We start from the raw sequence: 115,343 nt of genomic DNA, 5'->3' as shown, positions 1-115,343 counted from the left end.
CAACCACCGCATCCAGCAAAGCCTGTACGCCCTTATTGCGCAGGGAAGAGCCACAAAGTACCGGCACCAGAGTGCCGGCAATTGTTGCTTTGCGGAGGGCGGCGCGGATCTCGTCCTTGGTAATTTCCTCGCCCTCAAGGTATTTCAGGGTCAACTCCTCGTCGGTCTCGGCGACGCGCTCAATGAGTGCGTCGCGATGACGCTTGGCCTCTTCCTCCAGTTCAGCAGGGATGGGCGTTGGCTCGGGCCGCGTGCCCAGCTCGTCGAGGAAAATGACAGCATGCTGCTCGATAAGATCGATGAAGCCCTTAAAGTCGCTCTCCGCACCGATCGGCAGCTGGATCGGAAGAGGATTGGCCCCCAGACGGTCACGGATCATCTGGATGGTGCGCCAGAAATCAGCTCCGACGCGATCCATCTTGTTGACAAAGCAGATACGCGGGACATTGTACTTGTTGGCCTGGCGCCAGACGGTCTCAGACTGAGGTTCGACGCCGGCGACGGCGTCGAAGATGACAATGCCCCCATCGAGGACGCGCAGCGAGCGCTCGACCTCGGCAGTAAAGTCGACGTGACCGGGCGTATCGATGATGTTGATGCGATGGTCGAGCCAGAAGCAGGTAGTAGCGGCGGCGGTGATAGTGATGCCACGCTCCTGCTCCTGCACCATCCAGTCCATCGTCGCAGCCCCTTCGTGCACCTCACCCATGCGGTGAATCTTCTTAGTGTAGAAGAGGATGCGCTCGGTCGTCGTCGTTTTTCCCGCGTCAATATGGGCGATGATACCGATATTCCGCGTTCTTTCGAGTGAGTATTCTCTAGACATGATTAAGTATTACCAGCGATAATGGATGAAAGCCTTGTTGGACTCTGCCATCCTGTGGGTTTCCTCCCGTTTCTTGATGGTCGCACCCTGTCCGGAGGCAGCGTCCATGATCTCGCTCGCCAGCTTCTCCACCATGCTCTTGCCGGTACGAGCGCGAGCAGAGCGGATGAGCCAGCGCATGGCGAGGGAGAGGCCGCGCTCTTTGCGGACATCGACGGGCACCTGGTAGGTCGAGCCACCGACACGGCGGGGCTTGACCTCGACCGTTGGCGTGGCGTTCCTGATGGCCTGCTCGAAGACCTCCAGCGCCGGGCGCTTCTGCCGCTGCTCAATTAAGGCGAAAGCCTGATAGAGAATGCGCTCGGCCAGGCTCTTCTTGCCATCGACCATCAGCTTGCCGATGAAGCTCGCGACGTTGCGGCTCTGGTACTTGGGGTCCACGACTTCGAGCCGACGCACTCCACGCCGATACTCGTACTTCTTGGTTTCCTTGCTATGCTTGTCTGACTCTGACCGACGGCTAACACGTTTGCGTCTTGGCAAGGTCTCTTCTCCTCCCTTTCGCTTCGCGGTCAACACACATGCTCGCCGCCGCTCCTGCTGCCGGCCTGGGCCGACAAGCGTGGCCGCAGTCCGCTTACGCGCGCAGACGAGCATCTACGCTACGTACGTATGATACCTGCCTTGTGCAAAGCACCAGAAAAGGCGTCGCTTCGATTGTAGCTGACACCTGCGCTTGCACTTCTGGTCGTCCTGGCCCCACGCTCTCCCCTACCACACCCGCCAGGCTCAGCGGGCAGGCAGGAGGACAAACGCCAGGCCGCCCGGCTGGCGGGTCTGCCGAGGCCGCCGCCCCGCGGGCAGGGCACCCACCCATCGCGTTAGAGGAATGCGCTTCTGCTTCTGCTGCTCGTCGATGAGAACGGAAGCTACAATCGGATACGGACGCCTACAGCATCACCAACGATGGTTGCCGCACCAATCGCGGGCCGCCTCACACGCTTCTGACTGAATCCATACTGTAATCGAGTGAACGCTGGCGCAGGTCCAGCGGCGGAGGCCTCTTCTCATCAGCGGACTGGCGCGGGTCCCTTCCCACATGTTCGGGCAGAGCAGCGGATCTGCTGCCGCGAACGTCGCTGTCTTCCTCGCTGGCCGCTCTTCCTTTCTCCTCCCTTACTCTCCAACCACTACGGGCAGTCCGTCAGACCTCTCTGCTTGTTTGTTTGTTTGCTTGCTTGCTTACTAGCTTTTCTCAGCCAGCGCTCTTGCTGATACGGTGAGCGTTTTCTTCCTTGCTCGCTACCTCAGCTGGCCAGAGGCGAGCGGAAGGCGGGCTGGCTAGCCCGGCCCTGCTGGGGGAGTACCTATCACCTTATCCTTCCCAGCAGACACAGAGACAGACAGACCCGCAGTCACCTTGCTGGCTGGGTAGCTGAGCCGGCGGTGACCGTGGTAGCCTCCGCGGCCCGGTCCCATTCGCCAGAACAACAGCCAGTCAGGTAACAGGCTGTCTCGCGCTGCTCCAGCCTGGCTTCTGGAGCGATCCGCCTCTTCGAGCGCTTGCGCGTCCTTGTGCAGGCTTTTGCTGTTGAGCGCTCTGGCCCAGCCTCCATCTGCCGACCCGCCCGGCGTGAGGCGCTAGCAGTTCTCCTTGACAACCTTCACTTCACCACAGGCTGCAGCGAGGATTGGTTCTGTTTGTTTGTTTGTTTGTTTGTTTGCTGGCTTGAGATATGAGGCCAGGGGTGGCAGCCAGTCAGTCAAGCCAGTCAGCCAGACGATGGCGACTACGGCACTGCCTGCCGTCTTAGCTTAGCCCTGACCCGCTTACCCTGCGGCGACGATAGCGCGCGGCACGGGCAAGCGAACAGGCAAACAAACGAGCGTCTCTTTCCACGTGACACGCCAGAGCGAGCGCACTCTTTAGTTGTTGCCTGCCTGGCAGAGGGACAGACGTGGAGGACACCCGACACTCATCGAGCGTGAAGAACGCCGATGGGCGCGTGATCGAAAGTGATGCACGACCTGTAAACCGACCTACCTGAACGCTCTCAGGCGGTATCGGGCAGGGAAGCGGGGAATGTGGCGGGTCGGATGGCTATGCTTTTTGCATGCTTCTGCGCTTCAGCAGCCGCCCACGCGCTACTTCTTACCACCCCTGGCGGCTGGAGTGGCCGCCGCCTGCCCAGGCTTGGGCCGTTTGGCTCCGTACTTTGAGCGACCGCGACGACGCTTAGCGACCCCATCGCTATCGAGCGTACCGCGGATGATATGGTAGCGCACACTGGGCAGATCCTTAACGCGCCCACCGCGGATCAACACCACCGAGTGCTCCTGGAGGTTATGGCCCTCGCCAGGGATATAGGCCGTGACCTCCATCAAGTTACTCAAGCGCACGCGCGCGATCTTGCGCATGGCCGAGTTCGGCTTTTTAGGGGTCATCGTACGGATCTGCGTGCACACGCCGCGCTTCTGCGGCGCGCCCTGCATGCGCATGACACGATTCTTCAGCGCGTTGTAGGAATACAACAGCGCCGGAGCCTTCGAGCGTCTGACCTTCTTGGAACGGCCCTTTCGGACCAGCTGATTGATCGTTGGCAACGAGCAATCCTCCCCTAACTGTCCTCTAAAGGGGCGCGCACCAGCGCGCCCCTTCTCAATCTATGCGCGGTTGTATATGGTATCACTCATCACTCAGGCTGTCAAGAGCCACGCCGGGGGTACCGCTATTGTGGCCGTTGCTGCCAGAGTTCCCACCCAGGCCCGCGCCCACTCCGGCTACGCTGGGGGTGCCTGTCAGGCGCTGCTGCGCCTGTTGCTGGCGCGCCAGCTGTTCACGGCGTCGCTGTAAGAAGCCGGAGCCAGCCGGAATGAGCTTGCCGATGATGACGTTCTCCTTGAGGCCCACCAGATGGTCGGTCTGGCCCTGAATGGCCGCCTCGGTCAGCACGCGCGTGGTCTCCTGGAACGAGGCCGCTGCCAGGAAGCTGTCGGTGTTGAGCGAAGCTTTGGTGACGCCCAGCAACACAGTCTGGGCGCGAGCCGGCTCGCCGCCCTCGGCCAGGACGCGCGCGTTGGTCTCGGCGAAGGCGAAGCGGTCGACCAGGTCGTTAGGCAGCATGTCGGTATCGCCCGGCTCCTCGACGCGCACGCGGCGCAGCATCTGCCGGATGATGATTTCGATGTGCTTGTCGTTGATGCGCACACCAGTGTTGCGGTAGATGCGCTGCACCTCCTTGACGAGGTACATCTGGACCGCTTCGCGTCCGAGGATGCGCAGGACATCCTGCGGGTCGAGATGGCCGCTGGTGATGGGGGTCCCGGCTTTGATGTACTGCCCCTGAGCGACGGCCAGGCTGCGGGCTGCCGGCACCGGATAGCTGCGCTCGTCGCGCTCCTCGGAGCGGATGGTCAGCACGCCGTTCGCGTTGAAGAGCACTTCACCGCTGGTGCGGGCCCGTACTTCGCGCGGCTCGCTGCCGTTCTGCGGCGGCTCCAGGGCCAGCAGCTGGTCCTTCTGCACCTGGTCATGCTCGTTGACGAGGATTTCAGCCCCGGGCGGCAGGCGGTACTCGTCGAAGATGGTATTCGTCGAGACGACGCGCACGGTGCGGCTGCCCGTGTTCTCATCTTTGATGATCTCGACGACGCCATCGATCTCGCTGATCTCCGCCTTATCTTTGGGCACGCGCGCCTCGAACAGCTCTTCGATGCGCGGCAGACCCTGGGTGATGTCGCCCTGGGCGCCAGCGATGCCGCCGGTGTGGAAGGTACGCATGGTCAGCTGCGTGCCTGGCTCACCGATGGACTGGGCGGCGATGATGCCGACGGCCTGGCCCAGCCGCACCAGGCTGTTCTCCGCCAGGTCGCGGCCATAGCACTTGCGGCAGACGCCGCGGCGGGTCTGGCAGCCCAGCACGGAGCGGACACGCACCTGCTTGACACCCGCCGCCACCAGGGCATCGGCGATGTCTTCGGTGATCTCGTCGCCGACTTCGATGAGATGCTCGAAGCCGGGGATTGGCTCCAACAGGATGCGCCCGATGATGCGCTGGCGGATGTCAGGCAGCATCATCTCCTTGCTGTCTTCATCGGTGATGAGAATGCCCTCGGTGGTCTGACAGTCCTCTTCGGTGACAATGACATCCTGGGCGACGTCGATCAGGCGCCGCGTCAGATAGCCCGACTCGGCGGTGCGCAGAGCGGTGTCCGCCAGTCCTTTGCGCGCGCCATGACTGCTGATAAAGTACTCCAGCACGCTTAGCCCTTCGCGGAAGTTGCCGCGGATGGGCACGTCGATGATCTTACCAGACGGGCTGGCCATCAGGCCGCGCATACCGGAGAGCTGGCGGATCTGCTGGAAACGGGCCTTGGTCGCGCCAGACTTGGCAATGGTGAAGATGGCACCGTAGGGGTCCAGCGTCTGCTCGACCATCTTGGTGATGTTCTCGGTGACTTCGTTCCAGATGTCGATGGTCTGCTGGTATTTCTCGAAGTCGGTGATGAGACCCTCACGGTACTGCTCTTCCAGGGCGGCAATCTTGGCGTCGGCCTTGGCCAGCTCCTCGGCTTTGCCCTCGGGCACCTTGATGTCGCTGACGGCAATGGTGGCGCCAGCCTTGGTGGCATACGAGAAGCCCAGGCGTTTGATTTCGTCAGCCAACTCGCAGGTCTTGACGCGCCCGTACTCCTTGTAGCACTCGGAGATGAGAGCGCGCAGGTCGTCCTTCCTCATCGGATAGTTCTTGAAGCGCATGCGCTCGGGCAGCGATTCGTTGAAGATGATGCGCCCGACAGTGGTGGTGATCAGCTGGCGCTGCGCATACATGGTCGGCCCTGCCGGCGGCGGCTCATCGAAAATCTGGATGCCATCCATGCGCACCTTGATGAGGGCCTGCAGGTCGATGACGCCGTGATGGTAGGCTAGCAGGGCTTCGGTCGGATCGGAGAAGACGCGCCCCTCTCCCTTCTTGCCCGGGCGATCCTGCGTCAGGTAGAAGCAGCCAAGGACCATGTCGCCGGTGGCCCCGATCGACGGCTCGCCAGTGGCTGGCAGCAGCAGGTTGCGGGTGGACATCATGTACTGCCGCGCCTCATCCTGGGCTTTCTCGGACAGCGGGACGTGAACGGCCATCTGGTCACCATCGAAGTCGGCGTTGAAGGCCGAGCAGACCAGCGGATGCAATTGGATGGCACTGCCTTCGACTAGTACGGCCTCGAAGGCTTGCAAGCCCAGGCGGTGCAGGGTCGGCGCACGGTTGAGCAGGACGGGATGGTCCTTGATGACTTCCTCCAGGACATCCCAGACCTCGGGCCGGACGCGCTCGACGAAGCGCTTGGCACTCTTGATGTTGTGAGCGTCGCCGCGCTCAACGAGCTTACGCATGACGAAGGGCTTGAACAGCTCCAGGGCCATGCGCTTGGGCAGACCACACTGGTGCAGCTTCAGCTCAGGACCGACAACGATCACCGAGCGGCCAGAGTAGTCGACGCGCTTTCCAAGCAGGTTCTGGCGGAAGCGTCCCTGCTTTCCTTTGAGCATGTCAGAGAGGCTCTTGAGCTTGTGGTTGCCCGAGCCGGCTACCGCTCGCCCGCGGCGCCCGTTGTCGATGAGGGCGTCGCACGCCTCCTGCAGCATGCGCTTCTCGTTGCGAATGATGATCTCCGGCGCGCTCAGCTCCAGCAATCTCTTGAGACGGTTGTTGCGGTTGATGACGCGGCGATAGAGATCGTTGAGGTCCGAGGTGGCGAAGCGCCCGCCATCCAGCTGGACCATTGGACGCAGCTCAGGCGGCAAGACTGGCAGCACTGTCAGGATCATCCACTCGGGACGATTGCCCGACTTGCGGAAGGCCTCAACGACCTTGAGGCGCTTGGTGGCCTTCTTACGCCGCTGGCCCACGGTCGAGCTGATCTCCTGGCGCAGCTCCATTGCCAGTTTGTCAAGATCGATATCGGCGATCAGCTCGCGTACGGCCTCAGCGCCCATGCCGGCGCGGAAGACGTTGCCGAAGGCTTCCTTCAGCTCACGATAGCGGTTCTCCTGGAGCAGGTCCATCTTCTTGAGGTTGACCAGGTCGCGACGCAGCTGCTCCAGACGATGGCGCCGATCGGTGCGCTGCGACTCCAGCTGCGACTGCAGCAGGTCGATCTGGCCCTGGTAGTCCAGGTTGAGGCGCTCGGCCTCGCGCTCGCTCTCGGCGCGCACGGCCTCCAGGGCATGGCGAGCCTGCTCGGCGATATCGTTGCGGCAGGTCTCGGCCACCTGCTCCAGCAGCTCGATGTGCTTGAGCGTGACGACCTCGCCGCGCGGGACAATGATCTGGCCGGTCGGTTCGTAGACAATATCGTCCTCCGCCGGCTTGCCGCGCTGGGCGCGCAGTTCAGCCAGGGTCTCGCTCTCAGCCTGGCGGGCCCGCTCCAGATCGCGCTCACGCTCCTCTTGAATCTGGCGGATGCGAGCCGCCAGGCGGGCACGTTCGTCCTGAATCTCGCTGTCGCGCTGCTCCTTGAGGCTGTCGACACGCTCAACAACCTCCTCTTCGGTCGTCTGCTGAAGATTGGCCAGTTCGCGATCCAGCTCCATCAGGGCCTTCTGACGCGCCTCTTCGTCGATGTGGGTGACCACGTAGAGCGCGAAGTAGAGGATGCGCTCCAGGTTGCGCGGCGACAGATCGAGCAAGAGGCCGATGCGGCTGGGAATGCCCTTAAAGTACCAGATATGGCTGACCGGCGAAGCCAGCTCGATATGGCCCATGCGTTCGCGGCGCACCTTTGAGCGCGCGACCTCGACGCCACATTTGTCGCAGACGATGCCCTTGAAACGGACGCGCTTGTATTTACCACAATAGCACTCCCAGTCCTTGGTGGGGCCGAAGATACGCTCGCAGAAGAGACCGTCCTTCTCTGGTCTGAGAGTGCGGTAGTTGATGGTCTCCGGTTTCGTGACCTCGCCGTAGCTCCAGCTGCGAATCTGCTCGGGGCTGGCGAGACTGATGCGAATTGCGTTGAAATCGTTGACTTCGAGCATGCTGCCTCCTGATGGGAAAGGGAAAGGCCCCGGCCATCTCCTCGACGCTCTCTTGTTTTCTCTTCTTCTACCACTCCAGTGCCGGCCTTGCCTTACTGTGGGCTGCTCCGCTCTCGGCTGCGCTGGGCGCTCTCCCCAGCTCACTTCAGCTCAGCTCAGCTCATTCCAGCGCATCCGGCCTGCTGCTCTCTGGCCTGGACGTGGGCGCTGATGACAGGCAGGACGGCAGGCAGCCGGCAAGCCAGCCATGAACGACGATCAGCACGGCAGGCTTGCCGACCAGAGAGCAGGCGGACGACGGGCGACGGCACAACCCAAGACGGTAGGGGAGCCGGGGAGGGAACAGCGACCGATCCGATCGCAGGCTGATGGCGCGGGACGCCTCCGCCGGTTCCCTTACTGATCTCCCTCGAAACCGGACAGATTGATGCCTAGCTCGGGCATGACGTCATTCGAGCTGTCCTCAACGAACTGGATCTTCTGATCGTCCTCGTTGAGAACCTCTACGTTGATCCCCAGGCTCTGCAGTTCTTTGACCAGGACCTTGAAGGACTCCGGCACGCCCGGCTCGATAATGTTTTCGCCTTTGACGATGGCCTCGTAGGTCTTGACGCGGCCCACCACGTCATCAGACTTGACGGTGAGGATCTCCTGCAGGATATAGGCCGCGCCGTAGGCTTCGAGCGCCCAGACCTCCATTTCGCCGAAGCGCTGGCCACCAAACTGGGCTTTACCACCCAGCGGCTGCTGCGTGATCAGGCTGTAGGGGCCGGTCGAGCGGGCATGGACCTTGTCTTCGACCAGGTGGGCCAGCTTGAGCATGTAGGTGTAGCCCACGGTGATCGGCTGGTCGAACGGCTCGCCGGTGCGTCCATCGAAGAGCTGGATCTTGCCACTCTCCGGCAGATTAGCACGACGCAGCAGCTCGGTGACGTCGGCCTCGGTGGCACCATCGAAGACAGGGGTTGCGATCTTGATGCCCAGCGCCGTGGCGGCCCAGCCCAGATGCGTCTCCAGGATCTGCCCCAGGTTCATACGGTGCGGCACGCCCAACGGGTTGAGGATAATGTCGACCGGTGTACCATCAGGCAGGAATGGCATGTCTTCGATGGGCAGGACACGTGAGATGACGCCCTTGTTGCCGTGGCGCCCAGCCATCTTGTCACCGGCCCCGATTTTGCGCTTCTGGGCAATGCTGACACGCACCAGCTGATTGACCCCGGGCGGCAGCTCGTCGCCGTTCTCGCGCGAGAAGACCTTGACCTCGACCACCTTGCCGCGCTCGCCATGCGGGACGCGCAGCGAGGTATCCTTGACCTCGCGCGCCTTCTCACCGAAGATGGCGCGCAGTAGCTTCTCCTCGGCGGTCAGCTCGGTCTCGCCCTTGGGTGTGATCTTGCCCACCAGGATATCCTGCGGCCCGACTTCGGCGCCGACGTAGATGATGCCGCGCTCGTCGAGGTTGCGCAGGCCCTCCTCACCAACGTTCGGGATATCACGGGTAATTTCTTCAGGACCGAGCTTGGTATCGCGCGCATCCACCTCGTACTTCTCGATATGGATCGAGGTGAAGAGGTCCTCACGCACAATGCGCTCGCTGATCAGAATGGCGTCCTCGAAGTTGCCACCCTCCCAGCTCATGAAGGCCACCAGAATATTCTGCCCGAGGGCCAGCTCGCCATCCTGGGTCGAGGAGCTGTCTGCGATGACCTGCCCGGCGCGCACGCGGTCACGCTTGCGCACGATAGGCCGCTGGTTGATGCAGGTGCCGGCGTTGGAGCGCATGAACTTGCGCAGGCGATAGGTATGGATTTCGCCCTGGTTGTCCATGATCTCGATGACGCGCGCCGTCGATTTGACGACCTCGCCATCGACCTCACTGACGATTACCTGACCGGAGTCAATGGCCACCTGACGCTCGATGCCGGTACCACAGACTGGCGCCTGCGGTCGCAGCAAAGGTACCGCCTGACGCTGCATGTTGGCGCCCATCAGCGCGCGGTTGACGTCGTCGTGCTCCAGGAAGGGGATCAGCGCGGTTGCGACGCTCACCGCCTGACGCGGCGAGACGTCCATGAAGTCCATGTTGTCCGTGCTGTCCATGATAAATTCGCCCTGGTAGCGAGCCAGCGTGCGCTCTTCGGCGAACTCACCGTTCTCCAACAGCGGCGCGTTCACCTGGGCGATCTTGTAATTCTCCTCGTCGTCGGCGGTCAGATACTGTACCTCATCGGTGACAAAGGCGCGGACATGCACCCAGGCGTCGCCGAGCAGCTTTGACAGTTTCAAGAAGAGGTCTTCATCGACGCGCACGCGCTCGTGCGCCTTGACCAGCACCTGGCCGTTCTCGTCGAGAACATCCTCCCGCTCGTGCCCGACTACGCCGCGAAACTCACGCCCGATCAGGCGCGGATCATTGGCCCGCAGGCGACGGTAGACTTTGCGATAGGGGGTTTCGATGAAGCCGTAGGGATTGACTTGTCCGTACGTGGCCAGGTAGCCAATCAGACCGATATTGGGACCTTCCGGCGTCTCGATGGGACAGATACGCCCGTAGTGAGAGCGATGGACGTCGCGCACATCCAGACCGGCGCGCTCGCGCGAGAGACCGCCAGGGCCGAGGGCCGAGAGGCGGCGCTTGTGGCCAATCTCCGCCAGAGCATTGGTCTGCTCCATAAACTGCGAGAGCTGGCTGCCACTGAAGAACTCGCGCATGGCCGCCACCACCGGGCGAATGTTGATCAGGGCATTGGGCGTGGCCTGGCCCGGCTCCTGGATGCTCATGCGCTCCTTGACCACGCGCTCCATGCGCAGCAGGCCAACGCGGAACTGCGACTGAATCAGCTCGCCCACGCAGCGCACGCGACGGTTGCCCAGATGGTCGATGTCATCCTTGCGCCCGTGACCGTTGTTCAGGCGGATCAGACGGCGGATAATATGGACCAGATCGTCCAGCGTCAAGACGCGGATATGCTGCGGCACCGCCAGCTCCAGCTTGCGGTTGAGCTTGTAGCGGCCCACATTGCCCAGGTCATAGCGCCGTGGGTTGAAGAAGAGGTTACGCACCAGCGAGCGCGCGTTATCAAGGGTGGCGGGATCGCCAGGGCGCAGCTTCTTGTAGAGTTCGAGCAGGGCCTCCTCCTCGCGCTTGACCGGATCACGATCCAGCGTCGTCTGGATGTAGCGCACGTTGGGATCGTCATCGGCCTCGCTGAAGGCCTGAATCATGCCCTGATCCGTCGTCAGATCGACGTCCTCGGTATGCCACTGCTCGCGGGCAATGCTGGCGACAGCGCGCAGCAGGGTAGTGACAGGCAGCTTGCGCTTGCGATCAATCTTGACGGAGAGGAGATTCTTATTGCTTGTTTCAAACTCCAGCCAGGCACCGCGGTTCGGGATCAACTTGGCGGCGAAGAGCCTGCGCCCGGTGCTGGCATCCTCTTCGGCGGTAAAGTAGACCCCCGGCGAGCGCACAAGCTGGCTGACCACGACGCGCTCGACGCCGTTGATGATAAAGGTGCCCTGCTTGGTCATCAGGGGGAAGTCCCCCATGAAGATATCTTTCTCGATAACCTCGCCCGTCTCCTTATTGATGAGGCGAGCCTTGACCGTCAGCGGGGCGGCATAGGTGGCATCGCGGTCGCGACACTCATCCTCGCTGTATTTGGGCTTGCCGAACGGCTCGGGCGGGACAATAAACTCCAGACTGAGATTTTTGCCAGTGAAATCTTCAATAGGAGAGATCTCTTCAAAAACCTCGCGCAGGCCCTCTCGCTTGAACCACTCAAAGGAGTCGAGCTGGATCTGGATCAGGCCCGGCATTGGCCGTATATCCGGAATACGCGCGAAAGAAACACGCTCCGGGAGCGCAACGGCCTTGCTGCTCACTGTCATGTGTGATATTCTCCTCTCACTAGAGCTTCACGGAGGAAAACCTTCCTTGCGCGACAGATGGCCTCACCTTACATGGCCCAGCTCCCTGTCTTGCCCATGCAGATAGACCAAACCAGGTCAGGCGGTTGCTGCTGTTGGTTAGTCAGGCTACAAAGGGAAAGGCAGTCACCAGGGAGGGCCTATCTGCCCGCCAGGTCACATCTGCGTCTGCTGTCGTGAAGGGAAAGTTGTCCCGAGAGGCGCCTCGGCGCACCTCTCCGGAGGATCGTGAAATCGATGATTGTTGCTGTTGTCTACGGTTGCTGATAATTCCAGTGTCGGTCGGGAGCATTGCATGACAAGAAAAGTAACCGCTTCGTGCTCCCACAAGCGGTTACTCGGAATTGCTTTGTCGTCTTCGTTTAGTTGGTCGCTGGATCACCCACATGCACGGCCCTACACACTGACTCAGAGAAAAAAACATGCTGCGTGCCGACCCTTTTCTCCCAGGGTTGCACCCAGTCACTCCTTGTCAATTGGCAATTTCAAAGTATATCCCCTACCGACGACTTTGTCAAGTCCTTTAAGGGGGGAATTTTGGAACTATCCCATTTTTCCTTCTCCTTCCCTCCCTCCCCCCCCCATCAGGCTTAGCCGGTGCCCCTCCTCTGCGCCCCTGGCTCAGGCAGGCAGACAGACAGACAGACAGGTGGGGCTGCAGCGCAGCTGAATGAGGCAGAGATGAGGCTCAGGCGGAAAGGGCCAGCTGTTTTTGATGCTGAACTTCGGCGAGGGCTGCCTCGATTTCCTCGCCCAGCGCTGGATTCCAGGGCCGATCGGCATCTATCCAGCGTTTGCGCAACAGGGCCAGCAGGCGCTGCTGATCAGCGCTGGAGAGCAGCTGCAGCTCGAGCAGGGACTCCGGCTCACCAGGTGAGAGAATAGAGAGCATAAAGTCATGAATCCAGAGCGAGGTATGGCTATCGAGCCGGTAGGTCCGCGGCGCCCCCATCTGACGACAGAGCGAGAAGCAGCTAACCAAAATGCACGCCAGCAGCACCAGCATTCCTATGGTCAGCGCTAACCCGGGCAGCGTGAGTAGCAGGAGCAGAGCGGTACCCAGGGTTGTCAGGACGGGATCGGCCCAGGTCTGCACCCAGCCCAGCAGGATCAGCGGGATCAGGCCCCCCAGAACCACCAGAAAGCAGAGCAGGGTCGTACCGATCATCCAGAAGATGCTGCCCAGGTTCTTATGCGATAAATCACGCACCGTCAGGCTGTGCTCGTCAATGAGCAGCATTTCCCGACGGTAGCCCATCTGCAGAGCATAGAGATAGCGCAGGCTCGTGAGGCAGCCGGCCAGGGCGCTCAGGGTGAGGTAGACCACCAACGCCAGCAGGGCATCCTGCCACTTCAGATAGGGCGTGAAGGTATGCCCATAGCTTCCCCAGAGCCAGCGTCCCCCCCCTACCAACCCCACCGCCACCAGCAGGAAGGTCACCGCCGTCAAGAGAGCGAGCAGGCTGTTGCGCACATAGGCGGAGCGCTTCAGATGAAAGCGTTGGACCTCTGTCCCGCTTTGATATTGACCAATTGTTGACATCGCGCGTACCATCCCTCCCCATGTGCAGCAAAAACATCTCGGCTGGCCAGCGTTGCAGATCTGCCGTCAGGTCGGCGCCGCTCCTGCTTCAGGTCGAGAGGCCAGGCAAGAGGCGGCGGCCCGCCAGGGCTTTCCTGACGAGTCACGCTGAGTCGACCTGGTGCTTCCTGGCAATCGCCTGGAGGCTGGTCACAGCCGCTATGGTTTAAGACGAATCAGGCGGGACTTCGGTCTCATGAGCAGGCAGTTGACAGAGCTGATCGGGAGCGATCTTAGTGCATCCGCTTTGCTGAGGCTGCCTCACTCTGTGTCACGCGCCGCCAGCATCGTTCAGGGGCCTCCCTATCCAGCCAGTGCTCCCGCTGAAGCCGGAAAGCGGCGCTGTTAGACGCGCAGATCGTCGAAGAGGATCGTATGCAGATAGCGCTCGGCGGCGCTGGGGAAGATGGTCACGATGACCTTGCCCTCGTTCTCTTGCTTGCGAGCCTCCTGGAGGGCAGCCCAGGCGACAGCCCCGCTGCTGATGCCGACAGAGAGGCCTTCTTGCTCCATGATGGTGCGCGCGGTGGCCACGGCATCATGATCGCTGACGGGAATGACGCGATCGATCAGATCGACGCGCAGGGTGTCGGGGACGAAACCCGCTCCAAGGCCCTCAATGCGATGCGGCCCGGGACGCCCACCCGAGAGAATGGCGCAGGCCGCCGGCTCGACGGCTACCACCTCTACCGTTGGCTTGCGAGCACGCAGACCTTCAGCGACCCCGGTCAGGGTGCCACCAGTGCCGACGCCAATCACTACCATATCAACGGCCCCGCCGGTGTCTTCCCAGATCTCAACGGCAGTGCCCTCGCGGTGAGCACGGGGGTTGGCTTGATTATAAAACTGCTGGGGATACCAGGCATTTGACAGGGAGGTACGCAGCTCGATCACTTTGTTGATGGCGCCACGCATCCCCTGGTTGCCTGGCGTGAGAATCACCTGGGCCCCAAGGCGACGCAGGAGCAGACGACGCTCCAGGCTGATGGTATCGGGCATGGTAAGGATGCAGCGATAGCCACGGGCGGCGGCGATCCAGGCCAGGGAGATGCCCATATTCCCGCTCGTTGGCTCGGTGATGACCCCCCCAGGGCGCAAGAGACCCTGCGTCTCCGCCTCGCAGATCATCTTGAGGGCTGGACGATCCTTGAGGCTGCCACCAGGGCTGAACATCTCTAGCTTGGCCAATACAGTGGCACCGCAGGAAGCAGCAAAACGCTTTAGCTCAACCAGCGGGGTGCGACCGACCAGCTCTGTTGCATCCTTGGGCCAGCGCGCCATGTTCACCTACCTGCTTGCTTGCCTGTTTCACCTAGTCTTCTGCTGGCTCGGCTTGCTCCGGCTCCTCGGCGAGCAGGGCGCGCATGAGAAAGAGGAGTTCTTGCACGCTGAAGGGTTTGCGCAGCATCAAACCCGTATGCAAGCCCATGCGATGCAGCTCCCACTCGTAGCTACCGGTGATGACAATAATTGGTATATGCCTGGTTTGACTATGGCCGCGCAAGATCCTGTAGAGGGAGACGCCGTCGAGGTTGGGCAAACCTACATCGAGTAGGATCAAATCGGCCCCAATGTTGGGCAAATGCTCACGAGCCTCCTGCCCATCGGGGAAAACGTGCAGCTGCCAGGAACTAACGGTCGTGATGACCGCCTGAACCATCTCGATGAGGCGCGGATCGTCCTCTACCAGAGCGATTACCTTCGTCTTCTTCGCTTTTTGCACGGGAACAACCACGTCTTACTACCCTTCCCCTTCAGGCCAGCGGACAACTGCCGCCGCCTGCTGCTGCGCATCCCCAGTCCGGGCCACCAATCTGCTCCTCCACCCACCACTCATCAGCCTGCCACTCCCAGAAGCGACAGCTCGCCCCGCCTGGACTGGCTAGATATAGTACATGGTCTCTGCAGCGGCGCCAGTGCGATGGCGCTGCGCCAGCTCCTCGATGGTCGTCGAGAGCAGAATTTGCCAGGTCATTTCGTCGATTTTCTGCCAGACCTCGCGCAAAGCACAGCCTGGTGACAGCTCACAGACACCAGGCGAAGGCAAACATTTCATCGGCGGCACGTAGCCCTCCAGGGCCCGCACGACCTCGGCCATGGTAATCTGAGAGGGCGGCCTTGCCAGCATATGCCCACCCTTGGGACCGCGCACACTCTTGACCAGCCCTTCCTTGCGGAGCGCCATCAGGATCTGATCAAGGTAATGCTCAGGAATATACTGCCGACTGGCAATATCCGCACTTTCAACCGGTCCCTGTCCATAGTAGGCCGCCATGTCAAGCATGGCCCGTAGTCCGTAGTCGCCTTTCATCGTGAGCTTCATACGCTTGTTCCTTTCTTGCTTGCAGCATCCTCTTGCGGATGGACAGGGCTACGAACCTTGTGACCCCTGCTGCTTGCTCTTGCCTCTGTGTTGCAGGACAAGGACGTGTTTCTAACGCTAGGATATATCAATTGTGAATCACTGTCAATGGCCGCTTCTATCAGCGCTGTCCCCCTGAACGCCGTCCCCAAGCCCTGGCATTTACTGCTTGCTTGATAAGGCATGGGAGGGGCGTGTCTCCTCGGGCGCTCGCTCACCCTGCTCCTGGCGGGCTGCTGAGGCCCGGGCCTCGCGTGCGATGCCCAGGAGATCGGTACGGATGTTGGTGAAGTGTTCGCGCAGGGCTGCCATTTCGACCTGGTCGCCGCGGATGCGCAGCCAGATGCGTCGCTGCGGGAAGTAGAAGGTGATACACAGGCTGAGCACCAGGACAACGGCAATCGGCCAGACGAGCGGAGACCCGGCGTCGCGCGTGACCAGCAAGACGGTGGCGTCGCTGGCGGCGTCAAGCCTGATGGTCCACTGACCGTCGACGCTCTTGCCGCTCTGTCCGGGCGAGAGACGCAGCAGAGCTTTGTCCTCGTTATTGCTGGTGCCCGGTGTGCCAATGGCGATGAGCAGCACGGGATGGGCAATCTGGGACAAATGTTGCCCATCTGCATGAATGAAGAAGACCCCCATCGTGTAGTTGGTCCCACCAATGGGGATACCGCGCGCATAGTCGACGACGCCGTTGCCCGAGGGCAGGGTGCTGCTGCTATCGAGGATGACGGCATCGTGATAGAGGACATTGCCCTGGGCATCGGTGATGGTGATGACCGCTGAGGCTACCAGTGAGGATTGATGGAAGGTGATGCCGTCGTAGGTCAGCGGGTCGTTGACACGCAGATGGTCGCTATGGGCCACCAGCTCGCCATCACGGTAGACGCTCAGGTCGGTCACGTAATCGATGGGCTGGCCAGTCTGAGGATCAAAGCGCGCGGTGAAATGGTTGACGCGAAAGCTGATGTTGTGAGGGGTGCCGCGCGGGTAGACGACGGCGCTCTCACCGGTCGGCAAAGCCTGATCAAAGCTGAAGCCGGCCAGGGCGTCGCTGAGGCTGATGATAGGAGCCGGCAGGATGCGCCGCGCCGGGCTGTTGAGCGGGAAGCCATGCCATTGGCTGATCATGCCCGCCAGTAAGAGGGCCACGAGCGAGGCGTGGAAGACGAAGGTGGAAAGGGTGGCCCAGGTGTTCTTGTTGGCGTAGAGATAGGTGACTTCGCAGTTGTCTACGCTGTCGCTCTCGCTGCGCACACGATAGCCGCGACGCCGCAGGGCGGCGCTGGTCCAGGCCACGGCCTCGGGATGGCTGAAGCTGGCTCGCTCCAGGGCGTTTTGATAAAAGCGGTCGCTGCGCCGGATGAGCGGATGGGCAAAGTTTTGCCAGATGGCCGGGGCGCGATTGAGGGTACAGACAACGATGCTGAGCGCCAGTATGCCCAGCAGAAGCATAAAGTACCAGCTTGAGAAGATGGTGAAGAAATGGAGCCAGTCGTAGATGGGCGTCAGCGAGCCATACTGCGGCAGGGCGTTCTGCTGCAGCCAGGCTTGATAGGCCGTCGGGTCATTGAGCACTTCGCCCGGCGCCTGCGGAAAGTAGATGCCCAGGATGCAAACGACGATGATACAGACAATCAAAAAAATAGCTGTGCGCACCGAGCTGAGCCAGCCCCAGAGAGCATCAAGAGGATGCTTCATCGCGTAGGCCAGACGCTTCTTGAGGCGCTGGCCAGGGCTGAGTCGGGGCGCGGCAGGCCGTTTCTTGTTCGAGGAGGGCCGCGTTCGACGGGACGCGGCGCCACGCTGTGGTTGCTTGAGCAGTGTCGCCATGAGAATCTATGGTCTTTCCTTCCTGCCTGCTGGCTGAAATGGAACGGTCCTTGCTCGTCTGCAGAGTGCCACCGGTTGCGTCTCGCGTTCTTGTAGTATGATAGAGCAAGGGCGGTATTCTGGCAAGCGTCCGCCCACTGTATCGCTCCTAAAGAGAGCATCCACGCACGGCCCTGCAGCACTCCGTCCCCATAAGTAGGAACCTCAACGGACGCCGCGCTGGTGCAGAAATTCTATACTACTTGTTGTTGAGCAGATGAGACAGGGCAAGCTGGCAACCGCACCTACACGACCCCTCGCTGCGCGCAGAGGGGCCTGCACGTCATCGTATCTTGGGGAGAGCTATGCTTGAGCACTGCTGCGCCCGCCCCTCACCGTTGCCAGTTTTCCGGCTTGAGGTATGCTGATTCTTGTCTAATAGAACAGAGAGGAGTTCTTTTCATGGCCGACGAACGTCATCAGAAGCTGGCTCAGGTGCTTGTCCACTACTCGCTGGAGCTGAAAGCCGGCGATCGATTGCTGATCCAGGCTCCTACCGCAGCCTTTCCGCTGACACGCGAGGTTTTTCGCGAGGCGATCCGCACTGGCGCCTATGTGGTGGCGGTGGAGACGCTGCAGCCGGAGTTGACCGAGCTGCTGCTACGCGAGGGTAGCGACGAGCAGCTGACCTATGTCTCCGAGCTGGACCGCTTGCGCGTCGAGCAATATACGGCCCGCCTCTACGTTTGGGGCGAAGAGAATACGCGCGCCTTGTCCTCGGTCGATCCCAAGCGCCTGGCTCTCTACCAGCGAGCGCGTCAGGCGTTATTGAGTCGCAGGCTGGAGCGTGAGGCCAGCGGAGAGGCCCGCTGGTGCGGTACGCTCTTTCCAACGCACGCTTATGCGCAGGACGCCGGCATGTCTCTGAGCTCCTATGAGGAATTTGTCTTTACGGCAGGCATGCTGGATATGCCTGATCCGATCGGGGCCTGGCGCCGGGTCTACGAGGAGCAGCAGCGCATCGCGGCCTTTCTGGGACAGCACGATGAGTTGCACATTGTGGCCCCAGGAACCGATCTACGGCTGCGCGTGGGGGGCCGCCAGTGGATTAACTGCGCCGGTAAGGCCAATTTCCCCGACGGCGAGGTCTTTACCGGCCCGATTGAGGATTCGGTCTCGGGTACCATTCGCTTTAGCTATCCGGCCTTCTATCAAGGCTACGCGGTCGAGGGGCTGAGCCTGACCTTCGAAGAGGGGCGTGTGGTGAAGGCTACGGCCCGTACGAACCAGGCTTTTCTGGAGGCTATGCTCGATGTCGATCCAGGCGCCCGCACCGTTGGTGAGGTGGCTTTCGGATTGAATTACAATATTCAGCGCTTTACCTGTAATACGCTATTTGATGAGAAGATTGGGGGGACAATGCACCTGGCCCTGGGGGCCTCGCTGCCAGAGAGCGGCGGACGGAATCAGTCGACGATCCACTGGGATATGGTGAACGATCTTCGCGAGGGCCGCGTGTATGCCGACGGCCAGCTCTGCTATGAAAATGGACGCTTCTTGATCTGAGCCAGAGCAGAGAGGCGAGCCAGGCCAGCAGCAAGCCGATCATGGGCAGCAACCCTGGTCCGGGGCCGGCTCACTTCCTTCCTTCCTTCCTTCCTGCCTGGCTCGCCTCTGGAGGTTGAGATAGGGGTCCTGGCCTGGTCTGGCCGGATGCTAGGCCGGATGCTACTCGCCTTTGCGCCCGTGCCAGAGGGTCCAGCACTCCTGAGCGATAATCTCGCCACCGGCCTGCTCGTGCTGGGCCAGGTGCTCTTCAAGAAAGGCGATGTAGGCGAGCAACTCGTTGACCTCCTCTTCACTCATTTCGTAAAGGGGGGCGTTAAGCACGTAGCTCACCAGCTCTTCGGCCAGGGCGCTGCTGTTGGGATAGACACCGCGCGTCTCCCAAAGCGCGCGCTGCTGAACGTCGCGAAAGCCGACGTCTTGCATGATCTGACGCACCTCTTCGCGCTGGCAGCGTGCCAGGACACGCTGGTCGACTAGACGTGGATAGCGGGCAAAGAGATAGCCCCAGATATGGGTTTTGCTGCCCGGCTCCAGGAGATCCTCGGGGGTCTGGTCCTGGACGAGCAGGCTACCACCGGGCTTGAGCAGGCGATAGGCTTCGATGAAGCAGGGGCGCAGCTCCGTCGGGCGCAGATCGCGCAGCAGAGCGCGCATCAAGACGATGTCGTAGCGCTCGGCCAGCAGGCCGGTGGCCAGGGCGTTCCCGCGCAGAAATTCGATGTTGCGATAGCTCGCGCAGCGCTGACGCGCCTGCTCTAGCTGCTCTTCAGCGCTGTCGAGGCCGATAACATAGGCAGCCCCCAGATCAGCCAGGGCCTGGGTGTAGAGACCATTGCCGCAGCCAAGATCGAGCACAAGTTTGCCGCCGGGCGGGATGAGGGTGGTGACCGCCTCCAGCCAGGCGGGATCGGGGCGGTCGCTGGTTTGCAGCAGCCCTCTTTTCTCTGGGTAGACTCGGGTCGCCATTGTTCCCGCTCCTTCCTGTCTGACGCACACCAGCTCGGCGCGCACCGCTCGACGCTCAGGTGAGATGCCGGGGGGAGCTTAGTCCATTCTTGATGTAGGCTTTAACCCCTTCCGGCCCGCGAATGCGTAGCCAGAGCGGCCCGCGCTGCGGTGCAAACTGCAACTCAAAGGTAAGCAGGGGAGCACACTCGCGCTCAATGCTGATGAGCGCCAGAATGGCCGTGAGCCGCTCTCGCGTGTCGCTGAAGCGAAAGGCATAGCCGTCGCTGAGCTCGTTGACCTCCTCGGCCTCTCGGAAGAGGTCGAGATTGCTTTCACGGCGGCGCATGATGCGCTCCTGCCCCCTGCTGGCATCTTCGCTGAACATGGTTGATTCTCGCACGCTCGTTTCCGGAATGACTGTGACTCAGGTCCCGTTGTTGCTACTGTTGAGCTAATCTACATCTATGTCTATGATATGTATCAGTGTATCACTGGCAGAAGCAATTTGCCTACCCTTGGGGGACCAGGCAAGACAGCGAATCCAACGCTGGTGCTCGCCGTAGCTGAGCAGAGTGGCCCCGCTGCTGGCCCGCCAGAGTAGGAGAGAGCAGTCGTCGCCAGCGGAGGCGAGGAGCTGGCCGTCCGGCGACCAGGCCAGCGCTTTCAGGGGACGATGGTGGTCACGGTAGATGGTGATGAGTTGGGGACTGGGCGTCTGCGGTCGCCAGACCAGCACCCGGTTGTCGGCTCCGCCCGAGGCGATCAGCTGACCATCCGGCGACCAGGCGGCGCAGTAGATGGGTCGGCCATGCTCGCTGAAGCGCAGGGAACGCTCGGCCCGGAGCGAGGAGGTGGAAGCGCCGGCGTCGACGGTCCAGATATCTACGTAGCCGTCAAAGCTGGCGCTGAGCAGCCGCTCCCCACTGGGGGACCAGCCGACGGCAAAGAGCCGGTATTGTTGACGATCGCAGAACAGGCAGCGCCCGCTGCGGCTCTCCCAGAGCTGGAGGCTGCTGTCACCGTAGTCGCCGCCCGAGATGAGATAGTCGCCGCTGGGAGACCAGGCCAGGGAGCGCACAAAGCGACGATGTCCACGGTAGATGAGCAGGCAACGGTGAGGCGAGGCGACTTCCCACAGGTGGACGGCTCCAGCGGTGTCACCCGAGGCAAGCAGACGGCCATCGGGGGACCAGGCCAGGGAGAGAATACACTGTCCGTGGCCTGTGTAGGCGGCAATGGGTTCAAGTGCGCCATCGTTGGACGACTGCCAGAGGCGCACGCTTCCATCACGTCCAGCCGAGGCGAGAAGCTGGCCATCCGGTGACCAGGCCAGGGCAAAGATGGCATCGCAGTGACCGGGGTAGTGTCTGGCTCTTGCCCGCATGACTGATGTCTCTATTTTTTTCCCTGGTGACTGCCGAGCCGCGGCTTTCTCCATCCCCTCCCTGGGCAGGCGCTCCGAGGGCGAGCGCTCAGCAGCGCCGTCGGCCCGCCCCTCACTACCAGCCGGGGCGACATACCGCCCTGAGTCTCGCTCGCTCCCTTGCCCAGGCAGACGACGGCTGGAGCGAGCAGCCTTGATCAACAGGTTAGCCAGCGGGCACGCTCGCTGCTACGGCTAGTGTTCGCTGGGGCCGCCGGTCAGCAGATTGATCGCATGCGGCAGAACGGGCAGGATTGTCTCCAGGCATTCCTGAACGGCCTTGGGACTGCCTGGCAGGTTCACGATAAGCGTCTGCCCACGCGTACCGGCGATTCCCCGCGAGAGCATGCCAAAGGGCGTATGTTGCAGGCTGGCGGCACGCATGGCCTCGGCCAGGCCCGGAGCCTCACGCTCTATGACGGCCCTGGTGGCCTCGGGGGTCACATCGCGCGGAGCCAGGCCGGTGCCGCCGGTTGTCAGGATTAAGTTCAGCCGTTGCTCGTCGCACCAGGAGCGCAGCACGGCCTCGATCTGCTCGCGCTCATCGGGGACAATAGCGGTCACACTTACCACTGCCTCGGGCAGTTGCGCCACGAGAGAGCGAATGGTCTGGCCGCTTGTATCCTGGCGCGTCCCGTGGAAGGCACCATCGCTGATCGTCAGGACACCAACCGTAATCATTGTCCTTCGTCACCCCCTGGGGGCCAACGCGCGCATAATGGCTCCGATCTGGCGGCGCGGCCCATAGAGCCAAACCGTGTAGGTTTCTCCCTGCTCCTCCTCTTCCACAATGCACTGCATCTCACGTGCCAGGCGTCGGGCAATGTCAAACATCTGGCCACGTTGAGCGGTGCTGCGGCTTTGGGTGCGCAGGGCAATTTTGCCAAGACGCTCATCCTGGCTCAGGCCGGCATTGATCAGGAGGGCTAGCTGATCCAGGCCAAAAATCACCTGCAGGGGCGGGATCTCCCCGCTCGCCCCCCGCACAGCGGCGGCGGCCAGGGAAGCGGCCATCTCTCCCTCATCTGGCGTCTCCGCTCCTTGTTCCACACCTGAGCCCGGCCCTTTCCCCGGCTCCCCTGGCTGCTGAGCTACGCGCTCGTAGACGTCGCGCAATTTGGCCTCGATCAGCTCGCGCCCTTCTCGCGGCACGTTGTCGCGAGGATGGACATAGGCAAGCAGGTGATTGGGCGGATCGGAGTAGACGAAGGGTCGTCGCGCCTGAGCGCGCCGCCCACAGGCGGGGCAGGTGACTACGTTGAGGCGACCCGCCAGGATAGCATAGCGCAGCTGGGGGTCACGCGCGACGTTGACATATTCATAGACCTGGCACTCAAAGCTATGGCCACAGCGACAGGTCAGCTTGTAGCTGGCTGTCCGCGATGCTAGTTGCGACATAGATGATAGCGCTTCGAAAATGACATCCTCTCCTGCGAAATGAACCACACAAGCACTAAACATCTCTATCATATCACATCGATGCCGACCCGCTGGGGCCAAGCCAGGATCGAGCAGGCCAGGCAGCAGATTCGCCACAAGTCCCACTTGCTCCTCAGAGTGACAGCGCCACTCAGCGCCGGCGGCTCTTGCTCAGGGCCTTGGAGGAGAAGGTGAAGCTCAGGCCCTGACCCTCGATAAATTGCTGGAAATGCGCATAGAACTCGTTACGGTCCTGAAGAGTAATGACGGCGACAGCGTCGGCAGTCTCGATGGCATAGGGATAGCCCTGGCCCCCGGCGATGATCTCGGCTCGCACGACATCGACGACGGGATCAAGCAGGCCCTCGTCGACGATCCAGCGCGGGAATTCCAGGCGGGCTGGCGGGCGCTGGCTCACAGCCTGCAGATAGCAAAAGGCGATGCGCTCGCGATAGGGTCCATAGTGGTCGAGAACATCACCACGGGCACAGATCATGGCCGGGGTGCGATCGCCCCAATGCAGGCGCCCTTGCCAGAGCAGGGCATCGTGAATGCGCTTGGTCTCGCGCAGCAGCGGCTGGGGCTGCATAGCGTCGAGGCGCAAGAGCATGGTGATGATGTCGCGCGCGTAGCTGGTGTCGACGTAGCCAATCAAGGGTACGCGGAAGCGCTCGGAAGCCTGCAGCAGGGAAACAGCGCCGGCGATGTAGCGCTCGCGGTAGGGACTGGGCATGGTCAGGGCGAAGGAAACGACCAGGGAACCATCGAAGAAGACGACCGGGCTGTGAGCGGGTTCGTCAGGCCGACGCTGACGGGCCAGCTGCTCCATCTGGCTGCAGAGCGTTTCGACTTCGAGCTGGAAGCGGCGCAGCGAGACCTGCAGTTCCGAGTAGGGGTAGCCACTGGGATCGGCGCTTTCGCTGGGTGCCTCTTCCAGGATCTCATCGGGTGTCAGCACTTCGAGGCGCACGTCTTTGACGTAGGGACGTCCGCGCTGGTGGGGATTGACAAACAGGCCGACCTGGACCAGGGCGACGGGGATCGAGGCATCGCGCCAGGGCTGAAGCTGGCTGCCGTCAACGGCCAGCGTTGTAATCCCTTCGATGCACTCCGCCCACTGCCGCGCCTGCTCGTGGTTGGCGAAGCGTTCGGAGAAGCGAAAGACGGGACCGTGATAGTCCTCCTGAGTGGCCTGGACCAGCCAGCGATCGAATTCGATCGTCGGACGCGCACCAGCCGCTGGCAGACCCTGCCCGTCAGGTGGCAGGTGCTGCTCTAGATGAGCACTTGAGCGGTAGCGGCGATAAAGGGTCTCTAGCACATGACGATAGGCCCCCAACTGATCGCTGTAGGTCCCGCCATAGAGCATGAACTGGTCTCGTTTACTGGCCAGCGCGGCCAGGAGCCTGCCCTTATGGAGCATGAGCGTGTTCCTCCTCCTCCTCAAAGGCTGCCTGCCACTCTTCGTCACTGACCAGGCGTGTCTCGCCGTTTTCTTTGCGCAGGCGGATCAGGCTATCCAGACCCTGCTCAAAAGTATCGTCATGGCTGATGACGATGAGCTGGTCAAAGCCGCGGACGCGTCGAATCTGCTCGGCGAGATTGCTGCGGCGGGTGCTGTCCATATTCTGAGTCGGTTCATCGAAGAAGGCAATGGTCAGGTTGGAGAGCTTTTTGAGCAGAGCCAGGCGCACGGCCAGAGCGGCACTCATCTGCTCACCACCGCTGAGCTGAGCAAAGGTGCGCGTGGCGCTGCGATTGCGAACGACAATCTCGTAGTCGTCCTGCCAGCTCAATTGCGCGCTGCGATCGCCCATGATCTCGCCAAAGATGCGATTGGCCTCGGCGGAGATCTCAGCCAGGCGGGCCCGCAAGATTTGCGGAGCGGCTTCTTTGAGCAGCTGGCGAAAGAGGTCAGTCATGCCGGTCAGCTCTTCGAGGGTGCGATATTCCTGCTGCGCAGCCTCCAGAGCGGTGAGCAACGCCTCAGCCTGGCGGATGCGCGCCTCCAGTTCGGCGATACGACTGCGCGTATGCTGGAGGGCGGTGGTATAGCCTTTGAGGTCCGCCCTGAGCTTCTTGATCTCTTCGTCAGTACGCTGGAACTCAGCTTCATCAAAGGCGATCTGGGCCTGGCGATAGGCGCGCTCGGCCTGCTGCAGTTCCTGTTCGGCCCCCTGATAGTCGACGGTGGCTCGCTCGTAGGCTTGCTGACGCTGCGGCAACTGACGCGCTCCCTGCTCATGGGCCAGATAGGTTTGATAGCCAGTCTGAGCACGCTGACGCCGGCTCTCCTGCTCAGCAAGGCGCTCGTCGAGATCTTGATATGCCGCCAGGCGCTCAGTCAGCGCCTCTAGCTCTCGCTCCAGACTGATCTCCTGCTGGATTAGCTCAGCAAGCTGCTCGCGCAGGTGCGGCTCACGTTCAATGGCGGTCAAGAGGCCGCGAATCTGGCCAGCGGGATCATCCAGCTCTGTCAGTTGGGCCTCAACTTCTTTGAGGCGCTCGCGAACACCCTGCAGCTGCTGCACCTGTTGTCGGCGCTCCACCAGCTGCTCCTCCAGCAGCTTTAGCTGCTCCTCAAGCTGTTCCACTTTCGTCCGTAGGGCCGGCAAAGCCCGCACGCGCTGATCTGCCAGTTCGCTTTCGCGCCGCGCCTGCTCGGCCTGAGCGATCTCCTGACCCAGGTTTTGCAGCTCAGCGAGGTCCTGTCGGAGGCCGTCGACATCGCGCTGCAAGCGTAGCAGCTCACCTGCCAGCTGGCGCAGGCGCTCCGCACATTCGCTCTGCTGCGCCCGATAGTGGCCCAGGCGCTCGTATTCCTGAGCATAGACAGTGAGCCTGGCAATCTGCTCCTCCAGTTCCTGCTGTTGGTGGCGCAGGTCGACAAGCTGGGCCTCGTCGCCGGCGATGAGCTGTTCGAAATAGGATTCCAGGCTAGCCAGACCCTTCTGGCGAATATTGAGGCAGGGCTCATGGAGCAGAGGACAGAGACCACCGCGCGAGCGATTGTATGACTCGCGATAGCCATCAATGTTACCCTCCAGACGATAGCGCCGGGCCGTTAGCTGGGCCTGCTCTGCGCGCAAGGCGGGCAGAGTCGCCACCTCCTCGCGATGGGCTTCGACCGCGGTGATCGTCTCCTCCAGGCTTCGCAGGCGCTCAGCGGTTTTGGCGCGCTCCTCTTCCTTCTGACGCAGGGTCTCCAGCTTCTCTTGGAGCTGAAGCTGCTTCTGGCTGCGCTCCGAAAGGCGTGCCTGAAGCCGGGTCAGGAGAGTGATGCGTTCAGGAAGCCGGCCAGCCAGCTCTTGCAACGGCTCGATCTCGCTCAGTTGATGCTGCACGTCTTGCAATCGCTTCAGCTGCTGTTCCTGTTGACGGCGCAGGCTGCGCCCCTCCTCTACCAGCTCATCATAGCGCTGAACCTGCTGGCGCAGCTCCTCACGCCGGCGCTCCAGCTCGCGCTGACGGTCCGCCAGGGGTGACAGCTCGATGACACGCTGGCGCGCCTGCTCGATCTCCTTGAGGGCGGCCTCCACATGAGCCTTGTTGGCGCTCAGGCCAGCCTGGCGACGCTGCAGGGCCGCCTGCTGCTGGCGTAGGGTGTTACGCTGGCGCTCGGCCTGGCGCAGCTCTTGGAGGGCGGCTTCCGCTTCCTGATAGGCCAGATAGGCCGTACGGTTGGCCTCGACCTGCGCTTGCGCCTGACGAGCCAGCGCCAGCTCTTGCTCACACTGGCGCAAATGCTGGCGGGCGGCCTCGCGCCTCAAGTGGGCCTGCTCGAAGCGGTGGCGCAGGTCGAGCAGCTCGTCGCGCTGGCGCTGCAAGAGAGCGTAGTGGTTCTCCGCCTCCTCCAACCGGCGCGTGCCAGTGGCAATCAGCTCCGTCTGGCGCTGCTCCTCCTGGCGGGCCTGGGCCAGCTCCTGCCGCCACTGATCCAGGTCGCGTGTCTCAAAGCTGAGGCGCTGAATCTCTTGCTGTTGCTGCTGCATCTGATCCTTATAGTAATTCTGGACCTCGCGCAGATAGTCGGAGGCGAGGCGATAGTCTTCGATCTGCAGCAGCTCGTCGAAGGTCTTCTTGCGCTTGGCCGGCGTCTCCAGAAAGACCGCTGTGAAGGTTCCCTGGGGCACGCCAAGGGCATCTTGAAAGAGGGTCTGCAGGGGGCGCTCGTGCTCAATGCCGAACAGCTCGTGTAGCTTATCGAGCACGTCGGTGCGTTGCTCCAGGCGATAGTCGGCCTCGCAATCGTAGAGCTGCCAATAGGCGCCGGCGCCGCAGCGGCGTTCGACAATATAGCGTCGTTCATCGTTGCCCACCAGATGGACGCGGATCAGACCATATTTTTCGCCCTCACGCACAAACTGGCTATGCTGCTTATAGGGCAGGGCATCGAAGAGGGCAAAGCCAATGGCCTCGACCAGCGTCGTCTTACCGGCCCCATTCGCTCCCTGAATAGCCGTCGTCCCACGTCGGAACTCGACGGCCAGACGATGATAGCTTTTGATGTTTTCCAGCTCAAGACGAGTAATCAACATGCCGCTAGCCTTCTGCTCTGCTCTTCTTCCAACAAGTTTGCAGCCGTCTTCTCTCCCGCTCTCCCCCTCCTGCCGGCGAGGTGCGCCTTTCATTTCCCTCACTAGAGAACGGCGGAGAGAGGCGAAGAATGTCCAACGAAGGAATAAAAACCCTGCTCAGGAACAAGTTTATGGTTGTTGTTTCTCCCTTGCGAGGCCGAAAGCGGTAGCTCCCAGGCGCATTATACCATGCCCGCGCTTGAAACACAGCATCACCTTACCGCGTGTCAGGGGAAGGAAGACGAGAGAAGATGCACCGCGGGCTTCTGCTCCCGACGAGGCAGCAGGCGGCTTCGCCAGCAGGCTCGCGGGAAGCAGCAGTACCACTCTGCCCTATAGAAGAACAGGACAGCACAGACAGAGGAGTCTTTTATGCGGCACCTTCCATCTCTTTTCAACAAGAGCGGACGAACTCGCAGAGGAATAGCGAGTCTCCTGGTCCTGGGAATGAGCCTGGCCCTGGTTCTCAGCGCCTGCCAGGTGAGCCTGACGCCGGTGCAGCAGGGTGGCCTGCTGCCTGTCGGTCAGGTCTTGCAGAAGAGCAGCCAGGCCATGCAGAAGCTGAAGAGCTTCGCCTTTAATCTCACAGCCAGCGGCACGCTGCAGGGCACCGCTCAGGGGACGGCCACCGCCGTCAGCGGTGCAACGCCAGCGCCAGCGACCGCCACGCCCTCAGCCACGGCCAGCACCACCCCCACGGTCAGCCTGAGCTTCAATCTCACCGGCAACGGACAGCAATCGCTGGCCGATGGCAAGCAGGCCCTGAATCTAACGCTCAACCAGAGCACCAGGCTGGCAGAGATCATCATCGGCCAGCAGATCTACCTGCAGAATCCGCGCGGCCAGTGGTACGTCATTGACGCCTCTCGACTGGAGACAGCCAGCGGCAACCTCCTGACTGGCTGGAAGCTAGACACCAATTCCCTCCTGGGGCTGGCGCTGCACAGCAGCATCGCAGACCACGGAGACGAGACCCTCAACGGCCAGAGTCTGCGTCACATCAGCGCGCCCCTCAACAGAGAGGGCTTGCGCCAGCTGCTCACAAGCAACACCCAGCTCAGCAACCTGCTGGGAAGCCAAAACCTCAATAGCCTGGTCGATCATACGCGCAGCTTCCAGGCCGCGCTCGATCTCTGGATCGACGAAACGCAGTTCTACCTGCACCGCGTGCAGCTCAAGCTCGCCATGAACGCCGACACCAGCGGCCTGCTGACCCCGGTCGCCGGCGTGGCAACCACCCTACTGCCTCCTACCTTGCTGGTGAATCTCAGCAGCACAGCCGACCTCAGTAAGTTCAACCAGCCCGTGACGATCACGGCCCCGGCTAACGCCACGCCAACCGACGACCCCCGCGCCGTCTTTGAGATGAGCTAAGGGCTAACTGCCCCTTCACTGGACCGGGTGCCGAAGGCAAAAACGGTCACGCCCAGCTGACAGGCGGCCCATGAAGAGGCCTCGCTCGCAGGCTGCGCGTGGCTTTGTCTTCTTGTTGCCTCTTTCAGTACAGCCCACAACGTTACGGCTGCAGCATGGCAAGGCTCGCAGCGCGGGAACCAGATCACCGGATTGCTGCTTCTGATAGGGAAGATTTGACAAGGAAGAGGAGAGTGCGTCTATCTCCTCCCAGAAGAACAGAACACAGTACGAAAGGAGCTTGCCATGCTCATCCGCCGGCTATCGACCAGCTCGCTTCTCGCCGCTTTGCTCGGCCTGACGCTTCTGCTCAGTGCCTGCGGGGGTGCCAGCGTTAGTAGCAACAGCAGCAAAACTATCACAGCTGGACAGGTTCTGCAGAATTCTGTCACAAGCATGCAGAAGTTGAAGACAGTGCATATGGATTTTTCTGTCACGGAAAATCTCCAGACGCAAAGTCAGGGAACAGCTACGCCAACCAGTCAGAGTAGTACCACGCCCAACAACCTGGCCCTGTCAATGCAAGGCAGTGGCGACGAGATCTTTCCAGATCAGACCTCTTCTCAGATGAAGCTAAGCGTACCAGGCCTCGGCACGGACCTGCAGCTGAACGAGATCATCAAAGATGGGAAGGTCTACATCCAGAACAAGCAGGGCCAGTGGTACGTTCTGGAGCAGAGCAGCCTGACCGGCACGAGCAGCTTCCTGGGAGCAGCCAGCAGCGACCAGTACAGCCGGCTGCTCACCCTGGCGCAGAAGGCCCAGCTTACCGACCACGGTGATCAGAGCCTCCACGGCCAGAACCTGCGCCACATCAGCGTCACCTTTGGCAAGGATGCCCTCAAGGACCTGCTCAACTCCTTTGAACAGCTGCCCAGCGGCCTCAGCCAGAGCGACCTACAGCAGATTGAGCAGGCCACGACCCTGCGACAGGCCGGGTTAGAACTCTGGATCGATGAACAGAACTTCTACGTTCACGAACTGGGGCTTAACCTGAAGATGGACCTCGATCTGAACAAGCTGGTACAGGCCACGCCGACCACCAGCAGCTCCGGCCTCAGCGGCGTTTTCTCGATTCAGACCAATGCCACCGTGGACTACAGCAAGTTCAACCAGCCCGTCACCATTAACGCGCCAGCCAACGCCACGCCTACTGACAATCCCTTGATCATCTTCCAGCAGTAGGAACAGCCAGGCCAGGGAGCCAGGCCCGCATCAGCCGCCACCGACAGCGAGGCGGCCCTTCTTGAAGGAAACGAGGGCAGAGCTAGTTAATGCCAGCTCTGCCCTCACACTGTCTCGCCCAGCCGTCGCTTCCGCGCCTGGTCCCTCGCTATCCCTCTTTGCTGCTGCAGCATGAGCAGCATGAAGAGAGCGAGGCCCCGACTGACACGGCTACTCGCGACCTGGACGCTCCAACTCAGTCTGATCGGCATACTGCGGCGCATAGGCTCGCATTCGCTGCCGCTGCTCGCGAATCAGCTCGGCCCGCTGGCGCAGCGCCCGCGCCGCCCGCGCGGCATCAAAGCTGACCAGGCGGCTTAGCTCAGGATCGTTCGCCACCGTCTCAAAGCGCGCCGCAATTGAGGCAATCGTCTCAGGATCGGTAATGCGCCCTTCGCGGACAGCATTATAGGTGTTGACCAGGATCTCCTCTTTCAACGTCTTGGGAGAGAGCGGGGCCGCAGCAGCATTGCCGCCTGACTCAGAGGCTTTGCCCGGACTGGGGCTGGGATCAGCCGCGCGAGCGGTAGCTGCCAGGCTCATACCAGCGTCGTCCCCGGCCCGGGATGCACCCGACCCGTTCGCCGCTTCAGTTTTGCTGGCCTTCACCGTCTCCATCGCGTCTGTATCGGGCGGCAGCGAGCCGCGCGGCACCACCGCCACATCATGAATATGCACCCAGTGGATCTGCACTCCCCAGATCGCCACCTGATCCTGCATACGCTCAGCCAGCTCGCTGTTGATCACCTCCCAGCTGTTAGCCCCCTCCTCATAAGGCGAGGCCCCGTAGACAGGCGAGCGACGCGCCAGGAAATAACCCACACTGAAGGTCGAAACCACAGCCTGGATCGTCGTCAGCAAGAGCTGCTGGAGACTGGCCTCCCAATCATTGACCTCGGTCACCGCCAGATAGGCATCTTCTGGCAGCAGCTGGTAACAGATCGTCGCCGAGAGATAGACATCCTCATCGGGGGTCAGATGCACCACCTGGGACGGACAGGTCCATTGCGTGCGCCGCGTATTCAGGCGCTGAGCCACCCGCTCCCAGGGCAGGAGCACATTCGGCCCTGGGAAGAGGGTGCGTCGATACTGCCCAAAGGCGAAAACCAGGTCGACATAACCCTCGGGGACGGGATGGAGCAGATAGCGTAGCAGGAGGACTCCGCCCACGACCACCAGCACCAAGAGGATCAGGCTGACCAGCGGACCGAAGAGCGCAAAGGAGCCAGCCACGAGGAATAACCCTACGCCACAAGCCAGCGCCAGCGACCATAGCACCACGTTATCGGCGGCATAATACAACATGACGCCATGCAGAATGGCAATTGCCAGCAAGATCAGCGCCGCCGGTAACAGGCCAGCATGTGACAGGTAGGCTTTTCCATGCAGAGCCGCTGGCGTCAGCAGCAAGAAAGTCACAGAGCCAAATAACAGGGGAAGGAATAGCGGGGAAAACTGCTTGAGTACCAGCCACAGCCTTTCAAAGCGCGAGGAAGGATAGCCATCATCGGCTAGCCCTTCGGTGTCCGCCTCTGTCTCAGGCAGAGCGGAAACGGATGTTGAGGCATCAGGGGTAAGTGGACTCTGGCGGGCGGCGGAAGCCGCCTGCGCCTGCGGTTCTTGAGCCGGGGCTGTCCAGATCGCGCTGGCCACGGGATCATCAGCCTGGCCCGAGTCCATCCATTGTGAAGACATAGACGCGCCTCCCTCTCTCAGCACCTGAAGAAGTTAATCCGCCCGTTGCTGATTGATAGTTGCATTGCTGGTGCTGCAGCCTGACTTGCACCCACCCTGGGAGCCACAACGCGGACAAGGGCCGGCGCCCGAGCTACCACAGCTACAGCCGGCACTAGCGCTGGAAGTCGCAGGCTCCTCCTGACGGTGAGGATTCAGTCGGCAGGTCTGGCAACAACCGCCACCTACGGATGAGGCACGCCCTGGACCTGGGCCAGGGTCTGGCTCTTGCTGCTGGGGGACAGGAACCTGGATCGTCGCTCCGCTTTCCAGCATGACCTCGACCGTCTCCTTGGGCACATTGATTGAAACCACCTTGCCGGGTCCACTGGGCGTCTCCAGGATTGTCCCAATCTGCGGCATACGCTTCTTGGCCTGAATATAGTTCTCATTCTCGTAGGACAGGCAACAGAGCAAACGGCCACAGACTCCAGAAATCTTGGCCGGATTAAGGGGCAGCCCCTGCTCCTTGGCCATCTTGATCGAGATGATGCCGAAATCACTGATCCAGGAGCTGCAGCAGAGCGTCTTGCCGCAGGGACCGACGCCGCCCTGAAGCTTGGCCTGATCGCGCGCACCGATCTGACGCAGTTCGATGCGCGTGCGAAAGGTAGCTGCCAGATCGCGTACCAGGGCACGAAAGTCGACGCGCTCATCCGAGGTGAAATAGAACGTCAAACGGCTCCCATCAAAAGTATACTCCGCCTCCACCAATTTCATAGGAAGCTTGTGCTGAGCAATACGCTGCGCACAGCGGACCAGCGCCTCCTTCTCCTTACTCTTGTAGGAGAGCATCATGCGCAGCTCTTCCTCGGTTGCCAGGCGGAGCACAGGTTTCAGGGGGTCGCTCAGCTCGCTTTCTGCCACCTTTTTTGCGGGGATCACTACGCGGCCCGCCTCCACCCCACGTACCGTCTCCACAATCACATATTGGCCTGTGCGATAGGTTTGTCCCTGGGGATCGAAATAATAAATGCGCCCGGCGGGACGGAACCGGATACCGACAACCGTCACAACGTTCTCAGTAGCAGAAACTGTCGGCTGCATCGCTCCCGTCTGATGCCCTTCTTCTCTTTCCTTTTATCTCAGCTGCTTCTGCTTCTCTCCCTCTCGCTCTCGCCTTGCCGACGCGGCGCGCCTCGCCCGGCGCCCTGGCCCCGGAGGGAGAAGGCGGACGGGACAAACAGCTGGCTCTCCCTACACCGACGCGACCTCACGGGACGCGCAACGAGGACAATCCAGAGGGAAAGGGGACGGCGGCAGTGCCGCCCCCGACTAGAGCCTTCTCTGTTCGCTCTGCTCTCATACCTCTTCTGCCAGCTCGCTCGCTTGCTGCTCTCTACAGGCAGCGCAAAGCCAGCCGCACGCTACCACCAGCACGATTGGCGCCAGCCTGCAGATCAGGCCAGCCAGCAAGCAGCTCGACTGGCAGACCAGGCTACATCTCGTTGATTTCGTTCGTCAGCAGGATAGCCTCCGCAACCTCGCGCATCGACTTGCGGTTGTTCATGCTGGCTTTCTGGATCTTGCGGAAAGCCTCCGACTCGCTCAGGCCATAGCGCTGCATCAGGAGACCCTTGGCCCGCTCCACTACTTTGCGCGTCTCCAGCTGCTCGCTCAGCTCCTTCGCCTTCCCTTCCATCGCGCGGAACTCGTTGTAGCGGGCGAGTGCCACCTCGATGGCCGGGGCCACCTCGCTCTCGCGGAGCGGCTTGACTATATAATTCACGACACCAGCCTGCTTCGCACGCTCGACCAGCGGTTGATCGCCAAAGGCGGTCAGCAGCAGCACCGGCGCGATGCGTTCCTGCGTCAGAATCTCGGCGGCAGCGATGCCGTCCATATCGGGCATGCGAATATCCATGATCACCAGGTCCGGGCGCAATTCGCGAGCCAGGTTCACAGCGCTCTGCCCGTCACCGGCCTCACCAATGACCAGGTAGCCCTGCTTGGTGAGGACATCCTTCAGGTCCATGCGTTGAATGGGTTCATCATCGGCAATGATCACACGTGTTGGCATGCTCGTATCCTGTCCGTATGACTTCAAACAAACCAGACTTGCAACTTCTCAAACGACATATTCGACCTGGCCGCTAGCACAGACGCAATGGCCGTCCCCCGGTCTTTGCTCTGTGCTCTCTGGCTTGTAACAAAGAGTATACCACAGGTGTTTGATGAGAGTCGAGATAGAGTTTTCTGCCAGTTCTTTGCACTCCCAGTCTTCCGCCAACTTTTCCCCATCCGCTCAGCCGCATCTGTCCCCCTCTGCTTCGCCGGCTCACGCCTGATAAAAAAAGGGCGCCTCATCGCACCCCTATGCTCGGCAGCTCCTGCCACAGACTGCCGTCCGAGGCGGCCCTGCTCTTTCTCCCCTCCTTGCTCGCGCTGGCGGCATCGCCATTGGAGGTGGTTGCTGCCCTGTGCCCGACGGCTTGTCAGGCCACCTGCGATAGCCTGTCGGCGTCCTGCATGATCTGGACCATCAGACGCGCCTCGTGGACAATGGTGCGCAGCTCAGCCGGCGTGATGGACTGGCGACCGTCGCAGAGAGCACTGTTCGGGTCGGGGTGGACCTCCAGGATCAGGCCCTCAGCGCCGGCGGCGATACCCGCCCGGGCCATTGTGGGCACCAGTTCGCGCCGCCCGGTGGCATGGCTGGGATCGACGATCACTGGCAGGTGAGTCAGCTCGTGCAGCAACGGGACACAGGCGAGGTCGAGCAGGTTGCGCGTCTGCGGGTCAAAGCTACGCACGCCGCGCTCGCAGAGGATGACGTTGGGATTGCCAGCAGCGACAATGTATTCGGCGGCTAGCAGCCATTCATCAATGGTGGCGGAGAGGCCGCGCTTGAGCATCACTGGTTTGCCTCGCCCTCGCCGGCCCACGGCCTGCAACAAGGGGAAGTTCTGCATGTTGCGGGCTCCGATCTGCAGGATGTCGGCATAGTCCGCCACGACCTCCACCATCTCCGGCTCCATGACCTCAGTAATCACTGGCAGGCCGGTCTCCTGACGGGCCTCAGCCAGCAGCCGCAGGCCCTCGATGCCGAGTCCCTGGAACTGATAGGGCGAGGTGCGCGGTTTGAAGGCCCCGCCACGCAGGACCGTCGCACCGGCTTCCTTGACGGCCCGCGCAGTCTCCAGCAGCTGCTCGCGGCTCTCGACGGCGCAGGGTCCGGCCATGATGACCGGCATGGCCTGCTCCCCACCGATAACGACGGGATCACAATGGCGGGCATCTCCTACGACAATGCTGCTGGGGCTGGCTTTGAAGTGACGGCTGACGAGCTGGTAGGGAGTGGTGGGGGTAAGGATCTGAGCGACAGCGGGTTGGCAACGGATGGCTTCCAGGGCCTGGGTGTCGAGGACGGCCTGGTCGATGGCGATGACCTCGCTCTCCCCAATACAGGTGGTGGCCACAGGCCGCCGTTGACCAGCGACCTGCTCTACAAGCGCCAATAAGGCGGCACGTTCATCCTGGTTGGCCTGTGCATCAATGACGATGATCATATAGCTGTCCGTTCCTTTCTCCTGAACTCCTGACTGCATGCTCCCAGACAGGGCAAGATTCCAGGGAAATAAAAAAGCAGAGGTTTTTCGCCTCTGCTTACTCCAGCATGCTGGGGATCTGCACGGATTAGGTGGCTCTGCTCAGCTCAGCCTGAAGCGGCCCACCAGCATGCTGGAGGGCTAAAGTAAAAGTAGTAATAAAAAGCACAGGCAACCACAGCACGCTGGCTCTGCCAGAAGCGCGCCTCTGCAGACTGCTGAAGTTGCAGTTGTGGTTGCCAGGGCTTGCTGAGCATCAGATCGTCTATCCTTCTTCTGCTTCTCGCTCTGCTGCCACGCCGCGCGCCTGGCGACGCGCTCACGTGCCATACAGAGCTTCTCTTTGTGGCACACTCCCGCGCCACTTCCCGAGAATCAGGCCGAGGGCGGATCTCCGCCGCCACTCGCATAGTCTTCTGTAGGAGAAGTATAGGCACAATTAGCCCGGCTGTCAAGGCCAGTGCCCAAAGGTCCGACCAGACCAGAGGCCAACGATCCTCAGCGGCGACGAACACGGTCAGGGCTAGCGCTTGCGCGCTCGCCGCCGCAGGTAACGCCGCAGATCACGATAGTCTTCGTAGAGGTGATCATGCTCTCCTTTACTGGTCTCTTTCCCCCTGGCTCCGGCGGCCTTGCTCCGACTGCTGCTCCCCTGGGAGGCGCTCCTTCGGCGCTCCTCTGCTGTCCGGCCAAAGGAGGGCAACAGGTCGAATTGGTTTAAAACAACCAGCAGGGCAACGAGCAAGACCAGATAGATTACAAGAGCATAAGTAATGACTACCGGAAAGTTGGCGATTGAGAACTGAAGCAGTACCTGGTTCAGATGCAAGATCGGCGAGAGATAAGCCAGCGGTATCTGCAGTAGGGTGGCAGCAAAGATGTAGATGAAAAGGCCCAGAAAGTGGCGTGATTTCAGCAGCGGGCGATTTGTCTGAGCAGTTGTGCTGCTTGCTGACTGCCCGCCGCTTCTGCCCGCGGCACCGCGAGCGGCGGTAGCCGTCTCCGACGGAGTCGGCGTCTTTGTCATATTCCGAACGACCTTCTGCTGCTGCCCCTTGGTCGCTGTCTCACCAGCCTTCTTGCTGACACGCTCGGCGCCGCCAGACTCGCCTTCGGGGCGCTCTCCCTGGCGCAGGCGCAAAGCTCGCCAGAGGCGCATTTTGCCCGCATCAGTCGGCGATGGCTGGCGCTCCGACTGCCCCTGCTCACTGGCAGTTTGCGTGACCGAGGCGAAAAAGCCGGGCTGGCGTCGGGCACTGCTCGCGCTCGCTGCGCCCTCCGCCCTGGAGGCAGCAGAGGAAGAAGAAGTCTGCTCCTCTGCCCGAGCCGATGTCTGTTGAGTCTCTCCCTCGGCTGGCTGGCCGGACTGTCGGTCAGCGGCAGTACTGGAGCTACTGGAGATTACCAGCAGCGGGCGCTGCCGCCGGGGATTAGCCGGGCGCTGGTCGGCATCACGGGTCATGAGGGACCTCCCGCAAGGTGTTTCCGCAAGGTCGCATCATCGCTCTGTGGAATCTGTTCACTGCGCTGCCCACCTGGCTCATTCTCACTGGCAGCCTGCTGTCCAGCAGGCTGCTCATGCAAAGCATAGTCGGCAGCGTTGGCCGCGCCAGCCAGCTCCTGGATAGCGTTGACTGAGCTAGGTGTACTGGCTGGGTAGGCCAGGGAAGGTTGCAGGAATTGAGCTGGGGGAGCGGCTCCAGCCGGCTGGAACTGAGGCTGTGGCTGGGGCTGCGGAGCAAGCGCGGGAGCCAGAGCTTCCAGGGCTGCCAGACCGGCACGCGCAATTTCGTCATCGCGCCCCGGCGCATTGCCCCCACTGATCCCTATCCCTCCAATGGTGGCTCCTCCAAGACGAATCGGCCAGCCACCAGCTGCCATGATAAAGCGTCCCTGAGTCATCGCCGCCAGGCTGGAGGCAAAACCCGGAATGGCCGATCCCCACTGGGCAACAGCGTCTGTCGGCTGATTGAACATCACTGCCGTAGTAGCTTTGGCTATGCTGATGTTGGCTGTGGCCCAGCCATACGGCGCCATCATGCGCTCAAACAGGACTAAATGTCCGCCAGCATCGACAATCGCTATGCTGACAGGACTGCGTAATTCTCTGGCGCGCTGCTTGCAGGCTTCCGCAATTCGGCGCGCAATCTCAACTGACATGCTCACGCGGTTTGCTCCTCCTTGACACCAGCAGGCCGGCTCTCTTCGTCCGCCAGCAGCCTCCGTCTGTTCCCAGTATATCCTCTGGTGCCCATTCTGCTGCTTTAGCCGGGACCATCCCCAGTCTCCATTGCATTGCGCTCATTGTATCGCACTCGTTTAGACGGTGCAATAGATAGAAATTTACAGCTCCTTTGGCGCGCCGCCTCCCAGCCTCCGGCGCCGCCATCCTGCCCAGCACGCCGCCCTCCGTCTGGACCAGACTTACTATAATAAAGTAAGTCTGTCCCGTACGCTTGCTAATGCTAAGGAGGTAGCAACAGATATGCGTTTGGGTCTCCAGGTACCGAACTTTACCTGGCCAACAGAACAAGGTGCTCTCGGCGATACTTTTGCCCTGATTGCCGAACGAGCCGAGCGCGCTGGCCTCTATAGCCTCTGGGTCATGGATCATTTCTTCCAGATTCCAGTGGTAGGGCCAGCCGAACATGAGATGCTGGAGGGCTGGTCGGCCCTGGCTTTCGCCGCCGGTCGGACGAACCGTATCCGCCTGGGGACGCTGGTTACCGGCGTGACCTACCGCCATCCCGGTCTTTTGGTGAAGACGGCCACAACGCTGGATGTGCTTTCGCATGGGCGCAGCTATTTCGGCATCGGCGCCGCCTGGTATGAGGAGGAGCATCGCGGCCTGGGAGTGCCTTTCCCGCCCCTGGCCGAGCGCTTCGAGCGCCTGGAGGAGACGCTGCAGATCGCGCTCCAGATGTGGGCCGGCGATGAGCGTCCGTTTCGGGGGAAACACTACCAGCTCGAACGCCCCCTGAATGCGCCACGCCCGGTCCAGCAGCCTCACCCGCCAATCCTGATCGGTGGCGGCGGTGAGCGCAAGACACTGCGCCTGGTGGCTCGCTACGCCGATGCCTGCAATCTATTCGCCTATGGTGGCAGAGAGCAGCTGCAGCATAAGCTAGCGGTGCTGCGCGAGCACTGCGAGACTATTGGGCGCCCTTATGAGCAGATCGAGAAGACGACTCTGAGCAGTCTGCGCCTGTCCCGCGATGGGCGCAATGGCACGCTCTCGCCCGCCGCTGCCGTGGACTTCTTCGGCGGCTTAGCCGAGCTGGGCATCGATCAGGCAATCTTTAGCCTGCCCAATGTCTACGAGCTGGAGCCATTTGAGCTGCTGGCCACCGAGATTGTGCCCCAGGTAGAGAAAATTGCGGTGGCTGGTCGCTGACAGCGGCTACCTTTCTGTCCCAGGTCACGCCCTGGGCAGACAGGCCCGCTGCCGATACAGAGCGCATAATAGAGGAGATCGTAAACGGAGAGAGGAGAGAGAAAGCACTCTATGAGTAAACGCGCCGCACTGACGGAAGAGGAGCGACGCTTCGTGCTCGAGCAGCGAGTGGCGCGCCTGGCCACAGCAGATGCAGCTGGCCACCCTCATCTCGTGCCGGTCTGCTACGCCTTCGATGGCCGCTGTTTCTACACGCCGCTCGATGAGAAACCGAAGCGGGTGGCAGCCACAGCGCTGCGTCGAGTGCGCAATATCGAGGCGCGACCCGAGGCGGCGCTGCTGATCGACCACTACGAGGAGGACTGGTCGCGCCTTGGGTATGTGCTGGTCGAAGGGGAGGCTCAGCTGTTGCCGCCAGGCGATGAGCGGCAGCAGCTGGCTGTGGCGCTGCTGCGCGCACGCTATCCCCAGTACCAGCGGATGGCTCTGGAGCAGTTGCCAGTGATTATGCTGACGCCGCGCGCGGTGACCTCCTGGGGGTCAGGGCTGGCCTCGACTGCCAGCTCTGCCGAGCCGGCCCAGTCCTGAGCAGGAGCAGGTTGGCGGCGCTCAGGAGGTCGAGCGTTCTGCATGAGCCACCGGCAGGGTGAAAAAGAAGGTACTGCCCTGGCCAACGGTGCTTTCGGCAAAGATGCGTCCGCCGTGGGCCTCGACAATGTGACGGGCAATGGCCAGACCCAGACCGCTACCGCCACCGCCTGCGCCAACATAGTCGAACTTGGAGCGCGAGCGATCGACCTTGTAGAAGCGCTCAAAGATACGTGGCAGGTCCTCGGGCCGAATGCCCACCCCCGTATCACGCACAAAGAAGCGCTGGCTGCAGCCATCCGGCTCGGCAAAGGTCCCAACGACGACCTCGCCTCCCGAGGGCGTGAATTTGATAGCGTTGTGAATGAGGTTGACAAGCACGCGCCCGATCTGCTTGCTGTCGGCAGCCACCAGCACCTGCCCGTCGCGAATCTCTGTCCTCAGCCTGACACGATGGCGCTGGGCTTGAGGTAACAGACGCGCCATGCCCTCGCGCACCAGCTGCTGTGCTTCAACCGGCTCGATGACCATCGGCAGCTGGCCCGACTCGATGCGCGATAACTCCAGCAGCTCGGAGACGAGCGAGGTGAGATACTGGACCTCTTTTTCGATGCGCTCGACGAAGACCTGCGCCTGCTCAGGGTCCGTCTCAATGGTGTCCTCCAGCGTCTCAGCCAGCAGCCGCACCGAGGCGAGCGGCGTGCGCAGCTCGTGCGAGATGTTGGCGACGAAGTCGCGGCGGACGCGCTCCAGGCGCCGTAGCTCGGTGAGGTCCTCGATCGCCACGGCAAAGTAGTGGTACTCACGCAGCCGCTCCTGGCCCACCGGAGGCTTGTGATGCTCCAGGGGCGTGACCGAGACTTTCCAGCAGGGGCCGGAGGGACCTTCGTTGAATTCAGCGCTCTGGGGCCGCTGACTGGCTATGCTCTCGCGCACCAGCTGGATCATGGCGGCGCTGGTGATGAGCTGATCAAGCTTGACCTTCTGCAGCGGCCCCGTGACCCCAAAGAGACTGCAGACGTGGCGGTTGTAATAGCGGATCGTCAGCGCACGATCAATGACGAGTACTGGCCAGGGTGCAGCCTCTAGCAGCTGCAGGAAGAAATGACGATAGTTGATGCCTGTTGCTTTCTCGGCTGTCGTGTGCTCTGTCAAGGCTCTCCCCTCGCTTCGCAGCATCACCCAACCAATCAACCACCAGGGCTGGTTGGCTATGGACCTCGTTGGCCGGGCGCCGTGCCGTCTTGCTCATCCGTCTGCACCCTGGCGCTCTGGACTGCCTTACGCCAAAGGCTGGTCCGCTTCGCCCGCGCTTGCCCCGCTCTTACTCTCAGGGCCTGGCTTGGTGGCAACGTGCACGGCAACAATGCCGCCGTTCAGGCGATGAAAGCGCACCTCGCTCCAGCCCACCTCTTCCATAATGGCCTTGAGAGCCGGCGCATCAGGGAAGTGCGTCAGCGAGCGTGGCAGATAGCGATACTCTTCGGCAGCTTTGCCGATGATGGCGCCAAAGAGGGGCGCGATGCGATAAAAGTATAAGTGAAAGAGTGCGCCGAGCAGCTTGCCGGGCGGATGACTGATTTCCAGACAGACCATGCGCCCGCCAGGTCGCACGACGCGCAGCATCTCACGCAGGGCCTGACGTAGATCGGTGACGTTACGCATCATGAAGGCGGAGCAGCAGCCATCGACACTATTGTCCGGTAGATCGATGTGCTCGGCATCACCTACACGCAGCTCGATGCGATCCTGCAACCCCAGGCGCACCAGCTTGCGCCGCCCCAGATCGAGCATTTCGGGTGTGATGTCCATGCCGATCATGCGCGCCCCTGGCCCGGCCTGACGGATGACGGCAATGGCCAGATCCGCCGTGCCTGCCCCCAGGTCCAGCCCGATCTCGCCCGGCCCCAACGCCAGACAGCGAGCGGCAAAGGCTCGCCAGCGGCGGTCCAGGCCCAGGCTCATGAGACGGTTGAGGAGATCGTAGACGCGTGCGATGCGCGCAAAGAGACGCTGGACATAGGTGCGTTTTCCTCCAGCGCGCCTGAAGGACTCTTCCAGAACGGTATCTCCCGTCACAGGTTTTTCCATGCCTTCCTCATCTCCAATCCAGGGCGGCAGCAGCTACCCCGTCCTTCCTTCCTTCGCTCCGACCCACCTTAGAGACCAAGCGGGCGCAGCAACGCTGCGGCGGTGATCCCCAGGGCCAGCAGCAGGCCAAACTGCAGATGCAAAGCGGCAGTGCGCTTGAAACCAACAATAAAGGCGGCGCGTTCGCGCGCGCTGAGCACGGAGCGTACATTGATAAAAGCCAGCGGGAAACTGACCCAGACGATCAGGGTGTGCAGCGGCAGCAGGCCAGCCAGAGCGAAGAGGCTCACAGCCAGATAGCTGCCAACTACGAGCACGGCGTGATAGCGGCGAGCGAAGGTCTGGCCCAGGCGTACAGGTAGGGTCAGCTTGCGCACGGCCCGATCCTCTTCGTAATCGCGGATGTTGTTCATATTGAGAATGGCCGTGACCAGAAAGCCCACCGGCACACTTGCAGCAAAGGCCGCCCACGACCAGCGCGGGATTTGCACGTAGTAGGCGCCCCAGGTCATTAGAAAGCCCATTGCAATGTAGACCAGCGGATCACCCAGGCCACGCGCTGCCAGCTGAAACGGTCTGGCACTGTAAAAATAGGCGATGACCATCCCAATGAGGCCGAAGAGCAGGATAGCTGGTCCGCAGAGGACAACAAGCGCCAGACCGAGCAAGGCGGCCAGCACAAAACAGGCAATGCCGCCACCCAAGACCTGGCCCGCCGTCATCTCGCCGCGAAAGATGACGGTACTGGCACCGAGCGATTGCGGGCTATCGAGACCATAGCGATAGTCAAAATATTCATTAAAGTAGTTTGTGCCGATCTGCAGGAACAGGCCCGCCAGCAGAGCCAGCACGAAAGGCCCGGGGCGAAAGGTGCCCTCATAAGCGGCCACCGCCGTGCCGACCAGCAGCGGACTCACGGTAGCCGTCAGCGAAAAAGGGCGAGCGTTCTTCACCCAGATCTTCCAGTCTTTCCAGGAGGCTGGCACGTCGTGTTTCCCCCCTTGTATGGCTCTCAGCCTGGTTACCTCCGTCCCTCCTCTCCTGATCCTCTCTCGCTGACTCTCTCCTGCTCCAACCCAGCCGGAGCAAGAAGAGAGATAGCCACCAGATCAGCGCAGGGCATGACAGCCGAACCCGAAGGCGCCTGACGGAATGAGGCAGAGGCAGGCAGTTTTCTTCAGCTCATCCTCATAATTAAGGATAGTGCGCCAGCAGGAAAACGTCAAACAGTTTTCAGCCAGGCTGAAGCGGGACAGGGCCGGGAAGAACGGGCCAGCGAAATTTCCCGATCCTGACTGATCAGGCCCGCTTCCGAGGTGGTACGGGCCTTCCTTCTGTTACGCCCAGCCAGGGGGCAGAGGGGGAGAAGGGCATAAGCGGGTTCGAGCAGGCAGCGGCGGCAATTGTGGTCGCGGGGAAGCTGTCACCAGCATGACCCCGCGACCCCTCAAGCACTCAGGCGCGTCTCTTCGGCGGCAAGCTGGCGTTCGACCTCCTGACGATAGGCCTCTTTGAGGCGCTGCACCTGATCAGAGGACCAGCCATGCTCGCGTGCCATCAGCGAGGCGACCGTCTCCAGGGCCTGCAGGCCACGCTGTCGGTCCTCCAGGATCAGCGAGGTGCGACGGGCCAGTACATCGGCAGGTGTCATAGCCATCTCATAACGGCAAGCGTAGACAACCTCGGCGCGGATATAGGGCAGATCAGCCACCAGGCGCTGGGCCAGCGTCGGCTCATCTGCCATCAGCTCCAGAATCTTGCCTGTCTCGGTGCCATAGCTCTGCAACAGGTGAGCGATAATATCGTCCGCCAGGCCAGCAGCTGCCGCCTGCCGTTTAAGCTCAGGCCGCGCCAGAGACCAGTCCTCGCTGCCGGCCAGGCGCAGGTGCAGCGTTGGATGGCGGAGCTGGCGGCCCTCGCGCTCGTCGAGGCGATCCACCGTATCCTGAGCCATACGACGATAGGTCGTCAGCTTGCCTCCCACAATCGTCACCAGCCCAGCCTCGTTTTCCAGCACGGCATGCGTCCGTGAGAGGCGCGCCGTGTCGCTGCCGCCCTGCTCGCGCGGCTTGAAGAGCGGACGATAGCCGGCATAGCTGCTGATGATCTGCTCTCGCGTCAACCGGAGCGACAGGTAGCGGTTGAGATGCTTCAGCAGGTAGGAGATATCAGAGGTGTCCGGCAAGGGATGATCGAGGTCGCCGGAGCCAGTATCAGTAGTCCCGACGATAACACGCGACTGCCAGGGGACAACGAAGAGAATGCGGCGATCTTCAGTCTCGGGCAGCACAATGGCGGCCTCGCCCACGTGGAGATCCTCGCGCGAAAAGATCAGATGGACGCCCTTGCTTGGCTCGATGCTGACCTGCGGCCTCAGCCCACAGAGGGCCTCGACGCGCTCAGCGAAGACACCCGCGGCGTTGACCACATGGCGCGCCTGAACCGTAATCTCGTCCCCCTCCAAGACATCGCGTACACATGCCCCGCAGACGCGCCCCTGCTCCAGCTGGAGGCCCACCACCTCACAGTAGTTGGCAATGACCGCTCCATAGCGGGCGGCGGTACGAATAAGGGTCATGGTCAGACGGGCATCATTGGTCTGGGCATCGTAGTACAGGAAACCGCCTTTGAGACTGGCGCTCACCAGGTCAGGAGCATAGCGCAGCACCTCCTGACGGCTCAAGCGCCGATGACGCGCGATACCGTAACGGCCCGCCATCAGATCATAGAGCGTCAGGCCGACGTCGAGCACAGCGCTCAGACCCACCCCTCCAGGGGTGGTGAAGGGAATACCTACCGGATGGCGGTCTCCGCGATAGAGCGGCAGCACAAAGGCCAGCGGCTGCACCAGAAAGGGGGCATTGTGCAGCAGCAGGCCACGCTCAACCAGGCTTTCGTGCACCAGCGGGAAATCAAAATTGGGCAGATAGCGTATTCCGCCGTGAACCAGTTTGGTCGATTTGCTGCTGGTGCCGCCGGCAAAGTCGGCCTTCTCGACCAGGGCAACGCGGTAGCCGCGCACTGCCGCCTCCAGAGCGACACCGGCACCGGTCACTCCGCCCCCAATGACCAGGACGTCGAAACGCTCCTGCTGCAATGCGTTGAGGTTTTGACGGCGTGTGGTTGCTGATAGCAATTGCATGGCTCCCATCTGTAGAGATCTGGCCAGCGCCGGCCTGGGGCCGAGCCACGTCCGCTGCTGGCGGCGCTTGCCCAGATGGCCACCATGCCACCTGAACAGGATCAGCCCCCAGCGCCCAGCCAGCGTACGCACATTGCCCCACCAGCCCGCTTGCAAGCGAGCCAGTGGGGGCCGTCAAAGATGGACCGACCGACTTCAGGCGACTCCACTCTAGGCTGTTCCTGCCGTCGCCTTCGCTGCCAGGAGACAGGTACACTGCCCTGAGTCAGGCCCCTTCGGCTCTCTCACCCACCACCATAGAGAGACCTCTGTCTCCTGCCTCCAGCAGGCGAGCGAGCCGCTTGCTCAGCCAACCAGCGGCTGGCAGGGTCTTCAGGATGTAGAGTAGACTGCTCATCATGATGCCATTCCGGGCTGACCTGACAGGCCAGGCTACGCCAGCCCTGCCCTGCTTTGCAAGAAGCCCCTTCGCTTGCGGACGCCGTGCAGCCCTCCTCTCTGGCCGGTATATGCTGGCAGAGCGGAGTGGAGCAAGCGTACTATCTCGCTGGCTCCGGCGACGGCAGCGAGCACCCTTCCATGCTGAGTCGAGCCGATCGATCCGATCTATGTCTTGGGTCAGACATCCAGCCAGCAGGTGGCGCAAGCGAATCAGCAAGCGAGCGAGGAGGAAGAGATGGGCCGAGCAAGCGTCTATCTCGCTCGACCAACCCACCTCAGTGCGTTTCCGCCGACGAGCTACAGGCGCTGAGCACGGGTAACCACTGATCGAGACGAGTCACTGCCACCGCCCGGACCCCGCTGGCCAGCACGGCGCGCAACTGATTCGCCCCATAGAGCAAGCCCGATGCCATGTACGGCAGATCAAGGGTTGGTCTGAGCGCAGGCATAATGTAAGGCACCACATGCGCCGGGGTGAAGTCCAGCATATCCACCACAGCACGATCCACCGACTCCAGAGCCATCTCCAGCCCAGTCGAATCGACCGCGAAGATGCGCTGGATGGCCTCCAGTCCCAGCTCATGAGCCAGCACCATCACTTTGGGGTGACTGGAAATGACGCCCCGGATGTGAAAGTGAGTCGCAAGGTGGCGCAGGCCCGCGTAATCGGCATTGACACCATCGATGTGATCCATATTCACATAGAGGGCATAGCCGTTGCGATGGGCGCGCTCAACCAGTGCCTTGAATTCAAACAGGTTGCAGTGTCTGAGCAGAATAGCCCGCACTGCCGGCGTCTCCAGCGCTTGCACAAAGCGCGGGCGGGTTTCCACAACCGGCACCAGCACGCTGGAGGCCGGTAGGTTGAGCAGTGATACACCGGACTGCATACGCATCACCCATCTCGCACGTGCCTGGGACAAACGCCTGAAAAACAATAAAGTCCTGAGCCTGCCACATCTGTGGCAGCGCCAGGACTTCTCAAGTCTCTGTCCGGACGATATTCGCGATGATCAATCACACCGGGGAGAAGGACCCTCCTCCCCGCTGCGCTGTACCTGCTGGTTAGGACAGCCTTTACAGGAGTAATCATACCTGTCCCAGGTACTTTCTGTCAAGTGGCAGCCGTACCCTGGTAGGCGCCACGCTTTCTTTGCTACAATGAGAGCGAAATGACCAGAGAGGAGTTTCTCAGGTTGGCTCGCGTCCATCCGGTGGCCGCGGCCATCAAGGCAGAGGAGGACTGGTCTCCGGCCCTGGAAAGCCGGGCCTGCCTGCTCTTTGCCCAGTACGGCGATGCCTTCGCACTGGAGCCACTGGTTGAGCAGGCTCATGCCCGAGGGAAGGGTGTTGTTGCGCATCTCGACTGGCTGGCTGGTATCGGTAAGGATCGCGCCGGCCTCGCTTATTTGCGCCAGATCGGCCTTGACGCGGTGATTACCAGCCGCGCCTCACTGGTGGGCGCTGCCAGAGCCGAGGGCCTGCTGACTATCCAGCCCCTCTTATTGACCGAAGAGTCGGCTCTGGCTAGCTGCGTCCGCCAGATCGTGCAGGCTCAGCCCGACCTGATCGAGGTGCTCCCGGGAATCATCTTCCCCGACTTCGCCCGCACCCTGCGCGCGCTCCTCCCCGGCCCCTTCATCGCCGGCGGCTTCATCCGTACCCACCAGGAGGTGGCTCGCCTGCTGGCGACCGGCTGCGTGCTGATCAGCAGCAGCGCCCGCCAGCTCTGGCAAGCTGCCGCCTAGGCCGGTGTCTCGCTTGAGATGCCAGTAGTGCTCTCGCCCTGGGGCCTGTCCGCTTCTTCTTCCTCGTCGAAGTTGCGCTGGACCAGCTCCTCGATAGAACGCACCGCCTCCTCAGCGTCCTCTCCCTCCGCGCGCAAATGAATCGTGCTCCCACAACGCGCTCCTAGTCGGAGCACTCCCACAATGCTCTTGGCATTGACCGTCTGCGCTCCATACTGAAGCAAAATCTGCGACTGAAAGAGGGCGGCAGTCTGCACTAGCAAGCGGGCCGGACGGGCATGCAGACCAACTTTGTTGGTAATGACGAGATTGCGTTCGACAATGGGCATAATCGTCTCTTTCTCCCTTCCTCTCACCTCTGCCCAGTGAGTGCTTTTCTCAGCGCGGCCTGGTACCTCAGGCCACGTCGCAGCTCTTTCAGAGAAACGCTGCTTTTCTTCTCTGCTGCTCGTGGAACTCTCCACCATCAGGTAAGCCGGCCTTCATGTCCTGTCCTCAGTGGTCCTATCTTCGGGGGCCGCCTCCTCGGCTGTCTGGCCTTCCGTTGCAGGCAATTTCGGCAGGGTGGTGGCTGCCGCCGCCGCCTCGGCCACAGCCTGCAACGGGCTGCCGATCGAGGCTTCTACGGCAGCCACTACCGCCCCTTCCACCAGGGGAGCGCTGCTAATCATCACCGGGCAATCATGATCTTGCTTGAAGAGTTCCAGAGCCATCTCGGCAGCCATGCCAGCGCTGCCGAGATCCAGCAAGACCAGGACCCCCTCGGAGCTGGCCGCCTGCCGCAGGGCCTGGAGGATTTTGTCGACCGAGGTGCCGAGTCCTCCCTCAGCAGTGCCTCCTGCTGGCGCAATCACAACCCTACCCTGCGCCATCTGGCCCGCCAGCTCCGCTACGCCCTCGGCCAGACGTGCACTATGCGAGACAATCACTAAGCCAACCGTCATCGGATACTCTCCTCGCCATGAGCAACAGAGGAGGGCCAGCTCTGGGCCGTCTGCCACAGTTCCGAAGCGCCGTCAGCCCAGCCTGACCTGGCCTGGCCACTGAGCGGGTCGGCACTACCCTCAAGGCCGACTAAGACCTTTCCTCACTCGCCTTGTGCCAGTGAGGCTCTCTCTCACTCTCACATGCTTCTCGTATCTTCTCTGCCACCTGTCTCCTGTCAGTCCGCTCCAGTCCCTCTTGCACCGAGAGACAGGTGGCAGAGAGACAGGCCAGCAGGCAGACAGACAGCGATGCCTATTAAGCAGACGGGGAGGCTCTGGCTCAGTCAGCAACCTCGGCCAGCGTCTTCAGTAGCAGCCAGCTGGAGGTCGCACCTGGGTCCTGATGCCCGATGCTGCGTTCGCCCAGGTAGCTGGCCCTGCCCTTGGTAGCCAGCATGGGGATCGTCGCCTTCATGCCTTCCTCCGCAGCTTCAGCGGCGCGGCGCAGCAGCACGGCCAGGCTCTCATGTTGCTCCTGTGCCTTGCGGGCCGCTGCCAGTGCAGGCTCCAGTGCATCGACCATCGTCTTCTCACCCGTATGAGCCTTGCCGCGTGCTTTGATCCCGTCCAGAGCCGCCTGCAGCATCTCAATCACGTCCGCTTCGTCTAGCTCATGCTTCCCAGCAGTCACCATCCCGGCACGCAGAAAGGCCGTTCCGTAGAGCGGACCACTGGCGCCACCGACCGTCGAGACCAGCGTTGTCCCAACGGTCTTCAAGATGGAGCCGATATCCATGCCGCTCAGTGAGGGTAGTTTGTCGAGAACGGCGCGGAAACCGCGATCCATGTTGACGCCATGATCAGCGTCGCCGATCGGCGCGTCAAGCTGGGTGAGATAATCACGCTGCTCGTGAAAAACCTGGGCCGCTTGCGTTATCCAGCGTAAGACATCCTCTGTTGTGATTGGCATAGCCTGCTCTCCTCCGTAGTCTTGGGGTGCGGGTGCGGGTCGCCCTGACAGCGCGAGCGTCATTCACTAAATAGGGTAATGGAATGGCGAGCGTGACGGACGTGCTGCCTTGCCTGATCCTCTGCCTGCCCTTCTTAGACTCCTGGCCAGGCCGACGACGGACGGGGTGAAGCCGCTGGCGGCAGCGACAGAATGAGGCCCAGAGCAAGGCAAGGGGTGGGCGCTGGTAAGTGACCCTTGCCCTGCTCTTGCCTGTCAGCTTCGCCAGGCCAGCCTGCCTGGACGGACGAAGAAGTGAGGCAAGTCAACGCATGAAGGCAGGGCGACCGTCAGCTTCGGCCCGGCTCAGATCCCCCAGCGCAGGGCTGGAGTCAGCACAGGGGCATCCCAATAGCGCAGCATCTCGTCATCGACGCGCAGCAGTGTAATGGAGCAGCCAGCCATCTCTAACGAGGTGATATAGCTGCCTACCAGGGAGCGGGCGATGGTGATGTTGCGCCCCTTGAGGATACGCGCCAGTTCGCGAGCGACGATGTAGAGCTCGATCAGAGGCGTGCCTCCCATGCCATTGACAAAGGCCAGCACGCGCTCGCCGGCCTTCAGGCCGAGGTCTTCAATGATAGGATTGGCCAGCATCTCCACGATGTCGGCAGCCGGGGCCAGTTTGACACGGCGGCGCCCTGGCTCACCGTGGATGCCAATGCCGATCTCCATCTCATCTTCGCCCAGCTCAAAGGTGGGCGTACCCTTGGCGGGAACTGTGCAGGAGGTCAGGGCCATGCCCATGCTGCGCCCCTGCTCGTTGACACGCCTGGCCAGGGCCGCCACCTGCTCCAGCGAGGCACCGCTCTCGGCCAGCCCCCCTACGATCTTCTCCAGAAGTACGGTGACTCCAACACCACGCCGACCAGCGGTGTAGAGGCTGTCCTCGACGGCCACGTCATCGTTGGTGATGACGCTGGCGACTTCGATGCCTTCAGCCTGGGCCAGCTCCGCCGCCATTTCAAAGTTGAGGACGTCACCAGTGTAGTTCTTGATGATCTGGAAGACACCAGCTCCACCATTGACGGCCCGCATGGCCGCCAGAATCTGGTCGGGAACCGGCGAAGTGAAGATGGCACCAGGACAGGCTGCATCAAGCATGCCTCTCCCCACAAATCCCCCATGCATCGGCTCATGACCGCTGCCCCCTCCCGAGACAACGCCTACTTTGCCGCGCACCGGTGCGTCTGCCCGCACAATGATCTGATTCTCCAGATCAACGCGGATCAGCTCGGGATGCATGGCAGCCATGCCCTCTAGCGCTTCTTTGACGACCGTCTCTGGACTGTTGATGAGCTTCTTCATGCTGCCTCCTTTTCCCAGAAGTCGAGGGCCGCTCCGTTGCCCTCCTCTGACCTCAAACAGCGGCTCTGCCCCTTGCCCCGCTCACACTCCTCTCACTCCAGAGCCGCCCGCCGGCCCACCATCGCCCACGGAGATCTTCCTCCGCCTCCGATGGCCTCGTTCAGCATATCCGCTCGGCCCGGCAGGCGCCCGCGCCCGCCTGCCCCCCGCTCGCTACAGATGAGAGCCTCTGGCTTTGCCTGTCTACTCTCTATGACATGCAAGATTCGTGCCAGCCTCGCCTCGCGTAACGGCAGGGGCTTCCAACAGGCCACCGCACGCCCACTTCCCCCCCGCCGCTTCTCAGATGGTGTTGCACCATTGCAACATCTCTCCAGCCTGGTTTCATTACTGAAACATACTTTGTTTCATTATGGCAACGTCTCGCTCGGGCCAGAGGACAGGAACGAGGAGGCGCGGGGCGTGGGACGCAGGCCATAGCGCACCATCTTGCGCCACAGGGTCGTGCGGCTAATGCCTAGCAGGCGTGCTGCTTCGCCCGGGTGCCCATGACAGTGCTCCAGCGCTTGCAGGATGGCGCTCGCCTCGGTCGAGCGATTGTGCTCCTTGAGCGGATGCAGCCCTGGCATGACTGGCTCCCCTTGCCAACCATTCCCGCCTGCCTGATCGTGGTCCGACTGCTCCATAAGAGACGGCTCCTCCGACGCCGCAGAGGAGGCCGTACTGGCCGGCTCTGTCTCGGCAGCCTGGCGGATCTCTGGCGGCAGGTCCTGCACGGTAATAGTATCGGAACGCGCCAGGTAGGTGAGGCGCTCCAGGAGGTTTTCCAGCTCGCGCACATTGCCTGGCCAGCTATAGCGCTCCATCAGGGCCAGAGCCTCCGGCGTGATGCCAAAGGAGCGGCCCAGGGTCCGACTCTGCCGCTGGAGAAAATGCTCAACCAGCAGGGGCAGATCCTCCAGGCGCTCGCGCAGGGACGGGATATGAATAGAGAGGACATTGAGGCGATAGTAGAGATCGGAACGGAAGGTTCCGCGCCGGACCTCTTCCCGCAGGTCCTTATGGGTCGCTGCGATGATGCGCACGTCGACGGGGATAACGCGCTGTCCCCCGATGCGCACGATGGTCCGCGTCTCAATGGCCCGCAGCAGGGTTGTCTGCAGGTCCAGGGGCATGTCGCCGATTTCATCGAGGAAGAGCGTGCCGCCGTGCGCCTGCTCAAACTTGCCTGAGCGCCCCTGGCGGTCGGCGCCGGTGAAGGAGCCGCCTTCGTAGCCGAAGAGTTCGGTGTTGATCAGCTCGCGTGGAATGGCGGCGCAGTTGATGGCAACGAAAGGGCCGTCGGCCCGGGGGCTGTTGTTGTGAATGCTCTGAGCAAAGATTTCTTTGCCAACGCCGGTCTCGCCATGCAAGAGAACCGTGGAATTGCTATGCGAGGCCAGGCGCGCCAGGCGCAGGGCTTCTTGCAGCGGGGCACTGCGCCCTACGACGTTGGCAAAGGTCAGACGCGCCCGCGCTCCGGTCATTCTGTTCACCAGCTTCTGCACGCGCTCGATGCTGCGCAGGATCAGCACGAAGCCGTCGGAGATCAGCGGCCCACCAGACGCGCCGCCTACCGTCAGACGCCCAAGGGCCGGCTCAGGTTCGCCCGCCGTGAGCGCGATGGGCTTGAGCGAACAGAGGCAGGTCACCCGGCCCCGCGTTGTCTCAAAGACGATTTCTTCCTCGTTCAAGGGCTGCTGACAGGCGAGCGCTTGCTGGAGCAGGGCGGGCAGCGGCAGTACGTCGCGCAGGCGTCGCCCCATCACTCGCGCTGGCACCAGTCCCAGCAAGGTACCAGCAGGTCCGTTCATCTGGGAGATCACGCCGTCGCGCCGTAGCAACAGGATGCCCTCCGGCAGGCTTTGCAGAATAATTTTCAGCTCGGCGAGCAGCTCGTTGGTGTTGCCCAGCCAGACCTGCATCTGAAGCTGACCGCTGATGACCTGGGCCGCGGCGGCTACCATTCCAAGGGTATGGGCATGGCTGCGCTCACAGGGACCAGCCACCGCCAGAACACCGACCGCTTGCCCAAGGGGATCATGGACCGGCGCAGCAGCGGTGTAGAGGGCGTGCAGGGCGGCGCGGTAGTGCATGGCACCCTCTAGCTGAATGGGAAAGGATTCCTGTAGGGCCAGGGCCAGGGCATTGGCCCCCTGTTGCTCTTCGCCCCACAGCGTCCCGATCCGCATTCCTAACGGCTCAAGTCGAGTGCGCGCTTCCGGGTCGCCAATCAACTCGATGATGCGCGCTTCGGCGTTGGCAAAGATGACCAGCGAGTCCGATCCTTCGATGAATTGATAGAGGTCCTCCATCGCTGGCCGAATGAGAGCCAGCAGGCGGCGCGAGAGCGGTTGCGAGGCCGTGGAACCGGGGTCAGGCGCTGGTGGCTGGCCATAGGGATCGAGTCCCAACGCCGCGCAGCGCCGCCAGGATTGCGCCAGCGCCGGCGGCAGGAGTTCCTCGGGCAAACGACCCTGCAGAACGAATTGCTCCCAGATCGCGCGGTAATCTTGGGCGCTGCTGAGCATGTTCCCTCCATCTCCGGGCAGTTGTCGCTGCCGCTGTATTGCTCGCCTTCACCAGCCAGTGATCAGCTGGCAACAGAGCGAGCGAGAGATAGGGCAGTCCGCAACTTCGGCTGGCCTGGATAGTACAGTATAGCACAGCGCTGGCCCCACCAGGGTTCTGCCCCAGCAGAGCCAGCGAGCGCCTTATACTCAGCCGCGCGATAGCACAGCGCTCTGCTCTCCCTTTGCGCCTTGCTTGACCAACCCGGCCAGGGCTAGTAGCCGCCGTACTCGCCTTTTGCCGTCACCTTCCCCCAGAAGAGCCGGTAGGTAAAGACGAAGTAAATCACAGCCAGGACAATGCCGATGAGCCACCAGACCAGGCCAACCGTCAGCCCGTAGGGGCTGCCGGAGGCGTTGTCAACGGTCAGGCTATGAGCTGGATTAACGGCGGGCAGCACATCGGGATAGAGACCGAAAGCTGAGCTGGCCAGCATGCCAGCGATGAAGGCGCAGGACGAGAAGAAGGCCGCCAGATCTCGATTGCGGAAGGCGAAATGACCCACTCCCAGCAGACCGATGAAGGCCACCAGGGGGAAGATGGCTCCCCAGGGGCGGGCATTGAAGCTGGCGTAGATTTGCGGCTGTACCGCGAAGGTGGCGATCGTGCTCACCACGGTCAGCAGAATGGTAATCGGCCAGCTGATACGCAGGATACGCCGTGCGCGCTCGTTGAGGACGCCATCGGTCTTGCGCGCGATGTAGGCCGATCCATGCATGGTCAGGGTACTGGCAGCCATCAGGCCGATCAGGATGGTGTACCAGTCCAGGATGCCGGGCGTCTTGCTAAAGGGGTTGAAATCGGTCCACAGTGGCTCAAAGAAGACGCCATGTTCATCCAGGGGCACACCTCGGATCACGTTTGCCAGGGCGGCGCCATAGAAGATGGCCAGCAACGTGCTGCCGAGAAAGAACATTCCGTCCCAGAAAGAGGCCCAGACGGGACTGGGCACGCGCGAGCGCAACTCGATGGAGACGCCACGCCACATTAGCAGCCAGAGCACAATACAGAGCGGCAGATAGAAGCCGCTGAAGCTGGAGGCATAGAGCACCGGGAAGGTGAAGAAGAGGGTACCGCCAGCGGCGATAATCCAGACCTCGTTGCCGTCCCAGACCGGGCCAATGGCGCGCAGAATCAGGCGCCTCTCCTGGTCGGTGCGGGCGGCCATCAAGTGAATGATGCCGGCGCCCAGGTCGAAACCGTCCAGCAGGACATACATCGTCAACATAAATGCGACGAGAATAAACCAGAGTGTTGCCATCAGCCTTGACCTCCCTCACTCAGCTCAACCTTCCGCCACCGTACCGGTGGCCAGGCCGGGCAGACCGCCCTCCTCGACGACCTCGGCCTCCTCGCCTTCGCCGCTCTCAGGCCCCTTGAGGGCTTCTGTGACCGAGAGCACCACATAGAGCAGACCGAGCAACAGGTACATGCCGGCAAAGCCGAGCAGGGTAAAGAGCACATTGCCCGCCGAAAGGTTGGCCGACGAGCCTTGCGCCGTGGGTAACAGCCCGTAGATGATCCACGGCTGGCGGCCCAACTCGGTCGTGAACCATCCTGCGGTATTGGCAATGATCGGGAACGGCGTCGCCAGCATCAAGATCCACAGCATCCAGCGCGTCGTGAAGAGACGCCGCTTCCAGAGCCAGAGCAGGCAGGCTACTCCCATGATCGGGATGAAGAAGGTGCCCAGGCCGACCATGATGTGATAGCTGTAGTAGAGGAGCTCGATCGAATCGGGGCGCTGATTCGGCGGAAAAGCGTCCAGACCCTTGACTACCGCCTCCCAACGGCGATAGGTCAGGAAGCTGAGCACTTTGGGCACAATCAGCGGGTTGTCAAGCTGGCCGGTCGCTGTATTGGGCTGACCGAGAATGACAATCCCGGCCCCCTGCTCGGTATGAAAGAGACCTTCGAAGGCCGCCAGCTTGGCCGGCTGGTATTTCGCCACCTGCTGGCCCTCCAGGTCGCCGCTGGGATAGAGCTGGATGACGCTGGCAATGAGGCCGACGATGACGCCCAGGGTCACAAAGATGCGCCCGTAGTCAACGTGGCTCCTGGCCAGCAGATAGTAGGCTCCCAGGCCGGCCATGATGAAGGCCCCGGTAATGACCGCCCCGCTCATGGTGTGCAGGTACTGGGGGAAGATCCAGGGATTGAGCAGCACCTCCCAGTAGTTGGAGATGTGCAGACGGTTGCCGGCAATGGTGTAGCCAACGGGGTGCTGCATCCAGGCATTGGAGGCCACAATGAAGGCCCCAGAGGCCCAGGTGCCCAACCAGACCATGACGGCTGCCAGCCAGTGCACTCTCTGCCCGAAAACCTTCTCGCCGAAGAGAAAGACGCCGAGAAAGGCCGACTCCAGGAAGAAGGCAAAGGCCCCCTCCATCGCCAGGGTCTGGGCAATGATGTCACCGGCGTAGGCGGAGAAGCGCGCCCAGTTGGTGCCAAACTGGAACTCCATCGGAATGCCGGTGACCACGCCCAGCACAAAGCTGGTGGCAAAAATCTTGGCCCAGAAGCGAGCGCTGATATTGTAGCGCTCGTCCTTCTTGATCAAGTAGAGCGTCTTTAAGAGCACGATCAAGAAGGCTAACCCCATCGTGATCTGGGGAAAGATATAGTGATAGCCTACGGTGAAGGCGAATTGTACGCGCGATAAGATGGTCGATAGGTCCATATGCAGACCAAACCTCCCACGAACTAACCGAAACGCCACCGCTGCGGTGCTGTGGCCTCCAACCAGGATTGAGTACTGCTCACTCAGGCCACAGGTAGCAGAGCGTTTTGCACTTCCCACAAACGTCGATAGAGGCCGCCAAGCGCCAGCAGTTGCTCGTGCCTGCCCCGCTCAACAATGCGTCCTCCATCTACGACCAGAATTTCATCCATCCGCTCCATGTGCAGGAGACGATGGGTCACGAGCAGCGTCGTGCGACCTTGCATCAACATATCCAGTGCCTCAAATAGCGCCTGCTCGGTAAGACGGTCCAGGTTCGCGGTAACTTCATCGAGCAAGAGCAGCGGCGCATCCTTGAGCAGGGCGCGAGCGATGGCCAGGCGCTGGCGCTCGCCGCCAGAGAGCTTGAGGCCCTGCTCGCCGATCCAGGTGTCGAGGCCGGCGGGCAACTGGCGTACGAAGTCGTCAAGCTGGGCCAGTTCCAGGGCGCGCCAGAGCTGCCCTTCTGTGGCGGAGGGTGCCGCCAGACGGAGATTGCCGCGAATGGTGTCGTTAAAAAGATAGGTATCTTGCGTTACTACACCCATCAGGCTGCGCAGATCAGCCAGCGCAAAGGAACGAATGTCCTGGCCCGCCAGCAGGATGCGCCCCTCCTGTGGGTCCCAGAAGCGCATAGCCAGGCGAAGCAGGGTGCTTTTGCCGGCCCCGCTCGGGCCGACGATCGCCACGCGTGCTCCAGCCGGAACGTGGAAGGAGATGTTCGCCAGGGTGACCTGACGTCCCTCTTCTTCATAGCGGAAGGTGACGTCCTCAAAGGTCAGCTCCAGCGACCTGGTGGCCGGGATGGGCGCCGGCTGCTCTGGATCGCTGACGGCAGGCGCAGTGTCGATAATGCTAAAGAGGCGCTCGCCCGCAGCCAGCGAGTGGCCAAGCTGAGCGAAGGCCTGAGCCAGGGGAGCGATGGCTTCAAAGGCCGCCAGCACGAGCATGGCCAGAAAACCCAGGTAGATGCTGTTGATCTGCCTGGTCGCCGCCAGAGGAATGGCGAGCAGCAAGATCGACCAGACCGCCAGGCCCGTCAGCAGCTCTTGCAGTCCCTCCTGCAACCCCCCAGCCAGAGCCAGCCGACGCTGGAGACGGTCGAGCCGCTGCTCCCAGGAAGCCAGCTGCTCACGCCGTCGCGCCGCCTGTCCGTAGGCCAGCAGGTCGCTCATTCCCTGCAGGCTCTCGACGATGTGCACGTTGACCCGGCCACGCAGTGCCAACTGCTGACGTCCCAGGCCGCGCGTCAGGCGGAGAGCTAGCAGCGGCAGCCCCAGTCCAGTGATGAGCAGGAAGAAGAGGGCCGCCAGGGCCAGAACCGTGTTGAAAATGGCCAGGAGCCAGCAGGTGATGACCGTGATCAGCACCGCCACCAGCACCGGCGCCACCACACGCAGGTAGAGATTTTGGAGTTCATCGACGTCGGAGACCAGGCGCGCCAGCAGGTCGCCGCTGCGCAACTGGAAGAGGCGCGCCGGGGCCAGGGGAGCCAGTCGGCGATAGACAGTCACGCGGATATGCGCCAGCAGACGGAAGGTGACATTATGCGAGAGCAAACGCTCGCCATAGCGGGCCGCGGCTCGCACCAGGCCCATCAGGCGTACGATCGTAATGGGAATGCTCAGCAAGACGATCATGGTCACAATGGCCGCCCCGGCGATCAGGTAGGAGGCCATGCTCAACAAGAGCATGTTGGCCACGACCATGACGCCGCCCAAGAGTACCGTCACGATGATCTGAGGAGTAAAAGGACGGAGAAAGGCCAGCAGACGCCAGGCCGTTCTCATTGATGGTCGCTTGGTGGTCATAAAGCCTCGGCCTCCTTCCCGGGCACGGCCCCAGCCTCCTGCAGGCGGGCCGTCATTAATTGCGCATAGGCGCTCGTGGGTTGTTGCAACAGAGCCGCCGGAGGGCCGGACTCGATCAGACGCCCACCGTCGAGTACCAGCACCTGATCGGCAGCGGCCACCGTGTTGAGGCGATGGGCAATGACCAGAACCGTGCACTGACGGCGCAGGCGAGCCAGAGCCGCACTCAACAGCGCCTCACTCTCGGGATCAAGGCTAGAGCTTGGCTCGTCCAGGATCAGCAGCGGCGCCTGCTTTAAGAAGGCCCGCGCCAGAGCGAGACGCTGAAGCTGACCGGCGCTCAGTCGCAGACCTTGCTCGCCTACCTCAGTGTCATAGCCCGCCGGCAGCTCACGGATGAAGTCCGCCGCCCCCGCCAGCTCGGCGGCGCGCTCTACTTCTTCGTCGCTGGCCCCAGGACGCGCCAGGCGAATGTTGTCGCGCACACTGCCACTAAAGAGGTAGGGACGCTGCGGCACCAGCGCTACGTACTCCCGCCAGAGATCCGCTGGCAGACGATCCAGGGGCAGCCCGTTGACCAAAATGGCCCCACTCTCGACCTCCATGAAGCGCAGCAGCAGATTGACGAGCGTGCTTTTGCCCGCTCCGCTGCGCCCGACCAGCGCCGTGCAGGAGCCCGCGGACAGGGTAAAGCTCACATTGTGCAGCGCCGGGCGCTCGCTGTCGGGATAGCGACAGGTCACTTGCTCGCAAGTGAGCGTCAAAGGGGCCGCTGGTAGCGACCGCGACGCCTCCCGCGGTTCGCGAACCGGCGGGAGGCTGGCCAGGATCTCTAGCATGCGCTGGGCCGCAACACGTCCCTCCATGCCAGCATGATACTGCGTGCCCAACTCTCGCAACGGGCGATAGAATTCGGGTATAAGCAATAAGACCAGAAAGGCTTGCTCAAAGGGTAGCTCGCGGTTGATGAGGCGCACACCCAGGAAGACAGCGATCAGACCAATGGCCAGCATGGTCATGAATTCCAGGACCGCGCCAGAGAGGAAGGCGTAGCGCAGCACTCTGAGGGTGCGACGGCGATATTCATCGCTCAGGCGGGCCACGTGCGCTTCCTGGGCGCCGCTGCGCCCAAAGAGATGGAGCGTCACCAGGCCCTGGATGGTATCAAGAAAGTGCGCGCTCAGCCGCGCCAGCGTTGCCCATTGACGCTGGATGTGTTTCTGGGAATAGCTGCCCACCGCAATCATTAGAACAGGAATGACAGGGCCAGTGATCAGCAACAGGATGGCGCTGAGATGGTCAAGCGGCCAGATAATGACCAGCAAGAGGAGCGGAATAACCAGGCTCCAGACGGCCTGTGGCAGGTAACGAGCCACGTACGTCTCCAGGCGCTCACAACCCTCATTCAGCGTGGCAATCAGCTCGCCGCTGCGCTCGCCACGCACGAAGAGAGGACCGAGAAGCAAAAGATGCTCAAAGAGACGGCGTCGCAACTCACTCTTGACCCGATTGCCGGCCCGACGCGCGCTGAATTCGCGCAGCCAGACCAGGCCAGCCCGCAAGCCAATGATCACCAGCAGGACTGCGAGGGCTAACCCGACCTGCTGCAGATCAGCATGGCCAAGAAAGACGCGCGCGATGACCCAACTGAGCAAGGCCATCTGCCCAACGGTAGCCAGCAGCGCCAGCAGACCCGCCAGCACACTTAACGCTAACGGCCAGCGCGCCGCAGTACAGTAGTGCAATATCTGCTTCTCCATCGCACTCCTCTTGGCAAAATCAGCTATCTGATCTCTCAGGTCTCTCAGGTGTGCTCTCAACACCCTCTACTCTAGCGTAATCCCAGGACGCTGCAATCGGGGGAGAACCTGAACTTTTTTGCGGAGAATACCGTATCCGCTCCGTCCTGAGAAATAGTAGAACACCTGAGAGGCGAAGTTGCAACGCCGCCAGGCCGCTAAGACAGCCTTCAAGCCCTCGCGTGACAGGATCGTGAGGTCAACCCAGTACTGAGCAGGGCAGAGAGAGATGTCGATGAAGATGGCCACCTCTGCAGCGTTAGCCGCATGACAGGCTGACTGTGGAATCGCTCCTGGTTCGACGGGGCGCCGATCAGTATAACTACTGACACCTGGTTCTTTTCAGGAATTCGCAGAGAACTGCCGATAAGAGGAGCAGCTGCAAAAGGAGAAGCCATAGATGTTCGACTGGTACCACCTGGTGCTGTTCCTACACATCGTAGGCGCGCTTGGTTTCTTCATGGGGGTGGCCGTTCAGCTGACAGCTATGGTTGGGGCGCGCCAGGCGAGAACTGTTGAGGCTGTGCGAGCCTGGTGCGCACTCAACAGGCCATTGGCCATTTTGATGCCAATTACCTCATGGCTCATTTTCCTGGCGGGCCTGGCCCTGCTGCTGGGCGCCTGGGGTTGGCATCACGCCTGGCTCAATATGTCGCTGATCCTCTTCCTTCTCATTAGCCTGGTCACTTCCCAGGTCAACCGGGCGCATGGACGTCGCCTTGGCGCCTTACTGGCGCATGCCAGCGCGGGGCCTGTCAACCTGGAGTTACGCCAGGCGCTGCTGTCTCCGCTGCACTGGACCGCTGTCATCACAACGTCGCTGCTGATCCTGGCATCGTCTTCCTGATGACTATCAAGCCTGACCTGACTGGCACGCTGATCCCCATCGTCGCTGCCCCGGCCCTTGGCGTCATCGGTTCCTGGCTCGTGATCCGCAGCCGGGGCGCTAATGCGACGACGACCAGCCATAGCCGTCAGCCGTCTGCGACCTTACCAATCATTCGCTAGCAGCGAAAGCCCGCTGCCAGACAGACTGCTGGTTGCCAACGACCGCTCCCACCATTCTGCGCGCTGGAAGTCTGCCGAGGGCCTGCTGGCCTGGGCGACAGGCCAGCTGCTGACAACAGCTCACCTCGCCCGGCTGCCCCAGCCAGATCGAACTGCCTTGGCCAGACTCTCCAACACCAGAAAAAAGGTGTTGACTAATGCGGGCGTCCGCGTTATAATAATGTCGCAAGCCGTTGTGAGAGTCCTATTCCTCGATAGCTCAACGGTAGAGCAACCGGCTGTTAACCGGTGGGTTGCAGGTTCGAATCCTGCTCGAGGAGCCTTGCAAGAAGAGAGCCACAGAGTATAACTTCTGTGGCTCTTCTTCTTTTTTATTATCGACTGTGGTCCAGGCTTCGCTCTCCTTATGCTCTGCCGTGTCTCTTCTTCCTTCTACCCTCGCCCTACCTTTGCCCCTGAGCACTCCGCTCATCCTTCGGCAGGCTCAGCGGGGTCCGCGCCGGGGCCGACCACGCCTGTGCCCTGACGGCCTTCCTCGTCGCTCGTCGATGGGAGCGTGGTCTCGGCAAAAATGGGGCGCAGCTCGCTAATGGCCGGTGGACGACTTCCACCGCCCCCGCGACGCTGCAGGCAGAGCCGATAGCTCACGCGGTCGGGTCGATAGTAGCGTTCCTGTATATAGACAGGGGCATTTCCTCCGGTGCAGGAGAGGCGACGAATCAGCAACAGAGCGGTGCCTACCGGCACCTCTAGCAGGTGAGCCTGTTCGGGCGTCGCATTGGCCGCCGTGATCTCAAAGGTGCCTGCCTCAATGGGGATGCCGTAGCGCGACTCCAGCAGATGAAAAATCGTCTCGCGGCTTAGCTCCTCCTCGGGCAGGAGCACGCCGAAGCGCATCGGCAGCCAGGTGACATCGAAGGCAATAGGCCGGCCATTGGCCAGGCGCAGACGATCAAGGCGCATCACCTCCTCACCCTCATGCAGACCCAGGGCAGCGGCCACCGCCGGACTGGCTGTCTCGCGCTGGAAGGCGAGCACACGCGAGGATGGTTCAAGGCCAGCCAGCTCCATGTCCTCGACAAAATCGGTCAGACGGACAAGGCTCTGCTCGATGCGCTTCTCGGCTACATAGGTACCTTTACCATGACGCCGCACGACCAGACCCTCGTCTTCCAGTTCGTTGAGAGCCTGACGTACCGTAATGCGACTGACTCCGTAGGTCTGCATCAACTCCTGCTCGGTCGGCAGGCGATCGCCAGGACGATAGACGCCGCGCTCAATCTCGCCACGCAGAATCTGCTCAAGCTGGTGATAGAGCGGCGTCGGCCCAGGCATCAATTGCTGTGGTGTTGGCATACTCCTCCTCAGCCTGGCCCAGTTCGCTTCCGTTCGCTTCCGCAACTATGGTTATGATGATATGTTCACTGCGGAACACTGCCCCTCATTATAGGATACCAGAGCACGCGCGACAAGCCATTATGCGGAAGTGGCATTGAGTGGGGCAAGCGCAGCAAGAGCACGCTGCAGCCGTGCACGCGCCTCCTGAGCGATCTGTTCAAGCTGGGGATTGCCGCTTACCGCCAGCATGGCCTGGGGATCGGCTATCTCGACACGGCTGCCGTCAGCGACGGCACGCACTACGACGTTGCAGGGCAGCAGGAGGCCGATCTCTGGCTCGAGTTCCAACGCCCGATGAGCCAGGTGGGGATTACAGGCTCCCAGAATCACGTAGGGAGCAGTCTCCAGCCCGAGCTTGTCATGCAGCGTGCGCCGTACATCAATTTCAGTCAGGACCCCAAAGCCTTCCGCCTTGAGGGCTTCCTTGATACGTTCGATAGCCTGCTCATAGGGTAGAGCCAGCGTGGTGCCAAAACCGTAGGTTACCATTGGTTTTCTCCCTCCTTCTTTGCACTACTCTCCTGGCAGAGACTGGAGCCTCCTCCAGTCTGCTGCTCGTCTGTTTGCTACGACAGATCACTATGGCCAAAACCACAAGAGGGGCGCTTTTCTGCTCACTCGTGGCCACGCGGGTGAGCGAACGCAGGCGAAGACTGGGCCGCAGGCGAGAGGAGAGGGCGCACCGCGCTGCGTTGGCAGCGAGCACGCGCCCTACTGGCGGGGCCCCGCTCCGCTGATCTCGCTCTCTTCTACTGGCGGCAGATCCTCCAGGGCCATCGCTGAGCCGAGCTGGAGAGTCTGCGCCAGCGTGGTAAAGCGCTCCTGAACACCAGCGCAGACGATGTCGCACAGGGTCAGGACGCTGGGGTCGGCCAGGGTATAGTAAATGCTGGTGCCAGCCTTGCGCCGCTTGACAAGTCCTCCCTGCATGAGGGCTGCCAGATGCTTCGAGACATTCGGCTGACTGGCCCCCGTCAGAGCGACCAGCTCGCCAACACTGCGCTCACCGCCCGTGAGAGCCGCCAGTAGCTTGAGACGCAGTGGCTCCCCCAGGAGACGGAAGCGCGCCGCAATCAGCTCGAGCAGCGGATCAGGAAAGCCCCCTTCGCTGCTGATCTGCTTCCAGCGCGTCGCGCTCTCTGGATCAAGCGGCTGCCGCTCCCCCCTGTCTTGAACCGGCTGGAGTCTCTCCTTTGTCAAGATGCTCTCCTTTCTCCCTCTGAGTAGTGGTCAATGGGTGAATGTCCATCATCACCACTTGACTTCATGACTATATAGTAATATAATTAGAAAGGAAAGTCAAGGAGAGCGAGCCGGCCCGCGCAAGGCGGGCGGCTCCTCCGTCAGATAAGCGAAAGAGAGAGCAAGGCTCATGTTTGGACGATTTCTACGACGCCCAGAAGAAGCCCAGGCTGTTGCCACAATCGATGTCCGCCAGGCCTGGGAGCGCCTGTCTCGCGCGGACAGCGAAGCCGTTCTGATCGATGTGCGTGAACCGTGGGAATATCGCAGCGGCCACGCGCCGCGCGCCGTCAATATTCCCCTTGGACAGCTCGCCACTCGCGTCGACGAGGTACCGCGCGATCGCGAGGTGCTGCTGATCTGCTTGAGCGGTCATCGCAGCGCCCAGGCAGCCAGGCTGCTCCAACGTTTGGGTCTCTCGCGCGTAGTCAATGTCAAAGGTGGGATCACGAGCTGGCGCCTGCACGGGCTGCCCGTCGAATAGCTCCTTACCTTAGATGGCCAGGAGCGCCGGGACAGCCGCAGCTTTCATCCTGTGGCGCGGGAAGGTCAGTGCCATCCGTTTTTTTAGCAGTTCAGTAGTTATATCGACATAACGTATCAAGATGATATACTCATAGAGGCCAGCCGCTCCAGCGGTTGAAGGACGAGCGAACGAGCGGCCCAGCCTTGGGCGAGCGCCACCCCCCCGAGGCTGGCAGCAGGCGGGTGGCTGTGAGGTGAGAACCATGCAAATCGAGCAGTTCTTCATTGAAGGTCTGGGGCACCAATCCTACTTTGTCAGCGACGGGCGCAGCGGTCAGGCGGCGGTGGTCGATCCACGTCGCGACGTCGACGTTTACCTGGAGGCCGCAGCGCGCTCGCAGGCGCGCATCACCCACATTCTGGAGACGCACATTCACAACGACTACGTCACCGGCGGGCGCGAGCTTGCGGCGCGCACAGGGGCCACGATTGTCGCCAGTGCTGATGCCCACCTGCTTTATCCTCACCAACCGGTGCGCGATGGCGACCGCTTCGGCGTGGGTGAGCTGACTTTCCAGGCCCTGGCGACCCCGGGCCATACGCCGGAGCATACGAGCTACCTGCTTTACCAAGCGGAGAGCAGCCAGCCCTATGCCCTCTTCAGTGGTGGCAGCATGCTCGTCGGTAGCGCAGGCCGCACCGACCTGCTCGGCCCCGAGCTGACCCTGACCCTGACGCGTCAGCAATACCACTCGCTGCTACGTCTCTTGCAGATGTTGCCCGATAGCGTGCTGGTCTACCCGACCCACGGCGCCGGCTCCTTCTGTGTGGCGAGCGCTGTTGGCGCCAAGCGCAGCACTACCATTGGTCAAGAGCGCCTGGCCAACCCCGTGGTGCAGGCGCGCGACGAAGTCGACTTTGTGCGCCGCCAGCTTGCCAGCTACACTGCCTACCCGCACTATTACCGCTACATGCATGATATCAACCAGCAAGGGCCGCGCATTCTGGGTGGGCTACCGGAGCTGCCACCGCGCTCGCCGCAGGAGGTGCAGCGCTGGTTGCAGCAGGGCCTGCCGCTGGTCGACGGTCGCCCGCGCACAGAGTTCGCTCGTGAACATATTCCCGGCTCCTTGAATATCGAGCTGGACAGCTCCTTCGCCACCTACGTCGGCTGGCTGCTGCCTTTCAATACACCGCTCTTGCTCCTGATCGAGGATGAGGAGGGCCGACGTGAGGCGGTGGTGCAGCTGATCCGCATTGGTTACGAACAGGCTCAAGGCTACCTGGCTGGCGGCATCGCGGCCTGGAAGGCTGCCGCTCTGCCCACGAGCAGCTTCGAGCGCATCGATATTGACACCCTCTATCGGCGCTGGAAAGGCCAGCCCTCACTGACCGTGCTGGACGTGCGCCGCGATGATGAGTGGCGGCAAGGCCATATCCCAGGCGCGCTTCACCTGCACATCGGCGATTTACCTCAGCACCTGGAGAGCCTGCCACGCCATACGCCTCTGGCGGTCATCTGCCACTCCGGTCACCGCGCCTCGATCGCTGCCAGCATCGTGGCGGCCACAGGACGCGAGGTCGTGGCTGTCGATGGTGGCGTGCCCGATTGGCAGGAGCGTGGTCTGCCGCTGGTGAGCGAGCCGGCAGAGGAACCCACCCTGCCGACGGCAGAGGATCTGGCAACGCACGCCCATCCGTGATGGTGAGGCCAGTGAGGTGATCGCAGACACTATCACAGGCAGAGTGCGAGCTGGCCAGTTGCCCGCTCCCTCTGCCCGACGCCTTCGCGGCGATATGGCTGTGCATGCAAGGTGCTACTGCGCGCGGTAGAATGTGGCGGGTCTCTCCCCTCTGGGGACGGGACTCGCCCGGCAGCGCGCAACAGGGTAGGAGAGTAACGCTTAGTCTCAGGAAAAGAAAAGAAGGTGATACAATGGCTTTAATTGAAGCGAGCGATCGTGAAAAGATTCGCGAGCTTTTCAAGGATCTGGATGGTGAGGTGACGATCACCTACTTCACGCAGCGCGAGTCGCCCCTGCTGATTCCAGGCCATGAATGCCAGTTCTGTAAGGAGACACGCGAGATTCTGGAGGAGGTGGCCAGCCTCTCGGAGAAGATCCATCTCGTGGTGAAGGATTTTTATCGCGATGAGGCCGAAGCCAGACAGCGCCAGATTGAGCGTATTCCGGCCTTCATCCTGGAGGGCAAGGCCAGGGGGCGTCTGCGCTTCTTCGGTATTCCAGCAGGCTACGAGTTCAGTACGCTGATCGAGGATATCCGCCGGCTGTCGCGTGGCGAAACGATGCTCAGTCCGCAGACACAGCAGCAATTGCAGTCGCTGCAGCAAGACCTGCACATTCAGGTGTTTGTCACGCCAACCTGCCCTTACTGCCCACGCATGGCCCTGCTGGCTCATGAGCTGGCGATGGCCAGCGAGCGGGTGACGGCGGATGTCGTCGAGGTTTCCGAATTCGTCGATCTGGCCCAGCGCTACCGCGTCCAGGGTGTACCTAAGACGGTGATCAACGACCGCCTGGAGATTCTGGGAGCGGTGCCAGAGACGCGGCTGATGCAGCAGATCATCGAGGCTTTTGCCCCTGCGGCTGCCCAATCTTCTCAGCCCTCTCAGCCACAGCAATGAGGCAGGCCAAAGAGGGACCAGAGCACAAGGCTTTCCTCCCCAGGGAAGGGCCTCCCAGAGCCAGAAATGAGCAAGCCAGCCTTTGTCTGGCAGATTGCTTATCGGCTTGACATTTGCTACGCGATCCGCTACACTAGAAACAATCCGAACAAAGGCGCATGCTACGCGCTCTAGAGAGTGACACAGACGTTGAACAGGAGGAGTAAGCGCTCTGGCCCCGGCAGAGAGGGAAGATCGCCGGCTGCAAGTCTTCCCCGGATGGCAAGCGCTGAAGGTCGCCTGGGAGTCTGAGTAAGGGAGCTTGTCGCGGTCCCGGCAGAGCTGAGCAAGGGAGAGAACAATCGCAGCAGGAGCGTTTCGCTCCGCCCCCTCCCTACTCGCTCGTCAGCAGCTGAGAGCCTGGACGCGCGAGCTGCTGCGGTGTGCCCGTTAGCGCACGAATGAGGGTCAATCGTCTCCTGCCAGGAGCAGGGGAGGAGAGCAGTGTCGTTGCCCAAGATCACGGTCTTGACTGGTCGGTAGGGGCGCCCGAGCGTCAGCGTGAGCGCAGGACGATTGACTGAAGCAAGGTGGTACCACGAGTATGAACCCTTCTCGTCCTTGACGGCGGGAAGGGTTTTCTGTTAGAACCGTTATCCAGCCGCATCCCTGCGTTGGGACACGGGGCTCCCTGGTTAGCCCGCACGCAGCCTGGCCTCGCCTGCTCTCAGGGCCGCAGTCTGAGCTGACAAGAGGTGGGTGGCCTGGCCGCGTCTGTCTGATTGACCTGAGTAAAGTATGCTTTGAGCCACCATCGTTCTCATCATCATTGTTGCAGTCGTTCATCATAGCAGCCAGGGCAGTCCAGCCAGGCGGTGACAGCAAAGTTCACCCACTACCGCAGGAGGGAACATGATTGAACAGGAGAAGATAGCCAGTATCGAGGAGAAAAAGCAGTTGCTTGCGGCCCTGCCCAAAGCCTATGAGCCGCAGGCGGTCGAGGGAAAATGGTATCGCTTCTGGGAGGAAGGAGGCTACTTCAAGCCGCGCCCGAATCCGCAGCGGCCCTCCTTTGTGATCAGCATGCCACCGCCCAACGTGACCGGTGTCTTGCACATCGGCCATGCCCTCACAGCAACCATTGAGGACATCATGATCCGCTACCACCGGATGCGTGGCGATGAAACGCTGTGGGTGCCCGGTGAGGACCACGCTGGCATCGCCACACAGGCGGTGGTAGAGCGCGAGCTCGCCAAAGAAGGGACCAACCGCCACCAGCTTGGTCGTGAAGCTTTTCTCGAGCGCGTCTGGCAATGGGTCCATCACCATCGCCACTACATCCAGGATCAGCATCGCCGGCTCGGTGCCTCCTGCGACTGGTCGCGCGCCCGCTTCACGCTTGACGATGGCCTCTCGCAGGCCGTGCGCGAGGTCTTTGCGCGCCTCTACGAGGAGGGCCTGATCTACCGGGGTGAGCGCATCATCAACTGGTGCCCACGCTGCATGAGCGCCATCTCCGATCTGGAGGTGGAGCATGAGGATACCCCTGGCAAGCTGACCTACGTGCGCTATCCGCTCAAACCCGAGGCCGGGAGCAACGCCGAGACAACGGAGTATATCAGCGTGGCCACCACGCGCCCGGAGACGATCCTCGGCGATACGGCGGTGGCCGTCAACCCGCGCGATGAGCGCTATCGGCATCTGGTGGGCCGCCTGGCCATCCTGCCGGTCATTGGGCGCGAGATCCCGATCATCGCCGATGAGGCTGTGGAAATGGGCTTCGGCACCGGCGCGGTCAAGGTGACGCCCTTCCACGATCCAACCGACTTCGAGATTGGCCAGCGCCACGGTCTGCCGCGTGTGCAGGTCATCGGCTTCGATGGCAAGATGACCCCCGAGGCCGGTCCTTACGCCGGTTTGGATCGCTTTGAGGCGCGCAAGAAGCTCGTCGAGCAGCTCCAGCAGGAGGGCCTGATCGTCAAGATCGAGGATTATACGGTCCCCCTGGGCCACTGCCAGCGCTGCAATACGGTGATTGAGCCGTTGGTCTCGAAACAGTGGTTCGTGCGCATGAAGCCGCTGGCCACGCCGGCCCTCAACGCTGTGAAGTACGGGCAGATACGCATCCTCCCCGAGCGCTTCACGAAAATCTACTGCGACTGGCTGGAGAACATCCACGACTGGACGATCTCGCGCCAGCTCTGGTGGGGCCATCGTATTCCCGTCTGGTACTGCGATGATTGCGGCGAGATGATCGTCAGCCGCCAGGATGTGACGCGCTGCCCACACTGCGAAGGGAGCAGCCTGCGCCAGGATGAGGACGTGCTCGATACCTGGTTCTCTTCCTGGCTGTGGCCCTTCAGTACCCTCGGCTGGCCCGAGGATACGCCCGATCTGCGGCGCTACTATCCGACCTCGGTGATGGAGACGGGCTACGACATCATCTTCTTCTGGGTGGCGCGCATGGTGATGGCCGGTATTCATTTCATGGGGACGATCCCCTTCCGCGTCATCTACCTGCACGGCATGGTGCGCGACGCCAAGGGCGAGAAGATGAGCAAGTCGAAGAATAACGTCGTCGATCCAATCGAGGTCATGGATCAGTACGGCACCGACGCCCTGCGCTTCACGCTGGCTACGAGCAGCACGCCAGGCAACGATATGAAGCTGGTGCCCGAGCGCATCGTGGGCAACCGCAATTTCGCCAATAAGATCTGGAACGCCTCGCGCTTTGTCTTGACAGCGACCGCAGAGATCGAGGGCGGCGTGCCTCCTCTGGAGACCCTTCAGCCCCGTACGCTGGCCGATCGCTGGATCGTGAGCCGCATCTCACAGCTGATCAGCGACGTGACGCAATTGATTGAGGAGTTCCAGTTTGGCGAAGCCGGTCGCCGCATCCACGAGTTCTTCTGGACCGAATACTGCGACTGGTACCTGGAGATCGCCAAGGTGCAGCTCCAGGGTGACGCCGCGACCCGCGAGACGACGGCAGCAATCCTGCGTGCGGTGCTCGATGCCTCGCTGCGCCTTCTCCATCCATTCATGCCCTTTGTGACAGAGGAGGTGTGGCAGCATCTCTACCGCTTCAGCGAGCCGGCGCCAGAGCGCTGGCCGGCCCCTGCCCTGATCGTGGCCCCCTGGCCGCAGGCTGTGCCAGCCGCTAAAGACGAGGAGGCCGAGGAGGACTTCGCCCTCTTGCAGGAGCTGATCTCGCGCATCCGCGACGCGCGCAATCAGCTCGGCGTGGAGCCAGCCCGTCGCATTCAGGTGCTGCTGGCTGCTGGCCCGAAGCTCGCCCTCCTCAGCGAGCAGGCGCCCTTGATCGAGTTTCTGGCGCGCACAGAGACGCCGCGCTTCTATGAGCGTCTGGAGCCCAAGCCACAAGGGGCGATGGGCCTGCTGGCTGGGCCGGTGGAGATCTACCTGCCACTGGCCGGGATGTTCGACGTGGAGAAGGAGCTGGCGCGCCTCGATAAGGAGATCGCTCGTACGGAGCAGGAGATTGCCCGTTTCCAGGCGCGGCTGGCCAACGAGGAGTTCGTCAAGCGGGCCAAACCCGAAGTGGTGGAGCGCGAGCGCGAGCGCCTCAGCGAGCAAGAGGAGCGGCTGGCCAAGCTGCGTGAGCGCCGCGCAGCTTTGAGCAGCTAAACGCCAGCGCTTGCCATCAGGGCAGGAACCAGGCTGGCTCAGGTCGAGTCACCACGGCCAGCCTGCTCCGCTCAGCCGGAGAGGGAGAGCAGACAGGTACTCCCATGTTCCTCCTTTTTCGCGCGCACAGGCAGGGAGCGGCCCATCGCAGCAGGCGATGGGCCGCTCCTTTTCCAGACACGCCACCGACAAGGAGAGAAGCTATCTGCTCACCTGATAGCTGAAGCCAGCCAGCCAGCCAGCCAGGACTTAGCTGAGCTGCTGCCAGCTTTGACCGGCGTCGTTCGTCCTCAGAATATGGGTTTGCGCCGGAGGCGCCAGGCACAAGGCCCAGCCCGTGCTGGCCGTCAGAAAATCCAGTTGAATGACGTCCGCGAAAGGACCAGTGGGTAGCTGCTGGCTCCAATGCTGTCCTCCGTCGTGCGTCACATAGAGCGTCGTGCGGTCGGTCGCATAGCCAATATTGGCCGAGACAAAGGACCAGGCGATGACCGAAGCCGGCAGCGCCTGGCCAAAGCGCCAGCTTTTGCCACCGTCGTGGGTGACGTAGAAATAGAGGCTCGCCTTGCCAGCGGCATAGACATTGACGGGCAAGAGGCCATCGCGATCGGAGAAGAAGCGCGGCGGCAGGGTGGCAATTTGGGCCTTCTCGCTTCCAGTGGGAAGTGGCAGAGACTGAGGCTGCCAGCTCTGGCCACCGTCGTGCGTTACATAGAGCCAGGCTCGATTGAGGGCCGGCTCACTGCCAGTGGCCCAGCCAGTGGTCGTATTGAGAAAAGCCAGACCGGACTTGCTGCCGCTGTAGGGAAGGGTCGTTGAGCTTTGCGCCGTGCGAGCCTGGGCCGCGGAGACCTGCATGATGCGCTGCCAATGGCTGCCCCCATCGGTGGTGCGCCAGATGGCAACGGCCTCGGCATTGGTGGCAATACCCAGATTGACCAGCAGCCAGCCGTGGAGAGCGTCGACGAAGGTCAGTTGTACAACGCCGATGCCTGGAGCCGGCACATCTGTCCGCTGCCAGCTCCGGCCCCCATCGCTCGTATGATAGATCGGCGTGGTCGATCCACCCTGGAAAATGAGGGCCACCCAGGCAGTTTGAGCATTCAGGTAGGCAGCGACAATACGCTCAACGGGTTCCCGAGGGACCGAGCCAGCCTCGGGCTGAGGCGTAACATCTTGCCAGTGTACTCCGCCATCGCTGGTGCGCAGGACAGAGCGCTGGGTTGAGGCCCAGCCATGCCGCTCGTCGCACATCAGCAGCGCCTGCATCTGCTGCGCCGCCGCATTGAGTGCCGGCGAGGTCGGAGAGGGCGGTGTCCCCCCCAAAGGGAGACAGCCGCTACCAAGAGCCAGGAGGAACAGGGCCGCCAGTACCAGCCACTGCGGAGAAACCTGCCACCGCTGCGGACCTTGCCGCCGCTGAACATCGCCATATGCTGCTGCTTCCGCCATCAGGCAGACCTTCCTTGTCGCGCTTGCTCGCCAACAGGCGACGGGTCCATAGCCCATGAACTGCTTTCGCCAGGTATCGTTTGCATGCACTCTGCAGAAGAGAGAGCTGGCCCAGTGAGACAATCAGCCCCAGACGAGGCCGCCACTACCGGTCGTCAGCACCTGGGGGCCATCCTCGGTCAGGGCAATGGTATGCTCGAAATGGGCACTGAGCGAGCCGTCGGCTGTCACAATGGTCCAGTGGTCGGGAAGGATACGAATCTCTTTGCTCCCCATGCCCACCATTGGCTCTACGGCAATGACCAGGCCAGGTTGGAGGGGGAAATCCATCTCGCGACGATAAAAATTTGGCACCTGCGGCGGTTCCCACATCTCCCGTCCAATGCCGTGCCCGACCAGTTGCTCAAAGACGGTAAAGCCAGCCTGACGAATGGTTCGCTCCATGACCTGGGCTACCTCGGCCCAACGCGATTTGCGCCCAAGTAGCTCAATAGCCAGATGAAGAGCGCCCTCAGTCACCTGGAGCAAACGCCTGGCCTGATCATTAACCCCTCCCACGGCATGGGTTACTGCGGCGTCACCGCACCAGCCATCGAGACGACAGCCGATGTCGATGCTCACCAGATCCCCTTCCTGGAGACGCCGCTTGCCAGGAATGCCGTGCACGATTTGCTCATTGAGTGAGATACAGGTAGCTGCTGGATAAGGCACCGGACCGGGGACTCCTTTGAAAAGCGGAGCCGCCCCCTGCTCGGCCAGAAAGGTTTCGACGGCCTCGTTGATCTCAGCAGTGCTCACCCCCGGCTTGACCAGCGAGGCCGCCACCTGATGAGCCCGCCAGACAATTTCTCCTGCCGCCCGCATGGCCTCAATCTCAGCGCGCGACTTCAGGCGATAGGTCACTCCCTTGCTGCTCATGGCTCATGCTCACTCTCAGCTCAGTCCAGTTCGGTCAGTCTCCAGCCCGGCAGATCAATTGCTGACCTGTCTGCCAATGCCGCCTTCCTTCCCCTCGCTCCGCGCTCGTCCCCATCCCCAGTGTTCTCTGGTTGCACCGTCCCAGATTAACAGTCCGCGGTCTCAGTGGGCCGCACTCATTCCTCCGTAGGTAAAGATGTGATGGAAGGAGAAATTGTAAATCAGGACCAGGAAAATAGCGATGGCCTGCGACAGGAGCGCCGGCACATGCGCCAGGCTGGTCAGACCTAGCTCAATGCAGAAATTCAACAGGCTGCCGACAATGGCCGTGAGGTGAAAGCGCAGGCAGCGCTGCACCCACGAGCGCTGATGGCCAGGAAGATGACGGAAGGTAAAGTAATCGTTAGCCAGGAAATTGGCAATGATTGAGATTTCAGCGGCAGTAATATTAGCAATGGCATTGTGCAGCGTACTATTGACCGATATAGACATGCGGTAGAACATAATATAGAAAACAACCATATTGACGACAGCAGCTGCACCACCGATGAAAAGGTAAGTGAAGAGCCGCTGAAACCAGCCAGCCTTGCCGCCAGTGAGATCATCAACGAAGGCAAGGAAGCGGTTCACCAGCGCCAGCGAGGTTGGCTGATAGCTCGGCAGGCCGGGAGCCGAGCCTTGAGCGGCGGCCCCAGCCCCACTGGCAGAGACTGCCGGCTGTGGCTGCGTGCTGTGTTCAACCAGGGCAATCAGATCCAGTAGGTCATCCTGACGATCTTGCGTGATAGTATTCTTCATGCGTTCTCCGTGCCTACAATGGCCAATCAAAATTGTTACATTGGCACAAGCGAGTGAGAGATCGACAAAGTAACAGCCTTGTTTCCATCCAGGGATGTTAGTACCAGGCTGGTCCTGGTCACCCTGGCTAGTGTTCATGGGTGGCCATTCAAGGCTGACTGACTGACTGACTGACGGTATCCCTCCCTGGCCAGTCCCGGCCCAGGATCGCGACCCTCGTGCGCTTCTGAGCGGGCTGGCTCTGGCTCGCTGGCCTGAACTCAGTGGCTGAGGTTCTCTTTTTCAGCATAGGTGTCGCATCTAATGATGAGCAGCAATCTGGCCTCTTCCGCAGGATTACGGTAGACAGGGGTGGAGAAAATAGGCTTAACTACTGGGAGACTGGGGCTGCCTGTTCAGGCTCTCGCCTGACCCACGGAGCCACGCATGGGGAGCGGCCCCAGTGAGCTGCATGGGAAGGAGCGCTTATGTCGCGCTGGTTCTATAGTCTCTTGCTCTTCGCGGTTCTGGCCGTAGCCCTGGAGTGGCTGCGGGTAGAGATTCCTCCACTGCTGCGCTTTGGGTGTGCCGCCCTGGGTATTCTACCGCTGGCGGCGCTGATTGGGCGGGCTGTCGAGGCCGTGGCTGAGCATACAGGCGAGCGCATCGGGGGGTTACTGTTTGCAACCTTTGGGAATGTGACCGAGCTGATTATCGGCCTCTTTGCTCTAAGCGAAGGGCTGGTGGATGTGGTGCGCGCTTCGATCATCGGCTCTATTCTGGGCAATATCCTCCTGGTGCTTGGTGTGGCCACGATGGTCGGCTGCCTTAAGCATGGGCGGCTGCGCTTTGAGACGCGCCCGGCCAGCCAGTACGCATCATTACTAGCGCTCTGCATCGCGGGCCTCTTGCTGCCAGCGGTTGCCGAGCTGCTGGCTTCGCGCGCCGGTCAGAGCCATATTGTCGAACGCGGCATCCAGCTCTCCGACTTCATTGCCATTTTGCTGCTCCTCGGCTACCTGGCCTCCCTTCTCTTCAGTGTCTTCCGCTGGCGCGACCACCCTGCGGAGGGAGAGGAGGCAAGCGGCGATAGCTTTGAGCCGGTCTTAGGGGCGCGCTCCGAGGCGGCCATCTTACGTTTGCTCAGCTATCGTCAGCGTTTGGTCCATAGCAATCTGCCGAACAAGAGCGGCGTGCTGCGCGAGCTGGACCGCACCCTGCAGGCGATGGTCTCTGCGGAGCGGGTGGAAGCGACTCCAGGAGCCTCCACCGGAACGCCGCCGACAATGCCGAGCGCCAGCGGCACACCTGGCGAGCAGCGGCAGCCGGAGGCCGTCCCGACCGGTGGGCAGGCCCCGCGCGGGCAGGGAGAGCCGAAGCCTGCGCCTGCCTCAGAGGCCGTGGAGGAGAAAAAGCCTAATCTCTGGCTGGCTTTGCTCCTGCTGGCCGCCGCTACCGCCGGAGTGGCTGTGGTCTCGGACATCCTGGTCGCCTCAATTGAGCCGTTTACGCAGCTGCTTGGCTGGAATCCGGCCTTTGTCGGCCTGGTCTTCCTCCCGCTCATTGGCGGTCTGCCCGAATATTTCAACACCATCAATATGGCGCTGGATAAGCGGATGGGCATGGTACTGGCCGCCTCCGCCGGCTCGTCTATTCAGATCGCGCTGCTGGTGGCACCGATTCTGGTGCTGTGCAGCCTGCTGGCGCCTCAGCGTCTGGACCTGGTCTTCAGCATCGTAGAGATCGCAGTTTTGGCTCTGGGGGCTTTCCTCTTTAGCGAGATTACGCACGATGGTGAGCTGGTCTGGCTGGAAGGGCTGCTATTGATCCTGCTCTACGCTATTATGGGTGGCACCGTCTTTCTCTTCGGCGCTTGAAGCACGCTCAGTGAGCGGCTGGGTGCCCAGCCAAAGGCGGAAGACGAGGAGGGAGGGAGAGAGGGAGGGAGGAGAAGCCAGAGGTAACCTGGCCAGGCCAGAGAGACAAGATAGAGAACGAGGAGCAACGGCGCTCCTCGTTGCTGCCTGGACCCTCCCTTTCTGCAAGGAGTGAGGTGGTGGCAGCCAGGTCGGGCTGGGGAGCGACTGCGGCGTCGCCCGGATGGCCAGCCAGGGGCCGTCTAGTTAGTTTTAGTCAGTTTAGTAGGGAATAGGCAGGGCTTGCAGGCCCTCCTGACCGGGACGCACCAGCGGCGACACCAGGATTTCAAGGGCAAAGGGCTTTTCGTAGAGCGGGCGCCGGTGCTCGTCGGTAAAGACGAGGTGCAGGCGCTCACGTCGTCCCCCTCGCCCTTTCAGTGGCGGCGGCATGGGGATAGTCACTTCGGCCACATAGCCCCGGGCCGGCACCATGATGACCGCTCGCTGCACAACGAAGGCGTAGCGCTGGTAAATGGCTGAACGAACCTCGATATGGACGCGCTCGCCATGCGTGAGGGCGCTCAAGCCCACGGGCCGGCTGCCAGCCCGCGAGCCCGGTGGCGGCAGCGCGCGATCTCTCCCCATCAGCCGTACCCGAATGGCAAAGCGCTGACCAGGTTGCAGACGCAGGGGAGCCTCGATAATGGCAGCGGCTGCGGTGCCACGCTGTTGCTCACCGACAATGAAGCGTTGGATTTGACGCAGCAATGAGCGCTCTTGCAGGCTCTCGGTTGGACTGGCCTTCACCAGGGCGGTGCTGTTCGATCTGCCAGCAGGCAAGAGTTTGCCTTGCAGAGCCGGCAAGATGCCCGTAATGCGCTTCTGCAGCTGCTGCGTTAAGCGCCGCGCCACTTCACCGATTTCCTCTAACTCGGAGCGGCGGCGGGCCAGGATATAGGTGGGCAGGGCGGCGATATCCTCTTCCTGCGACGGCACTGCTGACCGGGCCTGGTCCCTGGTTGCAGTAACGCCGGCTTCTCCACTCCTCCCCTCCGCTTCGCTGGCGGCAGAGGCCACACCGGCGACAGGCGCTTGCTGATCCTGACTGGCGCCAGCGATTGGCCCGGTGCGACCGGTGAGCCATCCGGAGCGCCTCCTACCGCGCTCGCCAGTACCATCCTGCCTATCATGAGTGGCAGTCCGCTCCCCCAGAGAGGCAGTCGTTGTCGGACGCGGATAGCGCGCCACCTGCGTGCTGATGTAGGGGTTGGCCAGCGACTCGGCCAGGGAGGCGGCGCTCTGGAAACGCTCGGAGCGCTCGAAGGAGAGGGCCCGCATGACTACTGCCTCAATCTCCGGCTTCACTCGCGGATTCAGCTCGCGCAGTGAGCGCAGGTGTGGCGCCGGCGCGGCGGGCGGCGTGCCAGTCAGCAAGAGATAGAGCAAGGCCCCCAGGCTGTAGACGTCGGAACGGGCTTCAACCTTGCCCTGTTGGACTTCGGGAGCCGTGAAGGGACCGGGCTTGAAGGGACGCGTCGCCCCAGTTAGAACCGGCAAGAGGGTACGAATATAAACCGGGAGCCAGCAGAGCAATAGGGCCGGATGACCGCGGTAATCCAGGCTGCTCAGGACCAGGGCCTGGGGATCTAGCTCACCGATCACGATCTGATGGCCGTGGAGACGATCCACCGTCTCGCACAGCTCCTGAATCCACTGCACAGCCACCTGCTCATCAGGCAGCCCGATCCCACTCTGTAGAACGCTTTCCAGCGTATAGAGCCGCCCGTCTTCATCAGCGCTGGCCTGCTTTCCCTCACCCTGAGCCTGGAGAGCTGCTCCGTCATTGCCAGCCTCGCGCGTTTGAGCGAAGGGATTGCCGGCAATCACGTAGATATGGCCCTGATCGTATACTTGCTGCAGTATCGGCGTCAGATGAGGGATGGCATGACGACGCAGCAGGTCGTACTCGCGCCTGACAAGCTGCGCCGCGCGCTGGCGGGCCTCGTCATCCAGCGTACTGATATCGACATCGCTGATGATCACCGTCTGCTGCGTACTGGCATCGGTAGCCAAGAATAGGCTGATGTAGGGACGGCGGCGCACCAGCGAGGTAATGCGATAGCGTTGACGAAACTCGGCCTCGGCCTCCGCCGGGCGGGGTGAGGCTGCTCCCTCAATGCGCCTCCCGCAGGCGCCACAGAAAGCCGCGTGAGGCGGCACAACAGCGTTACACTGGGGACAGCGCTGCGTTTCGGGAGAATCCCGCCTGCTGGTCGTCTGTGTCATGCTCATGGACAGGTGCCTTGCCGTGTGTTATTGCGCAGATTCTTTCTTGCGAGAGAAATGACCACCAAAAGATTATAGCATAGCGAATGGGCGGTGCGTAGCTGAATTGGCCCCAACTCCGTCAGAATTCAGTGGAAAGCCCGCCCTCGCTCGTCGCTTTCTCCCCACCGCTCCTGATTTCAGGATAGTCCAGCCTGGAACAAGCTCGCTTCCAACCCAACCACGCCGGGCCAGTCAGGGCCAGGAAGGTTTCTGCCCTTGTCACCTCGTCAGGCTTTTGTTAGAATCTGACGGGAAACAGCGAGGAGTTGCTCACGTCGCACATACGCACGCACGCAAGAAACGAGACAAGAACAGGGCAGATAGATCCACCGCTTCAACGCCGGTCTACCCTGCTACAATGGGAGGGAGGGAGTATGCAGGGCGATAGAGAGGCCACTGGCTCGTTTCACACGAACCTGCTCTTGACCTGATTGATGCCTTCGCGCCGAGCATCGTGCTGTCTCCGCTTCGCCCCTCTCTCCCACACTCTGGCCGGCCTGCTGGCAGACCTGGTCAGTGAGGACAAGGCTTGCCGGACGGTGCTCTCAGTGCCCGCTCGATGGAGGACATTTTTTTTATGGACTTAGCCAGCCTGATCTTTTGGATCATCGCCGTTGTGCTGGTTGCTGCGGCGCTGGTCGTCGTGGGCCAGCGAAATATTGTGCATAGCGCGCTGGCGCTGGTGGTGGTCTTTGCAATGGCTTCCGGCATCTTCCTCCTGCTCAATGCCGAGTTCATTGCAATCGTGCAGATCCTCATCTACGCCGGCGCGGTGACGATCTTGATCCTGTTCGCGCTGATGCTGACACGCATCGCCGGGCAACGGGTAACCAATCCCAATGCTCGCCCGCTGGCGATGGCCGTGGCGCTGGTGGTCTCGGCCCTCGTCGGCCTGGGGATTATCTTCGCTGCGACGGTCAGTCAGTTCGCTCAGTCAGCTCCCGCCGCCCAGTTGCTTCAGGGAACGGTCTGCTCGCTCCCCTCCAATAATGTGATTGCGATCGGCCAGCTCCTCTATAGCCCCTCCTGCTATAGCTACGTGCTGCCGTTCGAAATCGCGACGGTGGTGCTGCTGGTAGCCATCGTGGGCGCGATCGTGATCAGCCGCGAGGAGGAGTAAGTTGCTATGGGCCTGACTCTGACACATTTTGTGGTGCTTGGCGCGGTCCTTTTCTGTATCGGCCTCTACGGCGCGCTCACTAAGCGCAATGCGATCGCTATTCTGATGAGCATCGAGATTATGCTCAATGCCGTCAATATCACGCTGATCGCTTTCTCTTTCTTTAACCACGTCAAGCCCTACTCGAATCTGTTGACAGGACAGATCTTCGCCATCTTCATCATTACTGTCGCTGCGGCGGAGGCGGCGCTCGCACTGGCGATGATTATCGCGATCTATCGCAAGCGCCAGACGGTGGATGTTGGCGAAATCGATATGCTGAAGTGGTGATTTGCTATGTACGGTCTGTATGAGTACGCCTGGCTCATTCTGGCCGCTCCGCTGGCGTCGTTCGTGGTGATCGTCTTTGGGACACGCATGGCCGATCTGTGGAGCCGCCATCATGGGCAGACGGCGCAGGACTACGCGGCCTACCTGCGCGAGGCGGACCCGGCCTTTGCCGCCTGGGAGGCAACCCGCGGCGCCGGCGGACATGCCGAGCAGCAGCACGCGGCTCAGGCGGCAGGGCCCGCTGAGGGCACGGCGCACGTGGGACATGGGGGAGAGGCAGAACACCAGGAACACCACGGCGATCCCTACGATGATGATCCGACGGTGCCGTATTTGACTCCCTGGGCGAAGTTGAGCGGCTATGTAGGTATCGTTTTGATGCTCTTCGCCTGTCTCTATTCCTGGCTGCTGCTCTTCGCTTCGCTCGGTCTGCTCCCCGGTACTCCACGCCTGCCCGAGGGAGGGATCACGCTCTTCTCCTATACCTGGGGCAGCGATGCCGCCTTCCAACCCTATACCATTGCTTTCCACCTGGATAATCTGGCCCTGGCGATGACGGTGGTGGTGACAACCGTCTCACTGCTGGTGCAGTTCTATTCCCAGGGCTATATGGCAAGCTCCGCTGGCTACGCTCGCTTCTTCGCTTACCTGTCGCTCTTCGCTTTCTCGATGCTGACCATTGTCTTCGCGGCGAATTTCCTGGTGATTTTCGTCGGCTGGGAGCTGGTCGGCTTGAGTTCTTACCTGCTGATCGGTTTCTGGATCAATAAGCGGGCCAAGCCCGCTGAGGAGCGCCCTGCTCCCGCCAGCGCCGCCCTGCAAGCCTTCGTCATGAACCGTATCGGTGATGTGGGCTTTATTCTCGGCATTATGATCCTGTTCGCGACGACGGGGACCTTCGATTTCGCGACGCTGGCCGGTAGCGGTCCCCACGGGGTGGCCCAGGCTTTCGCCGGTAATCAGGCCCTGCTGACGCTGGCGATGATCCTGGTCTTCTGCGGCGCGATCGGTAAGTCGGCCCAGGTGCCGCTGCATACCTGGCTGCCATCGGCAATGGAAGGCCCGACCCCGGTGAGCGCCTTGATCCATGCGGCGACGATGGTGGCCGCCGGCGTCTATATGGTGGCGCGAACGTTCGCGCTCTTCTCCGCCGCCGGCCCGCAGGCTTTCGGGGTGGTGGCCTGGATCGGCGGGATTACGGCCATCTTCGCGGCGACCATCGGCCTGACGCAGACGGACTTTAAGCGGGTGCTGGCTTTTTCGACGATCAGCCAGCTCGGCTATATGTTCGTGGGCCTCGGGGTGGCCGGCACGGAGATCGGCCCGGGCGCCGGTATGTTCCATCTGTTCACGCACGCTTTCTTTAAGGCTCTGCTCTTCTTGGGCGCCGGTAGCGTGCTGCATGCGCTTCATCATGCCATGCATCGCGAGGTCCAGGATATGCGCTTGATGGGCGGCCTGGCTCGCTTTATGCCGATTACCGCCGCTACCTGGCTGATCGCTGGTCTGTCGATCTCTGGCTTCCCCTTCTTGTCCGGTTTCTATAGCAAGGAGACGCTGATTTCGCTGGCTTTCGAGCATGGCGACTATGCGCTGTGGGCGATTACGCTGGTGACTGCCGGGCTAACGGCCTTCTATATGTTCCGCGCCTTCTTCCTGGCCTTTGGCGGTAAGGGTGGCGCGCTCGGTGGCATCTGGGGCGGCCCCTATCGGGGCGAGGGAACGCCGCATGAGTCGCCGGTGACGATGACGCTGCCGCTGGTGATTCTGGCGGTCTTCTCGATTTTCGCCGGTTACTGGGTGGGCTTCTTCCAGTATCTGGACCCCCATGCGCCGCTGCTGGATCTGGGCAAGCTCTTTAGCGATGGCCTGACCTGGCTGGGTGTGGCGCTCTCGCTGCTGGGCATCGCCTGGGCCTATGTGCTCTATTGCGCAGTCGGCTGGGAGCGCGTGCATAAGGTGGTGGAGGCGAATGCGGTTCTGCGTTTCTTCCATCGCTTGCTGCTGCACCGCTATTATGTGGATACGCTCTATGACTGGATTGTACGCTATGTGGTGCTGGGTCTCTGCCATGTGGCGGCGGCCTTCGATCGCTTCGTGGTGGATGGCGTCGTGAATGGGGTGGCCAGCCTGGTCATGGAGCTGGGAAGTGGGCTGCGACGGGCGGAGACCGGCAAGGTGCAGGCGTATATGACGGTCTTTTTCGGTGGGATCGCGGTTTTTGCCGTGGTTGTCTTTGTGCTGGCTACGCTCAGATAGAGGGGAGGAAGCGCTGTGATCTTTGCCTACGATCTCACCTGGATCCTCTTGCTGCCGACGCTCGGTGGAGTGCTGGCAATGGTGGCGCCGGTCCGCCTCTCGCGCTGGCTGGCGCTGGCTTTTAGTGCGGCGACGCTGGTCCTCTCGCTCTGGATCTTTCTGCGGATCGCTGTGGCTACCGGCTACCATTTCGGCTCGGTGACGGACCCGAAGGCCGATCCGGCTTCGATCGATGTGGTTCAGCTCCCCTGGATTCAGTTCCAGCTCGGGTCGGTGGCGTTCCGTATCGATTACTATCTGGGCGTGGATGGCCTGAGCCTGCCACTGGTGATCTTGAATGCTTTGCTGACGGTGCTGGCGGTGATCGGTGGCTGGGAGAAGCCGCGGGTGAAGGAGTATATGGCCCTCTTGCTGCTGCTGGAGGCGGGAGTAATGGGGGTCTTTATGGCCCTGGATCTGCTGCTCTTCTTCCTGTTCTGGGAGGTGGAGCTGGCGCCGATGTTCTTGCTGATCGGGATCTGGGGTAGCGAGACGGAGAAGCATGGGATGCCGGGCCGCATTTATTCGGCCTGGAAGTTCCTGCTGTATACCTTCTTCGGCAGTATCTTTATGCTGGCTGGAATCTTGCTGGTCTATTTCCAGGCCGGCCAGAATACGGCCAGTCTGCCGGTCTTGATGCAGCATCTGCTGCCAGCCAGCACAGGGGTGACGCTTCCTCTGCTCGGGGTGACGATGGGGTCCCAGTTGCTGGCCTTCTTGCTGGTCTTTGTGGCCTTCGCCGTCAAGATCCCGATGTTCCCCCTGCATACCTGGCTGCCAGATGCGCATACAGATGCCCCCACTGAGGTGAGCGTGATTCTGGCGGGCGTGCTGCTGAAGATGGGCGCCTATGGGCTGATCCGCATTTGCCTGGGCCTCTTCCCGGATGGCTTGCAGCAGTTCGCTCCGCTGCTGGTGGTGCTGGCGGTGATCAATATTCTGTACGGCGCGGCGATCTGCCTGGTGCAGAAGGATATGAAGCGTCTGGTGGCTTACTCCAGTGTGAGCCATATGGGGGTGATTCTGCTGGGTGTGGCGGCGGCGGCGATGGCGATCCACACGAGTAATCCCGATGTGGCCCGCTTCGGAACGGCGGCTTTGATGGGGGCGACGGTGCAGATGATCAGCCACGGGCTGATCACAAGCCTGCTCTTCTTCTGCGTGGGTGTGATCTACGATCGGGCCCATACACGCGAGATTGAGATCTTCGGCGGGGTGGCAAAGCGGATGCCGCTGTGGGCAACGCTCTTTACGTTCGCTGGTCTGGCGTCGCTCGGTCTGCCAGGGCTGGCGGGCTTTGTGGCAGAGTACATGGTCTTTACGAGTAGCTACCGCATCTGGCCCGTGCCGACGGCAATCGCGGTCTTTACGATGATTCTGACGGCAGCTTATCTGCTGTGGATGCTGAAGCGGGTCTTGTTCGGCCCCTTCAATCTGCGCTGGAATTGGCTGCCCGATGCTTCGTGGCGCGAGGCGATCCCTCTGGTGACGCTGGCGGCCTTCATTGTGCTGGTCGGGGTCTACCCGGGGTTCTTGCTGGATGTGATCGTGCCGGCGCTGCATCATCTGCTGCCGGTGGCTACAACAGCGCTGGGTCGCTAGGTAGGAGGCACGCGCTATGGCTACGGGTTTTAAGGTTGCTGATCTCTACTTGCTCTCGCCGGAGCTGAGCCTGACGCTGCTGGCCTTGGTGGTGATAGCGGTCGATCTGTTTGTGAAGCGCCGCGCAGTGACGGCAACGGTGGCGCTGGTGGGCCTGCTGGTGCCGGCTTTCTTTACGATCTCTCTTATTCTGACAAATACCGGTTCGGCCCGCCATGCTTTCTTTAATATGCTGGTGGTCGATAACTACGCCTTGTTCTTCAAGGTGGTCTTCCTGTTGATTGCAGCGGTGATGATCCTGTCTTCGTACTCGTACGTTTCGAAGTACGTGCGGGGCGCGGGCGAGTTCTATACGCTGCTGCTCTTTTCGACGACCGGCATGATGTTGATGGCCAGCACCGGTGAGCTGATTTCTCTGTATATCTCGCTGGAGCTGACAAGCTTCCCGCTGTATGTGATGGCCGGGCTGCTGCGCACCGATCAGCGTTCGGCTGAGGCGGCGGTGAAGTATGTGCTGCTGGGGGCGATGTCGTCGGCGATCTTGCTCTATGGGCTGGCGCTGCTCTATGGGCTGACGGGAACGACGGATCTGTTGAGTATTGCCGGGACGTTCGCTAAGGGCCTGCAGGATGGGAATCTGTTGGTGATCGTGGCCGATATTCTGATCCTGGCTGGCTTCGGCTTTAAGATTTCGGCGGTGCCCTTCCATATGTGGGCGCCCGATATCTATGAGGGGGCGCCGACGCCGGCGACAGCTTTCTTCTCGGTCGGTTCGAAGGCGGCGGGCTTCGCCGGCTTGCTGCGCATTTTCTTCTACGGTGGGCTGAATCTGCGCGATCTGCCTCAGCTGGTGGTGGTGGTGGCGATTATGGCCATCTTGACGATGACGCTGGGCAATGTGGTGGCGGCTGTGCAGGCGAATGTGAAGCGTATGATGGCCTATTCGAGCATTGCTCAGGCGGGTTATCTGCTGGTGGGCTTCTGCGCAAGCCTGGCAACGGGTCGCCCGGAGGGCAATGCGGCTGTGCTCTTCTTTATCCTGGTCTATGTGCTGACGAATCTGGGGGCCTTCGCGGGGATCATCGCCCTGGCCAATGCGACGGGTGGGGAGCGAATCGAGGACTTCCGCGGCCTGGCTCGTCGCGAGCCGCTGGTGAGTCTGGGTACGGCGCTCTGCCTGTTGTCGCTGGCGGGGATTCCGCCGGTGGCCGGTTTCTGGAGCAAGGTCTTTCTCTTCAGCGCGGCCTGGAGCCAGGGGGTGGAGATGAATCAGCCCTGGCTGCAGTGGCTGGTGATCATTGCTTTGCTGAATAGTGTGGTGTCGCTGGTCTACTATGGGCGCATTGTGAAGGCGATGTACTTCGATGCGCCGCCCAAGGAGGACCGCCTGTCGACGCCGCTGGGCTTGAGTTCGTCGATTGTGCTGGCAACGGCGGCTTTGCTGGTGCTGATCGTGGTGGCGCAGGTGGTGCTGAATTGGGCTTTGCCAGCGGCGTCGATGCTCTTCGCTTCGGCACAGGGCGTGCTGACGGCATTGGGCCATTAGAGATCTTGCGCAGAGCCGTCGGCTCTAGCTAGACGGCTATAGCCAGATAGACAGCTCAACAAAGGAGGACGGTTCGTGAGAGCGAGCCGTCCTCTTTTGCTGCGCGCTTGGTTTGAGCGCGCTTTTCCCGGCGATGAGGCAGGCTTTCCATCTGTGTGTTCTCTGAAGCGTATGGGCCGCAGTCGAGCCTGCTCCTGCTGATTGCACCTCTAGCAGATACCCAGTTCGAGGCCGAGCCGCTGCACGCTGGCATTGGTCACCGCCTTCCTGCTCAGGCTCGCGTACAACGCTCTCAGCTCCGGCTCCACCTTCACCGACCCCATCTCTTGCGCCGCCCCCCACGCCTTCACCCCCAGCCAGGCACTCTGCTCTACATCCCCTTGCGCCAGAAACAGCTTCGCCTCCGTCACATCCAGGTACATCTGCCATAAGCCTACGTCACTCCCCAACGCCGAGCGCGCCTGCAGCAGCTCCCGATACGCCTCACTCAGCCTCTTGCGCTCCCCCTGCCGCTGCGCCTGCGTCAGCAACAGCTTCGCCCCCTCATGATGCACCGCCGCCCGGTTCAGCTTCAATAGCGAGCTGTCCTCTTCTCCTCCTTCCACTCGCTCCACCAGCCGGTGCGCCTCCTCCTGCCAGCCTCTCCACTGCCGCTCGTCCCCCTCTCCTACCTGCGCCAGCACCGTCGCCGCCCGCAGGTATAGATTGCCCCCCCAACGCCGGCCCGACCCGCTTCACCCAGCGCAACCCCTCCCAGGCCGCAGCACCGGCAGACGTACGATCCCCCACTTCCAGATGACGGTGAGCCAGGTGGAAGAAGGCCAGGCCAGTCAATGTCGGATCATCCAGCTCGCGCGCCAATCCAAGGAGCTCCAGCGTCAGGTTCAGCGCCGAGCGTGTCTGAGCAGCTTCTGGCTGATGGCTGGCTAGCCAGGCGGTCATATGGAGATACAGACCCTGCAGCCAGAGCCAGGCATCGCGCTCGCTGGCTGGCGCTTCTTTCACTTTCTGCCGCAGCTTCCCCAGCCAGCGTGGCATTCTCTCCGCCAGCCAACGCAGCTGGCCTGCATATTGCAGCTGGTTCGCGAGCACAAATAGATCTTCGAAGTGATAATAGCCTTCGAGGCTGACCACCTCGGCCAGCCGCTCATAGCTAGCGCCTGGCTCTCCCTCCCTGCTCACAAACACCACCTGCTCCCAGGCCAGCCCCAACAACGCCGGCGGGATCTGCAACAATCTCGCCAGCAAGATGCGCCGCTCCGGATCTGCCAAATACATCGTCGCCTCCCAGTAGCTCACTGTCTGCTGCTTCACTTCCAATGCTTGCGCTACTTCTGCTCGACTGTAACCGCGCCGCTGCCGATACTCGCTCAGCACCGCCCCCATATGCGGCAAGTTATGTCTCCCCGGCGGATAATCCCCATAGCGCCGCCACCAGCGCACATCGCTCATCTCATGCCTCCTTTGTCTGGCAGGAACCCCGCACGCTGCATCTATGCTGCCTCTAGACAACACCGAGGGTGAGGCCGAGCCGCTGTACGCTGGCATTGGTCGCCGCCTTCCCGCTCAGGCTCGCGTACAGCGCTCTCAGCTCCGGCTCCACCTTCACCGACCCCATCTCTTGCGCCGCCTCCCACGCCTTCACCCCCAGCCAGGCACTCTGCTCTACATCCCCCTGCGCCAGAAACAGCTTCGCCTCCGTCACATCCAGGTACATCCTCCAGGCGCCCACATCACTTCCCAACGCCGAGCGCGCCTGCAGCAGCTCCCGATACGCCTCACTCAGCCTCTTGCGCTCCCCCTGCCGCTGCGCCTGCATCAGCAACAGCTTCGCCCCCTCATGATGTACCGCCGCCCGGTTCAACTTCAATAGCGAGCTGTCCTCTTCTCCTCCTTCCACTCGCTCCACCAGCCTGAGCGCCTCCTCCTGCCAGCCTCTCCACTGCCGCTCGTCCCCCTCTCCTACCTGCGCCAGCACCGTCGCCGCCCGCAGGTACAGATTGCCCCCCAGCGCCGGCCCAACCCGCTTCACCCAACTCAGTCCCCCCTGCGCCGCATCTCTGGTCTGTCCAGTGGCCCCCATTTGTCGATAGAGGTCCATCAGACGATAAAAGGCCAGGCCAATGAGCGTCGGCTCATCCTGCTCCTGACCTAGCCGGAGTAATTCGCTGGCCAGACTCAAGGCTACGTTGCGCTGGTGATCCCCTTGCGAGTGCCTGGCGACGGAGCTGGCCCGCAACAGATAATGCCCCAGCAGCCAGAGCCAGGCATCGCGCTCGCTGGCCGGCGCTTCCTTCACTTTCTGCCGCAGCTTCCCCAGCCAGCGTGGCATTCTCTCCGCCAGCACGCGAATCTGACCGGCATACAGTAGCCGACTCACCAACACTAGCAGATCTTCGTACTGATAGTAGCTCTCCAGGCTGACCACCTCGGCCAGCCGCTCATAGCTAGCGCCTGGCTCTCCCTCCTTGCCCACAAACACCACCTGCTCCCAGGCCAGCCCCAACAACGCCGGCGGGATCTGCAACAATCTCGCCAGCAAGATGCGCCGCTCCGGATCTGCTAAATACATCGTCGCCTCCCAGTAGCTCACTGTCTGCTGCTTCACTTCCAATGCCCGCGCTACTTCTGCTCGACTGTAACCGCGCCGCTGCCGATACTCGCTCAGCACCGCCCCCATATGCGGCAAGTTGTGTTTCCCCGGCGGATAATCCCCATAGCGCCGCCACCAGCGCACACCGCTCATCTCTTGCCTCCTTTGTCTATCAAGAGGGCAAAGAACATTTCCTACCAGGGAGTGTAGCATTCAGTTCAGCTCTTTTCAATGGATTGAATCCCGTAGTTTTCGCTACACAATTTTGCTTTTGGCAAGCTTTTGAGCGACGATCTGGGGGAAGGGATGACAAGGAGGTTCAGAGGGCCTCAGCTCTGCTCAGGCCCTCTGGCCAAACAAGGCCCGAATCTGAGAGGCAGCCTCCTCAAGCGAAATCTGGCGATCCTGCACGCGCCGCAGAATGTCCTCCAGCGCCGGCGTTCCCTCTCCAACGGCTTCAGCAGCGGTCGCAGCGGTCGTCGATGGCGTCGCCTCTGGTCCTGCTCCAGACCTGGCGGACGGCCCTGGCGCTGGTAAAGAGGAACTCAGGTTCGCAAGCACTCCACTGCGCCGCGCCTGCCAGAGATAGAAGGCCAGCACGATCAGTCCGACCAGCAACCCTACCACACTCTCCTGCGTCAGCCGTGGCCAGTTCTCTACAGGGGAGCCAAGCGCTAGAGTACCCAGCGAGAAAAGAAGGACCGCCCCACCGACAGTTGTCGCCAGCACCCCACCGATCAGCGCAGCCAGAATAAAGCCCTGGCACGGTAGCAGAGCACGCTCCGGCTCCTCTCGATAGCGCCGCATCAGGAGCAGATTCAGCGGCAGCGTGCCCAGACCAAGCAGGAGCGGCGCCACCCCATCGATCCAGTCGCCAAGCTGGGGCAAGGGTCCTGTTGGGAACAGCGTGAAAAGAAGAGCCAGCAACAAACGCCCGCTCCCAGTCCAGAACAACAGCGCCAGCAAGGCCGCCGCCCCAGCCAGCAGACTGTAGCGTAGCACAACCCGCGCCCGCGGCGGATCGGACAGCTGCTTCACCTCACTCTGCAGCCAGAGCCAGGCGAAGCCAGCCACCAGCAAGCCGACCAGCACCATACCGGAAGGCAGCGACAAAAGCAAGGTCCCAGGCGGCGACAGCAGAGCCGTTGCCTGGATCTTCTCCCCCGCCAGGAAGCGCAGGAGTAGATCCAGAAGAGCAGCACACTCATCGAGAGTTAAGAACAGACCATAGGCCAGCACCCCACCATAGAACAGGCGTCGCAACCACGAGCCAGGGTCATGACGATTGAAATAGCCATAGACAAACCAGGCCAGCACGAGCCAGAGCGCCGTCGCTAATGGACCTCTCAGATCGGCATGACCATTCACGACAGCGGATGGCGCAACGTGCCCGCCGCCGAGCAGGTAGGAATCAAGCGCCAGCGAGAGAACATAGTTACAGGCGCTCACCAGCGGGAAGAGAAGGATGAGCTGAACGCCGTAGACATGAAGACGCTGAAAAAAGCGCGCCAGCCCGGGGCCGACTGGCAGACGCCGCCGCTCCCACTCCAGAACCAGCAGTCCAGCAAGCGTCGCCAGGCCAGTGGCCGCATAGCCACTTTGGAACTGGGTGAGCACCTGACCTAACGAGAAGATCGCGATCGGAGCCAGCACCAGCTCGCTCAAATTGAGAAAAAAAGCGTGCACAGCTCCACTGCCAGCCGCCGGGTCTTGACTCAGATCACGACGCAGCAACCAGTAATGCAGACCTCCCAGGGCGACGACGAAGAGAAGCACCGTCACAGCAAAAACCAGCGTCTGTACCACCTCAGCACGACCAGGGACCGCCTCATAGCCGGGTCGCAGCGGGGTCAGGCGCCAGAGCGGATCAAGCAGGCCGGCGAGTGCATAGATGGCGAGAGCGAGCAGGAGAAGCAGGATCACATACAGATAACTGCGGTAGAGGTTGCGAGCCACGGTGTACGCTCCTTTCCCAGGCTGCAGATGGACAAACCTGGACTTACAGGCACAGCGGGTCTCTCTTGCTGTTGAGCTAAGCATACACGATAGCCGAGCGGACGGCAATGAACCGTTTTACCGTCGACTCATTGCCGCCTCGCCTGGCTTCCAGCTAGCCCGTGGCGCGCTTCGCTCTCCCCTTAGACTCCTGCCAGCAGATCCAGCGGCTCGATCGGCTTCAGACCGGCCTCGATCCGCGCCCGGTACGGCTCCAAAAACGGCGGCAGCGAGAGGCGCTCGCCCAGATGCTCCGGGTCCTCGTCGACCGCGAAGCCCGGCAGATCTGTCGCCAGCTCGAAGAGCACCCCGCCAGGCTCGCGGAAGTAGATCGAATGGAAGTAGAAGCGGTCGATGATCGGCGTCACTGTGCGATTGACCGCCGCCACGCGCTCGCGCCAGGCCCGATGCTCCTCGTCCGTGGGCACGCGGAAGGCCACATGGTGGACGCCCCCAATGCCGACGAAACGATGGAAGGGCGCATCTGGCTGGATCTCTACATGCACCTGGGCGCCAGGGCCACCTGGACCAACCTCAAAGGCCGCCACCTCGTAGCCATTGCCCTGCTGATAGCTCCCCACCTGACGGAAGCCCAGCACCTCGGTCAGGAAACGCGCCGATGGGGCCAACGCGCGCAAGGTCAGCTGTACCCCATAGAAGCCCCGAATCGCGTACTCAGCAGGCACAGGACTGCGGCGCCAGGCTACGCCCTGCAGCCGCCCACCGTCGTCGACCAGCTCCAGGCGCTGGCCCTCGGGATCGCGGAACGGCAGGCTAAGCACCCCGTCTGGACCACGGCGCCGCAGCTCATCATGCTCCACACGCAAGCGTGCAAAACGCTCCTGCCACCAGCGCAGCGCCTCCTCACCACTGACTCCCAGCATGATCGTCGAAATGGTGCCCGCTCCGTGGCGATGACGCTCCAGCTCCGGCCAGTCGAAAAACGTTAGCTCGGTGCCGGGATGGCCCAGCTCATCGCCATAGAAGAGATGATAGGCCGAAACATCATCCTGGTTGACCGTCTTCTTGACCAGGCGCATCCCCAGCACCTGCGTATAAAAGGCCACATTCAGCGAAGCGTTACCCGTCACTGCTGTCACATGATGAATACCTTGCAATTGCATTAGACTTGCTCCCTTCCTTACTCCTGCCTCCGGCTCACTACCTCAGCTGGCTCTCATCTCACGCCTTGCGTCCCACAGAGAAGAGCAAAGGGCCAGCCAACGCGCGCAAGCTCCGGCATCATCTTAACCCAATAAGCATCTGATCCGACCAGCAGCATCAGGCCCGCAATCTCCTCTGCTAGCTCGTCCCATTCGCCAGATAGTCTACTATAGGAAACACGCTGGCCTGCCCAGAACTTCCCAGCCCCCTAACGATCCAGGCCAACAGCCCCACCGATCTCCCTTGCACGGACGCAAAACAACAGCGGTGCATGGACCACCAGGTGGCGGTCCATGCACCGTACCGGCCAGAGAGTTCAGAAGGAAGCGTGTATGACTAATAGATCTCCAGATACTCCTCGCGCTCCCAATCGGTCACATGGGCCTTGAAGCGCGCCAGCTCGCTGCGCTTGGCTCGCGTAAAGACCTCCACAAACTCATCGCCCAGCAACTGGCGAAACTCATCGTCGCGCTCCAACGCATCCAGGGCCTCATCGAGCGTCGTCGGCAAAGGCGGAAACTCACTATGCTCCTCGGCCAGACCCGAGACCGCCGCTGGCGGCAGCTCCTGGTCGCGCAGGCCCAGCACACCCGCCGCAATCACCGCAGCAATCGATAGATAGGGATTGCTCAAAGCAGTAGGCAGACGATTCTCCAGATGCGTGCGCTCATCACGGCTATTCTTCGCCCGAATCATCGCCGAGCGATCCTCGGGTCCCCAACTGATGTTAGAGGGCGCAAAATGGTGCGGCACGAAACGATGGTAGCAGTTAGGAGTTGGCGCCATCAGGGCCATCGCCGCATTGGCATGCTTCAGCATCCCCTGCGTAAAATAGTAGGCCGTAGGCGACAGCCCATGCGGATCATCGGCATCGAGAAAGGCATTCTGGCCTGTTGCCTTCGAGACCAGGCTGACATGCGTATGGGCACCACTGGCCGACTGATCGCTGAAGGGCTTGGTCATGAAAGTCGCATGATAGCCGAGCTGGCGCGCGATCATCTTGACCCCATTCTTGAAGGTGAAGCCCAGATCGGCGGCGTGCAAGGCAGAATGGGCCCCATAGTTGATCTCGAACTGGCCAGGGCCGTACTCACAGTTAGCCGTGATGATATCGATGCCGATCTGCGGCATCAGCTCGACGATGCGCTCCGTCACCGGCACCGCCAGGTTGCGCGACGTATTGAAGATATGCAGGCCATTGAAGACCGGGGTCATGGTCATCGGATCAAGCAGATAAAACTCATATTCCAGACCAATGACCGCCTCGTAGCCGAGCTTGTCCAACTCGGCCAGGACACGACGCAGCACATGGCGTGGCGCCGCGTGGAGCGGAGTACCATCCTGCCAGTAGGCATCGCAGATCAGGCGCGCCGTACCGCTCAGCCAGGGCACCACGGCAGCCGTCGATAGGTCAGGAATGAGCATCTGGTCAGCGTAATTCTTCTCCTCATTGTACCGGGTGCCGGGTACGACAAACGAGCGACTATCGAGGGCAACGGTGCCGCCATACATATTCAGGCCCTTCTCAGCATAGCCACGCACCTTATTCAGAGGGATCAGCTTGGAGCGGGCCACGCCATGCATGTCGGGCAGCTCAAAGAGTACAGTGCGAATACCCTGCTCCTCCCAATCGGCCAGAAGCTGATCCAGAGAAATGGCGGTGCTCTGGCCCTTGTGCGTGATCGTCATCGCGCAAACCTCCATTCAGAGCAGCTGAACTGCTGAACACTGATGAATCGCCGGCTGGCCCCTCACTCAACCACCAGACCAGAATGATGACTACAATGCAGTGTAGCTGATGAGAGAGGCTCACCAGGCTGGATGCTGTCACGACGCGCGGGGACAGCAGTCCCTGTCTTCCCGCTTACACGGTAGTCTACTCAAGGGACAGGCAAATTGCAGGTTTGCCGCTCTCAGATGGCACAATGGGGTAGTTACGGAGAGAGGAGGCCAGCCAGGGCGCCAGGGCCGAGGACCTCAGCCAGCCTACGCCAGCCGCTCGTTGAGCAGCCAGCGCAGGGGCAGGACAGCATCGCTGCAAACGAGAGCTACGACCCGCCCCAGGCTGCTCTTCAGGAGGCAAGCACTCCCGTCCAGGTACCTGGGGCTGAGGGCAGATAGTCCGTGGCCCCATGATCACACTGCAGCGACATATAGGGGGCGTGGTAGTTTCCACTGGCAAGCTGACTAGAGGTAAAGTCTCCCACCAGCATCATCGCCTCAAACGAGGACGGCGCCCTGCAGGTAATTGTCGTATTGTCCTTGGTGAAAACATAGCTATCCTCTAGCATCAGGCGCGTGTAACGAATGTGCCCTTGCCGGTAGGTGCCGGAGCACCGTGCAACCCAGCGCTGATGGTAGGGCACCCCTTGAACGCTACCATCATAGGTATGAGCGAGCTGGTCATCATCACTGGTACAGACGGTGCCACCAGCCGGATCAGGTTGCCCCGTCACAGCGAGCCGCAAGCTGTACGAGATCATCTGACCGTCGCTATCCTTGCCCCGGATCAGAGCATTGAGCTGAAAGGAGGCATTGTCTGGAGGCGCGCCGTGCGGCCCCGGAGTATGGGCCTGACCCTGCTGGACAATGTCAATTGTGACAGCTTCGGTCTTCTTGTTTGTGCTCGTATCAATGGCGGCGAGTCGGTGAGTACCTAGCGGCCAGAGGTTATTTACATCCAGATAGAGGGCCAGCTCTCCCTGGCTATCGCTCTTGCCCCGAAAGCCTTGACCAGTCATTACCTGCCCATCGAGGGCAAACTCGACCGTTGCGGAGAGGGCAAAATACTGACCAGAGACGTAGAGCTGGGTTCCACTGGAGGCAGCTGGCGTACTGCCAACAGAGTAGCGGCTCTCGACCCTGATAGTCGGCTGCTTAAAGAGGACCGCCGAGGTCGCTCCCAGGTAGAGAAAGGCGGCAAGGCAGACGACAGGCGCCACTACCAGAATCAGCACCAGGCCGCTAATGAGCGCGACCACCAGTAGCCCCGATCGGCGCCCAGGACGCTCCGGCCCCCTGGCAGAAAAGGGAGGAGGAAAAGCCCGGTTGGGACCGGAGAACATCGTCGAAGCTGGATGTCCATAAGACCAGCCAGAGGGAGGCGGTGGCGGTGTCATGGCTGGGGACGGGCCTGCTGGACTGGCTGGCACTCCCCGGGGCAACCGGACTCGGGACGGTGCTTCCAGTGACAGCCGCAGGCCCGCTACCGATGCGCGCCTGCCCACACTGGGGGCAGATCAGGGTCCCAGTCACCAGCTGGGACCCACAAACAGTGCAGTGTTCCATTCCTATGCTTCCCTTTACTCTCTGTCACAGCCTCATTGTTCCAAGCCCAAGGCCATCCTCCCCTTATGCTGTCTCCCGCTAACCAGACCATCGGCAGGTACAGCACCGAAAAGCAATGATAGCATGAAACGATGCTCTTCTATTGACAAACGTGAATCATAGCACGGAAAACCTCCTCTGTACAGGGTCTGGTTCGCGAGTTTCGCGCAGCAATGCGCCTCGCAGTCTCCCCCTGCCGCCACTGGCCGTAGTGCCAGCCATGGCAGATCACACCCTGCAGTAGAGGCGAGTCCATCCACGTCTCTTGAGTGCGCTGGATAGCGCGAGCAAGCACTGCGTTCCCGCTCATTGGTTACCATGTGGGCTTACAAGAAAGAAACCCTTGAAGTTGCGGCAAAGAGTTGATCACTTATGGTAAAAGAGTTACCGAGTGCTCCGGCGGGTGTCGCTCCCACACGATAAGGGCTGCTGAGATGCAAATTCGGTTTCGGCAAGACCTGGCAGGAAAGGAGCGAGAGGGCAGCGCCCTCCGGACTGAGAACGCCCCCCTTTAGGGCAAGCGCCCCGATAGGGCAAGCGATCCGGGAGAGCCCGCCTCTACGCCCGCGTTGACCAGAGCACAGCGCCAGCGAGCGGACGAACGAAGAATCCCCCGTCTTTTCGGCGGCGGAGCGCCAATAAGCAGGGTTCAACAGAGACCAGGGCCGAAGCGCTACGCGAGGAGCTGGCCCTCCCAGGTTCCCGTTACCGCCTGCGTCTGAGAGGAATTCCCATTATCACAGCTATAGGAGTAGGCTGGTCCGCTCAAAGTCCCCTTCACATGCGTGGCATCGACAAAGCTCCCATCGGCCTGGGCCGTATGCGGAGCAGCGGAGCAGGTCACATTGCCCAGGGATGTCTGAAAGACCACCTGATCCTGGCTATAGATTTCCTTGTAGATGATTTTGCCACCGCGATAGGTTCCCTGACAGGTCGCCACCAGCGTCTCCTGATAGCGGATACCACTGGAGGTCACCCCGCTCAGGGTGTGCGGCTGCCCATCGTCCTGCATCCCATCGGCATAGCTCGCGCAGACCGTGCCTCCGGCAGGGTCGGGATGCCCCGTGACCGTGAACGTGCCGCTCTGGGTCGACGAGCCGTTGGAAGCAGTAAAAGCGATCTTGAAGCTGGCATCGTCGGATGGGGCCCCGTTGGGACCGGGCGTATGCGCCTGCCCCTGCGGCACGATCACCACCGTTACCCCTTGCTGCACGCGGTTGTTGCTGGCATCCGCCGCCGTCAGCGTATGCTGACCCAGCTTCCAGCCGCTCGTCACGCTCAGATTCACTTTCAAAGCTCCGTTGTCATCAGTTTTAGCGCTCACTCCTGGAAGGGACTGACCATCCAGATAAAAGGACACCTGCGAGTCAGAGGCAAACTGCTGCCCACTCACCTGTAAGCTCGTTCCCGTCGCCCCCGCCGGCAGGCTGCCCACATGATAGGCACTGCTCACCCTGAGCTGCGGCTGCCCTTGACCCAGATGAAGAAGGTTGACAGCAGCTACCACCCCACCCACGACCAGCACCACTACCACCACCACTACCCCAATGAGCATCAGTGGCCGCCGCTGAGGCGGAGGCTGGTTTCGGCTTCCAGGAGGGACAGGATAGAGAGGTGGATATTCGAACGAGGAAAGTGGCGGAGGTGGTGGTGTGAAAAGGTCCCCCCTCGCAGGCTCTCCCGTCTCCGGTCCTATCCCATGGGGGGGAGTCGCATATCTGGTCGCCTCATAAGGATCAGCTCCCGCCGGCGTTGTCGCCTGGTATGGCCCAGGGGGCACTGACCCGGCCTGACGCGTCGAGTCCAGGGTCGGCCCTGGACTGCGGGCACCAGCGTCAGCCCGCTCTGTCGGTTCGTGAGGTCTGGCTCCATAGACCGGTAAGCCGCATTGCCCGCAGTAATGAGAATCGGCGGGCAGAGTGGCCCCACAATGAGGACACCGCTGCATGATGGCAGACCCTCCCAATCGGTTTTCTATTCATCTCTCAGTCTGCAAGAAAACACAACACATCACAAGGTAATACCTCACTTACACCGAGCCCCTACCCTGCAAGCCAGTTACATTCGTTGCTCACCCACCTGAGTGGCAAGGCAATCTTCTCGCTAGTTAAACGCAACCAGGAGCCGATTCTCCAGCCCCAAAACAGGAGTTTCTGGATGCGCAGCTTCGACTTAGTCGCCGCCGTTCGCCTTCTTTGACAGTAATGAAGCCACTTTTGACCTAATCAAAAACATTTGCTATGCCGAGTATACTTACTAGATAGAAGCGATAGCAGATTATAATGGCCATGTTGCGCTGCTCAAAAAGAGATATTCTATCGAATAACGCTTCTCACTAGAAATATGGAGGAGCGAATAAATCATGTCAGCGCAGCATAGCCATTCGCTTGCGACACGACCTGTTCTGTCGCCTGGAACTGGAAAGGAGCAGGAATGACCTCAGTGATCTCGCCTGCGAGAACGCACCAGCAGCGGTCGGAGGAGGAGGTGCCACAGCGATGACCGACTACGCGGAAGCCATCCCGATGTATGTGGATCGTTCGCGGGTCTTCATCGATGCCAACAATCCGAAATGGATCGTGATCCATAAGACCGCGGGCTTTCACACGGCGCAGGAAGTGGCGAACTACTTTGCCACCAATGCAGAGATGACCAGCACCCATTATGTGGTCGGGCAAGATGGGACCGTGGTGCAGTGTGTGCGTGAGCAGGACGGCGCCGGGGGGAACTGCTGTCTGGAGCAGGGCCATGCCGCCTTTTTACCCGAGGGCATCAATCTGAACCTCGTCACCATCAGCATTGAGCATGTGGACCCGGCCCTCGATAACTCCACGCCGCTCACCGATGCCCAGAAACGCGCCTCGTTCCGCCTGATTGCAGACATCTGCGCGCGCCACGGCATCCCCGCGCGGCATGGCGATGCCAACGGCGGCATCATCGGCCATTTTGAGCTGGACCCCATTTCGCGCGCGCGCTGCCCGGGCAATTACCCCTGGAATGAGTTGTGGGCATTTCTTGAGCAAGGAGGGTTTATGCTGGATATCACGGCGACTCGCGGCTACTTTACGGATCTCGGCAATAACGTCTGGCGCTGTACCAAAACCGGCTACGTGGTCGGTCATGGCATCCTCGACTTCTACCGCCGCTACGGTGGCGATGCCCTCTATGGACTCACCTACCTCGGCCTGCCACTCTCCAACGAGACGGCTGTCACTGGCTATCAGGGCGTGGTCTTCCAACGCTTTGAGCGCGGCGTCGTCTGCTGGGACCCCGGCCATCAGGTCGACAACCCTCCCGGCTCTGGCCCCGCCTACCTCATGCACCTTGACCGCGGCCCCGGCCAGGACCCGCGCATCGCGACGCTCCAACAGCAGGTGACCACCTTGCAGCAGCAGGTGAATACGCTGAAACAGGAGGTCGATACACTCAAGCAGGAATTGGATGCCCAGGAGCTTGGCTCCAGTCCATCCGCTAAACCAGTAAGCTAGTCCGTCCATCAGCCGGCGAAGTTGCCAACAGGCCCCCCTGACGATAGCAGCGCGGACCCTTCTCGCCCCTCTGCCCGGGGCAGGGTCCGCGTCTTCGATCTTGCCTGCCTGTCTTCTCATCCTCCTTCCCCGCCTGCGCCCACGCTTTTTTGATCCGGCCAGGCTGGCAGCCATCAAGCTACTGGGGCCGGGCTGGCACTCTTTCCTTCCTATGAGATATCATAGTATAGTAATTATTCCAACCCAATCGCTTCGCTCATCCGTATTACCGTATAAAATACAGAGGCAGCGACCGCACCTGATCGCCTGGCTGCCCCTGGCCAGCGAGCCAGTCAGCCGATGCGGCGATCCCGTCGAGCAGAAAGCAGGTCTGAACAAGATGGAAGCTCAGGCTTTACATACCTATGAACGCGGCCCCGATGGCCCTTCTCAGGGTGGGCCTCCGCGCTTGAATACTCCTCCCAGTCCCAATGGCAACAGCAACAACAATAATAACCGCAATAATGAAAGCCTGTCCTCGTTGCTGCTGCGCTCCCTGGTGATTGTGGGGATCTTGCTGCTGGGTTGGTGGGCCCTTCAGTCTTTCATCCAGGGCGGCACAAGCAGCAGTAACCAAAACGCTATTGAGATCCCATATAGCACCTTCTACGCAGAAGTAGAGAAAGATAACGTCAAGACGGCGGTTTTTCAGGGGCAGGACGTGACCGGCGAGTTCAAGGACCCTGTCGCTGACCCCAATAACCCCGGTAAGACGTCAATATACTATCATTTCACGCAGCTCGCCAGCGGAGACCCCAAGCTGATCCAGCTGCTGCTGCAGCACAATGTCTCAGTCACCGCCAAGCCGACCAGCGATGGCAGCCTGTGGCTGAACATCCTCTTTAATGCCCTGCCCTGGGTCTTCCTGGGAGTGCTCTTCTTGTTCATCATCAGGCGCGCCACACAGGGCCAGCAGAATATCTTCAGCTTCGGCAAGAGCCGCGCCCGCCTGATTATGGAAGACCGGCCCAGCACGACCTTCGCCGATGTGGCCGGCGTCGATGAGGCGAAAAGCGATCTGGTCGAGATCGTCGAGTTTTTGAAGACGCCCCAGAAGTTCCAGCGCCTGGGCGGCAAGATCCCCCGCGGCGTCTTGCTGGTTGGCCCCCCAGGTACAGGCAAAACCCTGCTGGCGCGGGCTGTGGCTGGTGAGGCCGGCGTCCCCTTCTTCTCGATGTCCGGCTCCGAGTTCGTTGAGGTCCTGGTGGGTGTAGGTGCCAGCCGCGTGCGCGATCTCTTCGACCAGGCCAAGAAGGCCGCCCCCAGCATCATCTTCATCGATGAGATCGATGCCGTCGGACGCCAGCGCGGCGCCAGCATCAATAGCAACGATGAACGCGAGCAGACGCTGAACCAGCTGCTGGTTGAGATGGATGGCTTCGATGTGCGTCAGGCGGTGGTGGTGCTGGCGGCAACCAACCGCCCCGAGGGACTCGACAAGGCCCTGCTGCGCCCCGGTCGCTTCGATCGCCGCGTGACGGTGGATCGGCCCGACTGGAAAGGCCGCCTGGCGATTCTCCAAATCCATACGCGCAAGGTGCCACTGGCCCCAGATGTGGACCTGGAGGCCATTGCGCGGGCGACTCCGGGCATGGTGGGCGCCGACCTGGCCAACCTGGTCAATGAGGCAGCTCTGCTGGCCGCGCGCCGCAATCTGGACGCCGTCAATCAGAACTGCTTCCTGGAGGCGCTGGATAAGATCGTCCTGGGCGCCGAGCGTCCGCTGGTTCTCAGCGAGGAAGATCTGAAGGTGGTGGCTTACCATGAGGGCGGCCACGCCCTGACCGCGCTCCTGACTGAGCACGTCGACCCGGTCGGTAAGGTCACCATCGTGCCACGCGGCCAGGCCCTGGGCGTGACGCGCTATCTGCCGCTCGATGACCGCCACAACTACAGTCGCGAGTATCTGGAGGCTCGCCTGGTGACCGCCCTCGGCGGACGCGCCGCTGAGGAGGTGGCCATTGGCCGCATTACGACCGGCGCGGAGAACGATCTGCAGCAGGTAACGCAAATCGCCCGCCATATGGTCACTAACTGGGGCATGAGCGACCGGATCGGCCCGCTTTTCTTCCAGGAGCGCGAAGACCCGCTGGAGCGGGCCGCTTTCGGACGCCGCGACTACAGTGAGAAAACGGCCTCGCTGATCGATAAAGAGGTCGATCGCATCGTGAAGGCGGCCTATAATCGCGCCCAGAGCCTGCTGCGCGAGCATCGCGTGACGCTGGACCGCATCGCCCAGGCCCTGCGCCTCTACGAGACACTCGATACTCAGCAGCTGCGTCAGATCATGATCGAGACCGGCGCGATTAAGGCTGCCGCCACCTACTATCGCGAATAGAGGGAGAGGCAGCGGTCGGCAGCCAGTTTCTCCACCAGCCAGCCGTTAAAAAAGAGGCTCCCCTTCTCGATCTGGTCAGGGAAGGGGAGCCTTCTTGTTCTGGCGGTGATTTTACAGCTCCGCTGTGCCGACACCACCTACGGAGCTGGGGGCTTTTCGCTCAGCACAGCCCCAATGGTGTCTAGCAGCAGTTCAGGAGGCGAAGGCTTGATCAAATAGGCTTGAGCCCCCAGATCCTGGGCTGAGCGACGATGCTTCTCCGAAGAGCGCGCAGTGAGCATGATGATCTTGAGCGAAGCAAAGCGTGAGCTGGCCCGGATCATGCTGAGCAGCTCATAGCCGTTCAAATGGGGCATCTCTATGTCGAGCAGCAAGACGTCTGGCGGCTGCTCTAGCAACAGCTCCCAGGCTTCCATACCGTCGCGCGCCTGCACCACGCGATAGCCGGCTCGCTGCAACGTCTGCTGCAACGACTGGCGAATATAGACCGAATCGTCGGCGATCATCACTGTCCGCCCGACACCGGTAGCCATCTGTTCAGGGCTGCCGACCAGTGGCTCGCGCTGCGCTTTGGCCTTCTCCGCATCGAGAGCCTCCGGAGGAGGCACGAGACGCATCAAATCCAGGACGAGCAAGACATTGCCCTGGCCGTCAATGGCGGCCCCCATGATCCCTGGGCGCCGCAGATAGGAGGCCACAGGCCGAACGACCAGCTCAACGCCCCCCAGGACTTCGTCCACTTCGACCACCTCATAGGGCAGGCCCTCCTGCAATAGGAGCAGGGGACGCGCCTCCTCCGCGGAAACAGGCGGACTGCCACCACCGTTCACGTCTGGCAGCCCCAGCAAGCGAGAGAGCGGTACAGCAGAGCGCCCGTCCTTCGGGAAGCAGGCAGGAGAGACCTGGCCCTCCTCCTCCAAGGCAGAGCGTTCCACCACAATGCGGCGTACCTGGGAGAACGGCACCACCAGGCGCTGGCCCGCAGTGCGTACCAGCAAGCCATGCATGGCCCCGTGCAAGCGGGGCAGCGTCAGGTAGAAGGTCACGCCGCCCAGGGCATTACGTTGAGCGGTCACCGTCCCCTGCAGCTGCTGAATAGGTCCCTGGACCAGCTCTAGCGCTCCCGCCCGCACCGGCGTTGAGAAGCCCAGTTCCAGCGATACCTCATTGCCAACAGCATGGGCATAGAACCAGACTCGCCGCTCCTGCTCCTCCTCCGCTCCATCTTCAGCCTGGACGCTGCCCCAATTAGTGATCATACCGTAGCGCACTAGCTGCAGCAGCGGACGGGCCAGAGCTTCTAAAATATCCTGATCCACCTCGGTCGTTTCGCCGCGAGCTTCAAAGCGGACACGCTGACGCTGAGCGTCGGCACTCATCCTGATGGCCCGCCGGATGCGCGGCAGCAAAACAGCCAGCGGCGCCGAGCGCAACAAGAGCGTCTCGCCACGCACTCGATTGGCAAGGTCCATATGGCGACGCAGTACACGATCAAGACGAGTAAAGGCCGCGCGGACCTGGGCTGAAGCCGTGCTGACATCGGCGATGGCCTCGGCAAAGGCGCGTAAGAGGACATCGCTCTCGGTATAGCGATCAACCTCCATTTCGTCCCAAGAGGTCGTCTCACGCGCTTTGAGCGCCAGGGCGCTCAGGCGTTGGCGCTGCTGAGCATGAGTCGGTAGATGGCGTCCAGCTTGCTCCGCCTCCTCCAGGATACGCCTAACCAGCGATGACATTGGCTGCTGAGGAAGTGCCCGCAGGGGCAAAGGAGGAACCTGACCCGTCTCGCTGAGCGAGAGGGGATTAAGCGAGAGCAGTGTCTCCAGATACTGCAAGCGAGCCTGGGCGGAGTACAGTTCCTGTAAGGCAGCCTCCAACTCGCGCCGCGCGTTCTCCAGAGGCTCACGCTGTTCGGCCAGGTGCTCGCTATGAAGGATGAGTCGCTTCAGACGTTCAGCATCCACCAGCACTGAAGGCAGCGGCGAGCCGGACTCACGCGGCGTGCGGGTGCGGAGATGGAAACGGGCGATCTCCTCGCGCAGCGGCGAGCGGGGGGCCAGTTCTTCTTCTTCCAGCAGGAGAGCCTCATCGGCAGCGGTGAGAGCCATCAGGCTTTCCGAGGGCGTGCGGCGCACACTGCCGAACTCATTCAGGGCCTCATAATCGGCCTCCAACTCGGTGAGCGGCGCGCTACTCTCCTGTCCTGTCTCAACGATGCTTTGCAGGGTCGCCTCCAGCGCACGCATGGCCTGCACCAGGGCCATCAGGCCGATCATCATTGGCACCGAGCCATCGCGCAGCGAGCCGACGAGCATCTCGATATAGTAGGCGATCGTCGACATCGACGGGCAGCCAACGGCGCCCGCGGTCCCCTTCAGCTTATGAGCGCAGCGGCGCAGGGCCTCCAGATGGCCCTCGTCAAGTCGATCCTCTTGCTCCAACTGGGTCAGAGCCTGACGCATTGAGGCAATATCTTCATCGGCCTCAGCAACAAAGAGCGCCAGCATATCGTCGAGGCCGGTATCAGCCGACGACAAGCCAGCTCGCGCCTCTTCTCCTCCAGTGGAGGTAGCCGCGGCTTCATCAGACAAACCGACGTCCCCGCCAGCTGTGACCGCCGCTTCAGCAAGGCTTACTGGAGGCTCCAGGTCCTCCATCAGGCGAAAGGCCTCAATGATCGCCAGATCCTCGGGCGTCAGCCCAGACGCTCCCTCCGGCAATTCCGGTTCCGGCAGATCACCCTGGAGAGCATCCTCTGGCTCAGCCATAGGTCACCGCCCTCTCTATCTCGCGCACGATCTCGGCCAGCAAAGCTGGCACATCCAGTACGGGATCGGTGCCACGCAGGCCACGCAGCAGTTCACGGCTCACGGGAAGCGCCTCACACTCTTCCAGGGGCGTATATTCCAGGGAGAGGATCGAGCCAATGGCGGGGACCAGCAGGCCGATCGGTTGATCAGGATGATCGGCAACCAGGAGCATACCCTCGCCCGCGGAGGCAGTGGGAGAACCACAGAGAAAGCCGGGGAGATCAATAGCAGCGATCACTTCGCCACGCCAGGCTACCAGGCCAAGCAACCAGGCAGGGGAAGCGGGCAAAACAGCAAAGCGATGAGGAGGAGGCACCACTTCACACAGTGCCTTGAGTGAAACAAAACAGCAGCCCTGCCCTAGCGACAGGCTGCATTCCAGATACTCCTCGGGATGAGCGGCAGTCGGAACCATACGAGCCAGCTCACGCGCATAGTTCCAGAACTCCTCATCGCTCAAGGTCTCTAGCGACCTGGAGAGAAACCCTCCCGCACGTGGTACAACCATCTTCTCTTCCGCTCGCGCCGCCACGGGCAGCACTGCCCTCATTCGTTCTGCTCGTTCGTCAGTGATGAGCGAGGCGCTCCTTGCGTGATTGGACTGACCGAGGCGGTTGATTGATCGAGCGAGCAAGGTCCAACCAACCAATCAACCAATCAATCAAACGCCCGGCAGACGAAGCCAGACTGGCTAGCTATAGGTTGGCGTTGGGCTACCCAGATGGGCCTGCACAACCGAAATGACATCCTGCGTCCGAAATGGCTTGGTGAGGTAATCCTTGGCTCCCGCCAGACGTCCCTTGAGACGATCAATCACCCCATCGCGACCCGAGAGCATGACGATGACAGTATTACCGAACTGGGGCTTCGTTCGCAAAATGCGGGCAATCTCGTAGCCATCCATCTTTGGCAGGCCGATGTCGAGGATCACCAGGTCAGGAACGCGGTGTTTATGCTTCGTGAGAGCCTCCAGCGCCTGAATCCCATCAGGATAGCTGACGTAATCGAAGCCCTCACGTCTCAGGCTGGTCTCGATGATCTTGCGCACGGTCAGCGAATCATCTATCACCATGACGAGTTTGCTCATAGTGTCTCCCTCTCTCTGCTTCCACACTACTACCATCCTTCAATCCGCCAACATACAACAGTCTGTATGTATCGGATGGCCCCCTGCGCTCCCTTCATCCTGAAGGTCGCGCTGGTAGAGCTGTCGCTTCGACTTCCCCGTGCTGCTCTCAGGACCATTCCCTGATAAAACGTCGAAACACCCAGTCTACTCAGGTGACATAGTGGGGCTGTAGCAATAGTACCATAGGCGTCCGCAAAGTGCAATACAAGGGCATAAAAAACTGATTAAGATTTTTATCATGGTCAAATATGGCCCACAGCCCCTACAGCCCGCCGCCCGGCGCCTCGCCAGCACCTTATGTGGTAATCTAGTAGCAACAGGCAAGCCGCCTGCAACGCGCCCGGAAGAAGAGCAGGCCACCGCTCTTCCCGCGCGATCAGGAACCAACAAACTAATACGTAATCACGCTAGCCGAGAGCGAAGCAGAGGAGGCTTTTTTGATGGCTGATGCCCCTTTTCGCGAGCACGTGGTGCTTATCACGGGTGCTTCGCGCGGCATCGGTGAGCAGCTGGCCTACCAGCTGGCGGAGCAGGGCGCCTGGCTGGCCCTGGCCGCACGCAGCAGCGAGGCGCTGGAGGCCGTGGCTGCCGCTTGTCGGACTCGTGGCGCCCGCGCCCTGGCCGTTCCGACCGACTTGCGCGATGAGGCCCAGTGTCGACACCTGGTCGAGCATACGGTCAGTGAGTACGGTCGCCTCGATATGTTGATCAATAACGCCGGCATGGGCTTTCCACGCCGCTTCGAAGCCCTCAGCGATCTCTCAACCATACGCGCCGAGATTGAGCTGAACTATTTGGGCACGGTCTACTGCACCTACTACGCGCTGCCATATTTGAAGCGCAGTCGCGGGCGCATCGTGGGCGTCAACAGCTTCGGCGGCCTGCTCGGTCTACCGGGTACCGCCGGTTACAATGCCTCGAAGCATGCCATGCGCGGCTTCTTGAACACGCTGCGCACGGAGCTGCACGGCAGCGGGGTCAGCGTCTCAATTACCTACCTGAGCGCCGTGCGCACAGCACGCCTGCAGGAGGTGATGGGCGAGCAGGCCAGGAAGGTGCCCGCACTCGACCCGGCTCGCTGCGCCAGCCTGATCCTGCGACAGGCCGCCCGCCGTCGCCGCGAGCAGGTGCTGACGCTCTCCGGCAAGACTCTGGTCTGGCTGAACGGCTGGGCCCCCGCCCTGGTCGAGCGCCTGCTGGCCTCCACGGCCCTGATCTCTTATCGCGAGTGAGCTGAGCGAGCTGCCCGCAGCTGCGGCTGGCCACACCGGGCCAGCCCTCGCACGCATCGTCCCAGCGCTCGCCAGCCCTGGTCTGGCTCACTGAGCCGGGCCTCAGATCTCCTCTCAGGAGGCTGATGCTGTGACAACTCTGGAGCCTGTTCCTCTCTCCCAACGCCGCCTTGACTGGCTGTTGATCGCTTTCTTCGTGATCAATCTGCTCTTCGTGTCTTATTTGATCGATATTGAACAGATTATCATTCCCGATCCCTGGCATTTCAGCTATCCGCTCTGGCCCCCGCGCCCGGTGGTCGACCTGATCCACTGGTGGGGCCAGCACTTTGACCCGCTGCTGATGGCCCGCCCAGTCTTCTTCAAGGTGACTATCTGGCTCGACGATCTGCTCTACGGTCCGTTCTACCTGGTGGCCATCTATGCCTACGCGAAGGGCCGCGAGTGGATTCGCCTGCCAAGCATTATCTACGCCGTGGCCATGATCGAGGGCGTGGTGATCATCCTGAGCGAGGAGGCTTTCGGCGCCTACCGCTCGCCCCACCTGGGCCTGGTTATCGCCGCCAATGCTTCGTGGATCATCTTTCCGCTCGTGATTCTCTTCCGCATGGGATTACGCGAGCATCCCTTCAGCCGCCCAGTGGCTCTGAGCAAGCCAGTCTTAACGGAGGAAGGAGTCCGAGGATGAAGCGCGCCTTCGCTATAGTGACCCTGGCCTATGTGCTGGCGCTGGGGGTGGCCTGGGTAACCCTCCGGCTCCTTCAGCAAAGCTGGCCGCCGCTGGCTGTGCTGGCGGTCGCCGACGCGGTGGCGACCATCGTGGTCTTCGTCTTCAGCGTACTGACCAACAATTCGAGCCTCTACGATCCTTACTGGAGCGTGGCCCCCATCCCGATCGCGCTCTTCTGGCTGCTCCAGCCCGGCTCGGACGGTCTGGCCAATGCGCGTCACGTCCTCATCTTTGTCCTGCTCTGCCTGTGGGCACTGCGCCTGACGCTGAACTGGGCCAGGCGCTGGCACGGCCTGGAACATGAAGACTGGCGCTACGTGGATATCCGTAAGAGTACGGGGCGTTGGTACTGGCCAGTTAGCCTGCTCGGCATTCATCTGATGCCGACAGTCCTGGTCTTCCTGGGCTGTCTGAGCTTATGGCCCAACCTGAGCGATCGCGGGACCCCCCTCGTGCTGGCCGATGGGCTGGCGGCCCTGGTGACACTGGCTGCCGTGACCATCGAGGCTCTGGCCGATCAGCAGATGGAGCACTTCCGAACCCGGCCCGCCGCCGAGCGTGGCCCTCTGCCGCCGGGCCTCTGGTCCTGGTCGCGCCATCCCAACTATTTCGGCGAAGTCCTCTTCTGGTGGGGCCTCTATCTTTTCGTGCTGGCAGCTCATCCGGCTTTCTGGTGGACGATCATCGGGCCGCTGGCAATGCTGGCGCTCTTCCTGGGGGTGAGCATTCCGCTGATGGAGCGCCACCTGCTGGCAAAGTACCCGGCCAGCTATGCCGAGTACCAGCGGCGCGTCTCGCCGTTTTTTCCCTGGCCGCCTCACCCCCTCCCACAGCAGCGGGCAGAGCTGGACCATTGAGCCAGGCCATGTGCTATAGTGTCTTTGCCCTGACAACATAGCTCTCGGGCTAAAGGCAATTCAGACTATCGGGCCAGGCTTTGAGGAGCGAGAGGATACAATCGCTAGAACAGGAGGAGAACGATGGCAGTTTATATCATCGCCAGCATTGATATCACCGATCCTGACGATTATCAGGAGTATGCCCGCCAGGCCGGCGCTACCGTGGCTCAATATGGCGGCAGATACCTGGCTCGTGGGAACCAGATTGAGACCATCGAAGGCGACTGGAAGCCTGGACGCATCGCTTTGGTAGAGTTTCCGACAGCCGAACAAGCCTGGGCCTGGTACAATTCGCCCGAGTACAGCGCTATCCGCGGCATCCGCCAGCGCGCCTCTCATTCGCGTTTAATCCTCGTTCACGGCCTCCCCGAGCAGCCAGCCTGAGCGCGAGAGGCACGCTTACTTACACGCCTCGCCTCATGAGCCAGAGGGTCCATCAGCCGCTCTCTGCTCGCTCATGAGGCGCTTTGCTTTGATGCTCAAGAGAGCCGTGCTCATGCGCGTGGGATGCCCCGGATGGCTCGGGCGCAGGCCGGTTCATCATAGCAAGCATGGCCGGGCCCCCGGTACGCAGAAAGCGGATGACGAGCACGGCGGCCAGCAGGAGAGCCAGCAGATTGAGCACGGTGGTATAGTTCCACTGCAAACCTTCGCTAACGGCAGCCACCGTACGCTGCGTAGGAATAAGGCCCAGCAGGCTAAAGAGCAGCTCCACCAGGTAGCCAGCCAGGGCCATTGTGACGTAGAAGGTCAGCAGCAGATAGCCGGCCATTTTCCAGCCGTAATACTTGCGATAGATGTCAAGAATAGGGAGGACGATCAGGTCAGCGAAGATGAAGCTCACCAGGCCGCCGAAGCTGATGCCACCACGCCAGAGCACCGCCGCCAGGGGCACATTGCCCACCGAGCAGACAAAGCTGATGATGGCTACCAGCGGACCCAGCAGCGGCCCCTCGATGGCGGCGAGCGTGGGGTTGCCGCTCAGGAAGAAGGCCCGCCAGAAGCTGTCAGGTACCCAGGCCGCCAAGGCCCCGGCGATAAGCAGCCCCAGGAGCACGTCGGTCCAGACCGACGCCCAGTCCATCACGAAATAATGGCTGATGGCTGTGAAGGCTCGCCCACTCCAAAGGCGGCGCCAAAATGGACCGCTGGCCTCGACGCTCATGTCCATCGCCGCATGGCCCTCCATACGCCCGCTGAGGCCACGCTCCGCCTGCTCTCTGGCTCGGGCCACCAGCTGGCGACTGAGCGTGAGGCGGAAGATGAGCGCCAGCAGAATGACCATAAGGAGGCCACCGAGATACTGCGCCAGCATGAAGGGCCAGCCCAGTAAGACGAGCAAGATCAGGCCCAGCTCAATCACTAGATTGGTCGAGGCCAGTTCAAAGACCATCGCCGCCGCGAAACTGGCCCCCTTGCGAAAGAGCGAGCGCGCCAGGGCAACCGCCGCATAGGAGCAGGAGCTGGAGGCGATGCCGAAAAGGGTGGCCAGCGCCAGGTGTCGGGGAGACTCGCCCCCCAGGAGACGGGCCAGCGTTCTTCGGGAAACGACCGCCTGCACCAGTGCCGAGAGGGCAAAGCCTAAGACAAGCGGCCAGAGAATTTCCCAGAACATGCTGAAGGCGCTCAGCAGCGCCTGGACCAGAAACATAGTGCCCTTCCTGCTCTTCCTTCTTTGGCCCGCCCCACTATCTCATTTCAGCCCTGACCTGCACATGATCAGCAGGAGACCGGAGATAGGAGCGGGTTGGTCAGCAAAGACTTCCCGAACAGCATAGGCCGCACTCGTCACCCATGTCAAGCTCAGCGAGAGGTACCGGACTGACCAGCGCCAGGCCGAGATTGCTCCTGACAGCGACAGTACACTAGAGGGAAGAGGCCCTGGTGTCGCTCGGCGCCTGCCGCTCCGCTTCAGCTTCCAGGGTCAGAGACCAGCTGCGGTGCAGTTGGGGATGGATCAGATTGGCGCGCACCAGCAGGGCACGATCGCGCAAGATCTCCTCTGGCTGCCCGTCGGCCAGAATGCGTCGCTCCTCGCCCAGCACAATCACCCGACGCGCAATCAATGGCACAATCTCCAGCTCGTGGGTGGTCGTCACCATCGTCTTACCCTGCTCACCCAGGCGACGAATGAGATTGATCAGCACCCACTTGGTGCGCGGATCAAGCGAGGCCGTCGGCTCGTCCAGCAGAATGACCTCCGGCTGCAGTGAGAGCACCGAGGCGATGGCCGCCCGCTTCTTCTCGCCGCCCGACAGCCCAAAGGGGGCCCGGTCGGCCAGATGGCTGATCTCCATCAGCTCCAGGGCCTCCTGACAGCGCCGCTTGACCTCTTCGCGCGGCAGGCCGAGCTGCAGCGGACCAAAGGCCACGTCATCAAAGACTGTGGCGCTAAAGAGCTGCACATCGGATCTTGAAAGACTAGCCCAACCTGGCGATGAAAGGTAAAGGTCTCCTGCCCCACCGCCACCGCCTTGATGGCGCGGCCCAAGGCCCGCATGCTTCCCTCCTCTGGTGCCAGCAGACCATCGAGGAGCTTCAGCAGGGTCGATTTGCCACTCCCGTTGACCCCCAAGAGCGCAATCTGCTCGCCGTGGCTGATCTCCAGATCGATGCCGTCAAGGGCCAGATGTCGACCTTGATAGCGATAGCGCACCCCGCGCAGCCGATAGATGACAGTATCCGGCTGGAGTGTTGAAGCATGCCATGTATCATACTCATAGCAGCGCTCTCCCTAAGAAAAAGAGGCCGACCGCCAGCAGTAGCGCACCCAACAGCGCCAGGACCTCCCCACGCTGCAGGCGATAATCGCTATAGCTGCGAATCGTCCCCGTGAAGCCGCGCGCACACATGGCCGCATAGACCTCATTGCTCATCTGAAAGGAGCAATTCATCAATGTCACCAGAGCGGTCACGATCCAGGCTCGCCGTTCGCCTCCACTGGTAAAGCCAGCCGTGCGGCTCTTGCGGGCCTCGAAGAAGCCATTGACCGTATGCAAAAACCAGCACAATCAGCAGCATGATTCCCCCATCCGGCCAGCTCACCTGCGACCAATCGGCCCCAAAGAGATGATACAGACGCTCCCCACCAGTAATCAGGCCCGCGATAAAGAGCAGAACCAACGCCAGAGGGGCAGAGCCTGCGCCTCACCAGTGGGAACCTCACCGCCGCTGGCGACTTCCCCCAGGGCCGTGAGCAAGGTCTGATGGTGCTTCTGGATGTAGGCAAAGCCAGGGGCCGTAATCAAGGCTTCAACCAGCGAAGCCCCAAAGGCATGCGAGAGCAACATCGCCGGAATGGCCACCCCAAGCGGATAGGGACAATAGAGCGGGTGCCCGTTCTGCTGGAAGAGCACTGGCTGCAGCCCCAGCTCGATCCAACCGCCAGAGCCGCCGCGGTAATCCCACATAGGAGCCACTGGCCGCCGCCCAGATGCGCCGCGTCGAGAGCACCGGCGAGCGCCCCGCTATCAACCGAACAGAGAGTCGCCGCCCAGGGACCCAGCACAATGGCGATCAAGGTGCCACCGACTCCGTGGGCCGTCGTCCCCCCAGGCACCGGCACATTAAACATCATGATGGTAAAGGAGAGAGCCTGAAAAGATGGCCATCAGCGGTACAGTGCGCCGATTAAGAACATCGCGCACCTTATGGGTGACCACCGCCCAGGTAGGAATGGTCACAGCGCCGGAGCCGAGGGAGAAGACAGGTGAGAGATAACCGTCGGGTATGTGCATGGCAGGAATCTCCGTAGCCCGCTCAGAAGCCAGAGCACTGCCCAGGTGCCGAGGAAAGGCCGCGGATGCCCGTTGCTGCAGGCGCAGCCAGCTCTGACCGACAGCCGGTCAGAGCTGCTTCTCAGATGCAATTGCAAATCTTTCTCAATAACTACTGGTTAGTATAGGGAACCGGCAAGCTGCCTGTCAAGGGCAAAGGTGAGACGCGCGCTGCCTTCAGGAGTGACCTGATCGCGGTGGAAGCGGCACCAACGGGACTGGTCAGCCGAGAGGGAGAGAAGCGTTGAGGGAGAGAGGAAGGGCGAGGCCAGCAGAGCAGGTGCTCCGCCGCCCCGCCCTTCCTCCAGGGTGGGTGCTCGTGCTCGTTCGTATCCAGCAGGGGCGCTCGTTATCTGTTAGAGCTGTCTGTCTGCCTGCTCACTGCAGTGGAACCGACGAGAGCGCGGGCTGTGCTGGCCCTGCCTCACTGCGGCGCTGGCAACGGACCCGTCGAGCCACACTGACCGCTGCCGCTCCCAGCAGGCACCGCCAGCGGGCCGGTCTCGATAAAGCAGAGGAAGCTATATTCCTTGGTTGGATTGGCCAGACCATTGTACTGGCCATTGAGCAGGCCATAGCTATCCTCACCATTCAGCGCCCAGTAGGTCCAGTTCAGATTACTCACGGCCACACCTGAGCCTCCGCCGCCATAACTGCTCTTGATAAAGTTGACCAGGTCCGTGAACCACTGGCCTTGCGAGCCGGCGCCGCTGGAGACCAGATCACTGGCGCTATTGCCGGTGCCAAACTCGCCGATCCAGACCGGAGCCGAGCTATAAGGCTGAGCCCCGGTATTACTCCAGGGATAGCTGCTATGGCCTGGCCAGGTTGGATTGATGCCGTTTGGCGTTGCAATGTAGGCCCAGTTGCTCGTCCAGACATCCACCAGGCTGGAGCCAGAGCAGCCACTCTTATAACAGGTGCTACTATTGAACCAGCTCTGCGGATAGAGCGTCGGACCATACTCATGCGCTGAGTAGACCACCTGATTATTGACCGCCGGACCCAGGCTGCTGGCATTGCCGCCGGCGTTGAGCACGATCGGCGCCCCCGCGTTGTTACTATTGCCATTGACGCCCTGCAGGCTGCCGCCCCACCAGGTGCTGGAGTAGGGACCGTTGGCCTGCGTGCCAGAGGCTGTCGGATAGGCCGAGACCCCTTCGACAAAGATCAAGGGATAGCTCCAACCGTGCGCCTGAGCATCGCCAAGCAGCGTATCAGCTGCGCGCTCTGCTGCCAGGCGCCAATCGTGGCAGGACGAGGTTGCCACACAGGCCGGGGCAAACGGATTCGGATTCGGGTTGGTCGCCGGATCAATACCATCGCCCGAACCCCACTGAGCCCCGCTGGCGTATTGGTTGGGATAGGTCCCCTCTACATGCGGCTCATTGCGCAGATCATAGCCCAAGACGATCGGCCAGCCATCAGAGGCCAGGTAGTTCACCGTTACCGTATCGGTCGCCCCCAAGGTCTGGGGAATACCATGCACCCAGCGCTGCACACTCACCCAGTCGTTGATCCAACTGCTCTCGGGATAGGCCGAGGTATACCACAGTCCGCTCTGCTCGGCGGACTCGCCTGCCTCCGAGCGGTGGTCATCCAGGATCACATGCAGGCCAATCGAGCCAGCGTAATTGATGATCTTGGCCAGGATATCACGCGCATGCAGCCCCACACACGAGGGACAGCCAACGTCATTCTGCGGCACCGGGTCGGACTCCCACATCTGATTAGAGAAGGGGATGCGCAGCGTATTGTAGCCATAGCTCTTGACCAGGTTGAGAATCGTCGAGATATCGTACGACCAGAGACCGTGCGCCACATAGTCGGGAGTCTCGAAGCCGTACCAGTTGATGCCGCTGATCACGAATTGACTGCCATTGGGAGCCAGAATCTTCGTGCCGCTGGTCGTCCAGCCACCACTTGTGCTACCTCCACCCACGCCAGGCGTGGGAGTCAGCGTCGGCACGCTCGTCGGAGTAGGCGAGGGCGTCGGCGTCGGCGTCGGACTGGCCCCGCCTGGCTCGGTCCCCCAGACCAGCTGCCCGTTGAGATAGAGCGTCACCTGGCTCCACGGGGCATAGCTCGTCTGCGTCGCACTCCATGAATAATCGTTGGTCTGGTTATAGTTGCTCCAATCGCTCTTATTGAAGCGCACCTGGATCTCGCCACTATTGCCACCAGGCCCAATGCTCCCCGCTGCACTACTGAAGCTGATCTGAAGATAGGTGTCAGCGGTCGCCGTTGGGGCACTCATCTGGACAAATGAGCCGGAAAGATTGCTGCAACCAACCGCCGCATAGTCACACCAGAACTGCTGCGACTGGCTACCATCCTCGGTATACCAATAGCGGATCGTCAGGCTGCTGAGGGCGACACTGGAGCTGGTGTTGTTCACGATCTCAAAGTGGGGACGAGGCGTATTGGTCGTGGCGCTGGTATTAGCATCGGCATATTCGAGGACCAGCCCGGCGGGCACCGACTGCGCATGGCTGCTGCGAGCCGTGCCCAGCGCCAACCCCGCCGAGCAGAGCAATAACACGCCAATCAGTAGCGCTCTGAACATCCAGCGTCCCTGCCATGGTCGCAGACGCGAGCGCGAGAAGAAGGATGGCTTCATGCCCAATGCCTCCTTAGATGCGTCCAGAGCCTGTGTGTGGTTCTCGCCAGTAATGCGATGGAGAGGCGAGACGGAAGGAAGATGGTCAAGAGGAGCGGCCAGGAGAGCGGTGGAGGGCGGGCCGATGACGGACAGTCAGGCCCACTCAGACGAGCGCCTTCCTCTCCGCCTGCCTCGACCCAACGCCTCCACTAACCTGCCCAGCTCCGCCCGCCTCTCCTACGCTTGCCCTAGCCGCTTACACGGCTCATCTATGGACATACCAGCAGGCGCGTCCTTGCGGTAATAGCCATCCCTGACCTGCTGCTGGTATCAAGGCTGCCAGGTCAGATGACGCTGCAGCTGACGCCATTAAGGGTGAAACTTGTCGGGGCAGGATTGCTGCCATTCCAGCTGGCCAGGAAACCTGGCGGTGAGCTAAGTGTGCCGCCCGCCGGGATCTGAGCATTGTAGGAGGCGTTGGTGACCGTCACCTGGGCCCCTTGCTGCGTATAGCTCCCGTTCCAGAGCTGAGTGATCTGCTGACCAGCTGTGAAGCTGAAGCTCAAGGTCCAGCCGTTGATGGGACTGCTGCCCGTGTTGGTGATGCTGATGCTAGCCTGGAAGCCGCCCGGCCATTGACTCACCACGCTATAGTGCACCTGACACGAGGCGCCCGCACCTGGCGTGGGCGACGGCGTCGGCGATGGGGTAGCCGTCGGCGTCACTGTCGGTCGCGGTGTAGGAGTTGGGGTCGGCGATGGCGCCGTGGTCGGCGTGGGGGATGGGGTCGGCGACGGCGTCGGCGTGCTGCCACCACCGCTGCTGGCCAGAGCAATGAGGTGATCATGCAGGCCCTGCCCATAGGCCGTGGGCGTGCCATTGTAATTGCTAATGAGCGCTGGGAAGGAGCTGCAGTCATAGGTGTCCCAGGCCCAGCCAAGATAGCTGATACCGTGCTGATCGAACCAGGCCATAGCGGTGTCAATGAACCCGTGAGCACAGTCGTTCTCGCCGATCTCACCGGCGATCACCGGCACCTGAGCCGCTACTGGAGCCACCTGAGAGTTCCAGCAGCTCGTGCTGCTGCAGGCATTGAAGTTGTAGAGATGGAAAGAGGCCACCAGGTTATTGAGAGGATCGGTCGGCTTGTACTGCAGCCATTGCGAGAGATCGTTGGCGTAAGCCAGACCTCCCAGCATAATTACATTGGTGGCGCCCGTGGCTCGCACCGTATTGACAAGCGTCTGCATGCCGGCTACGGCGAAACCAACATCGCTACAGGGGCTGGCATTGGCCGCCGTGCTGCCGTCACGCCAGCAGGCCCAGCTGCTGGTGTATGGCTCGTTGTAGAGATCGAAGATAACTGAACTGTTGTTCTTGAAGGTGTTGGCTACGGAGGTCCAGAAGGCCGGCGCATGATCGAGGTCGGGCATCGGCTGCTGCCCGTTGGCCTGCTGGGTACCCGGCGCATTCCAGTGCAGGTCGAGAATGACGATGAGATTATCAGTTGTCAATGCATTGACAAAATTGATGACTTGCTGCTGATAGGTCGCAGCAGAGTACTGAGCAGCGGGATAACCGTTAATGCCAAGCCAGCAGTCCTCATTCAGGGGAATGCGCACGGCGGTGATGTCCCAGCTCAGCATAGCGTTGATGGCGTTGGTGTCGACCGGCCCGTCAAAGACAGTGGTGGCAGTGCTGCTACGACACATGTACTCCGCCCCAGAGCGGTCAACTCCCAGCGCACGCACTACCTGGTTCTGCCCGTTGAGTAGCTGGTTCCCAGAAACGTGCAGGCCAGTGACGGAAGGCGCTGCATGGGCACGTAAAGCCTGCGATCTGACGCCTAGATAGGTGGCTAGAGAGAAGGACGCCAGAACAAGCAGGAGAGAGAGCGCCGCGTACCTCAGTCGAGGCCAACGATACGCGGATGGTGTGACCATAGTTCCCCCCCTTTTGATAGATCAAAGAGGTAGCTTCCTTGCTTACCGGGATCGCGCATCCCTGCACCAGAGATAGCCCTGCGCCCGGCTCGCTCGCTGTGGTCGCTTTATCCCGCGGCTCCTGTTCTACCACAGCTTCGTAAACGGTATCGTAAACGATACCGTAAACGTTTACGAAAGTAACTATACCTGCCAGTTCTGGCCTTTGTCAAGCGCCGCCTACCTTCTTGACCCGGGGCAACCCCCGGACGAACCAGCTGCTAACGGGCACCGGTGGGCACCAACAAGCCAACAGTTTTCCCGGCTGGATAGGAAAAAATGGGGGCAAGCTGGCAACGGTTACCAGCCTGCCCCCTCGGGCAAAATGCACTGTTACCCTTACCTCGAGCCGGAATCGCCTGCTACCTTCCGCGATTAAAGGGATTACCTATACTTTATGACTCAATAGATTTTTGATGCTATATATCCTTTAATTTACCTCTACTACTGATGAGTATCTATCCATTATTGAAGAGCTTTGCTGCTAAAGCAGATAATTGACAGAGAAAGCGCTCACTATTATAATTTATGTAATCGTTAACGGTATCGATAACGACAACGTTTACAAAGGCTTTCGCTCGCATAGAAAGGGAAGAAGGGCCCGACTTGAGCACAAGATCAAGTTGGCAGGGAAGCAGAAGGGCCAGCTCAGAGCAGCTCGAGCTTAAACGGAGAAGCTGGGGATCGAGCACTGTGCGCGCCAGATCGAGCGTCTCGTCGCGCAAGGAGTGACTGGAGGACTTGCCCGGTGATCGCGGCCTGCGTGCCGATCCGTGGCAGGGTCGTCTGCTCCATCTGCTAGACCATCAGACAAGACAAGGAGGCACTATGCACGCAAGGCATCTGCCGCTGCTCTCAGCAGGCCCGCGTCGGGGCGCGCTGGGGGCACCAGCCATGTTACTACTGCTGCTCCTGGGTGCACTCTTCCTGGCTGCCTGCGGGGGGTCAACCCAACCTGCGGCCTCCCAGACAGATACGCTCAGGGTCTTGCCGGCGCCTAACGGCCCCAATGCTGACCTTTTCAACCCATTCTTCAACTACAATACTCCCGCTGCCTGGGGTGCGCAGGGCCTGCTCTACGAGGTGCTCTACTCCACGGACTTCTCCACGGGTCTCTACCATCCCTGGTTGGCGACCAGCTATGAGTTTTCCAGCGACAGTAGCCAGTTGACCTTCCACCTGCGCCCTAACGTCAAGTGGAACGACGGCCAGCCCTTCACCAGCGCCGATGTCAAGTTCACCTTCGATCTCATGAAAGCCCACCCGGCCCTCGACCAGGGAGGAGTCATAGCTCTCATCAAAAATATCACCGTCCCTGACAGTCAGACGGTGACCTTCACCTTGACCGGCCCCAACAGCACCGCTCTCTTCTATATCGGCCAGACCTACATCGTCCCTCAGCACGTCTGGTCCAGCATTAGCAGCGATCCCGCCAAGTTCACCAACGACAAGAACCCTGTCGGCACTGGCCCCTACAAGCTGCGCAGCTTCTCTCCCGACCTGATCATCTACGACGCCAACCCCTCCTACTGGGGCAGCCAGCCCGCCGTCAAACATATCCTCGTCTACTCCGCCAGAGACAACACCACCGCCATCACCAACATGATCCAGGGCAAGTACGACTGGCTTGGGAGCG

At 61.4% G+C, this 115,343-nt stretch carries 86 protein-coding genes, 1 tRNA gene and 3 pseudogenes (1 of these 90 cut by a window edge); 26 read left to right on the top strand and 64 right to left on the bottom strand.

Features of this window, described 5'->3' with window-relative positions:
* From fusA to A4R35_RS17260, 10 genes are all read right to left on the bottom strand, one after another.
* Positions 1-826 carry the 5' end (the start) of an elongation factor G gene (gene fusA, locus A4R35_RS17315; RefSeq protein ID WP_112431547.1) on the bottom strand. Its footprint begins 1,250 nt before the window's first position, so only the first 826 of its 2,076 coding nucleotides appear in the window; it begins with the start codon at positions 824-826; its stop codon lies beyond the left edge, outside the window.
* 9 nt (positions 827-835) lie between these two features.
* On the bottom strand, positions 836-1,285 hold the full coding sequence (gene rpsG / locus A4R35_RS17310; protein ID WP_223258510.1) for a 30S ribosomal protein S7: 450 nt from the start codon (positions 1,283-1,285) through the stop codon (positions 836-838).
* A gap of 1,686 nt (positions 1,286-2,971) precedes the next feature.
* On the bottom strand, positions 2,972-3,430 hold the full coding sequence (gene rpsL, locus A4R35_RS17300; protein ID WP_112431541.1) for a 30S ribosomal protein S12: 459 nt from the start codon (positions 3,428-3,430) through the stop codon (positions 2,972-2,974).
* An 82-nt stretch (positions 3,431-3,512) separates the two neighbouring features.
* On the bottom strand, positions 3,513-7,859 hold the full coding sequence (gene rpoC, locus A4R35_RS17295) for a DNA-directed RNA polymerase subunit beta' (RefSeq protein WP_112431539.1): 4,347 nt from the start codon (positions 7,857-7,859) through the stop codon (positions 3,513-3,515).
* Between the two features lie 396 nt (positions 7,860-8,255).
* Positions 8,256-11,753, bottom strand: coding sequence for a DNA-directed RNA polymerase subunit beta (rpoB, locus tag A4R35_RS17285; protein ID WP_112431535.1), 3,498 nt, complete (start codon positions 11,751-11,753; stop codon positions 8,256-8,258).
* Positions 11,754-12,480: 727 nt separating this feature from the next.
* Positions 12,481-13,335 carry a hypothetical protein gene (locus tag A4R35_RS17280; RefSeq protein WP_112431533.1) on the bottom strand — a complete coding sequence of 285 codons (855 nt, stop codon included), beginning with the start codon at positions 13,333-13,335 and terminating at the stop codon, positions 12,481-12,483.
* Between the two features lie 384 nt (positions 13,336-13,719).
* Positions 13,720-14,655 (bottom strand): cysteine synthase A, encoded by a 936-nt coding sequence (cysK, locus tag A4R35_RS17275; protein WP_112431531.1) that lies wholly within the window; start codon positions 14,653-14,655, stop codon positions 13,720-13,722.
* A 31-nt stretch (positions 14,656-14,686) separates the two neighbouring features.
* Positions 14,687-15,097 carry a response regulator transcription factor gene (locus A4R35_RS17270; protein ID WP_146747250.1) on the bottom strand — a complete coding sequence of 137 codons (411 nt, stop codon included), beginning with the start codon at positions 15,095-15,097 and terminating at the stop codon, positions 14,687-14,689.
* 159 nt (positions 15,098-15,256) lie between these two features.
* Complete coding sequence (locus A4R35_RS17265) at positions 15,257-15,697, bottom strand: RrF2 family transcriptional regulator (RefSeq protein WP_052890681.1); 441 nt, start codon at positions 15,695-15,697, stop codon at positions 15,257-15,259.
* A 201-nt stretch (positions 15,698-15,898) separates the two neighbouring features.
* Entirely contained in the window at positions 15,899-17,569 is a 1,671-nt protein-coding gene (locus A4R35_RS17260) for a cytochrome c biogenesis protein ResB (RefSeq protein WP_112431527.1), read from the bottom strand.
* Positions 17,570-18,010: 441 nt separating this feature from the next.
* Here A4R35_RS17260 and A4R35_RS17255 point away from each other — a divergent pair, with 441 nt between their 5' ends.
* Complete coding sequence (locus A4R35_RS17255; RefSeq protein WP_112431525.1) at positions 18,011-19,114, top strand: aminopeptidase; 1,104 nt, start codon at positions 18,011-18,013, stop codon at positions 19,112-19,114.
* Positions 19,115-19,276: 162 nt separating this feature from the next.
* On the opposite strand, the gene A4R35_RS17250 is transcribed toward A4R35_RS17255, so the two are convergent.
* The 7 genes from A4R35_RS17250 to A4R35_RS17220 all read right to left on the bottom strand — a co-directional run bounded on the left by A4R35_RS17250 (position 19,277) and on the right by A4R35_RS17220 (position 27,445).
* Positions 19,277-20,083, bottom strand: a complete 807-nt coding sequence (locus A4R35_RS17250) for a class I SAM-dependent methyltransferase (RefSeq protein WP_112431523.1) — start codon at positions 20,081-20,083, stop codon at positions 19,277-19,279.
* A gap of 55 nt (positions 20,084-20,138) precedes the next feature.
* Positions 20,139-20,450: a hypothetical protein gene (locus A4R35_RS17245; protein WP_112431521.1), complete on the bottom strand. Its 312-nt coding sequence runs from the start codon at positions 20,448-20,450 to the stop codon at positions 20,139-20,141.
* A 66-nt stretch (positions 20,451-20,516) separates the two neighbouring features.
* Positions 20,517-21,449, bottom strand: a complete 933-nt coding sequence (locus A4R35_RS17240) for a WD40 repeat domain-containing protein (protein ID WP_189361973.1) — start codon at positions 21,447-21,449, stop codon at positions 20,517-20,519.
* A 234-nt stretch (positions 21,450-21,683) separates the two neighbouring features.
* Complete coding sequence (gene mog, locus A4R35_RS17235; RefSeq protein ID WP_112431517.1) at positions 21,684-22,169, bottom strand: molybdopterin adenylyltransferase; 486 nt, start codon at positions 22,167-22,169, stop codon at positions 21,684-21,686.
* A gap of 9 nt (positions 22,170-22,178) precedes the next feature.
* The gene (locus A4R35_RS17230) at positions 22,179-22,886 is read right to left on the bottom strand and encodes a CpXC domain-containing protein (RefSeq protein ID WP_189361971.1); all 708 of its coding nucleotides are present in this window, start codon (positions 22,884-22,886) and stop codon (positions 22,179-22,181) included.
* Between the two features lie 172 nt (positions 22,887-23,058).
* The gene (locus A4R35_RS17225; RefSeq protein ID WP_112431513.1) at positions 23,059-24,330 is read right to left on the bottom strand and encodes a DNA double-strand break repair nuclease NurA; all 1,272 of its coding nucleotides are present in this window, start codon (positions 24,328-24,330) and stop codon (positions 23,059-23,061) included.
* A complete protein-coding gene (locus A4R35_RS17220; protein WP_189361969.1) occupies positions 24,320-27,445 on the bottom strand; it encodes an AAA family ATPase in 3,126 nt (1,041 codons plus the stop codon). The genes A4R35_RS17225 and A4R35_RS17220 overlap by 11 nt, the downstream gene beginning before the upstream one ends.
* A gap of 411 nt (positions 27,446-27,856) precedes the next feature.
* Between A4R35_RS17220 and A4R35_RS17215 the strand changes: the two genes are divergently transcribed.
* On the top strand, positions 27,857-28,858 hold the full coding sequence (locus A4R35_RS17215; RefSeq protein ID WP_146747249.1) for a LolA-like protein: 1,002 nt from the start codon (positions 27,857-27,859) through the stop codon (positions 28,856-28,858).
* Positions 28,859-29,143: 285 nt separating this feature from the next.
* Entirely contained in the window at positions 29,144-30,082 is a 939-nt protein-coding gene (locus tag A4R35_RS17210) for a DUF6612 family protein (RefSeq protein ID WP_112431507.1), read from the top strand.
* 210 nt (positions 30,083-30,292) lie between these two features.
* On the opposite strand, the gene A4R35_RS17205 is transcribed toward A4R35_RS17210, so the two are convergent.
* From A4R35_RS17205 to A4R35_RS17175, 6 genes are all read right to left on the bottom strand, one after another.
* A complete protein-coding gene (locus A4R35_RS17205) occupies positions 30,293-31,816 on the bottom strand; it encodes an SPFH domain-containing protein (RefSeq protein WP_112431505.1) in 1,524 nt (507 codons plus the stop codon).
* A 33-nt stretch (positions 31,817-31,849) separates the two neighbouring features.
* Positions 31,850-32,902, bottom strand: coding sequence for a PSP1 domain-containing protein (locus A4R35_RS17200; protein WP_189361967.1), 1,053 nt, complete (start codon positions 32,900-32,902; stop codon positions 31,850-31,852).
* Positions 32,903-33,293: 391 nt separating this feature from the next.
* Entirely contained in the window at positions 33,294-33,875 is a 582-nt protein-coding gene (locus A4R35_RS17195; protein WP_112431503.1) for an ANTAR domain-containing response regulator, read from the bottom strand.
* Positions 33,876-34,290: 415 nt separating this feature from the next.
* Entirely contained in the window at positions 34,291-35,364 is a 1,074-nt protein-coding gene (gene aroF, locus A4R35_RS17185; protein ID WP_112431499.1) for a 3-deoxy-7-phosphoheptulonate synthase, read from the bottom strand.
* A 562-nt stretch (positions 35,365-35,926) separates the two neighbouring features.
* The gene (locus A4R35_RS17180) at positions 35,927-36,865 is read right to left on the bottom strand and encodes a hypothetical protein (RefSeq protein ID WP_112431497.1); all 939 of its coding nucleotides are present in this window, start codon (positions 36,863-36,865) and stop codon (positions 35,927-35,929) included.
* Positions 36,862-37,563 (bottom strand): GlcG/HbpS family heme-binding protein, encoded by a 702-nt coding sequence (locus A4R35_RS17175; RefSeq protein ID WP_112431495.1) that lies wholly within the window; start codon positions 37,561-37,563, stop codon positions 36,862-36,864. The genes A4R35_RS17180 and A4R35_RS17175 overlap by 4 nt, the downstream gene beginning before the upstream one ends.
* A 325-nt stretch (positions 37,564-37,888) precedes the next feature.
* On the opposite strand from A4R35_RS17175, the gene A4R35_RS17170 reads away from it, so the two are divergent.
* Positions 37,889-38,797 (top strand): LLM class F420-dependent oxidoreductase, encoded by a 909-nt coding sequence (locus tag A4R35_RS17170; RefSeq protein ID WP_112431493.1) that lies wholly within the window; start codon positions 37,889-37,891, stop codon positions 38,795-38,797.
* Between the two features lie 111 nt (positions 38,798-38,908).
* On the top strand, positions 38,909-39,385 hold the full coding sequence (locus A4R35_RS17165; protein WP_112431491.1) for a TIGR03668 family PPOX class F420-dependent oxidoreductase: 477 nt from the start codon (positions 38,909-38,911) through the stop codon (positions 39,383-39,385).
* A 21-nt stretch (positions 39,386-39,406) separates the two neighbouring features.
* Here A4R35_RS17165 and A4R35_RS17160 read toward each other — a convergent pair whose 3' ends face one another.
* From A4R35_RS17160 to A4R35_RS17140, 5 genes are all read right to left on the bottom strand, one after another.
* Positions 39,407-40,540 carry a sensor histidine kinase gene (locus A4R35_RS17160; RefSeq protein WP_189361965.1) on the bottom strand — a complete coding sequence of 378 codons (1,134 nt, stop codon included), beginning with the start codon at positions 40,538-40,540 and terminating at the stop codon, positions 39,407-39,409.
* Positions 40,541-40,666: 126 nt separating this feature from the next.
* Complete coding sequence (locus A4R35_RS17155) at positions 40,667-41,476, bottom strand: class I SAM-dependent methyltransferase (RefSeq protein ID WP_112431487.1); 810 nt, start codon at positions 41,474-41,476, stop codon at positions 40,667-40,669.
* A gap of 68 nt (positions 41,477-41,544) precedes the next feature.
* Positions 41,545-42,462, bottom strand: coding sequence for a 1,4-dihydroxy-2-naphthoate octaprenyltransferase (gene menA / locus A4R35_RS17150; RefSeq protein ID WP_189361963.1), 918 nt, complete (start codon positions 42,460-42,462; stop codon positions 41,545-41,547).
* 461 nt (positions 42,463-42,923) lie between these two features.
* Positions 42,924-44,750 (bottom strand): glycerol-3-phosphate dehydrogenase/oxidase, encoded by a 1,827-nt coding sequence (locus A4R35_RS17145; protein WP_112431483.1) that lies wholly within the window; start codon positions 44,748-44,750, stop codon positions 42,924-42,926.
* Between the two features lie 584 nt (positions 44,751-45,334).
* Positions 45,335-45,949, bottom strand: a complete 615-nt coding sequence (locus A4R35_RS17140) for a glycerol-3-phosphate responsive antiterminator (protein ID WP_170293416.1) — start codon at positions 45,947-45,949, stop codon at positions 45,335-45,337.
* A gap of 282 nt (positions 45,950-46,231) precedes the next feature.
* On the opposite strand from A4R35_RS17140, the gene A4R35_RS17135 reads away from it, so the two are divergent.
* Positions 46,232-46,807 (top strand): glycerol-3-phosphate responsive antiterminator, encoded by a 576-nt coding sequence (locus tag A4R35_RS17135; protein ID WP_112431479.1) that lies wholly within the window; start codon positions 46,232-46,234, stop codon positions 46,805-46,807.
* Here the strand turns inward: A4R35_RS17135 and A4R35_RS17130 are convergent.
* The 9 genes from A4R35_RS17130 to cydD form a co-directional block, all read right to left on the bottom strand.
* Positions 46,804-47,136, bottom strand: coding sequence for an HPr family phosphocarrier protein (locus A4R35_RS17130; protein ID WP_112431477.1), 333 nt, complete (start codon positions 47,134-47,136; stop codon positions 46,804-46,806). The genes A4R35_RS17135 and A4R35_RS17130 overlap by 4 nt on opposite strands.
* A 153-nt stretch (positions 47,137-47,289) precedes the next feature.
* Positions 47,290-47,751, bottom strand: coding sequence for a dihydroxyacetone kinase phosphoryl donor subunit DhaM (dhaM, locus tag A4R35_RS17125; protein WP_112431475.1), 462 nt, complete (start codon positions 47,749-47,751; stop codon positions 47,290-47,292).
* A gap of 322 nt (positions 47,752-48,073) precedes the next feature.
* The gene (dhaL, locus tag A4R35_RS17120) at positions 48,074-48,703 is read right to left on the bottom strand and encodes a dihydroxyacetone kinase subunit DhaL (protein WP_112431473.1); all 630 of its coding nucleotides are present in this window, start codon (positions 48,701-48,703) and stop codon (positions 48,074-48,076) included.
* A gap of 345 nt (positions 48,704-49,048) precedes the next feature.
* Entirely contained in the window at positions 49,049-50,050 is a 1,002-nt protein-coding gene (dhaK, locus tag A4R35_RS17115) for a dihydroxyacetone kinase subunit DhaK (RefSeq protein ID WP_112431471.1), read from the bottom strand.
* A 410-nt stretch (positions 50,051-50,460) separates the two neighbouring features.
* Positions 50,461-52,620, bottom strand: a complete 2,160-nt coding sequence (locus tag A4R35_RS17110; RefSeq protein WP_112431469.1) for a sigma-54-dependent Fis family transcriptional regulator — start codon at positions 52,618-52,620, stop codon at positions 50,461-50,463.
* Between the two features lie 254 nt (positions 52,621-52,874).
* Positions 52,875-53,921 carry a cytochrome d ubiquinol oxidase subunit II gene (cydB, locus tag A4R35_RS17105; RefSeq protein WP_112431467.1) on the bottom strand — a complete coding sequence of 349 codons (1,047 nt, stop codon included), beginning with the start codon at positions 53,919-53,921 and terminating at the stop codon, positions 52,875-52,877.
* 24 nt (positions 53,922-53,945) lie between these two features.
* A complete protein-coding gene (locus A4R35_RS17100; protein ID WP_112431465.1) occupies positions 53,946-55,340 on the bottom strand; it encodes a cytochrome ubiquinol oxidase subunit I in 1,395 nt (464 codons plus the stop codon).
* 83 nt (positions 55,341-55,423) lie between these two features.
* Positions 55,424-57,190: a thiol reductant ABC exporter subunit CydC gene (gene cydC / locus A4R35_RS17095; RefSeq protein WP_112431463.1), complete on the bottom strand. Its 1,767-nt coding sequence runs from the start codon at positions 57,188-57,190 to the stop codon at positions 55,424-55,426.
* The gene (gene cydD, locus A4R35_RS17090; protein WP_112431462.1) at positions 57,187-58,950 is read right to left on the bottom strand and encodes a thiol reductant ABC exporter subunit CydD; all 1,764 of its coding nucleotides are present in this window, start codon (positions 58,948-58,950) and stop codon (positions 57,187-57,189) included. The genes cydC and cydD overlap by 4 nt, the downstream gene beginning before the upstream one ends.
* Before the next feature lie 439 nt (positions 58,951-59,389).
* Here cydD and A4R35_RS17080 point away from each other — a divergent pair, with 439 nt between their 5' ends.
* The 3 genes from A4R35_RS17080 to A4R35_RS17070 all read left to right on the top strand — a co-directional run bounded on the left by A4R35_RS17080 (position 59,390) and on the right by A4R35_RS17070 (position 60,317).
* The gene (locus tag A4R35_RS17080) at positions 59,390-59,836 is read left to right on the top strand and encodes a hypothetical protein (protein WP_112431458.1); all 447 of its coding nucleotides are present in this window, start codon (positions 59,390-59,392) and stop codon (positions 59,834-59,836) included.
* Complete coding sequence (locus tag A4R35_RS24360) at positions 59,836-59,997, top strand: hypothetical protein (protein ID WP_189361961.1); 162 nt, start codon at positions 59,836-59,838, stop codon at positions 59,995-59,997. The genes A4R35_RS17080 and A4R35_RS24360 overlap by 1 nt, the downstream gene beginning before the upstream one ends.
* Before the next feature lie 248 nt (positions 59,998-60,245).
* Positions 60,246-60,317, top strand: a tRNA-Asn gene (locus A4R35_RS17070).
* A gap of 148 nt (positions 60,318-60,465) precedes the next feature.
* Here the strand turns inward: A4R35_RS17070 and A4R35_RS17065 are convergent.
* The 3 genes from A4R35_RS17065 to A4R35_RS17055 all read right to left on the bottom strand — a co-directional run bounded on the left by A4R35_RS17065 (position 60,466) and on the right by A4R35_RS17055 (position 62,595).
* Positions 60,466-61,353, bottom strand: a complete 888-nt coding sequence (locus tag A4R35_RS17065; protein ID WP_112431454.1) for a GntR family transcriptional regulator — start codon at positions 61,351-61,353, stop codon at positions 60,466-60,468.
* Positions 61,354-61,473: 120 nt separating this feature from the next.
* Positions 61,474-61,884: a DUF302 domain-containing protein gene (locus A4R35_RS17060; protein ID WP_112431452.1), complete on the bottom strand. Its 411-nt coding sequence runs from the start codon at positions 61,882-61,884 to the stop codon at positions 61,474-61,476.
* Between the two features lie 222 nt (positions 61,885-62,106).
* On the bottom strand, positions 62,107-62,595 hold the full coding sequence (locus A4R35_RS17055) for an ArsR/SmtB family transcription factor (RefSeq protein ID WP_223258379.1): 489 nt from the start codon (positions 62,593-62,595) through the stop codon (positions 62,107-62,109).
* 172 nt (positions 62,596-62,767) lie between these two features.
* Between A4R35_RS17055 and A4R35_RS17050 the strand changes: the two genes are divergently transcribed.
* The 4 genes from A4R35_RS17050 (at position 62,768) to A4R35_RS17035 (ending at position 69,373) form a co-directional block, all read left to right on the top strand.
* Positions 62,768-63,121, top strand: coding sequence for a rhodanese-like domain-containing protein (locus A4R35_RS17050; RefSeq protein WP_112431449.1), 354 nt, complete (start codon positions 62,768-62,770; stop codon positions 63,119-63,121).
* Between the two features lie 244 nt (positions 63,122-63,365).
* Positions 63,366-64,805, top strand: coding sequence for an MBL fold metallo-hydrolase (locus tag A4R35_RS17045; RefSeq protein WP_112431447.1), 1,440 nt, complete (start codon positions 63,366-63,368; stop codon positions 64,803-64,805).
* Between the two features lie 233 nt (positions 64,806-65,038).
* The gene (pdo, locus tag A4R35_RS17040) at positions 65,039-65,746 is read left to right on the top strand and encodes a protein disulfide oxidoreductase (protein WP_112431445.1); all 708 of its coding nucleotides are present in this window, start codon (positions 65,039-65,041) and stop codon (positions 65,744-65,746) included.
* A gap of 891 nt (positions 65,747-66,637) precedes the next feature.
* Positions 66,638-69,373 carry a valine--tRNA ligase gene (locus tag A4R35_RS17035; protein ID WP_112431443.1) on the top strand — a complete coding sequence of 912 codons (2,736 nt, stop codon included), beginning with the start codon at positions 66,638-66,640 and terminating at the stop codon, positions 69,371-69,373.
* 249 nt (positions 69,374-69,622) lie between these two features.
* Here A4R35_RS17035 and A4R35_RS17030 read toward each other — a convergent pair whose 3' ends face one another.
* The 3 genes from A4R35_RS17030 to A4R35_RS17020 all read right to left on the bottom strand — a co-directional run bounded on the left by A4R35_RS17030 (position 69,623) and on the right by A4R35_RS17020 (position 72,541).
* Positions 69,623-70,825, bottom strand: coding sequence for a WD40/YVTN/BNR-like repeat-containing protein (locus A4R35_RS17030; RefSeq protein ID WP_189361959.1), 1,203 nt, complete (start codon positions 70,823-70,825; stop codon positions 69,623-69,625).
* A gap of 123 nt (positions 70,826-70,948) precedes the next feature.
* Positions 70,949-71,743: a type I methionyl aminopeptidase gene (map, locus tag A4R35_RS17025; protein WP_112431439.1), complete on the bottom strand. Its 795-nt coding sequence runs from the start codon at positions 71,741-71,743 to the stop codon at positions 70,949-70,951.
* Between the two features lie 162 nt (positions 71,744-71,905).
* Positions 71,906-72,541 carry a GtrA family protein gene (locus tag A4R35_RS17020; protein WP_189361957.1) on the bottom strand — a complete coding sequence of 212 codons (636 nt, stop codon included), beginning with the start codon at positions 72,539-72,541 and terminating at the stop codon, positions 71,906-71,908.
* Positions 72,542-73,008: 467 nt separating this feature from the next.
* Between A4R35_RS17020 and A4R35_RS17015 the strand changes: the two genes are divergently transcribed.
* Positions 73,009-74,397: a calcium/proton exchanger gene (locus A4R35_RS17015; RefSeq protein WP_112431435.1), complete on the top strand. Its 1,389-nt coding sequence runs from the start codon at positions 73,009-73,011 to the stop codon at positions 74,395-74,397.
* A gap of 261 nt (positions 74,398-74,658) precedes the next feature.
* Here the strand turns inward: A4R35_RS17015 and A4R35_RS17010 are convergent, their stop codons facing one another.
* Positions 74,659-76,671 (bottom strand): inactive serine/threonine-protein kinase VRK3, encoded by a 2,013-nt coding sequence (locus tag A4R35_RS17010; RefSeq protein ID WP_112431433.1) that lies wholly within the window; start codon positions 76,669-76,671, stop codon positions 74,659-74,661.
* Positions 76,672-77,284: 613 nt separating this feature from the next.
* On the opposite strand from A4R35_RS17010, the gene A4R35_RS17005 reads away from it, so the two are divergent.
* Genes A4R35_RS17005 through A4R35_RS16985 form a run of 5 tightly spaced genes read left to right on the top strand, consistent with a single transcriptional unit; the run spans position 77,285 to position 83,603 of the window.
* Positions 77,285-77,827 carry an NADH-quinone oxidoreductase subunit J gene (locus A4R35_RS17005; protein ID WP_170293413.1) on the top strand — a complete coding sequence of 181 codons (543 nt, stop codon included), beginning with the start codon at positions 77,285-77,287 and terminating at the stop codon, positions 77,825-77,827.
* Positions 77,828-77,839: 12 nt separating this feature from the next.
* Positions 77,840-78,157 carry an NADH-quinone oxidoreductase subunit NuoK gene (gene nuoK, locus A4R35_RS17000; protein ID WP_170293420.1) on the top strand — a complete coding sequence of 106 codons (318 nt, stop codon included), beginning with the start codon at positions 77,840-77,842 and terminating at the stop codon, positions 78,155-78,157.
* 6 nt (positions 78,158-78,163) lie between these two features.
* Positions 78,164-80,416, top strand: coding sequence for an NADH-quinone oxidoreductase subunit L (gene nuoL / locus A4R35_RS16995; protein WP_112431427.1), 2,253 nt, complete (start codon positions 78,164-78,166; stop codon positions 80,414-80,416).
* A 15-nt stretch (positions 80,417-80,431) separates the two neighbouring features.
* Positions 80,432-82,057, top strand: coding sequence for a complex I subunit 4 family protein (locus A4R35_RS16990; protein WP_112431425.1), 1,626 nt, complete (start codon positions 80,432-80,434; stop codon positions 82,055-82,057).
* A 16-nt stretch (positions 82,058-82,073) separates the two neighbouring features.
* On the top strand, positions 82,074-83,603 hold the full coding sequence (locus A4R35_RS16985; RefSeq protein ID WP_112431423.1) for an NADH-quinone oxidoreductase subunit N: 1,530 nt from the start codon (positions 82,074-82,076) through the stop codon (positions 83,601-83,603).
* A 209-nt stretch (positions 83,604-83,812) separates the two neighbouring features.
* On the opposite strand, the gene A4R35_RS16980 is transcribed toward A4R35_RS16985, so the two are convergent.
* The 9 genes and pseudogenes from A4R35_RS16980 to A4R35_RS25360 form a co-directional block, all read right to left on the bottom strand.
* Positions 83,813-84,178, bottom strand: coding sequence for a hypothetical protein (locus A4R35_RS16980; RefSeq protein WP_112431421.1), 366 nt, complete (start codon positions 84,176-84,178; stop codon positions 83,813-83,815).
* Positions 84,147-85,055, bottom strand: a complete 909-nt coding sequence (locus A4R35_RS16975; protein WP_189361955.1) for a helix-turn-helix transcriptional regulator — start codon at positions 85,053-85,055, stop codon at positions 84,147-84,149. Before A4R35_RS16975 ends, A4R35_RS16980 begins: the two co-directional genes overlap by 32 nt.
* A gap of 52 nt (positions 85,056-85,107) precedes the next feature.
* Positions 85,108-86,349, bottom strand: a complete 1,242-nt coding sequence (locus A4R35_RS25025) for a helix-turn-helix transcriptional regulator (protein ID WP_189361953.1) — start codon at positions 86,347-86,349, stop codon at positions 85,108-85,110.
* Between the two features lie 186 nt (positions 86,350-86,535).
* On the bottom strand, positions 86,536-88,152 hold the full coding sequence (locus A4R35_RS16965; protein ID WP_112431415.1) for a hypothetical protein: 1,617 nt from the start codon (positions 88,150-88,152) through the stop codon (positions 86,536-86,538).
* Between the two features lie 182 nt (positions 88,153-88,334).
* Positions 88,335-89,315, bottom strand: a complete 981-nt coding sequence (locus A4R35_RS16960) for a ring-cleaving dioxygenase (protein WP_112431412.1) — start codon at positions 89,313-89,315, stop codon at positions 88,335-88,337.
* 376 nt (positions 89,316-89,691) lie between these two features.
* Positions 89,692-91,044 (bottom strand): glutamine synthetase family protein, encoded by a 1,353-nt coding sequence (locus A4R35_RS16955; protein WP_189361951.1) that lies wholly within the window; start codon positions 91,042-91,044, stop codon positions 89,692-89,694.
* Between the two features lie 383 nt (positions 91,045-91,427).
* Entirely contained in the window at positions 91,428-92,474 is a 1,047-nt protein-coding gene (locus tag A4R35_RS16950) for a hypothetical protein (RefSeq protein WP_112431408.1), read from the bottom strand.
* Positions 92,475-93,355: 881 nt separating this feature from the next.
* A complete protein-coding gene (locus A4R35_RS16945; protein ID WP_223258526.1) occupies positions 93,356-94,237 on the bottom strand; it encodes a hypothetical protein in 882 nt (293 codons plus the stop codon).
* A gap of 324 nt (positions 94,238-94,561) precedes the next feature.
* Positions 94,562-94,630, bottom strand: a pseudogene (locus A4R35_RS25360) (zinc-ribbon domain-containing protein); the annotation flags it as partial.
* A 550-nt stretch (positions 94,631-95,180) separates the two neighbouring features.
* Between A4R35_RS25360 and A4R35_RS16940 the strand changes: the two are divergent.
* A complete protein-coding gene (locus tag A4R35_RS16940) occupies positions 95,181-96,170 on the top strand; it encodes an N-acetylmuramoyl-L-alanine amidase (protein ID WP_112431404.1) in 990 nt (329 codons plus the stop codon).
* Between the two features lie 379 nt (positions 96,171-96,549).
* Positions 96,550-98,547 (top strand): ATP-dependent zinc metalloprotease FtsH, encoded by a 1,998-nt coding sequence (gene ftsH / locus A4R35_RS16935; RefSeq protein WP_112431402.1) that lies wholly within the window; start codon positions 96,550-96,552, stop codon positions 98,545-98,547.
* Between the two features lie 137 nt (positions 98,548-98,684).
* Here the strand turns inward: ftsH and A4R35_RS16930 are convergent, their stop codons facing one another.
* From A4R35_RS16930 to A4R35_RS16920, 3 genes are all read right to left on the bottom strand, one after another.
* Positions 98,685-101,315: an ATP-binding response regulator gene (locus A4R35_RS16930; RefSeq protein ID WP_112431400.1), complete on the bottom strand. Its 2,631-nt coding sequence runs from the start codon at positions 101,313-101,315 to the stop codon at positions 98,685-98,687.
* Positions 101,308-101,907, bottom strand: a complete 600-nt coding sequence (locus tag A4R35_RS16925; protein WP_112431398.1) for a chemotaxis protein CheW — start codon at positions 101,905-101,907, stop codon at positions 101,308-101,310. Before A4R35_RS16925 ends, A4R35_RS16930 begins: the two co-directional genes overlap by 8 nt.
* Before the next feature lie 141 nt (positions 101,908-102,048).
* Entirely contained in the window at positions 102,049-102,444 is a 396-nt protein-coding gene (locus A4R35_RS16920; RefSeq protein ID WP_069804081.1) for a response regulator, read from the bottom strand.
* Positions 102,445-102,926: 482 nt separating this feature from the next.
* Here A4R35_RS16920 and A4R35_RS16915 point away from each other — a divergent pair, with 482 nt between their 5' ends.
* From A4R35_RS16915 to A4R35_RS16900, 4 genes are all read left to right on the top strand, one after another.
* On the top strand, positions 102,927-103,718 hold the full coding sequence (locus A4R35_RS16915; protein WP_112431396.1) for an SDR family oxidoreductase: 792 nt from the start codon (positions 102,927-102,929) through the stop codon (positions 103,716-103,718).
* A gap of 130 nt (positions 103,719-103,848) precedes the next feature.
* Entirely contained in the window at positions 103,849-104,406 is a 558-nt protein-coding gene (locus A4R35_RS16910) for an EXPERA domain-containing protein (RefSeq protein ID WP_189361949.1), read from the top strand.
* Complete coding sequence (locus A4R35_RS16905) at positions 104,403-105,305, top strand: DUF1295 domain-containing protein (protein WP_112431392.1); 903 nt, start codon at positions 104,403-104,405, stop codon at positions 105,303-105,305. Before A4R35_RS16910 ends, A4R35_RS16905 begins: the two co-directional genes overlap by 4 nt.
* Before the next feature lie 123 nt (positions 105,306-105,428).
* Positions 105,429-105,731 carry a DUF1330 domain-containing protein gene (locus tag A4R35_RS16900; protein ID WP_112431390.1) on the top strand — a complete coding sequence of 101 codons (303 nt, stop codon included), beginning with the start codon at positions 105,429-105,431 and terminating at the stop codon, positions 105,729-105,731.
* 52 nt (positions 105,732-105,783) lie between these two features.
* Here the strand turns inward: A4R35_RS16900 and A4R35_RS16895 are convergent, their stop codons facing one another.
* The 8 genes and pseudogenes from A4R35_RS16895 to A4R35_RS16870 all read right to left on the bottom strand — a co-directional run bounded on the left by A4R35_RS16895 (position 105,784) and on the right by A4R35_RS16870 (position 113,668).
* Positions 105,784-106,998, bottom strand: a complete 1,215-nt coding sequence (locus tag A4R35_RS16895) for a permease (protein ID WP_112431388.1) — start codon at positions 106,996-106,998, stop codon at positions 105,784-105,786.
* Positions 106,999-107,212: 214 nt separating this feature from the next.
* Positions 107,213-108,003: pseudogene (locus A4R35_RS16890) on the bottom strand (energy-coupling factor ABC transporter ATP-binding protein).
* A 61-nt stretch (positions 108,004-108,064) separates the two neighbouring features.
* Positions 108,065-108,358 carry an energy-coupling factor transporter transmembrane component T gene (locus A4R35_RS16885; RefSeq protein WP_112431386.1) on the bottom strand — a complete coding sequence of 98 codons (294 nt, stop codon included), beginning with the start codon at positions 108,356-108,358 and terminating at the stop codon, positions 108,065-108,067.
* 84 nt (positions 108,359-108,442) lie between these two features.
* Entirely contained in the window at positions 108,443-108,757 is a 315-nt protein-coding gene (locus tag A4R35_RS24755) for an ECF transporter S component family protein (protein ID WP_223258525.1), read from the bottom strand.
* Positions 108,758-108,780: 23 nt separating this feature from the next.
* Positions 108,781-108,921 (bottom strand): annotated as a pseudogene (locus A4R35_RS25355) (energy-coupling factor ABC transporter permease); the annotation flags it as partial.
* The gene (locus tag A4R35_RS25015; protein WP_262982338.1) at positions 108,914-109,084 is read right to left on the bottom strand and encodes an energy-coupling factor ABC transporter permease; all 171 of its coding nucleotides are present in this window, start codon (positions 109,082-109,084) and stop codon (positions 108,914-108,916) included. The pseudogene A4R35_RS25355 and the gene A4R35_RS25015, both read right to left, overlap by 8 nt.
* A 463-nt stretch (positions 109,085-109,547) precedes the next feature.
* Complete coding sequence (locus tag A4R35_RS16875) at positions 109,548-111,743, bottom strand: cellulose binding domain-containing protein (protein ID WP_112431384.1); 2,196 nt, start codon at positions 111,741-111,743, stop codon at positions 109,548-109,550.
* A gap of 326 nt (positions 111,744-112,069) precedes the next feature.
* A complete protein-coding gene (locus tag A4R35_RS16870; RefSeq protein ID WP_112431382.1) occupies positions 112,070-113,668 on the bottom strand; it encodes a cellulose binding domain-containing protein in 1,599 nt (532 codons plus the stop codon).
* An 867-nt stretch (positions 113,669-114,535) separates the two neighbouring features.
* Between A4R35_RS16870 and A4R35_RS16865 the strand changes: the two genes are divergently transcribed.
* Positions 114,536-115,343: ABC transporter substrate-binding protein (locus A4R35_RS16865; protein WP_223258378.1), on the top strand; the 808-nt coding region annotated here is incomplete at its 3' end.

Origin of the sequence: Thermogemmatispora tikiterensis (assembly GCF_003268475.1) — a bacterium.
GTDB classification, from domain to species: domain Bacteria; phylum Chloroflexota; class Ktedonobacteria; order Ktedonobacterales; family Ktedonobacteraceae; genus Thermogemmatispora; species Thermogemmatispora tikiterensis.
Note: the sequence above shows the minus strand (reverse complement) of the source record. Positions and strands in the feature narration are given on the sequence as shown.

Coding starts and splice junctions, on each gene's coding strand:
- rpoC (WP_112431539.1), bottom strand. CDS start 7,859: ATGCTCGAAGTCAACGATTTCAACGCAATTCGCATCAGTCTCGCCAGC.
- rpoB (WP_112431535.1), bottom strand. CDS start 11,753: ATGACAGTGAGCAGCAAGGCCGTTGCGCTCCCGGAGCGTGTTTCTTTC.
- A4R35_RS17280 (WP_112431533.1), bottom strand. CDS start 13,335: ATGTCAACAATTGGTCAATATCAAAGCGGGACAGAGGTCCAACGCTTT.
- cysK (WP_112431531.1), bottom strand. CDS start 14,655: ATGGCGCGCTGGCCCAAGGATGCAACAGAGCTGGTCGGTCGCACCCCG.
- A4R35_RS17265 (WP_052890681.1), bottom strand. CDS start 15,697: ATGAAGCTCACGATGAAAGGCGACTACGGACTACGGGCCATGCTTGAC.
- A4R35_RS17260 (WP_112431527.1), bottom strand. CDS start 17,569: ATGGCGACACTGCTCAAGCAACCACAGCGTGGCGCCGCGTCCCGTCGA.
- A4R35_RS17255 (WP_112431525.1), top strand. CDS start 18,011: ATGGCCGACGAACGTCATCAGAAGCTGGCTCAGGTGCTTGTCCACTAC.
- A4R35_RS17250 (WP_112431523.1), bottom strand. CDS start 20,083: ATGGCGACCCGAGTCTACCCAGAGAAAAGAGGGCTGCTGCAAACCAGC.
- A4R35_RS17245 (WP_112431521.1), bottom strand. CDS start 20,450: ATGTTCAGCGAAGATGCCAGCAGGGGGCAGGAGCGCATCATGCGCCGC.
- A4R35_RS17240 (WP_189361973.1), bottom strand. CDS start 21,449: ATGCGGGCAAGAGCCAGACACTACCCCGGTCACTGCGATGCCATCTTT.
- mog (WP_112431517.1), bottom strand. CDS start 22,169: ATGATTACGGTTGGTGTCCTGACGATCAGCGATGGTGCCTTCCACGGG.
- A4R35_RS17230 (WP_189361971.1), bottom strand. CDS start 22,886: ATGTCGCAACTAGCATCGCGGACAGCCAGCTACAAGCTGACCTGTCGC.
- A4R35_RS17225 (WP_112431513.1), bottom strand. CDS start 24,330: ATGCTCCATAAGGGCAGGCTCCTGGCCGCGCTGGCCAGTAAACGAGAC.
- A4R35_RS17220 (WP_189361969.1), bottom strand. CDS start 27,445: ATGTTGATTACTCGTCTTGAGCTGGAAAACATCAAAAGCTATCATCGT.
- A4R35_RS17215 (WP_146747249.1), top strand. CDS start 27,857: ATGCGGCACCTTCCATCTCTTTTCAACAAGAGCGGACGAACTCGCAGA.
- A4R35_RS17210 (WP_112431507.1), top strand. CDS start 29,144: ATGCTCATCCGCCGGCTATCGACCAGCTCGCTTCTCGCCGCTTTGCTC.
- A4R35_RS17205 (WP_112431505.1), bottom strand. CDS start 31,816: ATGTCTTCACAATGGATGGACTCGGGCCAGGCTGATGATCCCGTGGCC.
- A4R35_RS17200 (WP_189361967.1), bottom strand. CDS start 32,902: ATGCAGCCGACAGTTTCTGCTACTGAGAACGTTGTGACGGTTGTCGGT.
- A4R35_RS17195 (WP_112431503.1), bottom strand. CDS start 33,875: ATGCCAACACGTGTGATCATTGCCGATGATGAACCCATTCAACGCATG.
- aroF (WP_112431499.1), bottom strand. CDS start 35,364: ATGATCATCGTCATTGATGCACAGGCCAACCAGGATGAACGTGCCGCC.
- A4R35_RS17180 (WP_112431497.1), bottom strand. CDS start 36,865: ATGACCCGTGATGCCGACCAGCGCCCGGCTAATCCCCGGCGGCAGCGC.
- A4R35_RS17175 (WP_112431495.1), bottom strand. CDS start 37,563: ATGTCAGTTGAGATTGCGCGCCGAATTGCGGAAGCCTGCAAGCAGCGC.
- A4R35_RS17170 (WP_112431493.1), top strand. CDS start 37,889: ATGCGTTTGGGTCTCCAGGTACCGAACTTTACCTGGCCAACAGAACAA.
- A4R35_RS17165 (WP_112431491.1), top strand. CDS start 38,909: ATGAGTAAACGCGCCGCACTGACGGAAGAGGAGCGACGCTTCGTGCTC.
- A4R35_RS17155 (WP_112431487.1), bottom strand. CDS start 41,476: ATGGAAAAACCTGTGACGGGAGATACCGTTCTGGAAGAGTCCTTCAGG.
- A4R35_RS17140 (WP_170293416.1), bottom strand. CDS start 45,949: ATGCAGTCCGGTGTATCACTGCTCAACCTACCGGCCTCCAGCGTGCTG.
- A4R35_RS17135 (WP_112431479.1), top strand. CDS start 46,232: ATGACCAGAGAGGAGTTTCTCAGGTTGGCTCGCGTCCATCCGGTGGCC.
- A4R35_RS17130 (WP_112431477.1), bottom strand. CDS start 47,136: ATGCCCATTGTCGAACGCAATCTCGTCATTACCAACAAAGTTGGTCTG.
- dhaM (WP_112431475.1), bottom strand. CDS start 47,751: ATGACGGTTGGCTTAGTGATTGTCTCGCATAGTGCACGTCTGGCCGAG.
- dhaL (WP_112431473.1), bottom strand. CDS start 48,703: ATGCCAATCACAACAGAGGATGTCTTACGCTGGATAACGCAAGCGGCC.
- dhaK (WP_112431471.1), bottom strand. CDS start 50,050: ATGAAGAAGCTCATCAACAGTCCAGAGACGGTCGTCAAAGAAGCGCTA.
- A4R35_RS17110 (WP_112431469.1), bottom strand. CDS start 52,620: ATGCTCAGCAGCGCCCAAGATTACCGCGCGATCTGGGAGCAATTCGTT.
- cydB (WP_112431467.1), bottom strand. CDS start 53,921: ATGGCAACACTCTGGTTTATTCTCGTCGCATTTATGTTGACGATGTAT.
- A4R35_RS17100 (WP_112431465.1), bottom strand. CDS start 55,340: ATGGACCTATCGACCATCTTATCGCGCGTACAATTCGCCTTCACCGTA.
- cydC (WP_112431463.1), bottom strand. CDS start 57,190: ATGACCACCAAGCGACCATCAATGAGAACGGCCTGGCGTCTGCTGGCC.
- cydD (WP_112431462.1), bottom strand. CDS start 58,950: ATGGAGAAGCAGATATTGCACTACTGTACTGCGGCGCGCTGGCCGTTA.
- A4R35_RS17080 (WP_112431458.1), top strand. CDS start 59,390: ATGTTCGACTGGTACCACCTGGTGCTGTTCCTACACATCGTAGGCGCG.
- A4R35_RS24360 (WP_189361961.1), top strand. CDS start 59,836: ATGACTATCAAGCCTGACCTGACTGGCACGCTGATCCCCATCGTCGCT.
- A4R35_RS17065 (WP_112431454.1), bottom strand. CDS start 61,353: ATGCCAACACCACAGCAATTGATGCCTGGGCCGACGCCGCTCTATCAC.
- A4R35_RS17060 (WP_112431452.1), bottom strand. CDS start 61,884: ATGGTAACCTACGGTTTTGGCACCACGCTGGCTCTACCCTATGAGCAG.
- A4R35_RS17050 (WP_112431449.1), top strand. CDS start 62,768: ATGTTTGGACGATTTCTACGACGCCCAGAAGAAGCCCAGGCTGTTGCC.
- A4R35_RS17045 (WP_112431447.1), top strand. CDS start 63,366: ATGCAAATCGAGCAGTTCTTCATTGAAGGTCTGGGGCACCAATCCTAC.
- pdo (WP_112431445.1), top strand. CDS start 65,039: ATGGCTTTAATTGAAGCGAGCGATCGTGAAAAGATTCGCGAGCTTTTC.
- A4R35_RS17035 (WP_112431443.1), top strand. CDS start 66,638: ATGATTGAACAGGAGAAGATAGCCAGTATCGAGGAGAAAAAGCAGTTG.
- A4R35_RS17030 (WP_189361959.1), bottom strand. CDS start 70,825: ATGGCGGAAGCAGCAGCATATGGCGATGTTCAGCGGCGGCAAGGTCCG.
- map (WP_112431439.1), bottom strand. CDS start 71,743: ATGAGCAGCAAGGGAGTGACCTATCGCCTGAAGTCGCGCGCTGAGATT.
- A4R35_RS17020 (WP_189361957.1), bottom strand. CDS start 72,541: ATGAAGAATACTATCACGCAAGATCGTCAGGATGACCTACTGGATCTG.
- A4R35_RS17015 (WP_112431435.1), top strand. CDS start 73,009: ATGTCGCGCTGGTTCTATAGTCTCTTGCTCTTCGCGGTTCTGGCCGTA.
- A4R35_RS17010 (WP_112431433.1), bottom strand. CDS start 76,671: ATGAGCATGACACAGACGACCAGCAGGCGGGATTCTCCCGAAACGCAG.
- A4R35_RS17005 (WP_170293413.1), top strand. CDS start 77,285: ATGGACTTAGCCAGCCTGATCTTTTGGATCATCGCCGTTGTGCTGGTT.
- nuoL (WP_112431427.1), top strand. CDS start 78,164: ATGTACGGTCTGTATGAGTACGCCTGGCTCATTCTGGCCGCTCCGCTG.
- A4R35_RS16985 (WP_112431423.1), top strand. CDS start 82,074: ATGGCTACGGGTTTTAAGGTTGCTGATCTCTACTTGCTCTCGCCGGAG.
- A4R35_RS16975 (WP_189361955.1), bottom strand. CDS start 85,055: ATGAGCGATGTGCGCTGGTGGCGGCGCTATGGGGATTATCCGCCGGGG.
- A4R35_RS25025 (WP_189361953.1), bottom strand. CDS start 86,349: ATGAGCGGTGTGCGCTGGTGGCGGCGCTATGGGGATTATCCGCCGGGG.
- A4R35_RS16960 (WP_112431412.1), bottom strand. CDS start 89,315: ATGCAATTGCAAGGTATTCATCATGTGACAGCAGTGACGGGTAACGCT.
- A4R35_RS16955 (WP_189361951.1), bottom strand. CDS start 91,044: ATGACGATCACGCACAAGGGCCAGAGCACCGCCATTTCTCTGGATCAG.
- A4R35_RS16950 (WP_112431408.1), bottom strand. CDS start 92,474: ATGACACCGCCACCGCCTCCCTCTGGCTGGTCTTATGGACATCCAGCT.
- A4R35_RS16945 (WP_223258526.1), bottom strand. CDS start 94,237: ATGCTCATTGGGGTAGTGGTGGTGGTAGTGGTGCTGGTCGTGGGTGGG.
- A4R35_RS16940 (WP_112431404.1), top strand. CDS start 95,181: ATGACCGACTACGCGGAAGCCATCCCGATGTATGTGGATCGTTCGCGG.
- ftsH (WP_112431402.1), top strand. CDS start 96,550: ATGGAAGCTCAGGCTTTACATACCTATGAACGCGGCCCCGATGGCCCT.
- A4R35_RS16930 (WP_112431400.1), bottom strand. CDS start 101,315: ATGGCTGAGCCAGAGGATGCTCTCCAGGGTGATCTGCCGGAACCGGAA.
- A4R35_RS16925 (WP_112431398.1), bottom strand. CDS start 101,907: ATGAGGGCAGTGCTGCCCGTGGCGGCGCGAGCGGAAGAGAAGATGGTT.
- A4R35_RS16920 (WP_069804081.1), bottom strand. CDS start 102,444: ATGAGCAAACTCGTCATGGTGATAGATGATTCGCTGACCGTGCGCAAG.
- A4R35_RS16915 (WP_112431396.1), top strand. CDS start 102,927: ATGGCTGATGCCCCTTTTCGCGAGCACGTGGTGCTTATCACGGGTGCT.
- A4R35_RS16905 (WP_112431392.1), top strand. CDS start 104,403: ATGAAGCGCGCCTTCGCTATAGTGACCCTGGCCTATGTGCTGGCGCTG.
- A4R35_RS16900 (WP_112431390.1), top strand. CDS start 105,429: ATGGCAGTTTATATCATCGCCAGCATTGATATCACCGATCCTGACGAT.
- A4R35_RS16895 (WP_112431388.1), bottom strand. CDS start 106,998: ATGTTTCTGGTCCAGGCGCTGCTGAGCGCCTTCAGCATGTTCTGGGAA.
- A4R35_RS24755 (WP_223258525.1), bottom strand. CDS start 108,757: ATGTGGGATTACCGCGGCGGCTCTGGCGGTTGGATCGAGCTGGGGCTG.
- A4R35_RS25015 (WP_262982338.1), bottom strand. CDS start 109,084: ATGCACATACCCGACGGTTATCTCTCACCTGTCTTCTCCCTCGGCTCC.
- A4R35_RS16875 (WP_112431384.1), bottom strand. CDS start 111,743: ATGAAGCCATCCTTCTTCTCGCGCTCGCGTCTGCGACCATGGCAGGGA.
- A4R35_RS16870 (WP_112431382.1), bottom strand. CDS start 113,668: ATGGTCACACCATCCGCGTATCGTTGGCCTCGACTGAGGTACGCGGCG.